Annotated in this window: 64 protein-coding genes, 5 pseudogenes and 1 other annotated feature (2 of these 70 only partly in view); of the genes and pseudogenes, 30 read left to right on the top strand and 39 right to left on the bottom strand. The window is 66.2% G+C overall.

Translation table 11 applies throughout. From position 1 onward, the window contains the following. Positions 1–627 carry the 3' portion of an autoinducer binding domain-containing protein gene (locus MBR110_RS26700; protein ID WP_059539119.1) on the top strand. The gene continues 66 nt to the left of window position 1, outside the view, so 627 of the gene's 693 nt are visible here — the last part of the coding sequence; its start codon lies off the left edge, out of view; it ends in the stop codon at positions 625–627. Positions 628–783: 156 nt separating this feature from the next. Here the strand turns inward: MBR110_RS26700 and MBR110_RS26705 are convergent, their stop codons facing one another. The 4 genes and pseudogenes from MBR110_RS26705 to MBR110_RS26720 all read right to left on the bottom strand — a co-directional run bounded on the left by MBR110_RS26705 (position 784) and on the right by MBR110_RS26720 (position 3,701). Continuing rightward, positions 784–1,128: a ribosome modulation factor gene (locus tag MBR110_RS26705; RefSeq protein WP_181709765.1), complete on the bottom strand. Its 345-nt coding sequence runs from the start codon at positions 1,126–1,128 to the stop codon at positions 784–786. Between the two features lie 75 nt (positions 1,129–1,203). Beyond that, positions 1,204–2,115 (bottom strand): annotated as a pseudogene (locus MBR110_RS26710) (IS3-like element ISBmu11 family transposase); the annotation flags it as partial. A gap of 2 nt (positions 2,116–2,117) precedes the next feature. After that, positions 2,118–3,041, bottom strand: a pseudogene (locus tag MBR110_RS26715) (ISL3 family transposase); the annotation flags it as partial. A gap of 318 nt (positions 3,042–3,359) precedes the next feature. Then, positions 3,360–3,701, bottom strand: coding sequence for a helix-turn-helix domain-containing protein (locus tag MBR110_RS26720; protein ID WP_181709766.1), 342 nt, complete (start codon positions 3,699–3,701; stop codon positions 3,360–3,362). Between the two features lie 642 nt (positions 3,702–4,343). On the opposite strand from MBR110_RS26720, the gene MBR110_RS26725 reads away from it, so the two are divergent. From MBR110_RS26725 to MBR110_RS26740, 4 genes are all read left to right on the top strand, one after another. Continuing rightward, a complete protein-coding gene (locus MBR110_RS26725) occupies positions 4,344–5,462 on the top strand; it encodes a type IV toxin-antitoxin system AbiEi family antitoxin (protein ID WP_181709767.1) in 1,119 nt (372 codons plus the stop codon). Continuing rightward, positions 5,463–6,374, top strand: a complete 912-nt coding sequence (locus tag MBR110_RS26730; protein WP_181709768.1) for a hypothetical protein — start codon at positions 5,463–5,465, stop codon at positions 6,372–6,374. It abuts the gene before it with no gap. A 295-nt stretch (positions 6,375–6,669) separates the two neighbouring features. Then, entirely contained in the window at positions 6,670–6,966 is a 297-nt protein-coding gene (locus MBR110_RS26735; RefSeq protein WP_181709769.1) for a hypothetical protein, read from the top strand. Next, complete coding sequence (locus MBR110_RS26740; RefSeq protein WP_181709770.1) at positions 6,963–7,184, top strand: hypothetical protein; 222 nt, start codon at positions 6,963–6,965, stop codon at positions 7,182–7,184. The genes MBR110_RS26735 and MBR110_RS26740 overlap by 4 nt, the downstream gene beginning before the upstream one ends. A 129-nt stretch (positions 7,185–7,313) precedes the next feature. Here MBR110_RS26740 and istB read toward each other — a convergent pair. From istB to MBR110_RS26760, 4 genes and pseudogenes are all read right to left on the bottom strand, one after another. Beyond that, positions 7,314–8,006 (bottom strand): annotated as a pseudogene (gene istB, locus MBR110_RS26745) (IS21-like element ISBcen13 family helper ATPase IstB); the annotation flags it as partial. Next, positions 8,003–8,176, bottom strand: a pseudogene (locus tag MBR110_RS26750) (IS21 family transposase); the annotation flags it as partial. The pseudogenes MBR110_RS26750 and istB, both read right to left, overlap by 4 nt. A 9-nt stretch (positions 8,177–8,185) precedes the next feature. Beyond that, positions 8,186–9,148: a 2-hydroxyacid dehydrogenase gene (locus MBR110_RS26755; RefSeq protein ID WP_181709772.1), complete on the bottom strand. Its 963-nt coding sequence runs from the start codon at positions 9,146–9,148 to the stop codon at positions 8,186–8,188. A 76-nt stretch (positions 9,149–9,224) separates the two neighbouring features. Continuing rightward, on the bottom strand, positions 9,225–9,431 hold the full coding sequence (locus MBR110_RS26760) for a hypothetical protein (RefSeq protein ID WP_181709773.1): 207 nt from the start codon (positions 9,429–9,431) through the stop codon (positions 9,225–9,227). 30 nt (positions 9,432–9,461) lie between these two features. Between MBR110_RS26760 and MBR110_RS26765 the strand changes: the two genes are divergently transcribed. The 4 genes from MBR110_RS26765 (at position 9,462) to MBR110_RS26780 (ending at position 13,349) form a co-directional block, all read left to right on the top strand. Further along, positions 9,462–10,220 carry an SDR family oxidoreductase gene (locus MBR110_RS26765; RefSeq protein ID WP_181709774.1) on the top strand — a complete coding sequence of 253 codons (759 nt, stop codon included), beginning with the start codon at positions 9,462–9,464 and terminating at the stop codon, positions 10,218–10,220. Positions 10,221–10,314: 94 nt separating this feature from the next. Next, positions 10,315–11,601 carry an MFS transporter gene (locus tag MBR110_RS26770; RefSeq protein WP_181709802.1) on the top strand — a complete coding sequence of 429 codons (1,287 nt, stop codon included), beginning with the start codon at positions 10,315–10,317 and terminating at the stop codon, positions 11,599–11,601. A 47-nt stretch (positions 11,602–11,648) separates the two neighbouring features. Next, positions 11,649–12,041: a VOC family protein gene (locus tag MBR110_RS26775; protein ID WP_181709775.1), complete on the top strand. Its 393-nt coding sequence runs from the start codon at positions 11,649–11,651 to the stop codon at positions 12,039–12,041. Between the two features lie 60 nt (positions 12,042–12,101). Beyond that, entirely contained in the window at positions 12,102–13,349 is a 1,248-nt protein-coding gene (locus MBR110_RS26780) for a citrate synthase family protein (RefSeq protein ID WP_181709776.1), read from the top strand. A gap of 424 nt (positions 13,350–13,773) precedes the next feature. On the opposite strand, the gene MBR110_RS26785 is transcribed toward MBR110_RS26780, so the two are convergent. The 9 genes and pseudogenes from MBR110_RS26785 to MBR110_RS26825 all read right to left on the bottom strand — a co-directional run bounded on the left by MBR110_RS26785 (position 13,774) and on the right by MBR110_RS26825 (position 22,716). Beyond that, positions 13,774–14,873, bottom strand: a protein-coding gene (locus MBR110_RS26785; RefSeq protein ID WP_181709777.1) for an IS3 family transposase whose coding sequence is annotated in 2 segments (ribosomal slippage) — positions 13,774–14,621 and positions 14,621–14,873 — 1,101 coding nt in all. Because the reading frame shifts where the segments join, the coding sequence is not laid out codon by codon here. 277 nt (positions 14,874–15,150) lie between these two features. After that, positions 15,151–15,642 carry a DUF3800 domain-containing protein gene (locus MBR110_RS26790; RefSeq protein ID WP_258570014.1) on the bottom strand — a complete coding sequence of 164 codons (492 nt, stop codon included), beginning with the start codon at positions 15,640–15,642 and terminating at the stop codon, positions 15,151–15,153. Between the two features lie 193 nt (positions 15,643–15,835). Next, positions 15,836–16,930: an IS5 family transposase gene (locus tag MBR110_RS26795; RefSeq protein WP_009961431.1), complete on the bottom strand. Its 1,095-nt coding sequence runs from the start codon at positions 16,928–16,930 to the stop codon at positions 15,836–15,838. An 87-nt stretch (positions 16,931–17,017) separates the two neighbouring features. Continuing rightward, positions 17,018–17,554: a hypothetical protein gene (locus MBR110_RS26800; protein ID WP_258570015.1), complete on the bottom strand. Its 537-nt coding sequence runs from the start codon at positions 17,552–17,554 to the stop codon at positions 17,018–17,020. Between the two features lie 23 nt (positions 17,555–17,577). Then, positions 17,578–19,800, bottom strand: coding sequence for a S8 family peptidase (locus tag MBR110_RS26805; RefSeq protein WP_181709778.1), 2,223 nt, complete (start codon positions 19,798–19,800; stop codon positions 17,578–17,580). After that, positions 19,797–20,954, bottom strand: a complete 1,158-nt coding sequence (locus tag MBR110_RS26810; RefSeq protein ID WP_181709779.1) for an AAA family ATPase — start codon at positions 20,952–20,954, stop codon at positions 19,797–19,799. Before MBR110_RS26810 ends, MBR110_RS26805 begins: the two co-directional genes overlap by 4 nt. A gap of 134 nt (positions 20,955–21,088) precedes the next feature. After that, on the bottom strand, positions 21,089–21,322 hold the full coding sequence (locus MBR110_RS26815; protein ID WP_181709780.1) for a DUF2274 domain-containing protein: 234 nt from the start codon (positions 21,320–21,322) through the stop codon (positions 21,089–21,091). Then, a pseudogene (locus MBR110_RS26820) lies at positions 21,319–21,993 on the bottom strand (TrbI/VirB10 family protein); the annotation flags it as partial. The pseudogene MBR110_RS26820 and the gene MBR110_RS26815, both read right to left, overlap by 4 nt. Positions 21,994–22,107: 114 nt before the next feature. Continuing rightward, positions 22,108–22,716: a hypothetical protein gene (locus MBR110_RS26825; protein WP_181709781.1), complete on the bottom strand. Its 609-nt coding sequence runs from the start codon at positions 22,714–22,716 to the stop codon at positions 22,108–22,110. Between the two features lie 75 nt (positions 22,717–22,791). Here MBR110_RS26825 and MBR110_RS26830 point away from each other — a divergent pair. After that, positions 22,792–24,029 (top strand): IS3-like element IS1416 family transposase gene (locus tag MBR110_RS26830; RefSeq protein ID WP_105819029.1). Its coding sequence is split into 2 segments (ribosomal slippage): positions 22,792–23,083 and positions 23,083–24,029, totalling 1,239 coding nucleotides; the frame shifts between segments, so codons are not numbered across the junction. Continuing rightward, positions 23,073–23,189, top strand: a sequence feature (AL1L pseudoknot). It overlaps the preceding gene by 117 nt. A 151-nt stretch (positions 24,030–24,180) precedes the next feature. On the opposite strand, the gene MBR110_RS26835 is transcribed toward MBR110_RS26830, so the two are convergent. From MBR110_RS26835 to tssF, 10 genes are all read right to left on the bottom strand, one after another. Continuing rightward, positions 24,181–24,315 carry a 4Fe-4S dicluster domain-containing protein gene (locus MBR110_RS26835; protein ID WP_139164705.1) on the bottom strand — a complete coding sequence of 45 codons (135 nt, stop codon included), beginning with the start codon at positions 24,313–24,315 and terminating at the stop codon, positions 24,181–24,183. 1,575 nt (positions 24,316–25,890) lie between these two features. Beyond that, positions 25,891–26,451 carry a double-CXXCG motif protein gene (locus MBR110_RS26840; protein WP_226246446.1) on the bottom strand — a complete coding sequence of 187 codons (561 nt, stop codon included), beginning with the start codon at positions 26,449–26,451 and terminating at the stop codon, positions 25,891–25,893. Between the two features lie 235 nt (positions 26,452–26,686). After that, positions 26,687–27,112, bottom strand: coding sequence for an NTF2 fold immunity protein (locus tag MBR110_RS26845; protein ID WP_181709782.1), 426 nt, complete (start codon positions 27,110–27,112; stop codon positions 26,687–26,689). A gap of 69 nt (positions 27,113–27,181) precedes the next feature. Further along, positions 27,182–27,706 carry an SMI1/KNR4 family protein gene (locus MBR110_RS26850; RefSeq protein ID WP_080938783.1) on the bottom strand — a complete coding sequence of 175 codons (525 nt, stop codon included), beginning with the start codon at positions 27,704–27,706 and terminating at the stop codon, positions 27,182–27,184. 9 nt (positions 27,707–27,715) lie between these two features. Further along, complete coding sequence (locus tag MBR110_RS26855) at positions 27,716–31,963, bottom strand: RHS repeat-associated core domain-containing protein (RefSeq protein ID WP_045579751.1); 4,248 nt, start codon at positions 31,961–31,963, stop codon at positions 27,716–27,718. A gap of 21 nt (positions 31,964–31,984) precedes the next feature. Continuing rightward, positions 31,985–32,443 carry a DUF1795 domain-containing protein gene (locus MBR110_RS26860; protein ID WP_006482386.1) on the bottom strand — a complete coding sequence of 153 codons (459 nt, stop codon included), beginning with the start codon at positions 32,441–32,443 and terminating at the stop codon, positions 31,985–31,987. Positions 32,444–32,508: 65 nt separating this feature from the next. Beyond that, positions 32,509–32,952, bottom strand: coding sequence for a hypothetical protein (locus MBR110_RS26865; RefSeq protein ID WP_034193885.1), 444 nt, complete (start codon positions 32,950–32,952; stop codon positions 32,509–32,511). Between the two features lie 43 nt (positions 32,953–32,995). Next, positions 32,996–33,865: an ankyrin repeat domain-containing protein gene (locus MBR110_RS26870; protein ID WP_034193886.1), complete on the bottom strand. Its 870-nt coding sequence runs from the start codon at positions 33,863–33,865 to the stop codon at positions 32,996–32,998. Further along, positions 33,865–36,864, bottom strand: a complete 3,000-nt coding sequence (locus MBR110_RS26875) for a type VI secretion system Vgr family protein (RefSeq protein WP_034193887.1) — start codon at positions 36,862–36,864, stop codon at positions 33,865–33,867. The genes MBR110_RS26870 and MBR110_RS26875 overlap by 1 nt, the downstream gene beginning before the upstream one ends. Before the next feature lie 128 nt (positions 36,865–36,992). Further along, on the bottom strand, positions 36,993–38,873 hold the full coding sequence (tssF, locus tag MBR110_RS26880) for a type VI secretion system baseplate subunit TssF (protein ID WP_034193888.1): 1,881 nt from the start codon (positions 38,871–38,873) through the stop codon (positions 36,993–36,995). 911 nt (positions 38,874–39,784) lie between these two features. On the opposite strand from tssF, the gene MBR110_RS26885 reads away from it, so the two are divergent. The 15 genes from MBR110_RS26885 to MBR110_RS26955 all read left to right on the top strand — a co-directional run bounded on the left by MBR110_RS26885 (position 39,785) and on the right by MBR110_RS26955 (position 93,678). After that, a complete protein-coding gene (locus MBR110_RS26885) occupies positions 39,785–40,495 on the top strand; it encodes a thioesterase II family protein (protein ID WP_175899803.1) in 711 nt (236 codons plus the stop codon). Positions 40,496–40,595: 100 nt separating this feature from the next. Continuing rightward, on the top strand, positions 40,596–41,546 hold the full coding sequence (locus MBR110_RS26890) for a UDP-glucuronic acid decarboxylase family protein (protein ID WP_014725941.1): 951 nt from the start codon (positions 40,596–40,598) through the stop codon (positions 41,544–41,546). A 207-nt stretch (positions 41,547–41,753) separates the two neighbouring features. Further along, positions 41,754–43,064 (top strand): diaminobutyrate--2-oxoglutarate transaminase family protein, encoded by a 1,311-nt coding sequence (locus tag MBR110_RS26895; RefSeq protein ID WP_181709783.1) that lies wholly within the window; start codon positions 41,754–41,756, stop codon positions 43,062–43,064. 65 nt (positions 43,065–43,129) lie between these two features. Next, on the top strand, positions 43,130–44,140 hold the full coding sequence (locus MBR110_RS26900; RefSeq protein WP_175983856.1) for a TauD/TfdA family dioxygenase: 1,011 nt from the start codon (positions 43,130–43,132) through the stop codon (positions 44,138–44,140). A 168-nt stretch (positions 44,141–44,308) separates the two neighbouring features. Beyond that, positions 44,309–48,724, top strand: a complete 4,416-nt coding sequence (locus MBR110_RS26905; protein WP_181709784.1) for a hybrid fatty acyl-AMP ligase/type I polyketide synthase — start codon at positions 44,309–44,311, stop codon at positions 48,722–48,724. Further along, positions 48,721–52,053: a type I polyketide synthase gene (locus MBR110_RS26910; RefSeq protein WP_181709785.1), complete on the top strand. Its 3,333-nt coding sequence runs from the start codon at positions 48,721–48,723 to the stop codon at positions 52,051–52,053. The genes MBR110_RS26905 and MBR110_RS26910 overlap by 4 nt, the downstream gene beginning before the upstream one ends. Next, on the top strand, positions 52,050–65,507 hold the full coding sequence (locus tag MBR110_RS26915) for a non-ribosomal peptide synthetase/type I polyketide synthase (RefSeq protein WP_181709786.1): 13,458 nt from the start codon (positions 52,050–52,052) through the stop codon (positions 65,505–65,507). Before MBR110_RS26910 ends, MBR110_RS26915 begins: the two co-directional genes overlap by 4 nt. A 10-nt stretch (positions 65,508–65,517) precedes the next feature. Continuing rightward, entirely contained in the window at positions 65,518–67,134 is a 1,617-nt protein-coding gene (locus tag MBR110_RS26920) for an MBL fold metallo-hydrolase (RefSeq protein WP_034193896.1), read from the top strand. After that, positions 67,122–71,045 carry a non-ribosomal peptide synthetase gene (locus tag MBR110_RS26925; RefSeq protein ID WP_181709787.1) on the top strand — a complete coding sequence of 1,308 codons (3,924 nt, stop codon included), beginning with the start codon at positions 67,122–67,124 and terminating at the stop codon, positions 71,043–71,045. The genes MBR110_RS26920 and MBR110_RS26925 overlap by 13 nt, the downstream gene beginning before the upstream one ends. Before the next feature lie 38 nt (positions 71,046–71,083). Then, positions 71,084–80,146: a non-ribosomal peptide synthetase gene (locus MBR110_RS26930; RefSeq protein WP_258570018.1), complete on the top strand. Its 9,063-nt coding sequence runs from the start codon at positions 71,084–71,086 to the stop codon at positions 80,144–80,146. Between the two features lie 87 nt (positions 80,147–80,233). Further along, positions 80,234–89,743, top strand: coding sequence for an amino acid adenylation domain-containing protein (locus tag MBR110_RS26935; protein ID WP_181709789.1), 9,510 nt, complete (start codon positions 80,234–80,236; stop codon positions 89,741–89,743). Beyond that, on the top strand, positions 89,740–90,396 hold the full coding sequence (locus MBR110_RS26940) for a glycosyltransferase family 25 protein (protein ID WP_014725951.1): 657 nt from the start codon (positions 89,740–89,742) through the stop codon (positions 90,394–90,396). Before MBR110_RS26935 ends, MBR110_RS26940 begins: the two co-directional genes overlap by 4 nt. 52 nt (positions 90,397–90,448) lie before the next feature. Then, the gene (locus MBR110_RS26945; RefSeq protein WP_224019696.1) at positions 90,449–90,928 is read left to right on the top strand and encodes a hypothetical protein; all 480 of its coding nucleotides are present in this window, start codon (positions 90,449–90,451) and stop codon (positions 90,926–90,928) included. A gap of 15 nt (positions 90,929–90,943) precedes the next feature. Beyond that, a complete protein-coding gene (locus tag MBR110_RS26950) occupies positions 90,944–92,647 on the top strand; it encodes a cyclic peptide export ABC transporter (RefSeq protein ID WP_140994322.1) in 1,704 nt (567 codons plus the stop codon). Between the two features lie 146 nt (positions 92,648–92,793). Beyond that, on the top strand, positions 92,794–93,678 hold the full coding sequence (locus tag MBR110_RS26955; protein ID WP_059562239.1) for a helix-turn-helix transcriptional regulator: 885 nt from the start codon (positions 92,794–92,796) through the stop codon (positions 93,676–93,678). Between the two features lie 306 nt (positions 93,679–93,984). Here the strand turns inward: MBR110_RS26955 and MBR110_RS26960 are convergent, their stop codons facing one another. Further along, positions 93,985–94,788 (bottom strand): helix-turn-helix transcriptional regulator, encoded by an 804-nt coding sequence (locus MBR110_RS26960; protein WP_014725956.1) that lies wholly within the window; start codon positions 94,786–94,788, stop codon positions 93,985–93,987. A gap of 1,176 nt (positions 94,789–95,964) precedes the next feature. Between MBR110_RS26960 and MBR110_RS26965 the strand changes: the two genes are divergently transcribed. Continuing rightward, a complete protein-coding gene (locus MBR110_RS26965) occupies positions 95,965–97,710 on the top strand; it encodes a cholesterol oxidase substrate-binding domain-containing protein (RefSeq protein WP_060043673.1) in 1,746 nt (581 codons plus the stop codon). 242 nt (positions 97,711–97,952) lie between these two features. Here the strand turns inward: MBR110_RS26965 and MBR110_RS26970 are convergent, their stop codons facing one another. From MBR110_RS26970 to MBR110_RS26990, 5 genes are all read right to left on the bottom strand, one after another. Further along, positions 97,953–98,318 carry a hypothetical protein gene (locus MBR110_RS26970; protein ID WP_059463975.1) on the bottom strand — a complete coding sequence of 122 codons (366 nt, stop codon included), beginning with the start codon at positions 98,316–98,318 and terminating at the stop codon, positions 97,953–97,955. Positions 98,319–98,340: 22 nt separating this feature from the next. Further along, positions 98,341–98,793, bottom strand: a complete 453-nt coding sequence (locus MBR110_RS26975; protein WP_046428113.1) for a DoxX family protein — start codon at positions 98,791–98,793, stop codon at positions 98,341–98,343. Between the two features lies 1 nt (position 98,794). Further along, the gene (locus MBR110_RS26980; RefSeq protein WP_014725962.1) at positions 98,795–100,684 is read right to left on the bottom strand and encodes an amidohydrolase; all 1,890 of its coding nucleotides are present in this window, start codon (positions 100,682–100,684) and stop codon (positions 98,795–98,797) included. A 19-nt stretch (positions 100,685–100,703) separates the two neighbouring features. Next, the gene (locus MBR110_RS26985; RefSeq protein ID WP_014725963.1) at positions 100,704–100,871 is read right to left on the bottom strand and encodes a DUF1427 family protein; all 168 of its coding nucleotides are present in this window, start codon (positions 100,869–100,871) and stop codon (positions 100,704–100,706) included. A 165-nt stretch (positions 100,872–101,036) separates the two neighbouring features. Next, positions 101,037–101,723 carry a hydrolase gene (locus tag MBR110_RS26990; RefSeq protein WP_014725964.1) on the bottom strand — a complete coding sequence of 229 codons (687 nt, stop codon included), beginning with the start codon at positions 101,721–101,723 and terminating at the stop codon, positions 101,037–101,039. Positions 101,724–102,030: 307 nt separating this feature from the next. Here MBR110_RS26990 and MBR110_RS26995 point away from each other — a divergent pair, with 307 nt between their 5' ends. Beyond that, positions 102,031–102,297 (top strand): XapX domain-containing protein, encoded by a 267-nt coding sequence (locus MBR110_RS26995; protein WP_181709790.1) that lies wholly within the window; start codon positions 102,031–102,033, stop codon positions 102,295–102,297. Between the two features lie 318 nt (positions 102,298–102,615). On the opposite strand, the gene MBR110_RS27000 is transcribed toward MBR110_RS26995, so the two are convergent. After that, positions 102,616–103,650 (bottom strand): AraC family transcriptional regulator, encoded by a 1,035-nt coding sequence (locus MBR110_RS27000; RefSeq protein ID WP_034193907.1) that lies wholly within the window; start codon positions 103,648–103,650, stop codon positions 102,616–102,618. Positions 103,651–103,791: 141 nt separating this feature from the next. On the opposite strand from MBR110_RS27000, the gene MBR110_RS27005 reads away from it, so the two are divergent. From MBR110_RS27005 to MBR110_RS27015, 3 genes are read left to right on the top strand one after another with little or no spacing between them, the layout of a single operon-like run. After that, entirely contained in the window at positions 103,792–105,213 is a 1,422-nt protein-coding gene (locus MBR110_RS27005; RefSeq protein ID WP_014725968.1) for a coniferyl aldehyde dehydrogenase, read from the top strand. Positions 105,214–105,238: 25 nt separating this feature from the next. Then, positions 105,239–106,948 (top strand): GMC family oxidoreductase, encoded by a 1,710-nt coding sequence (locus MBR110_RS27010; RefSeq protein ID WP_034193909.1) that lies wholly within the window; start codon positions 105,239–105,241, stop codon positions 106,946–106,948. After that, positions 106,935–109,385 carry a flavin-containing monooxygenase gene (locus MBR110_RS27015; protein ID WP_181709791.1) on the top strand — a complete coding sequence of 817 codons (2,451 nt, stop codon included), beginning with the start codon at positions 106,935–106,937 and terminating at the stop codon, positions 109,383–109,385. The genes MBR110_RS27010 and MBR110_RS27015 overlap by 14 nt, the downstream gene beginning before the upstream one ends. Before the next feature lie 81 nt (positions 109,386–109,466). Here MBR110_RS27015 and MBR110_RS27020 read toward each other — a convergent pair whose 3' ends face one another. The 5 genes in view from MBR110_RS27020 to MBR110_RS27040 are tightly spaced (at most 16 nt apart) and all read right to left on the bottom strand, a layout consistent with a single transcriptional unit that may run on beyond the window. Continuing rightward, complete coding sequence (locus MBR110_RS27020) at positions 109,467–110,639, bottom strand: porin (protein ID WP_059894400.1); 1,173 nt, start codon at positions 110,637–110,639, stop codon at positions 109,467–109,469. Then, on the bottom strand, positions 110,636–112,825 hold the full coding sequence (locus MBR110_RS27025) for an FUSC family protein (protein WP_176154191.1): 2,190 nt from the start codon (positions 112,823–112,825) through the stop codon (positions 110,636–110,638). The genes MBR110_RS27020 and MBR110_RS27025 overlap by 4 nt, the downstream gene beginning before the upstream one ends. 16 nt (positions 112,826–112,841) lie before the next feature. Continuing rightward, positions 112,842–113,441, bottom strand: coding sequence for a LutC/YkgG family protein (locus tag MBR110_RS27030; RefSeq protein ID WP_059669109.1), 600 nt, complete (start codon positions 113,439–113,441; stop codon positions 112,842–112,844). Next, entirely contained in the window at positions 113,438–114,811 is a 1,374-nt protein-coding gene (locus MBR110_RS27035; protein ID WP_006481909.1) for a lactate utilization protein B, read from the bottom strand. Before MBR110_RS27035 ends, MBR110_RS27030 begins: the two co-directional genes overlap by 4 nt. After that, on the bottom strand, positions 114,808–115,343 hold the 3' portion of the coding sequence (locus MBR110_RS27040; RefSeq protein ID WP_006481907.1) for a (Fe-S)-binding protein. It continues 208 nt past the right edge of the window; the window shows 536 of its 744 coding nt (coding positions 209–744); its start codon lies off the right edge, out of view — the gene reads right to left on this strand; it ends in the stop codon at positions 114,808–114,810. The genes MBR110_RS27035 and MBR110_RS27040 overlap by 4 nt, the downstream gene beginning before the upstream one ends.

The following is a 115,343-nucleotide window of genomic DNA, read 5'->3' on the forward strand; positions in this document are numbered from 1 at the left end:
GCGCTCGAATTTGACATGTGCGCCTATGGCGCACGCGATCCGTTGCCGGTGACCCGGCCTACGTTCAGTACGCGCAACACCTATCCCGAGTCCTGGCGACAGCGCTACTTCGACGGGAATTATTTCGCACGCGACCCCGTCGTTCGATACGGGTTAATCTATACATCGCCGCTCGTATGGCCGGTCGACGCATGCGCGGACGAACCGTTCTGGCAGGAAGCGAAGGCACACGGGCTTGCGCACGGCTGGTCCCAGCCCATTCGCGACAAGCATGGGCGCATTGCGATGTGGAGCGTATCACGCAGCGCGGACGCCATTTCCGATCAGGAACTCGCCGCAACGGAAAGCCGGCTGATCTATCTGGTGCACGCCGCTCATGCGGTGAATTCGCGCCTGGTCGACGCGCCAACGACGTCGGCCGCGATGCACACGGGACCGTTCACCACACGCGAAAAGGAAGTGCTGAAATGGGCTGCTGACGGGAAAACTGCGCTAGAAATCGCCTCCATTCTTTCCATATCGGAGCGGACGATTACCTTCCACATGCAAAACATCATGGAGAAGCTCAACTCGGTCAACAAGACTCAAGCCATCGTCAAGGCGGTACTGCTCGGCATCATCTACTAACGACACGCAGCGCGATTCGGCGTGCCGAAGCGGTTGCGGTTGCCGCCGCAGCGCCGATTCGGCGCGCCGGTGTCCGCAGCATTGCTTCCGGGCCGATCAAGTTCGCTCCATTACACAACTCCGGCAATGGGAACCGGAAGTCGCGGTGCGGGGACATTATCGATCCCCTTTCCTTGAGGAACGCGTGATCGCCGCACGCGGGGCCTGGATCTGCCTCGAATGAGTGATGACGGCCTCACCTTCTCGCCATCCTTTGGTCCACGCTCCATGCGGCAGCTCATCAAGCGCCCGCTTGTTCGGGTACGGATTCATATCCAATGTGTCGCCCCGCATGAACGCGTCGTAACCTTCGCGCTTGATGCGCAGGTGCATGCTGTAGGCACTCTCGCGTCCAAACAGAAAACGGAAAAACCAGTATCGACTGAGCAAATCGCTACGCTGTCTCAACGCCCACACGCGAAGATCGTGTGCTATTGCTCTGCCTCTATCGATCATGTTCATTTCAGGATTGCGTCGCACTGTTGATGTCCGCACAGAACTGACCCACCGGGGATGCGGCTATTTTCTTGGACTGATTTACGTTGCTAACCCGAGGCTTTCACGGTACTCGATGGGGCTGAGATAGCCAAGGGAGCCCTTGATCCGTTTCTCGTTGTACCAGCGAACGTAGGCGTCCAGTACCTCAACGAACTCCGCGATGGTCGTCGAACGCCAGTCTCCTGTATAGAACATCTCAGTCTTTAGCCTGCCGAAGAATCCCTCACAGGCCGCGTTGTCCGGTGAACAGGCTTTACGCGACATGGAGGGGATCAGCTTAGCCTTCGCAACCCGCGATAGCCAGCCAGGCCAACGGTAGTGGCCACCCCGATCGGAATGCACGATCGGCGTCTCGTCGTCCTCGGTCACGGTCTCAATAGCCGCATCTAGCATGGAATTCACGAGCTCTGCGTCGGGGCTTGTGCCAATCGACCAGCTGACTACCATCCCATCGAAGCAGTCGATCATGGGCGATAGATATACCTTCCCCGCAGGAATCTGGAACTCGGAAATATCCGTCACCCACTTTTCGTTGGGGGCGTTCGCGTGGAAATCGCGATTGATGATGTTATCTGGGGCAGGGCTGATTTCCCCGATATAAGAGCGATATCGGCGCCGCTTGGGCCTTGCTGCGTGGAGGCCGCCTTGTTTCATGAGGCGACGCACGACTTTCTCCGATAGAAAAACTCGTTGCCTGATAAGCGCTGCTTGCACCCGACGATAGCCGTAGGATCGGTGATTGTCCTCGAAGATCTCTGCAACGGTACGACGGACATCTGCATATTTGTCGGCAACCCGTATGGGCGACCGATGATAAAAATAGGAGCTGCGCGCCAGGTCCAACCGCTCAAGCAGCTCAGTCAAACCGTATTCTTCTCTCAGGGCGTCAACCAGCTTCGTCTTCTCCCGATTGCTCAGGAGTGGCAGGTCGACGCCCAGGTCTTTTTTTAGGTTCATCGAGGATTACCGGGGAAGGCGGCGCGGATCTTGAGGAAGAAGTATTCATCGTCACGGTACCCGTAAGCCCGACGCTTGATGACCTTGATGGTGTTGTTGATGCCTTCGACGACGCTGGTATTGAGCGGATGGCGGCAGCGAGTCACGATTCCGTGCCAGTAGCCCTGCAAGCGCTCGGCGAACTTTTGCAGGGCGGCGATCCCGCTTTGCTGAGCCTGCTCGAACCATTGTTCCCAAGCCTTTTGCGCCCAGGCTGGCTTCTGATAGAACCAGAGCCGCTTGAGCTCGTCGCGTAACACGTAGACGCATAACAGCGACTGATTGGCCGCCAGCAACTCTTTCAGGTGCACGGCCTGATCTGGCTTGAGGTTGTGGCGGTTGCGCAGCAACAACCAGCGGCTGGACTTCAGAACTTTGCGGGCCGGCTTGTCATGTCGGAGTTGATTGGCCTGGTCCACTCGCACCCGATCTATCACTTCGCGGCCGTACTTGGCCACGACGTGGTACAGGTCGAAGACGATCTCCGCCTGCGGACACTGTTCCCTGATTTCGAGTTCATACGCCGTGGTCATGTCGATCGCCACCGCTTCAATACGCTTGGCAACGCCTTCGGGAAGCTGCTCGAAGAAGGCACGGGCAGTCTCGCGCGAGCGGCCCTGTCCGATCCAGAGCACCTGCCGGCTCATCGGCTCGACCACCACCGTGGCGTAGCGATGGCCTTTATGCAGCGCGAACTCGTCCATCGCCAGATAGCGGATCGTTGACCAGTCGGGCTCGCGCACACGCGCCCGCAGACGCATCTTGTCGATCGATTTGACCGTGTGCCAGCCCAGGTCGTAGAAGGCCGCCACGGCCTGCACGCTGGCCGCTTGCAGCAGCTTCTCGCAGGCCTTGGCGAAGCGCTCCGTCACTCGCTGGTAGGCTGTTCGCTTTCGCCTTCAGCTTGGCCTCAATCACGCGCCGCCCCCACGAGTCGGGCGAAGCATCGCGGATGCCACCGAATTGTGTGAGTCCCGCGCCTGGGAAGATCACCTTCCCTCGCAGCTCGCCCTTGTTTTTGAGGCTGAGCGCCACCGGGTCGACGTCGATTGCGTTCGGCCGTTCGAGATAACGCAAGCCGTACGCAAATTCCGACGCTTGGAGATCAGCTCCGTCCTCCGTCATCGTGACTAGGCCGGCCGGCGCCCACTCGTCATCGAGGTGTGCGAACACCGCGAGCTTCGTGATTGTTGCTGCCATCAGAAATCCAGTTCCTTGAGTTCTTTCTCGGACATAACGCTAACTCGTCGTCGAAGGCTGCGGGCGTCGAGGGATTTAAGCGCCGGATCCGTCTGGGAGAGTAAGTCGTGCAGGCCCAAGCCAGGAGCAAACGCTTCGAGGTAGCGGAGCACCTGCCCAATCGCCACGCCTGGGTCGCCCTTTTCGATGCGGTAGGCCGTATTCCGCGACAGACCAGCTCGCGTGGCCGCTTCGCTCTGGTGTACCCCTCTCGCTATACGGAGACGGGAGAGTAGATGTCCGATTTGCCTAGTCTCGGCAAGCACCGCCGAGCTGGCAGCTGCCTCTTGATTGACCTTCATGCTCGATAAATCGCGCCCTATGGCGCTTACGCTCGATAATACGAGCATGATAGTCAATTTTCTCGAAACCGCAACCCTACGCTCGTAAAATCGAGCGCTAGCCTCGCACCGCTCGATTTTACGAGCACCGACCGTCCAGACACATCGCGAGCATCCCGAGAGCCTCGTTCCTAGCTGAACAAGGCTCCCTCGCTCTCTGGGGGACAATTCTCGTCCCTGCCATCCTGATCTGGGTCGTTGGAACGACCGGCGGCGCGTTGCCGCCTCTCCGTCTGGATTTGCGCGACAGTCTTGCGCGGCTCACTGCCGGGATAGGCCGTCCTCCGGTGATTCAGACGACGTCGCGACGAGCCTCAGCAGGCACAATGAGCTTTGTTTCGGACCGGACAGCGGCCCTCGTCGTCTTCGGGCCCCGTGGGAAACACACCAGATCAAGTACCAGCCTGGCCGCCGGTCCCCAATGGAGATACTCCACCCTGTCGGGGCCGGAAGGCGAGGACCGCATTTGAGAAAACGGGGCCGAGTCCGTATTTCGTGCGACCTTGCGTTAGCTGAACAGCTAAAGAAGCCTAAATTGCTAAAGCAAAGCCAATGCTGTATATTGAGCTGTACAGCAATATCACCGGTTTTCGCTAACGATCCATGGAAAACTTCAGCCACAACCCGAGCGGCGACGCGCGCAGTGCTTTCGAGGCCGAAATCGCGAAGGAGCTTTGCTCAAGTCTCGATGAGGTCGCGGACGGTCGGATCAAGGTCCAGCATATCGAATCAGTTTTCGCGAACCTACCCGGAGTGGACTTCGCTCTGGATCTTGAGGCAGACGGCACACCGGTATGCATTGCAGTGGAAGCTCTCCGCTACGCTTATCCACGCGACGTCCAGGGAGCCGTATGGAAGCTTGACGAATTCAAGCACGCCTACAGTCACGCTGGGTTTGAGGACCTCATCCTCCTCGTAGCCGCTGAATCGCTGAGTCCCGGGGCGCGGGAGCTGCTTCGCAAGCGCGGGATTGGCTATTTCGAACGGAACGGAAACCTCAACCTGAAGTGGCGCAACTGGCTGATCAACATCGAGCGGCCCGACCCACCGTCGGTAAGAAAAGAGGCCACCTCGCTCTTCACGGATTCGCGTGAGGCGGTTGTTCATGCGCTCCTGGTCAACCGGCACGAATGGCTGAGCGGCGGCGATCTAGCAGCGATGGCCCAAACTTCGGCATACACGGTCTCTGTCGTCTTGCAAGAACTGGAGCGCCGTGAGTGGTGCGAATCGAGCGGCGCGGGCAGAACGCTTCGACGCCGGCTAACCAAGCCACGAGAATTGCTGTCAGCATGGGCTGATCAATGGACGAAGCGCAAGGAGCAGCGTTCCAGTTGGTACTGTTTCTCCGAGAACCCAAAACTGCTGCTCACAAAATTGACGGCCAAGATCGAGTCTGCAAACCCATCCTTCGACTGGGCGTTCACAGGTACAGCCGCCGCGAATGTCTATGCGCCGCTCCTAACGAGCGTAGACACGGCAGAGATCATCGTCCCGCCCGGGGAAGCCGAGGGTCTTGCTCGAGATATGCGGTTGAAGCCGGCCGATAAAGGCGCCAACGTCGTCTTCGTCGAACGGGACGGTGCGAGCCTTCTGTTCCGCGACGCGATCCCTGACATCCCGGCATACTTCGCGAGCCCATTCATCATGTATCTCGACCTCCTGAATGGACGAGGCCGAAACAAAGAGCTGGCCGAGCACCTTCTTGAAAAACTGGAGTTATAAATGGCCGGAGTCAAACCCACCACAGCGTCGGGCTACAAAGCCGATGTCACAGAGGCTTGCGAGAGGACTCTGCTCACCCTGATCGGTGCATTTGGCAGCCTTGGGCATACCCTCCGGCTGGTAGGCGGACTCGTTCCACGCTATCTAACGCCCGAGACGCCGCCGGACGTCCCCGCACACGCTGGCACGTCCGACGTCGATATCGTCCTCAACATCGCCCTGGTTGATGCCGGCGAAGGGTACGCATCACTGGCCGACCAGCTCACCGCACGTGGATTCGAGCGCTTTCAGAAGGATGGCAAGACATCGTCATGGCAATGGAAGCTCCGGGTCGACGAGCAGGTGGATGTCATCGTCGAGTTTCTGCGTGATGCCGTTGGCCAAACGGCCGGGCGGCCGGTGAATGTCGATGGCGAACGGGTCTCTGCGCTGGCAGTGACGTACGCAGAAATCGTGCACGACTGGTTTGTTGAGAAACCGGTAACCGGCCGCTTACTTGGCGACGGCGGCGTGACCTCACGCAACATTCGCTTCGCGGATGTGCCAGCGTTCGTGATCCTGAAAGCGATCGCGCTCGAGCAACGCAACGAAAACAAGGACGCGGGCGACTTGATCCACGTGCTGCGTTACGCAGGAACGATCGACGAGGTGGCGGAGCTTTTCGTCCAACGGAAACTGTCAAACACACACAGCGAAGCGATGGACGTTGGGCTCAAGACCCTCCGTCGATGTTTCTGTGATGATGAAGACGCCGAAGGCTTCGAAAAAGTCGGCCCTGTCCGCTACGCCGCCTTTCAGGGCGAGACTGACGAAGATTCGAGGGTAGCTCTTCGGCGCTTCGCGTCGGGCCTCGTCCAGGAGATCCTCGATCGTTTCGAAGAGCGTCTCGCTGAGTTGGCCGCGGCCGAATGAGAATTTCCCAGACAACAGGTGTGCGCATGGCCTTCTGATCAGGCAGAGTCAGCGGAAATGCGCTGACTCTGGGCTCAGGCTGGCCAACGCTGCACGACAACCATCCCGACGTGCTCGCTAAGCTGCGAGCAACCCACGCATGCAAGGATTGATGACCCACTCGACCAATCTCGGCCCCTGCCCCGCTTGCGGGCTTTCGCAAGTAACACACGTTTCTCTCGGCAGTACCGAGCAATTTCAGTGCGACAAGTGCGGGCACAAAACGAGGCCCTACTCGCACCTCAGAGACGCAGTGATGGCGTGGAACTCCGTGCAGGCCGCGATCGTCGCTCCGCCGGAGGACGCGGGCCGCACATTCGTGACCACGACGCAAAACACCTCGCTTTCGCAACGCGACACGCTCGAGGAGATCATCAGCAACCTTGCTCCGCTTGTCGGCGCCAATACGGTCTTCCGCAGAATGAACTCGCGCTACTCGCATTTCTACCAAGTACAGGCCCCTGGGTTCGGCAGCTATCAAAGCGCATCGAACACCATCCTGCAGTTGTCGCGCGAGATCGCATCGCGGGCCGCTCGAAAGGTCGACGAATGAGGAAAGCAAACCCTGCACCGCTCGCCGACGGAACGTACTGGGCGACCTGCAAGGAGCGAAACGCACTCGCGGCCGCCATGAACGGCCACGGCACAGTGTTCCCGCGAGCGGCGATGATCATCAAGGGCCGCGAAGCGCGGTTCTACCGCGACAGTGTCGAAGTGTGGCGCTGTAACGCCGTCTACGCCGCGACCCACTTCACGATCGATCCTGCTTAGGCGAGTTTTCCGGCGGCCGCACGCGCGCTATGTTCTTCACGTCCGCCGCTCCGCCGAACTCGCCCACGCGCCGCCGCTCCTGCTGAAGCAGACAACGCCGCTGAAACATCAGCGACCAGGCTGTCCTTGTGCATGGTGGAGAATGCGGTCGAGCATCGCTGCAGTGAGGGTGGTGTTGCCGCCGAAGGTTTCGTCCCACTGCGCAAACGGCAGGTTGCTGGTCAGGATCATCGAGCCACGCTCGTAGCGCTTGGCGACGATCTGGAAGAAGTGACTGGCCTGATCGCCCGAGAGCGGTAGATAGCCGATCTCATCGACGATGAGCAGCCTCGGGCCGAGAATGTTGTGCCGAAGAACGGCGTCGTATCGCTCCTGTCGGCGTGCAGCCTCGAGCTGTAACATCAGATCCGCCGCCGTGATGAACTTCGTCTTGATGCCGGCCTGCGTCGCTGCATATCCGATGGCGATCGCGAGGTGCGTCTTGCCCACGCCCGACGGACCAAGCAACACGGCGTTCTCGCCTCGCTCGATGAAGCGTAGCGTGGCAAGCTCGTCGATTGCCTCGCGCGGGACCCCGACGGCGAAGCTGTAGTCGTAGTCATCCAGTGTCTTGATGGCGGGAAACCCGGCCATGCGCACCAGTGTTTGCCGCGAACGAACTTGCCTCGTCTCTCGTTCGTGCGCGAGCGCGTTCTCGAGGAAGTCGAGGAAACTCCATTGCTTGGCCGCCGCGTCGCTGGCCAGAGCGACGTATCGGTGCATGAGTCCCTCGAGCTTCAGGCTTTGGCAGTGCCCGTCGATGCGTTCCTGCTGCAAGTTCATGCGCGCACCTCGGTCAGTAATTGCTGGTAGACGGACAACGGGTGCTGGATCGACATCGCGGGATCAACGCGCGGCCGAGCGACGGCGCGAGCCGGCAATCGGGGCAATGTGTAGCCAGGCATATCGAGCAAGCAAGCCCGTTCTCGTTGCTCCAACAGAATCGCGGGTGCCTGCCGTCATCACAGCGCGTTCGGCGCCCCCTTTCCGTCAAGCACCGCCGCGACGTTGTCGAGCGCGGCAAACCCCATCTGGTCGCGCGTCTCGACGGTCGCGCTCGCCATGTGCGGCGACAGAAACACATTGTCGAGCGCGGCAATGCGCGGATCGATGTTGGGTTCGTTCCGGTAAACGTCGAGCCCCGCGGCGAACAGCCGATGCGACGTCAACGCATCGTAAAGCGCATCCTCGTCGACGAGACTGCCGCGTGCCGCATTCACGAATACCGCACCGGCGCGCAGCAAGCCGAATTCGCGGCGGGTCATCAACGGCGTGCCGCCGCCGGGCACGTGCAGCGTGAGGATGTCGCACTGAGGGAGCAGCGTGTCGAGATCCGCGCAATAGCGTGCACCGGCCTCGATCTCGGGCGGTGCGGGACGCCGATCGGTATAGACGATCTTCATCCCGAAGCCGCGCGCGCGCTGCGCGACCGCACGGCCGATCCGCCCGAAACCGGCGATTCCGAGCGTCTTGCCGTTCACGCGCGTGCCGAGCATGTCGGTCATGCCGAACGACTTTCCCCACCCCGCGCGCACGATACGCTCGTACTCCGATGCACGCCGGCACGCGGCCAGCACTAGCAGCATCGTGAAATCGGCCGTGCAGTCGGTCAGCGCATCGGGGGCGTTGCTGACCGCGATTCCGCGTGCGCGTGCGGCGGCGACATCCATGTGGTCGTACCCGGCGCTCGCGTTCGCGATGATCTTCACGCTCGGCGGCAATGCTGCGATGTGCTCGGCCTGCAGCCCCGATTTCTTGCCGATCAGCACCGCCGGCGTCTCGTAGCGGTTGCAGAACTCGACGACGGACGGCGCGTCCATGTCGGCGTCCGTTACATACGCGTTGAATTCGGATTCTGCGCGTGCGGCGACTGCGGCGGGAACGCGTCGCGCAACCAACAGGCGGGGGCGATTGTTGTCAGGCATGGTCTTGTCCTTGGGTCGGAAAACGGAACACAGCCTACGAAGCGCAGTCGGCGCGGGTCAATATTGATTGGTTCGATCAACATGTCCGCGCGGCATTGAGCGACCGGATGATCGACCGATTCCGATCATGTCCTCTGCTATGCGCGATGCCGTGCCGGCGCGCGAACGGCGCCGCCGCGAACTCAGGAAAACCCTGACGCCAGCCCGTCTGGACGGGGCGGTTGATATTGATTGAAAGAATCAAGATTGCTGCGAAATCGTCGCCGCGCAATGCTTTTTGCATGTTCAACGGACTGAAGACGAGGGCGTGAAAATGCAGGCAGAGAAAAGAATCGCGGCGGTGACGGGTGCCGGCACCGGCATCGGACAGGCCGCTGCGGTAGCGCTCGCGCAAGCCGGCTTCAGCGTCGCGCTGCTCGGCCGGCGCATCGATCCGCTACTCGCGACGCAAGAGATCATCGAGCTGGCCGGGGGCGTCGCAGCGGCGATTCCAACCGACGTGTCCGACGAAACGTCGGTCGATGCGAGCTTCACGCGGATTGCGCATGACTTCGGCCGCCTCGACGTGCTGTTCAACAACGCGGGCTGCAACGCAGGCGCCGTGCCGCTCGACGATTATTCGCTTGAGTTCTGGAACGACGTGGTCGCCACCAACCTGACCGGCGTGTTCCTGTGCGCCCGCGCCGCGTGGCGCCAGATGAAGCGCCAGACGCCGCAAGGCGGCCGCATCATCAACAACGGTTCGATCTCCGCGCACACGCCGCGCCCGCACACGATCGCGTACACGGCCACGAAGCACGCGGTCCTCGGCATCACGCGTTCGCTTGCCCTCGACGGTCGACCGTTTAACATCGCCTGCGGCCAGATCGATATCGGCAACGCCGCGACCTCGCTCACGGAGCGCATGGACAGCGGCGTGCTGCAGGCCGACGGCCGCATCGCGCCCGAGCCGCGCGTCGACGTCGTGCATGTCGCGAGCGCGATCGTGCAGATGGCGAGCCTGCCGCTCGAAGCGAACATTCTGAACATGACGATCATGGCAAGCGCGATGCCCTTCGTCGGACGCGGCTGACCGGACGCGCGCCGGCACACGCGGCAGGTGCACCAGCACAACCATCACAAAACAGGAGACGACATTGAAAACCGCTGAAGAACAGGTTTCGGTCATGCGCGAGTTCGACGCGCACGCAGGCGCCGCCAGGCGATCGCGGGTGCGCTACGGCGTGCTGTCGATGCTGCTGGTGGCCACCGTCCTTAACTACGTCGATCGCTCGGCGCTCGGCATCGTCGCTCCGGCGTTGTCGAAGGATCTCGCGCTTACCCGCGTGCAGATGGGCGAGCTGTTCGCGGTGTTCGGCCTCGCATACTCTATCGCGCTGCTGCCGGCAGGCGTGCTCGCCGATATGCTGGGCTCGCGCGTCGCGTATGCGCTGTCGCTCGTCGGATGGTCGCTGGCGACGCTCACGCAAGGGCTCGCGCACGGCTATCACATGCTGCTCGGTTCGCGGCTAGCGATGGGCGCGCTCGAAGCGCCCGCGTTTCCGTCGAACGCGCGCGCCGTGACGATGTGGTTCCCGGTCCAGGAGCGTGGCTTCGCGACGAGCGTGTACGTGATGGGTCAGTACATCGGCACGCCGCTCTTCACCGGGCTGCTCCTGTGGATCTCATCCGCGTTCGGCTGGCGTACCGTGTTCTTCGCGACCGGCGCGTTCGGCATTCTGTTCAGCGTCGTCTGGTACCGGCTCTATCGCGATCCGTCGCGCCATCCACGCGTCAACGCGGCCGAGCTGCAGTACATCACCGAAGGGCAGCCGGTAGTGACGGCGCGCGACCGATTCGACTGGCGCATGGCGCTGCGCCTGCTGGGCTATCGGCAGATCCTCGCGATCTGTCTCGGCAAGTTCTGCAACAACACGCTGCTGGTGTTCTTCACGACCTGGTTCATGACCTACCTTGTCGAGGAACGGCACATGTCGATGATCAAGGTCGGTTTCTTCCAGGCGATGCCGTTCATCGGCGCGACGCTGGGCATCCTGATCGCCGGCTATCTGTCCGATCTCTGCATCCGGCGCGGCGTATCAATGTCGTCGTCGCGCAAGGCGCCCCTCGTGATCGGCACCTTCCTCGGCGCATCGATCGTGCTCGTCAATTTCGTGCAGTCGAACGCGCTGGTGATCGCGATCCTGACCGTCGCGTTCTTCGCACAGGGTATCGGCTCGATGTCGTGGGCGGCGGTGTCCGAGATCGCGCCGAAACGCTATGTCGGGCTCACCAGCAGCATCACGAGCCTCGCCGCGAATATCGCAGCCGTCACCACGCCGCTGATGATCGGCTACGTGACGCAGCACACCGGCAACTTTTTCTGGGCGCTGAACCTGATGGGTGCGATCTGCCTCCTCGGCACGCTGTCGTACTCGGTGCTGCTCGGCAAGCTGTCGCGTATCGAGCTCTGACCCGGTTCGCCCCCTTTTACGCTCCACTGCACGTACCGCACACGACCATGATCGAATTCAAATGGGATCACCTGCAACTCTGCTCGGCTGATGCCGAGGCCACCGCCGCGTGGTTCGCGCGCTGCCTGAACGCCGAAATCGTGCGGCGCCCCGGCCGCGTCGACCTGCGGATCGGGGCAATCAACCTCTTCATCACGGCGCTGCCGGACGCGTGTCCGGCGATCGTGCCGGACGGCGAGCGCATGCAAGGGATTGACCACTTGGGCGTGCTTGTCGAGGATCTGGATGCGGCTTACGCGCATCTGGTCGACAACGGCGCGGAGATCGTCCAGCCCGTCACGCGGATCCGCGCCGGCGTGCGCGGCTGTTTCGTGCGCGCGCCCGGCGACATCCTCGTCGAGGTGCTGGAGCGGCGCCCGGCCGAGATGACATTCAACTGAACCCGGTCTATAGTCGGCGCAAGCGGCCGCGCACCGGCCGCATCCTCATCACGACTCCCCATGCAGAACTGGATCACCCTGACGGAAGCGGCGCGGCGGCTCGGCGTGCGGGCGCAGACCGTCTACGCGTACGCGAGCCGCGGCAGCATTGCCGTGATGCAGGATCCCGACGATCCGCGCAAGAGCCTGTATCGGGCCGAGGATGTGGTCGCGCTGTGCCGCAAGAAACAGGTCGGCCGCAAGCGAGCGGCGCTCGCGGCCAGCACGATCTTTGGCGCCGAGCCGTGCATCTACAGCGGCATCACCACGTTCTCGAAAGGACGCGCGTGGTATCGCGGGCGCGACAGCGTTCAGCTCGCAGACACCGCCACGCTCGAGGAGACGGCCGCGCTGCTCTGGCAGGCCACCACGCCCGTGTCGTTCGATCCGCCCGCGTTGGCACTACCGCCCGGCGAGCGAGACCGGCAATGCGCGTTCACCATGCTCGCGACGCTGGCCGCGCACGGGCACTCGACGCTCGGCCGTCTCGACAGCGCACTGCACATCGAGGCCGGGCAGCTCGTCGCGATCGTGTCGCGCGCGTTCGGCGCGCACGACGATGCCGGCGCAAGCCCGCTTCACACCCATCAGCGGCTCGCGGCCGGCTGGGGCCTCGACAGCCATGGCGCAGACCTGTTGCGCCGCGCGATGGTGCTGGTCGCCGATCACGAGATCACGAGTTCGGCATTTGCCGCGCGCATCACCGCATCGACCGGCGCGTCGCTGGCAGGCTGCCTGCTGACGGGGCTCGCGACGTTGTCGGGGCCGCTGCACGGCGACGCGTCGGGACGCGTACGTGCGGTGTTCGACGACGTGCAACGATTGGGTGCCGAGCGCGTCGTCGATCATCACCTGAAGTCCGCGATCCCGATTCCCGGTTTCGGCCATCATCTTTACCCCGACGGCGATCCGCGCGCGGCCGCGCTGCTTGCGCGGCTCGATCCGCCGACGGAACTCGCGCACTTCGTCGACAAGGTCACGACGCTCACCGGCCAGCGGCCGACCATCGATGTCGCGCTGGCGATGCTGTCGGTGCAGCTTCAGTTGCCGCGTGATGCGGCGTTCGGGCTGTTCTCGATCGCGCGCAGCGTCGGACTGCTCGCACACTGCATCGAGCAGCTGCGCGTCGGCAAGGTGATCCGGCCGCGCAGCCGCTATACGGGGCCGACGCTCGACGATCGGCATCTGCGGCCCGCCGCTGACGACGACGGCAAACAGACGAAAGTCGGCGTGATCAACAAGAACCGCCTGTTCAAGGTGGTGGAGTAACCTGCCGGACAACCATAAACCAGATTTAGATTATCTCCGTTTGCGAATAAAAGTTGTCACTGGCCGCGGCTGCGAAGACCGGTGTCAACTCCTCCGCCGCGCCGTCAGTGGCGGTCACGCGTTGTGCCAAACCTGAACTTGAACCGACATTCGTACCGTAGCGATAAGGTTCCCTATCTCGCTGCCGCGTCGATCCTGACGACTGGAACGGCACGCTACAGCGAATGGCGGTTCCGGGGCGACGCGAACGACTCTGAACAACCCGAAGCAGCAATTGACACGGCTCCACAGCGGCCGCTTACCCGAGCCCTTCGCAGGGGCGTTTAATGCAAACAGACAGGCAGATTACAGAAGTTATCTGCAGACGCTTGCAATGAAGCTTTCCGAATGGCAGCACTGACCTGCGGCGGAATTTTGTGACCAGTCAGGCAGTGAGTCTCGTGTCGATATTATCGGAATCCAGCCAGGCTCGACGGACCGTGGCGGGAGGTTGATAGCGGTGCGCGCTATGGGGCCGGCGCTCGTTGTAGAACTGCCGCCAGCGTTCAATGAGCACCTTGGCTTCGGCGCGGCTGCGGAACCATTCCCGGTTCAACAATTCGTCACGCAACTTGCCGTTGAAGCTCTCGACGAACCCGTTTTGCCACGGACTGCCGGGCGTGATGAAGGCCGGACCGATGGCAGCATCCCGCAGCCAGCGCATGACCTTGGCAGCGGTAAATTCGGCGCCGTTGTCAGACCGAATGAACGCGGGCTTGCCGTACAGCCGCATCAGTCGCGACAGCGTCAGGATGACATCCTGCGACCGCAAGCTGGCGCCGACTTCGATCGCCAGGCACTCGCGGGTGTATTCATCGATCACGCAAAGCATCTTCAACGCCCGCCCATCGACCAGTTGATCGTGCACGAAGTCGTAGCTCCAGACCGAATTCGGCTGTGTCGCACCGGGCAAGCGAATGTCGTTGCCACAACGACGCCGGCGAGGACGCCGCCGTGGAATGTTGAGCCGCAAGGCTTGCCACATTCGCCGCACGCGCGATTCGCCCAGCGCCAGCCAAGCCGACATCCGCCGGTAGCCGAAGCGCGGCACTTCCTGCGCGGCCGCCATCAGCCGCTCGCCCAGGCTCCGATCCTTCTCCGGTTGCTTGAGCGTATAGGTGGCCACCCGGCGACTCAGCCCCAGATAACAACATGCCTTGCGTTGCGAGAGACCCCGCCGAGTCAGGACTTCCAGCGCTTCGCGCCGGCCCGTTGGGGTATTCATTTTTTTCGGCTGAATTCCTTCAGTCCGTCGATGACCAGCAATTGCTCGGCAATCAGGCGCTTGAGCCGCTCGTTCTCCGATTCCAGATCCTTGAGCCGACGGGCGTCGGCCACATCCATGCCGCCGAACTTGTTGCGCCAACGATAGAACGTCTGTTCCGAGATGTTGTGGCGCTTGCACAGATCCTTCACCGGCTCGTCCCGGCTCTCGGCCTCGCGCAAAATCCGGATGATCTGCTCGTCGGTAAATCGCTTCTTCATCGAGTTCTCCTTGCCTCTAGGATAAAAGAGAACTCACTTGCCAAACGGCTACAAGAAACGTCCCAGGTCAGCACAGCCCCCGCGACAAGACAGATTCGCTTGAGGCAGACGCCTTGAACCGTATGGATTCTAGAGTGACAGAATTAATTTGCTCTACGTGACTCGAAGACGGCTATGAACCAGTTCGTGATCCTCTACGAGGATCGATTCGTTCGACCATCCGTGTGAATCTCAACCTGCCTTGAACACGGAAATCCTGACACCCCCGTCGACGCCATCATCGGTGAAAATGAGTCGCCATGTAATCGATCAGCTCAGCTCCTTGCGAGCCTTGCCTGAAACGCTTTTGCTCATCAAAGTCCAGCGATGGCAATAGGTGGATGATCTGCTCGTCGCAATATAGCGCCATCACCGTCTCGGCATCCAGCCCGACTACCTTACGCCCTCTCAACGTGTTAGCCGCCTCAATAGTCGCTCCAATCATTACGTCTGCCAACTGCACCGCGGGGCTCATCTTCGAGTCCACCTGGGTCACCGACGTGAGTTTGAGCGGGAACTTCAGACTTGCGATCTCCGACTGCCTGAACTCGATGGCTTCCTCATGGTTGATGTACTGCTGAATCAGGTCATGGTAAGTCAGGAGGTTCTTGGATTGGTCATGCTCGACACAGTAAGAACCCTCAGCCATTTCTTCCATACGAGTAACCAGTGACTGCAACACCACAAAAGCCGCGTCGGTGCTAACACCCGGTGTCATGATCGCACTCAAGCACTCTGGTGCCGCATATTGAGCCAATGGCCCTAGCAGGCTGTTGAAAAGCGCCTCGTTCCGACGATCGGGGCACTGTTTAAAAGGGTTTCGTATGCGATTGGCCGCTGAGTTGCTGACGAATCGTGCCGGATGCCCCGCTTGCGAGCGGGCCGGCCGGCGCGTTGCCGCGCAACAGCTACGGTTGGGCGGCTCATCGCGCTGCTCCCTGCGGCACCGCTGCCAGTATTCGAGCCATTCGAGTCAGGTTGCTCGCCAGCATCGTCAGCTTGAAGTGCTGGTCGACTCGCTTGATGCCGCGATACGCGGTCTGTCGGATCCTGCCGACGGTCTTGCCCCAGCCGAAGTGCTCTTCGATGCGCTTGCGAATCACCTGGCTGATGCCATAACCGGCGTGCCGCGAGGTGCGGCCATCGATCGCGCTGCCGCCTTGATGCGCGTCGTTGCGCGCGACATGCGGCGTCACCTTGCGCGCACGACAGTCCCGCACAAAGTCGCGCATGTCGTAACCCTTGTCGGCGCCGAGCGTCTTGGCGTGACGGCCCGGCACGCAATCGAGCAAGCGCAACGCACTTGCGCGTTCGCCGAAACCGTCAGCGTGGCTGACCACCGCGCCGACCACCAAGCCCGAGCGGTTCTCCATCAGGATGTGCCCCTGATAACAAAGGATGGCTCCGCTTTGCCGCCCCTTGCGGAACAGGCGCGCGTCCGGATCGGTGCTCGATTCATGCGTATCGTTGCTGCGCCGCTTGCCCTTCCAGTCGGTGTCGACATTGCGACCACCGCCGGCTGGTGGATCGTCCGAGCCGTCCTTGGGCCGGAAGCTCTTGTGGCTGGCCCAAGCCTGGATCAGCGTGCCATCGACCGAGAAGTGTTCTCTGGACAGCAGCCCTTGCTTGTCGGCCAAGCTCATGACTTCGGTAAAGAACGCTTCGACCACTTCGTGCTCGAGCAGACGATCACGGTTCTTGGAGAACACCGAGTGGTCCCAGACGGCGTCTTCGATCGCCAGTCCGACGAACCAACGGAACAGCAGGTTGTAGCGCATCTGTTCCATCAACATGCGCTCGCTGCGCACCGAGTACAGCACCTGCAGCAGCAATGCACGCAGCAGTTTCTCCGGCGCAATCGACGCACGGCCGCTATCCGCGTAGATCGTGCCAAACAGCCCATTGAGCCGCTTCAGCGCTTGATTGACCAGCAGCCGAAGCGGCCGCAACGGGTGATCGGCCGGCACGAAGTCTTCCAGCTTCACCGTCGTGAACAGCGGTTCTTGCATCTCGTCCATTCCGCGCATCGCTCTCGTCTGCCCAAGATCATGAACACGATATCTCTAACGCACCGCTCGCAACGCCCGTTTACACCGTATCCAATTTCAACAGCCTGCTAGTGCCTCAGGTAGTTCGCGCCATCGTGTCTTGCGCACCGCGTCCACCAAGTCCTTCAGGGCTTCAGAGGTCTTTTCTCTCGCTGCTCGCTGAAAAGCCGCGAGCATCGTATTGAACGCATCCTCCCCTAACAACGTGGGACCAACAAAAGACATCATCGAAGCCAATGCGTAGTTCTGTCCATCCTCGTAGAAGTTGATGCCCCGTTCGTAATAGAACGGCTCGACAGCGTAATCGAGGAACATCAACAACAGCAGGAACCGCTTATCGCAGACATAAGTCACACACTTGTAGTGAGTCAGGAGGTCTTTCAACAGACTCAGCAAGCGAGGATGGTTTCCAGGCCGGCGCGCAAGCGCCCTGTACTTCAGCTCAGTCGCCTGTAGCCCCGGAAAATGCTCCTTGATGAGACGAGCGGCATCCTCGTTGCCGATAGCCACAGCCGCGGCCCCTTGAAAAGGTTGTTCGGGGTTCAAAAGATCGAACCCGGTATATCCGCTTTCGTCGATTCGGAAGCATTCCATTGAAGCCCCTTCCCCGCCCCCTACTACAAACGCACCGGCAACGTAACCTTCGGCTGAATGGGCACCAGCATCTTCGCGTAAGCGCGCAAGATTTCGTTGTAGAGATCCGTGTGCTTGGGTGCTTCGACCGTAATAATCAGCGCGTAGCGAATTTTGTCGGCGCTTGTCGTCGGGCCACCTGCCTCGCGCGCGTTGTAGTGGATGTCGAACACAGGATTGTCCAGGCTGCTGCCGCGCATGGACTTGTTACCGTGCAGGACTGTCTCCCACTTGCCCATGTCGGAGCGGCGCTCTTCCTCTGTCGCGTACTTCTTCATGTCGAAGAAGCCCTTCGTGTCAGCGTTGGTCTTGCCTTCCTTGATTTTCTTGTCGCTGGGCCGGAACACAACTTCCAAACCCGCCCGCGTGTAAGCGACGGCATCCTGCGGGTCGGTCGGAGAGGCATAACAGAAGGTCGCCTTCAGGCGAATGTTCCCTTGCAAGCCACCTGCGGGCAGTGGGAGCGTTGCGCGCAGGTACTTGCCCGGCTTCAACTCGCCCTGATAAACCACCCGCGCCACTCCAGCCGGACACGTAATGACTTCCATCAAGTCCTCCGGCACTTTGCCCCAACCTACTTCGGTCTTGTCGTGAGTGGCAGGATCAGCGCCATGAACAAGTAGGGCCTTGATCGCCAACGGTGACAAATCGGCACCGAGAATCGCGCGCACGCCAACAGCGTTACGCAGCAAGTACGGCGATGCGAAACTGGTACCTAACTGCGGCACCAGCGCCGGTTTCGTGCCTTCCGTCAGTACATGGAAATACTTGGAACTGCCGGCATCGCCACCGAAGGCCATGAGGTCGGGCTTCACCACGCCGGGGCTGCGCCCAGGGCCAATGGCGCTGTAAGCCGCACGCCCCCATGTCGTATCAACGTTGTCTGCAGCGCCTACAGACAGTGCATTGACGCAATCTGACGGCACCTGCACGCGGGCATTCCCTACAGCCCGATCCATTTCGCCGTTGTTGCCAACGGCGACAGTCATCAGCGTATCACCGTCACTGAGCAGATCGTCGATCACGGAAGTCCAAGCATGCACGTCCGTATCGTCGATCGGAAGATCCGGCCCCAAGCTGAGGTTGATGAATTGGTACTGGCGCGACAGCAGCACTTCTTCGACAAGTCCTAGCGTGCGGTACAGCTCCAGAGGGTCTTCCGAATCTGTCTCACGATCCAGAACGCGCAGATGATCGACATAGGAATAAGGACGTGCTGCGGTACTGTTTGGCGCGATAGGCCCAAACAGGAATGCCGAAGTCACGCCGAGGCCATGCTGCAAACCGCCCGGATCATCCGCCGCGTTTTCATCCAGAACGCGGTACGTGCCCAACCACGGCGCGATGCTGTGACGCTTGGGCAAGCCGCCATCAAGAATGGCTACCTTGGGCTCGGACGACAGCGGTTGCTCCGTCGGCAGACTGCACGCCACGGTCACGCCTGCCGATCGCTGCACCGGTCGCATACCGCGCAACTTTGGCATGGGACGAACCACGCGGACAAAGGAGAACTCGGCCAGACGCTCAATGCTGCCATGCTTGCCCTCGACTGGGAGGAACCACAAGTTGCCTGCGCTGAATGCCAGATCGGCATGAATGGTCACACCGACTTCAGCAGCGTACTTGGCAAATGCACGCTGCACGAACTGATTGTTGTCGTCAGGCAGCAGATGAATACCAACTTCGAAGAATCGATCCTTAGTCATCCCGATCGAAACGATACGATCCTTTGCCTCGAAGGCTGAAATGCGCTCGATATGCGAAAGGTCTTTCGCTTCGTTCGATCCATCTACGAGCTGCCCCGCCCAATCTTTCAACTTACGGAACGCTTCACGTCGACCCACCACGAAAAGCTCGGTAGTAGTCGATTCGCGCGGCGGCCCCTTCTTAGACCAAGCCTCCGGCGTGAGTTTGACGGCTCGGCTACCGACCGACTCAAGACCTGCGCTACGCAGCATGGCTGCCGGAAAGAAGGAACGCGCGATGTAGCTGGGATTGAGCGCGAGGCGAGCCACACCCAAATCCCCAGGGCAAGCTTTGTCCGGCAAGCCATCGAGGCTGGACGCCACTTCGGCAAACTGCGGCATCAACCGCTTCCTTGCCTGCTGCAATGTGTACACCTCGGCCTTGTCCATGCCGCGCTTGGGGCCCTTGATTTCGTTGGTCAGCAGTTCCCCTCGTCCGATCAGGAAATTGGTCTGGCTCATGCCTCACGCCTCCGCTTTTTTGGAACGACGGTTGGCCCGTCGGTGGTGTACTTGCGAATGGTGTCCCGGCTCACACCGGTAATGTCTGAAATATTGTGCTGGGACAGGCGCGTCTGCTTTGCCAGCAACACAGCCATGTCGATGCGCCCCTGCCGATCCAGTATCAAGGCGCGCGCCTTGATGAACTCCTCGATCAGATCGGCATCTGGCGTTGTCCCCAATGCAACGGCACGTCGAAAACGCTGTATTTCACGCTCTATGTCACTGAAGGATTGGCCACGAAAAGCGAAGGTCAAAATTTCGATCCAACGACCAAACAGTGCGAAGTCCGGCCCCAAAAATCGCTTGATGGCATCTTTGACTGCTGCCGGCTCCGGCACCTTGAAGTCCACGACCAGATCAAATCGCCGCCACAGTGCCGGATCAATCAACTCCGGGTGATTGGTGGCAGCCAGCAACAATCCGGTGGCAGGCCACTCATCGACTTCCTGCAAGATCACCGTCACCAGGCGCTTGAGTTCGCCGACATCGGTGTCATCGCTGCGGCGCTTGGCAATCGCATCAATCTCATCCAGCAGAAGAACGCAGGGACTGCGCTTGGCGAAATCCAGCGCAGCGCGAAGATTGCTGCCACTGCGTCCCAACAGGCTGCTCATCACGGCTGTTAGATCGAGCACGTATAGCGGCACACCCAACTGGGCGGCCAACCAACGTGCCGTCAACGTCTTGCCCACGCCCGGTTGACCAACAAAAATGGCTGAGCGCGTGGGGGTTAAGCCTAGGGCGGCAAGACGCGCTACTTGCTTGCGCTCCTGAATCAACTGCCCAAGGGACTCCTCCAACTCAACCGAGAGCAGCGGTGCCTCCCGATCTGCGGCGTCCTTGAATACCTTTAGCAACGACAGCCGCGACTCATCATCGACCGGCAACACCTGTTCAGGCACCGAAGGAGCCGCGACCTTGCGCATCGGCGCCCCCGCCCTGTGCGGCTTGGCGCGCAGGAACAAATCCACTTGCTCAGCCAACTCCGGCTCGGTTCCCCGGTACTTCCTGACCAGTCGCGCAGCAAACAGGCGCACGTCCTCCGTCTGCTCGGCCAAGGCCAACCGAACAATCTGGGCTAAATCAGCCTTCAACCCAATCAATTCGCCCATAACAACACCAATACATTGATTTATAACAGTTTTTCTATAAACAAAACTGGACTAAATGTATTGTCTCACACTTCCAAGGTGACTGTGAAGGTGGGTGTGCTCCGTGTACCAATCAATCCCGCCCTCCCCTCCTCTTACGAGCTTGATGGCTTCGTGGCTGTTCGGCTGAACCCCCGATCCCCTACCATGAACGCCCCCAGCATGTGCGGGATCAGCACCGTGGCACCGACCGCGTCGCCATAGGTCTGTGCGTACAACTCGGCGTAGCGGTCAAGGTCGGCCTTGAGCGTGGCAGGACACGCGAACGTCAGCTTCACGCTCTCGGTTTTCGGCAGCGGCCCCAGCCGCAGCTTGCGCGACGTGCTCATCGTGAAATCCCCCGGTTGAAGAACAGCAGCTGGTACGGCCGCAGCACCAGACCGCGGTTCACGATGATGCGGACCGGCAGGCCCGGCCGCTCGGTCAAGGCCGGCTGGATGTTGAGGTTGCGGCGAGTGAACTCCTGACCGACCTGATTGGCCGCGTCCAGAGCGCTATCCCGCAACGCGATGACAGTATTGCCATTGACGTTTCCCTGATTGGAGACGGCCAGCTCGAAACCGACACCCAACACAGTGGACAGTGCAGCCTCCGCCAAGCTGCGTCCCAAGTGCCAATCGACGCCATCCTCCAGGCCGGCATAGCCGGCCGGATCGGCACCGGCCAAGTTGTCGAGCGTGACCGAAGACGTGTCCGGCCGGATGATGCGGTTCCACACGATCTGCACGCGGCTCTGCCCGTAGGCGACCTGGCCGTGTACTTCCGGAGGACGCGCGAACCCTGCGGGATCAGCAGATAACGTCCGGTCGGCCGGCTGCGCCGCCGTCGAAGCCGGGCCGACCGCCCGCGGATCGAAACCGGCCAGGCCCGATGCCGGTACGGCGGATGCGGCCTGCACGGGCGTAGGCGCGGCGTGCTGGCTACTGGATCGGAAAAGCACCGACGATCCCGCCGCGTCCTCGACCTCCTTGCGCATCACGTCGCGCTCGGCGGCGGCCGGGTCGTTAGTGGTGCCAACCTGTCAGCTAAACCTCCGGACTACCACTATCGAGCGGCCCGGCGGACGAGATTGCACTCGGCGCTCGTACCTTCGAACCGAGCTACGGACGATCAGTCACCAGAGAAAAAGCGCACGCGAATCCGAGCGTCCCTGGTGGAATTCGATGAGTTCGCTCTTCGCTCGCAAGGTATCGCTCCAGAATTGTGATACTGGGTCCAACATCGGCGAAGCGTTAGTGGCAATGTTCCGTTTCCAACTCGCGTCCGCGTCAAACCACCAACCCGGACCACGGAGTTGCTCGAAGAAGTGCCGAATCGAGATCAAATTTCCATAGATCCGCATTTGCAGAGCGATGACGTGAGGGTAAAGACCACTGAGGGGATTGAGAGGTGACTTCAAGTTGCCACATGCTCCGATGAGGCTGCCGTACTTCGAGCGGGCATCGCTGGTCACTTCCGTGACGTAGCCAGCACCCCACGCGGATATTGGAATCGTGTCCACTCGATCGCAGAAAGCCTTCGCTCGAATTGCCGCATCCGCGAAATTTAGGAAGTGGGGAGGCATCGGGGCCACGGATTCGGCATTGGCCTCCTCTTCTGCTTTGGCTTGCCATCCACTAATCACTCCTGGTGGGAACCAGTCAGGAAGAACGTCAACGATGGTCGCACAATTCATACAGAGCCATGCGCCATTCTCGTACGCGCGACGCTGCTCCTCAGTCATCTCAGGGGCAGGCCGGGGGCCATTATGAACCGCACCGAATTTTGTGGAGGCTCGGATTCTTGAGAGAATCGAGCCATGAACAAGAAGGCAACCAAGTTTTCCCCGGAAGTCCGGGAGCGCGCAGTGCGTCTGGTACGTGAGCAGCGTAGCGAACATCCGTCGATGTGGGCGGCGGTCGAATCGATTGCGCCGATGATCGGCTGTACGCCGCAGACGCTGCTGGATTGGGTCAAGCGCGAGGAGATCGATCGTGGGGAACGTGATGGCGTGAGCACGGCCGAGCGTGAACGCATCAAGGCCCTGGAGCGTGAGGTCAAGGAACTGCGCCGTACCAACGAGATTCTCAAGCTGGCGAGCGCGTTTTTCGCCCAGGCGGAGCTCGACCGCCGATTCAAGTCCTGAAGGCCTTCGTTGATCAGCATCGCGACACCTTCGGGGTCGAGCCGATCTGCAAGGTATTGCGGATCGCCCCGTCGGGCTACCGACGCCATGCTGCGCAGCTTCGTGATCCGTCCAAACGCTGCGCTCGTGCCAAACGCGATGAGGTCCTGCAACCCGAGATCAAGCGTGTCTGGCGGGCCAACATGCAGGTCTACGGTGTGCCGAAGGTCTGGAAGCAGATGAACCGGGAGGGCATTGTGGTCGCACGCTGCACGGTCGGGCGGCTGATGAAGCTGCAGGGCTTGCGAGGCACAGTTCGCGGCAAGCGAGTTCGCACGACGAATCCCGATACGAGCGCCCCGCGCCCGCTGGACCGGGTCAACCGGCAGTTCAAGGCTGAGCGCCCAAATCAGCTCTGGGTGTCTGACTTCACCTATGTCTCGACATGGCAGGGTTGGCTGTACGTGGCGTTCGTGATCGACGTGTTTGCCCGTCGCATCGTCGGTTGGCGCGTCAGTTCGTCGATGAGCACGGACTTCGTTCTGGATGCGCTCGAACAGGCGCTGTACGCGCGCCAACCGGGCGACGATGGGACCTTGATACACCACTCCGATAGGGGGGCTCAATACGTCAGCATTCGGTATAGCGAACGTTTGGCCGAGGCGGGTATCGAGCCGTCCGTCGGCAGCCGTGGCGACAGCTACGATAACGCGCTGGCTGAAACGATCAACGGTCTCTACAAGACGGAACTGATTCATCGGCGCGCCCCTTGGAAAACGAGGGAATCCGTCGAACTGGCAACGCTGGAATGGGTCGCCTGGTACAACCATCATCGGCTGATGGAACCGCTCGGCTATATCCCGCCCGCCGAGGCTGAGGCAAACTACTACAGGCAACTCAGAAATGCTGCTGAAGTGCCTGCATTAACTTAAACCAACCGGCCTCCACGATTCCCGGTGCGGTTCACTATGACCATTGAGTGCAGCTGAAATCTCATTTCGTTCGCGGCATGTTGCCCAGTAGTCGCCGTCGGGCAATAAGTCCGGATCTGGGCGCCCTGATTTCGTCACGATGTTTTCCGGGCTAATTACGCGGGCAGCTTCGATGGCACCGCCGACATGCCGTACATCGTCTTGCCGATTGTGAAGTGGTGCCCGTTGCGCGCGAGAGTGGCGCTCTCTGCGGCTTCCGTGGCGGCGATGGATGCAGCAAGTCCATCGCGCAGCTTCACGGCGTCAGCCAGCGTCAGTTCGGTGGCAACGCCATCGAGCGTGATCACGACCGGATGCTGGACGATTCCGGTGTGCTGCTGGGCACGAATGGGAGACTTCCGGTACCGAGATCGTGCGGGGTGCATGGTGTCGCATTTGCTCGGACCGCGAGAAGGTGCACGCATATCGCCACAAGGACGGCCTGGCAAGGCTCCGTGAACGAGCGAAGAGCCACGGTGGGGTTTGTCTCTCGAAGGTCTACGAGGGCACCAGAGCATAACAAAACAGTACGTCATGAGCGATTGAGCAACGGTTCATATCCTATCGCGCCATTGTCCGCCAAAGACAATCTCACTGAGCTGAAACGCGCCGGCGCGTCGTGCATCGGGTTGAATAGCTCACCTCCCGACCGCTTCATGTCGCCGCTTGCGGCGAGTCCTTTCGGTTGTCGTGATACTGATGAAATAACACCGAGCACACCAGTGGCCACGTCGAACGGTATTCGGTGTGGCGAGCCATCGATGGCCTCGGGCGCATTCCCACTCAAGTCTGGTTGCGCTATTCACATAAGTCGCTGAGACGCACTTCCCACCACGCTCAAGCGCAATCTCTTTCATCAGATCAAGCCCAAGCCTGGACGCGTCGCGGCTACACACTGGGCACCAGTGTCCCCGAACAACTGCCCCAGGAGCAGCCTCCCAGCGATGCCCGTGTTCGCACTCCCATTTCAGGGGCGTCGCTGCGTTTCGGTATGTTTCGGACAAGCACCGACCGCCCAGCTGCGTCGCGCGCTGGCGCATGCGCTCGATCCCAAAGCGCATCGAGTCCCGCTGACACTCCGGGCACCAAGCACCACGAAAGATTCTCGCGCCTCGTGTTTCCCACTCGTGATCAGCACCACACCGGAACCTGTAGTAGCCCTTGATCCGTTTCTCGTTGTACCAGCGAACGTAAACGATAGCGCTCTGTCAGTTTCGTGTAGCCGCTCGACAAACACTTCCCGCCTCTCGCTCTTGCCGCGGCTCGCATGCCCGTCATCCCATCCGGATCGGCCATTCGCCTCGAATGTTGCACCCTCGCGCAGAGCACGCACCAAGAGCCTTTTCGCAGATTCTCGGCAGTCTTCTCGAAAACGTGCCCTGCCTTACATACAAACTGGAGTCGTGTGCCTCGGCCCGCGTACTGCTCCGAAAGACAGCGGCCGCCGGCGTGGCGCGCGAGTTGATGGATCTGACGAAGGACCTCGTCAACGCGACATGCCGGACACTGGACCATCGTGTAGAACAGATAGGAGCCGCATCGGCTTGATTCGTGTCCCTTGCGACATCGAAATCGATACTGCGCGTGCCAGCCTTTCCATTCAGATTCCAGCAACTTCAGTCCGTATGGACGAAGAGCCTCTCGCATTCGCTTCAACTGATCGAGTGACAACGTTGCAGCTCCGCTAAATTCCTTTCGTTGGCGTACCCGCGCATAGAGGCCTAGAAGTCCACCACCCCGATGCATGATTCTCACACGTTACTCTCGTGAAATCGAGGACACCTGGGCCATTCTCTGACCAGTCACCGGGAGTTGCGAAATCCTACTTCTCAGATTGCGAAATGACCCCTCCGAAATCGAACCCTTTTAATTCATTTTGCTCTACAAGCTCCCTAAAACGCTCGGATACAAATACTGAGGCAGGACTTTCTTTTAGGCGAAATATATCAACCCCTTCAATGCGACTCTTCAGAAGGAATATTTTATTAAAAACCGTCGCCTGTGGGTAGACTTTGAATTTTGATGCGTCCATATCGACAGCATTCTCGATCACCCGGGTTACGTGAAATCCGAACATGTCTTTTATCGGGGCCTCGACCTGCAATATCTCCCCGCTGTCACGAATTACCGGCGCCAATACATCAAGCGCCCTCTCACTAAACAGGAGAAACGGAGATAGCATCGTATGAACGTCGCTGGTCTTTTTTCTGCGCGAAGTACCCCACGTAAGCTTAACGGGGTCATAGTCTCGGCCAAACCCTCGCCCACATAGAGCGGTTGCTCGTATAGCTACGCTCTTGTCATATGCGATTTCACCGCCATCATCGACTTGAACGAGAGGCTGAAATGCTTCATCCTGCCTCAAACCGTAAGCGTTACTCACGCACCGCCCCACATCCAAATTCCATAAATACCGAGAATCCATCAGCTATTACGGCGCGGCGCAACTCCTCGCGCATCCCGGCCTCACACGGCTCAAGAAAAAATGTCGGTGTGTCACTCTCAGCACCCACGACATCCAGACCGATACTATTTACCTTTCTGCACGGAATCAAAGGGTGTCCCATTCCGTCAGGCTTGACAACGCCCAATCAGAAAAAAGGGGGCGAACGGCGTTGTTAGAGAACAGAACGCTGCCATTTGTCGTTAAAATTGAGAAACTCTTTTTTCTTCACCATCCATTTACCCGCCTTTTCTTTCATCGTGAATCGGGATATCGTCAAAATTCCCAATGTCTGGCGAACGGTGAAAACCACCTCTCCGTCTGTGGATTCGACGCTATCTTCAACATCAGTTTCAGGATCGTATGTCGGCGGATCCGAACAACCCAAGTCAATCAAACGACCTTGGTTTGTTTTCTCTTGGAACGCCCATTTCTCCAAAATAGCAGAAAGATCTTTCCGTGCACGGTCATCAATACCAGAAACATCGCCACCACTTTTCAGAGCACTATGCTTTTTCTCGTAAAAACCCTTTTCCCATTGATTCATCTCCAACATAAACGATCGCAACGCCGTTCGCGCTTGCTCAAAATCGTCATTCATCGCCTTCAACCCTTAATCATTGAAAATACCGCCCTAGTGCGAGACCTCAGCGACGATGACATACATATTTTAGCCAGGCCAGTCGTCGACCGCGACGAACTGCATTTGTTTTGTTCCGGCGACGATCATATCCAGAAATGCCGAGAATCCATCGGCTACATTGTAGAGGTTGCCACAATCTGACACCTCTGCAATATCCGGCTTCGCTGTGTCATCCGCATGCAGATGCGTTCTATCCCAATACAGGACCTTCTCAACGTTATCGAATCGCGCCAGTGCGTAGTAATTACCCCCTGGATCATCTCCAATCACAAAGAAATCGTTTAGAAAATCGATCTCACCTCTGACACGTTCGTTTTGCGCGATTAAATCAAAATTCTCGTTGCTCGTTCCGACTCCAAAAAGCGAAGCAAACGAAATCATTCCATTATCGACACCAGGAAAATCAAAATCAAGATAGTCGGCGCCACCAATGAATATGCCGTTCCACTTCTTCAAAAAATCCTTGTAATCCGTCGAAAGAACGAATCCGAGTTCCGCCTCCAATTTACCGAGGAGCGGCTGTGCAGGTTTTGCTCCATACAGAACTGGCACCTTACCTCCTTAACACGACGATTGATTCTTCAAATTAGAGACGCCACCCCTATGGGTGAATTCACTGTGAATATCCTTCGGAATTTCCTGCATCGTTACCATGTTCTCGTGGTGGTGCCAAGTATTTTTCGTGTAATCGGCGGGGCTTCCTGCCTTAGCATCCGCCAATCCAAAGTCCCCTGCTGGCGCCCTACTGTGATTTCCTTTCAGCCCCTCAACGTCTACAGATCTGACCTCATACGGCTTGAAATCAGGATAACCATTTGGATAACGGACAACCGTTCCTTTTGCGTTGGTATATACCCACGTCCCCGACTCCACCTCGACGTGAACGGTACCACCTTTTTCAAGCCATTTCGTCACATCCGGAGAGTTCAACGGTTTCTCCCCGAACCAGCCCCACGGATCGATCCATCCTGTAGGATTGGGGGCATACGCATACAAATTGTCGCCACCCAGCAGCCCGATCGGATCGTGGTTAATGAACCGGCCTACATCAGGGTCGTAGAACCTGAAAGTATTATAGTGAAGGCCCGTGCTTTCATCGGCATATTGTCCGGCATAGCGGAGCGGCTGATCCGTGCGTGCCGAAGTCAGTTCTCGGCTGTTCGGCTTGACCTTGCCCCACCCCGTATATTGCCCCGCCCACGCTAGCTCTCCAGCTTCGTCTGTAACTTCCAATGGGGCGCCCACCAGATCCGTATGGAAGTGGTATATCCGCGACGCCAGCTTCGCCGTGTCGATCGCTGCCGCCGCCAGTGCGTTCGCGATAACCGCATCAACGCGTGCCGCTGGAGAGTACGACGCATCTGGACTGTATACGTAACTGCTCACGCCAGTCTCGCGCACCTCTTGGGCGAGCCGTAGCCCCTCCCATACGAACCGCTTCGTCTCGCTGCGCAGTTTTACGCCACGCAGGTCGTAACTGGTATCCGTCTTCGCAGTCCGCCTCCCGATCGGGTCGAATTCAAACCGAGATTCGACCGTGCCACGCGCGTCGTGCGTTAGGACTGCGATCAGTCGGTTCTGCCCGTCGTAGGTGAACCGCTGCGTCTGGTTCGCTCCGCGCAGCTTCGTCGTCAGATTGCCAAACGGATCGTACTCGAAACGGAGATCTTGCCACATGAGCAGGCGATTGCCTTCGACGTACCCCCGGCTGCTGCGCTGCGCATCGTCAAGCAGGTTGCCGGCGCCGTCCCACGCGAATTCTTCAACTTGCCGATCCATCGTGTTCACCCGCCGGGTCAGCTGCCCGGCAGGATCGTAGTTGTACTGCGTACTGCCACGGAGGCCGTCGCTCATCTCGATGAGCTCGCCAGCGGCGTCGTACCCGTAATTCCGCCACAAGTGCCCGCGCCCACGACCCAGCGCTTCGGGTTGGAATCCTGCCGACTGCCAGACTTTCCGACCAAGCGGATCGTATGCGGAACGCTGAGTCAACCGCCCCTGTGTGCGCATCACTTCACGATGCAAATCGTCACGCTCGAAGTCACTCACCACCTGATCGCCACAACGGATCTGGTGAACGTGGCCTGAACCATACCGCAGGATCTGCAAGCTCTGGTCGTGCGGCAACGCTAGCGTTGTCACGTTGTCGAGCGCATCGAGCACATATTCGACTGTGCCGTTTACGCCGTGCTCGGCCATAAGGCGACCCGCTTTGTCGTATTCGAAGCTCACGACGTCCGGAGTGATGCCAAGCGCAATACCGGCTGGAGTTGGCGTACGCTCAACTTTCACCGTCCGGTCGCCCTTGTCGCGCTCAAAGCGGGTTACCTCGGTCGGCGTATGCTGAACCTTCAGATTGCCCATCCGGTCGCGCTCAAAGCGAATAGTGCGAACCGGGCGATCCGCATTAGCGCCATTGACCGGGGCCCCTACGATATCAAGCGTGAGCAATTCGCCAGCGTCCCCATACCCGAACCGCCGTTCCACGCCGTCCGGTCGCATCTCAGTCAAGAGCCGACCGCCGGCACTGTACGTGAACGCATAGCATGCGCGGTCCTGCAGTAGCTCTCGAAGCCGCCCGTCGGCATCGTACCGATAACGGGTCCGGCGCCCTGCTGGATCGCTTATCTCGACGACCTGGCCACGCGCATTGCGTAGCGACTGTCGGACCCTTCCGCCGAGGCCAACGTGCCGAACCAAAAGCCCGGCTGCATCGTATTCGAAGGCCTCCGAACTTCCGTCGGGATATGTGATGCGGACCGGCTCGCCGGTCGGACGCACATCGTACGTGATGCGCTGACCAAGCGCGTTCTCACGCATAACCGGCAGACCGAACGGATCAAAAGTGGTTCGCGTCGCTTTGCCGGAACAGTCAGTGCGCGCGACGAGCTCGCCAAGCCTATTCCACTCCAGAGTCTTACGCCCCCCCAGCGCATCAATGTGCGCGAGCGGGAGCGAGGTCAGCCCTTTCGGATACTCGTAACGGTTTTCGCGGCCAAGCGGATCCTGACTCACCAGCAGCCGACCCTGCGGATCGTATTCTGCACGCCAGGCACCACCGTCAGGCCCGACAATCTCCACGGGCCGCATGCTGTTACCGTCATAGCGAGTGCGAGTCGTGCGACCGAGCGGATCGGTCTCGGCTACGATCCTGCCCGCGTCGTCGTACTCGAACTCGGCCGTGCGCTCACCCGGCAGCATCAGCATCACCGGCATGTCGGCGTCGTTGTACTTGATCCGGTAGAGTCCCCCGTCGAAGTCGGTGTACTCGACAATCTGAAACTGTGCGTCGAAGCGCCAGTGCACGGTGCGACCATCGGCGTGCCGGACGCGCGTCTGCCGGCCATCGACGTCGTATTCGAACGACCAGTCCTCGCCCTCGCTGGTGCGCGTTGCGACGACCCGCGGCTGTCCTTCGATCGTCGCCCACACATAACTAGACGTGAAACCCAGTGCGTTCACATGACTCGCCATGAGGCCGTTGGTATATGCGAACTGACGCACGACCGCGCCATTTGCGTCCGTCACCGACGCCAGCTGGCCGTTCTCATCGTATCCATAAGCGACGGCCAGCCGGCGCTCATTGCCATGAACGAGCGTGACCGCGCTAAGCCGTCCGTGTTCCTGCTCGTAATCGAGCACGGCATTCAATCCGCCGCACGTCAGAATCTCGGCGACGCGGCCGCGGCTATCGCGCTCGAACTGGCACCACTGCCCCGCCTGATCCTCGATGCGGCGCACCCAAGCGATGCGGCCGGAGTCCGGCTCGTATCGGCCGAAGTCGTAATACGTCTCGCTAATGTCATGCAGGATGTAGCGGCCGTCGGGCGTACAGGTCAGATAGCGTTGCTCGGCCTCGCTGAACGCGGCTTGCCCGGCACGCAGCAACGGAAATCCGCTCTCGCGCCCTTGCGCGTCGGTGTACCAAAGCCGCCCGTCGCGAGCATGGAGACGAAGCTCCCACGGCGCCACCCAGCCGCGGCCAAGCGTCCCTGCATAGTCGATACTGCTCGAATAGAACCGCTTGATCGCGACCGGCATCGGGCTGGGGATCACGAAGTCGGTCTCCGATTCGGCCAACAGGATCTTTCTTCCGGTCGTGACGTCGACCGGGTTGCCGAACATCCCGCCGAGCGCCTTGTTGATCGCTGGCCCGGCAACGTACCGCCCGAACGCCTCACCGAGCACGTACCCGCCGATGAACTTCGCAGCGCACGGCAGCACCGCGCGCGACAGCCCGCCAGCCTGCTTCAACAACCCACCCAAGCCGCCGACCAGCCCCGCCAGCACGAACGCCCATTCCGTCGCCGTTCGCAGCCACGGCGGCACTTCGTCTTCGACTGGTAGGTATGTCTGCGTGCCGCCGTGAAAGAACGTGTCGTGAGAACCGTCGCCGATCGTCGCGCCGCAGGTGATCTTGTCGTCCTTCCGCGCCGCGGGCCGCCCGTTGATGAAGATGTTCGTCGATCCTTGCGCGACAAGCGGAATGGGATTGTGCTTGCTGCATGCCACGCCGCTTAACGTCGCATAGGCCGCCGAGAGGGAGTTGACGTAGACGTCCGGCGAACCTGTAATGATGTTGCCGGATTGCGAGCTGAACATCTTGCCGATCGACTCTCCTATTGATAGGAGAGCCTGCGCTCCGATACCGGCCATCATGCCGGCCAGCAACGCGACGCCGAATCCGCATGTGAATGTGGCGAAGGCGACCGCGGCGATCAGGGCAATGCCCAGCACGGCTCCGACCAGAAAGCCCGCAAGCGCGCTGGTGTGATCGATCGGGTCAGTGACACGTGCAGCTTCGTACACGATGGTGGTCCTCTGATGTTGTTATGCCGACTCTTGTTCTGCCGGACGGTAGCCGTCGAGCCAGTTGCGCCACAATGCGTCGAGCGTTTCGCCAAAGCTCTTCGCGCTCGATGCGGTAAAGATCAGCACGCGTCCCGGGGCAACGATGAATGCACCTTGGCGTTGAAAGACGGTCTTTGGACCATTCCGATAAGCAGCGTCGATGCGCTCCCCCGGCATTCCATCGGTTTCAGGCCCAAGCCGTTCAGCCTGGCGCGAAAGCACCCGGTGTCCCTGCAGCCTCGATTTGAGCAGCGCGATCTGCCGATCGATATACGGCGCAAGGGTCTCTCCGTCCTTGAGCCAGTCGCGTGCGACACTGAGGTTCGGCTGTGCGGCTGTATCGGCCGGCACGAACAGGTTGGTCGTGCGATCCTCGAAACCGTTCGGCAGAACGATGCTGCCTTCGTGAATCCGGATACGGTTTTCGGAATCCGTCATGCTGGTTCTCTCGTGATGTGTAGTTGTTGGAATGAGTGGAAATAAGCGTCCACTCGCGCCACCACTCATTTTCCTTGCAGCGCGACGGCGCTTTCCCGGCGCAAGCGCAAGCTGCCCGCGAGCAATACGACATGTGCGACGAGCCACGCGTAAAACGCAACGCCGTAGCCGGATATCGGCGTCGCATCTGCTTCGTTGAAGTACCACTTCGTCGTGAACAGTGAACAGAGCGCACACGCGAGCGCAGCTGCCGAAAACTGGCTCGCACGCGTATATCGGTTCCGGGCGAGCTGGACGGCCGCAACGACGTAGAGCGGATTGGCGAGCCATGCTGGATTGAGCATGAACAGTCCCCACCAGCCCTGGGCGAGAACCGACAGACCGCTGAGCGACGCTTCCTTTTCGAAATGCATCGCCGGCATCGTCAGCGAGAGGACGTACAGCACCCCGGATACGCCGAGGACCGTCTCTCGCCTGACGCGCGGCGGCGAATCAAAAACGTTCATCATTTCGCGAATCCATTGCACGACGCTTCAACCGTCACGCGTGCGTTCAATCCGTCTGGCCGGCCGGCGTCACGACCTTCTCGCCGCGCGCGCGCATCGCTGCACGTTGCGCCTTCGGATCGAGCGGCGGCCACGGCGCGCCGGCCGTGACGATCTTTCGGCGGATATCTTCGATGCGCGTACGCGCTGCGGAATCCGCAGCCGTATGGTTCTTTAACTCGTTTTGCAGCACCCACCCGTACGACACGCCGAGCTGGCTGGCAATCTTCGGATCCGCGCCGTGCGAGAGGAGGTAGTCGACGACGTCCCACTGCTGAATCATCGTCGCCTCGAAGAGTGCCGTCTTTCCGAGCGAATCACGAGCATTCACGTTCGCCTTGTGCTCGACCAGCAGCTTCAGCTGGGGCAGCAGCCGGTTCTCTGCAACTGCAAAAATCATCGGCGTGTCGCCGTTGTATTGCCAGTTGGGATCGAGCCCGCTGTTCAACAGCACGCGCAGGAGGTTGGGCGTATCAGCCCGCAATGCGACATCGACTACCGATCCGCCGCTGGCACCGACCGGCGCCTTGGGATCTGCGCCGTTCTTCACGAGCACCGAAATGATCTGGTAGCGCGGATTTGACGCGTCGTTCTTAACCGGGACGATTTCCTGCACTGCATACGACAGCAGCGTCGTGTTCTTCGCGCCCGGCGCATTCAGATCGGTCTTAGGCGCGAGTTGCTGAACGCGAGTGAGATCGCCGTCATGAATGGCCTGAGCCAAAGTGAGTTGCTGCCCCGAAAAGAAATCTTCCGGTGCGTAACGCTTGAAGCCAGTCATGTTCGTCCCTTGGGCTTGAGTGGGCCACCAGAGCGGCGAGGACACTCCAACGAGTGCGGCAATCGCGCCGGCGGTTATCGCTTTCTTGTATCGCATCAGTGAGAGGAGTTCAGTTGGGAGACCAGGTCGAGTTGATCCTTCGCGACCTGCTGGTTGATCCCGTTCGTCACGTCACCCATGAGGTGACGGCCGACCGTGGTCACGCTCTCACCATCGAGCGTGACGGGGCTACCAACAGCCTTGGGCATCAGCGCCGCCGTACCGTCGCTGATCGGCCCGAGTCGGCCTTCCTGCAGGCCGGTCAGGATATCGCCGTCGACGCGATAGGCCGTGATGTTGGCCGGCCGGGCGGTCCCGCCGTATTGTGCGACGGTCTCCGGATTGAGGCCGGCAGCATTGAAGGTCACCGCCGAACCGCCGCTGGCCTCGGCTGCAGCAGACGCCAGGCCACCGCCGAGCGAATGCCCGGTGAAATCGACGCCGGCCGACGCGCCCGTGGTCTCGATGTTCTTGCCGATCGTGACCGCATTGCGGTAATACGGCGCATCGGCGCCGAGCCCTTGTGCCATGTTGTTGCTCATGTCTTCGCCGAAGAGCTGCTGGGTTCCCTTGAACGCGACCGTCGGCTTCATGCTGTCGCCGAAGACATTCGGATCCGGGATATACATCTGCGACCCGAAGTTGCTACCGCTTTTCTCGAAGTCGCTCGGCTTGAGCCCGAAAGCCTTCAACGCTTCCGGATCGTTGGTCGCCATCTTCCACCCGGTCGGCGGCGGATCGTTCGGGTGATACACGTGATCCGCGAGTTTCGCCAGTTGCTGCGCCTTCAGCGAGCTCGCCAGCTTGGCCGCCGCCGCGCGCGTCGCCGGATCGGGGCTCGCCAGCCCCTTCGCGATCGTCGCCTGCTCTGCCGCCCACTCGAGCGCGAGCGCCTGTTCCGCGGATTGCGCACTGCCGCGATTCAAATGGATGACCGGCCCGTCGAGATAAATGCCGTTCGCGTTGATGACGATCGTTGACGGACCGAAGGTCAGCTTGATGCTGTCCGGCGTCATCGTCACGACGCCATCGCCGACACGATGCTCGATGCCGTCGCTCGCCTGATGGCTTTGCATGCCGGGTCCGGCCTTGCTTGCGATGGCCTTCGTATTGATCACGTTCGCCGTGGTGTCGCGCGTCAGCGCGATGGTTTCCTTCAGTCCGCCCTGCGCGATCTGCTTCGTCTCGCTGCCCTTGAGCAGCGACACCGTGCGCCCGCCGGCTTCGACCGTATGCGTTTCCGAATCCTTGATGACCGTGTTCATGTCTTTCTGCGCGTGCAGAAAGACTTCTTGCGCGCCGTTCACGTCGGAGAACCGCAGTTCGTTCGAGCCGGCGCCCTTGTGCGTCTGGCTCTTGATCCCCATCGTCTGCCCGGCAGCCCCGTGATAAGGGTTGCCCTGCTCGCCGTTGTAGACGCGGCCCACGATGACCGGATTGTCGGGGTCCCCTTGATTAAACGCGACCAAGACCTCCTGATTGATCCGTGGGATGGCGGCCGCCCCCCACCCGTCGCCCGCCCAAGGTTGGGACACGCGGATCCACATCGAATCCGAGCCGTCCAACTTGCCGCGGCGATCCCACAGAAAGTGCACCTTCACGGCACTGCCGTTCGTGTGAATTTCTTCGCCCTTGGGGCCGACCACGATTGCCGACTGCGTGCCGTGAATGACGGGCTTTGGTGTATGCCTGGGTGAACGATACGGAAACTTCTTCGGGAGCAGGGAAAATGTATTGCGGTACGGCAGTTTCGCGTTGTGTTCCGTGTAATCGTTCACGGCCTCATGACGAACATGCAGGACTGCGTATTCCTGATTGTTGGCCATCACTGGATGGTTGGTCACCGTCACACTGCCTGCAGCGCTCATCCGCCACGCATAGCCGCTGCCCGTATACCGATGCGCGCTCGCTTCTTCTGCTTGCATCGCAATGCGTGCGTAACGGTCGCCGTCATCGCCGTGGTCGAATAACGACTGATGTTCGAAACGCTCTGTCGTTTCGAGCCCCGCATGCCGGAGATTCTCCGGCTCGGCCTGCGCCAGCATCAGCGGCGACGACGGGTTCTGGTGATTGAAGTCGCGAAAGGCGATCTTGCCCACACCAAAACGCCGACCTTCATGCAACTGGTCGATACCGTTGTCTTCACTCGCCGCGCTGGCGTTATACGGCAAGTTGGCCAGCCCGTCGATGGGGCGGAAAACGAAATTCGTATCGCCGATGACAAGGAAGTGCTTTTCCTTCTCGTAGCGGTGCGTCCAGATCAGGCCTTCCTGCTCCATCAGACGCGCACAGAAGTTGTAATAGGACTCCTGGTACATCACGATGTATTCGAGCGGCTTCTGCGCGGTCCGGATGTCGAACTCGAATTCGGTGAACCCGTGATCCTGGAAAATCTCGGTGAGGATGTCCTGAGCGGTCTTGTTCTGGAAAATCCGGCAGTCGGTCGAGCGCGTCAAAAACCAGAACCACGGCGCCACCGTCATTTGATATTGCGTCACCTTGCCCGGGTTGCCCGCCCGGTCGAACGATGTGACGTATCCGTCGAAGTAGCGAATGCTGTCGGCCCCGCCTGACGAGACGATGCGCTCGAGCGTGGATTGCCGGGCGCTTTGGTCGAATCGAATCTTGATCGGTTGCCCGATCAGCTGATCAGGCACCAGATCATGCTGGTGTGACAGTAAATCGAGGTGAATCTCTGGCAACCGATTGACATGTTCATCGATGACCGCGGTGCTGACCAGAAGCACGTCCGGACCGAGCGGCGAGTCGATGGTCACGTATCGATTGAGCTGAGTCAGTCGAGCAACGCCGCCGGCCGCATTGTTGAGCGCGTCCGCAATCGCGGCCGGCGTTTTGTTCATCAGCGAAAAACCGGTCTGCGCCAGCTGAACCGCGCGTTGCACGGTGTCGATATGACTTGCGACGCCGGCGAGCGGGCCAATCTGGCCTGCCACCGTGGATGCGACCGGCCCGGCAAGGCCGCCAAGCGCGCTCAGCGAGCCCAACAGATTCCCGCCGGAACCGGCCGGAATACCGCCATTCGGGGCGAAACTCATTTGAATTCCCTTTATTTTCGTCTCAGGTTCTGTCCCCAATTGGCTCACCAGCTTGAGGCCCCGCTACTGTAGGACAAAACGTTTGCCAGCGAAAGATACCTGAAATTCCTTTGCAATTTCCCTGCTGATCAAATAAGCGGTTGGGAACCGGCGCAGGGTTCACCGCGTCGCAGTACCGCACCGGTCTCTGCCGAGACCAATACGATTTGCACGAAGCTGGTGACTGGAACGTACGGGGAAAATAGTCGATCCATCACGCGCGCCAATCCGGCGAGACTGAATTGGACGAAACGCTGCTCGTCGATCACGAGCCGGACATCCAATCCTTGGACGAACGCTGAAGCCGGCTTGCCTGGCATCCAGCCCCGCACCCGCGCAGTCGAGAGCGACACGAGCGCGTCGAATCGCCGGCCGGCGTCGGGCGCGGACATGCCGAAGCGGGTGCACAAGCGCTTGAACTCATTGAGCCCGTCGGCGTTTAGCCGCGCTGCCTGCGGAACCAGCCACGACAGCAATTCCCACAGGTCGCCGCGGCGAAGAATCGGCGCGGGACTTGCACTGGGCTGAGCCAATAACTCGATCTCGTCACCCGAGTCCCCATCGCGCACGGCTAACCGGCGCTCGCGCATGTCCGCCAGGTTGCCATTTGTGCAAGACAGCGCGATGTCGAGCTGGCGCTGCGCGGCCGGATCAACCGGCTCGCCGCGGGCGTTCACAAGCGCGAGTTCCAAGCCACGCAATCCGGCTGCGCGCGCTCCAGTTGCATGTCTGCGCAGCGCTTCCTGTCCCGGCTTGCCGGGCTCGGAAGGCGGCTTCGGCGCGCGCCGGGCTTCGTCCCGCAAAACGATCCAATACGGGCCTGGAGCTGCGCCAAGCGCATGCTGCAAGGATTCGAAGGGCGGCAGAAGTGCGGCACCCTGGGCGGTCGTGATACGGACCTGATCAACTGACCAGATCTCGGTCGTGGCTGCGCTCTTCAGCGAAAACGGTTTCAGCGCATAGTACGCTTGCCCAGCCTTCGTTTCGATTGGCTCCGCATTGCTCGAGAACAAGTTGACTACTGGTGTGCAAAACAGCCGGAGATTGTCGGCCGACGCTGCAATCAATCGTTGGGCGCGACGTGAGTCGGGGTGGACGCCGGCAAGGGCCAAATGCAACGTGATCCGGCGCGCACCGCCCGCCAACCGTTTCAACCGCGCCAAATCCAGATCGAGGTTGTCAAATCGAGCGGGAAACGCGCCGTACTCCATCAACAAATGAAACGGAGCAGTCGTGTTGTCGCGAGGCGGCGGAAGCAGCGCGTCGGCATCGTCGAAACCTGCGGCCGCCAGCGGCATGTCCACCCGACGCCAGCGCCCGTTGCCGTCCAGTTCAACGAAGGCACGCGTGGCGTGCATCAGCACGCCGTCGGCGAGCGCAGCCACCACCTCCCTCTCCCCCGCCAAATGTATCCGCAGCATATCGGGAGCGATGGAGAACTGGGCCGACGGTGCCGTGAGCTCAAGGGTGAAAGACAAAATCCCCGTCGTGTCGGACGGCAGTGTCGTTTGCATCGGCGCGACGGTCGACGTCGCGTAACGTACAGCGGAAACGGTCAACGGCACCAACGTGACGTCGGCGGCAGTGCGGAACACCAAGCGGCTATTCGGCGCCACCAATTGGGTGCCGCGTGGAACTATTCGCGGCTCGGTCTGCTTGCTGTCTCGATCCACGCGGAATTGGGCCATCGCACAAGATGGAAACGGCCGCAGGAACGCTCCGTGGATTGTGTCAATCAATGCGTGAGTAAACTCCGGCACCTCATCTTCGAGTCGGATGTCGTGCCGAGCGCACATCAACGCGAACGATTGCAGCAGCCGTTCGACGTGTGGGTCATCCGAGTGCTCACCTGCCATCGCAAGGCGAGCCGCGATTTTAGGGTAATGCTGAGTGAACGCGCGCATCGAACGGCGCAGCAGCCCCAACTCACGCTCGAAGTGCGGTAGAAGATCCTCAGGTTCGATGGCCATACACTTTCCGGATGGTCACGCCGATCAGGTAATCGGTGCAGTGTCCAAGAGGTAGAGGGGACGATTTTAACCGGACGTTCGCCCCCCTTATCTCGAAATTATCGGGTTCGGCACACACAAAAAAAACGGCCGTCCCATCGGGTCGGCCGAAATTGAACCGCACCGGATTTTGTGGAGGCTCGTATTCTTGAGAGAAATGGTATGGACGCCTCCCTCCCGCATCGTGAGGCGTAGTCCTTCGACATGAGCGAGCGTATAGCGCAAGATCACATGGATCTTCACGGCGAAGCGGAGGCATCTAGTAGCATTAGAACCTCGCCCGGGGACCTTCGGTTGCAGTCCAAAGCGGCAGATCGATCGTAGCGTTCCAGCCGGTTTCAACGTCACGCCACGGATCAACGTTTAGCTGCTCGTCTGGCTCGGTTAACTATCGCACCCAGACGAACATCACGAGCTCGCCGGAAGGAAGATCGGCGTCAGACCCAATCGACCCTCGGTAACTCAGAAGCCCCGCCGGCGCATCTCCAACGCTACGGCAACTGCGACGGGGCACTCCGCCCGTCCCGTTTTCCTACGACATACACCGACGCAGCCTCATGTTTAACTCATGCCGAACCGTATCGCGTGCATGCTGAAACCGAGCCGCACCCCGATCGAACCTTCATGAACTGAACGGCCGCCTTCACGACTTCAGGCGTATTCGCCATGCTGCCGTTGCAAAGCGCTGACGCCCCAGCAACCGGGAACCGAGCGAGACCCGCGCAGGGCAATCGCGCCGCTTTCCTGCCGAGCCGAAATCGCCGACGCATCGCGACGACAACAGCGAGTGGAACCTCAATGACGACATCCCGCCAACACGTGACTCCCCGCCGCGCGCGCAACGATACGTCCGAAGCAAGCTCCCCGCCCGCATGCGCCTGATCTGCTTCCCCTACGCCGGCGGCTCGGCCGCCGTCTATCGCCCTCTCGAAGCCTTGTTGCCCGGCATCGACGTATACCGACACGAGCTCGCAGGCCGCGGCAGCCGCTTGTCCGAGCCAGCCGCACGAGACATGTCGACGTTGATCGACACGTTGCTGCGCGACCTGCGCGACTGCTTCGATCGCCCGTTCTCGTTACTCGGCCACAGCATGGGCGCGGCGATCGCCGCGGAACTGGCGCTGCGGCTTCCCGCCGACGTGCGCCCGAACCTGCGCCATTTGTTCGTGAGCGGACGCGCCGCGCCGGGCAACGCGCGACCGGGTCGTCGCATGCAGGCGCTCGACGATCACGCCTTCATCGACGCCTTGCACGAAATGGGCGGCACGCCGAAGCCCGTCCTGGAGAACGACGAACTGATGGCGCTGCTGATGCCGGCCCTGCGTGCGGATTTCGCGCTGATCGAAAACTACCGGCCCGAGCCGGGGTGCCAACTGGCGGTGGACATCACCGCGTTCGCCGGCCGTGCAGATACGCATGCTCCGGTCGATTCTGTTGCAGGCTGGCGCGCCGCGACGGCCGGGAACTTCGATTTCCACGTCATCGAAGGCGATCACTTCTTCCTGCGAAGCGAAATGCGGACGATGGCCGGCATCATCGCGGCGCGCCTGCGGCACGCGCACTGCATCGCGTCGAACGCTTGAAACGCATCACCGGCCGATCGTCGCGATCGGCGAACGAAACGGCCCGCGCGCCCGATCGGCCCAGCCGCCGCCGGGCGCGCGAAACTTTTGGGGTGCCATTGTGCAACGTAATCGAAAGCGAATCCTCGTAACAGGCGGCGCGGGTTTCCTCGGTTCGCATCTCTGCGAGCGACTGGTCGAACTCGGCAACGATGTGCTGTGCGTCGACAATTACTTCACCGGTACGAAGCGGAACGTGGCGGCCCTGCTCGGCAACCCGAGCTTCGAGGCGCTGCGCCACGACGTCACCTTTCCGCTGTACGTGGAGGTGGACGAAATCTACAACCTCGCCTGCCCCGCTTCACCGATCCACTACCAGTTCGATCCGGTGCAGACGACCAAAACCAGTGTGATGGGCGCGATCAACATGCTGGGGCTCGCGCGACGCACGCATGCCCGCGTGCTGCAAACGTCGACCAGCGAGGTGTACGGCGACCCCGACGTGCATCCGCAGCCCGAGAGCTATCGCGGCAACGTCAGCCCGCTCGGCCCGCGTGCCTGCTACGACGAAGGGAAACGCTGCGCGGAGACGCTGTTCTTCGACTATCACCGCCAGCAAAACGTCCAGATCAAGGTCGTACGCATCTTCAACACGTATGGCCCGCGCATGCATCCGAACGACGGCCGCGTGGTGTCCAACTTCATCGTGCAGGCGCTGCGCGGCGACGACATCACGCTGTATGGCGATGGCAGCCAGACCCGCGCGTTCTGCTATGTCGACGACATGGTCGACGGCCTGATCCGGATGATGGCCACGCCCGCGGATCTCACCGGGCCGATCAATCTCGGCAATCCGCACGAGATCGCGGTCAGCGAACTGGCGCAAGTGATCTTGCGCCTGACCGGTTCGAAATCGCGGCTAGTGTTCCGACCGCTGCCGCAGGACGATCCGACCCAGCGCTGCCCCGATATCGGCCTCGCACGCACCCACCTCGACTGGGCGCCGACGGTCGGGCTCGAAGCCGGTCTGCGACGGACCATCGACTATTTCCGCTCGACTCTGCCCGCTTGATGCCGCGCATGAAAGCGACCGGACGACGACCGGCACGACGATGGCCTCACGCAGTGACGCGCGCAGCGCAATGTCCCATTTTTACGTGACAGACGCGCTATGGCGTCCATGCTCCAATCACACCGTGCCGTTACACCATTGGCGGAGATCGAGCGATCCTCGCGCGCCAGTGTTCCTCACTCCGTATCGCAAGCCGGATCTCCGCGCATGGAAAAACTCGAGTATCTGAAGCGTGTCGAATCGAAGGCGCGAACCTACGCGACCTCCATTCCGCGGCTGTTTACCCATGCCAGGGGCGTCCGCATACGCGACTCGGACGGGCAGGAATACATCGACTGTCTGTCGAATGCGGGCACGCTCGCGCTCGGACACAATCACCCGGAAGTCAACGAAGCCGTCATGCGGTTTCTGTCGTCCGATCAGATGCAGCAGGCGCTCGACCTCGGTACGCCGGCCAAGCACGCGTTCGTCGAGCAGCTGTTCTCGCTGTTGCCCGCCGCGCTCGCCAAAACCGGCAAGATCCAGTTCTGCAGCCCGAGCGGCGCGGACGGCGTCGAAGCGGCGCTGAAGCTGACCCGGCACCATACGGGCCGCTCGACGGTCATGGCGTTTCACGGCGCGTATCACGGGATGACGGCGGGCGCGCTCGCCGTGACGGGCAAGCTCACGCCCAAACCGGCCGGCGCCAACGGGCAGGACGTGCATTTCCTGCCGTTTCCGTATGCGTTCCGCTGCCCGTTCGGCACGGACGGCTCGGCTACCGATCGACTGAGCATCAACTATATCCGGACCGTCCTGTCGGACCCGGAGAGCGGCATACCGAAGCCGGCGGCCGTCATCGTCGAGGTCGTGCAAGGCGAAGGCGGCTGCATCCCCGCCTCCGACGCGTGGCTGATCGAGCTGCGCGAGCTGACGCTGCGGCATGAAATCCCGCTGATCGTCGACGAAGTGCAGACGGGGCTCGGCAGAACCGGCGCGATGTTCGCGATCGAACATTCCGGCATCCGTCCCGACGTGCTGGTGTTGTCGAAGGCATTCGGCGGCGGCTATCCGTTGTCGGTCGTGGTCTACGACGAGCGCCTCGACACCTGGCCGGCCGGCGCGCACGCCGGCACGTTCCGCGGCAACCAGATCGCGATGGTGGCCGGCCTGACGACCATGCAGATCGTCGAACGGGACGGGTTGTCGGCGCACGCCGAGCGCATCGGCAAGCTGCTGTTCGCGGGCCTCGAGGCGCTGGCCCAACGGTTTGCGTGCCTTGGCCAGATCCGCGGCCGCGGCCTGATGATCGGCGCCGAAGTCGTCGCGCCGGGCAGCGACGGCCGCGCCGGCCCGGCCGATGGGGCGCTCGCCAAAGCCATCAAGCAGAACTGCCTGCGCAATGGCCTCGTCATCGAAACCGGCGGACGCAACGGCGCGGTGCTCAGGTTTCTGCCGCCGCTGATCCTGTCCGAGCCGGACGCCCACGAGGTTCTCAATCGCTTCGAGCATGCCGTGGAAACGGCCTCCCGCGCATAGCCGCGCCGCGGCGCGACCACGCATTCCGGCCGGCTGCGGCCCGGGTCCAGAAAGGAACACACACGATGCAGGGCATGACGGAACGCAAGCTGCTTGCCGACGGGAGTTCTCCGTGGCTGCTGGAACCTGCGTCGAACGAGCGCGATATCGCAGCGGCGGTGAATGCCAATCGGCCGGCACTCGAAGCGCGGCTACACGAGCACGGCGCGCTGCTGTTCCGCGGCTTCGACGTTTCATCCGTGAGCGACTTCGACGCGTTCGTCAATGCGGTTTCAAGCCACAAGTCCGACTACGTCTATCGCTCCACGCCGCGCACGTCGGTCGGCAATGGGATCTTCACGGCCACCGAGTATCCGCCGAGCGAGACGATCGCCCTGCATTGCGAAAACGCGTATCAGCGCAGCTGGCCGCTCAGCGTGGCGTTCTGCTGCCTGACGCCGGCCGCGAGCGGCGGCGAAACGCCGATTGCCGACATGCGCGAAGTGACCCGCCGAATCGGGCCGCGGCTCCTGGACGCGTTCGAGACGAAGCAAGTCCGCTATGTCAGGCACTACCGCAGCCATGTCGACATTCCGTGGGAAACCGTCTTTCAGACGCGCGACCGCAGCCGGGTCGCGGCGTTCTGCGCGGACCATGACATCGCGTTCGAATGGCTCGACGACGACACGCTGCGCACCGTCCAGATCAATCAGGGCGTGGCCTACCATCCCGTCACCGGCGAGCGGGTGTTCTTCAATCAGGCGCATCTGTTTCACATCTCGAACCTCGAAGCCTCGCTCGCCAGCTCCATCGTCAGCCTGTTCGGCCTCGACCGCGTGCCGCGCAACGCGTGCTACGGCGACGGCCAGCCACTCGATCTCGCCGACATCGAGCACGTCCGCAACGCGTTCCGCGAATGCGCGATCACGTTTCCGTGGCAACGAGGCGACGTCCTGCTCGTCGACAACATGCGATTCGCCCACGGCCGCAACCCGTTCGAAGGCGAGCGCAAGGTCGTCGTGTCGCTGCTCGACCCGTACGCGCCCACCGCCACGCAACAACCGCGCGCCGGCGATCACGCGCGCATTCCGCAATAGAAGCGCGGACCGATCGCCTACGCGAAACGCCGTGTCATTGGATTACGGGGCAGACGTCGGATTAGAGCGATGCTCTAATTTCAATGCCGCCCCGACCCCGGCAAGCGCCGCGGGATAGCGACACCGGTCCAGAGGGTTTGAACGTTCAGCGGACAACGAAGATCGAGTATGAATCCCGATACAAAATTCAGGACTGTTACTGACGTAATAGCGTTTCGCGGCGCGACCCAACCCGAGAAGACGGCTTTCATTTTTCTCGAGAACGGCGAAACGGAACAGGCTCGGCTCACGTTCGGCGATCTGGACAGGCGGGCTCGCGGTATCGCCGCGAGGCTGCAGCGCCTGGCGCAACCCGGCGAGCGCGTGCTGCTGGTCTACCCGCCCGGGCTCGAATTCATCTGTGCGTGGGTGGGATGCCTGTACGCCGGCCTGATCGGCGTGCCGGCCTACGCGCCGCGCCGCCATCGGCCGGCCGACCGGCTGAAGGCCATCGTCGCCGACGCGACGCCCGTCGTCGCGCTCACCGATGCGGCCACGCTCGACGGTCTGACGGATCGCGCAGACGGCTATTCCGACACGCTGGAGCTGTATGTCCTGGCGACGGACCAGCACTTCGATGCGCCGGCCGAGCAATGGCGTGCGCCGGACATCACGCCGCAGACACTGGCGCTTCTGCAATACACGTCCGGTTCGACCGGCACGCCGAAAGGCGTGATGATCAGTCATGCAAACATCCTGAGCAATATGGAGGTCATCGCCGAGGCGAGCGATGCCGATGCGTCGACGGTGTTCGTCAGCTGGCTCCCGGTGTTTCACGACATGGGCTTCTTCGGCAAGGTGCTGCTGCCGATCCATCTCGGTGTGCTGTCGGTGCTGATGGCGCCCGCGGCCTTCGTGCAGCGGCCGGTCCGCTGGCTTCAGGCGATCACGAAGTATCGCGCCACGCATTGCGCCGCGCCCGACTTCGCCTACGACCTGTGCGCACGCAAGGTCTCGGATGACGCGCGCGCGCAGCTCGATCTCGGCAGCTGGAAGGTGGCATTCAACGGCGCCGAGCCGGTGCGCGCGGAGTCGGTCGCGCGTTTTTCGCGCGCGTTCGCCGCATGCGGCTTTCACGCGCACACCATGCGCCCCGTCTACGGGATGGCCGAGGCGACCTTGTTCATCTCGGGGCAGCCGGCGCATTCGCCGCCGCTGGTGGCGGACTACGACGCCGACGATCTCGCCCGCGGCGTGGCGACGAGGCACGAGCACGGCAAGCGCCACGCGCTGGTTTCATGCGGGCGGCCGTGGGCCGGGCATCGCGTGCAGATCGTCAATCCGGATACCGGCGAGCGGTGCCCGCCCGGCCGGATCGGCGAAATCTGGCTGACCGGCCCGAGCGTCGGCGCGGGCTACTGGAAGCGCGACGACGAGACGGCGCGCACCTTTCGCGCGACGCTCGACGGCGATGCCGCGCATTACCTGCGCACCGGCGATCTGGGCTTCGTCGACGGCGAGCACCTGTTCGTCACCGGCCGCCTGAAAGACCTCATCATCGTCGCGGGACGCAATCACTACCCACAGGATCTCGAACACACCGCCGAGGGCGCGCACGCCGCACTGGCGCCGAACGCATCGGCGGCCTTCTCGATCACCGTCGACGGAACCGAGCGGATCGTCGTCGCCTGTGAAGTGCGCCGCGAAGCGCTCAACACGCTGAATGCCGAAGCCGTTGCTGCGGAGATCCGGCGCACGCTCGCGGAACAGCATGACGTCGATCTGTACGCGGCTGTGCTGTTGAAGCCCGCGACGATCCTGCGCACGTCGAGCGGAAAGATCCAGCGCAGCCGCATCCGGCAGGCGTTCGTCGACGGTCAGGGGCTCGCGATCGCGGGCGAGTGGCGCCGCCCGCTGCCGGCGGCGCACGCACCGTCCGAGGCCCCATCGCGCGATACGCAGGCGCTCGTGCAATGGTGCGTCGAGCGTGTCGCACATCTGTCGGGAATCGACCCGGCCGCCATCTACCCCGACCAGCCGTTCAGCATCTACGGCCTCGATTCGCGGGACGCGATCATGCTGTCGGGCGAGTTGCAGGACTGGCTCGGGCTTCCGGTTTCGCCTACCGTCGTCTACGATTTTCCGAGCATTGCGCTGCTTGCGCGCCATCTGTGCGGCGCCGACGACGTCGCGCCGGCCCGCGCCGCGGCCGCGCCGTCCAGTGCACATGCCGACATCGCGATCGTCGGCATCGGATGCCGATTCCCCGGCGCGAACGGCCCCGACGAATTCTGGCGACTGCTGCTCGACGGCCGCGACGCGATCGGCGCGTCCACCCGGCGCGCCGGCGCGCTGCCGCCGACGGGGCTGCTGGAAGACGTCGACCGCTTCGATGCGGCGTTCTTCGGCATCAGTGCCCGCGAAGCCGAGTCGATGGATCCGCAACAGCGCCTGCTGCTCGAGGTCGCATGGGAGACGCTCGAACATGCGGGGATCGCACCGCGCAGTCTCGCCGGCGCACGCACCGCGGTCGTCGTGGGCATCAGCAATGCCGACTACGTCCGGCTGGCGCAGCAGGAAGCGGCCGATATCGGCCCTTATGTCGCGACCGGCAATGCGCTCGGCGTCGCCGCGAACCGCATCTCGTACACGCTCGATCTGCGCGGCCCGAGCTGGGCGGTCGATACCGCGTGTTCGTCGTCGCTCGTCGCGGTTCATCACGCGTGCCGCACGCTGCAGCGCGGCGAGTCCGACGCGGCGCTGGCCGGCGGCGTCAACCTGATTCTGGCGCCGCAACTGAGCGCGTCGTTCACGCAGGCCGGCATGCTGTCGCCGGACGGCCGTTGCAAGGCTTTCGATGCGGCCGCCAACGGTTACGTGCGCGGCGAAGGCGTGGGCATGGTGCTGCTCAAGCGTCTCGACGATGCGCTCGCGAACGGCGACACCGTGTTCGCGGTGATCCGCGGCTCGGCGGTGAACCAGGACGGGCGCAGCAACGGCTTGACCGCCCCCAACGGCCCGGCGCAGCAGGCCGTGATCGTGGACGCGCTGCGCGATGCGGGCGTGCCAGCGCAGGACATCGGCTTCGTCGAGGCGCACGGGACGGGGACGCCGCTCGGCGACCCGATCGAGTTGAACGCGCTCGCGGCCGTGCTCGGTGAATCGCGCGCACCGGACGCGCATTGCTGGATCGGTTCGGTCAAGACCAATATCGGGCATCTGGAGTCCGCAGCCGGCATCGCCAGCCTGATCAAGACGGCCCTCGTGCTGCACCACCGCGCGATTCCGCCGAACCTCCATTTCCGGTCGATCAATCCGCAGATCGCCATCGACGGCACGCCGTTCCGCATTCCGCAGCAAGTCACGCCGTGGCAGGCCGAACACGGCACGCGCATGGCCGGCGTGAGCTCGTTCGGCTTCGGCGGCACCAATGCGCACGTGATTCTGTCGGAAGCACCGCAGGACGCGCGCCCCCAAGCGGAGGCGACTGCGAGCGCATCGTGCGTCGTGACGCTCTCCGCGCGCACGCCGGAAGCGTTGCAGACGCTGGCGGCCGCGTATGCGGCCTATCTCGACGCCCATCCCGACGCGCGGGTGCAGGACGTCGCGTTCACCGCGAACACCGGACGCACGCACTTCGCGCGGCGGGCGGCGCTCGTCGCGTCGAGCCTCGAAGGGTTGCGTGCGCAACTGGATGCCGTCGTGGCCGGCGCGCCGGCCGAGCAGCCGCCCGCGGTGACGTTCCACTTTGCCGCCGACGACGGCGGCAGCGCCGATGCCATGCGCCACCTGCGCGCCGCGAGCCCGGCCTTCGACGCGCTGATGCAGCGGAACGCGGACGCAGCCGACGCAGCCGAAGCGCCGCCGTTCACGGCGTTCCAGTGCGCGCTCGCGCAACTGTGGATGTCGTTCGGCGTCACGCCGACGGCGCTCAGCAGCACGGGCGACGGGCATCGCGCGGCTGCATCGCTGACCGGCGTGCCGCAGCTGTCCGACGGCGCCAAGGCGGCCGACACCGGCAACTCGATCGAGATCGGCACGCAGGCGGCCGCGTGGAACACGATCCTGCACACGCTCGCAGATCTCTACGTGCGCGGCGCGTCGCTCGACTGGGATGCCGTCGCGCGACACGCGCCGCGTCGCCGCCTCGCCCTGCCCACCTATCCGTTCGAGCGCCGCGCCTTCTGGATCAGTCCCGACGCGCCGCGCCATCCGCTGCTCGGGCGTCGTCTCGAGCAGCATGCGCATGCGCCGGCCACGTGGATCTGGCAGTCGCGTCTCGACGCGCCGGCCACCACGTTTCTCGACGGTCATCGCGTCAAGGGTTCGCCGGTGCTGCCCTACTCCGCATATGTGGAAATGGCGCTGGCCGCGACCTCGGAAATCGGCGCGGCCGGCCATACGACGTTGAAGGACCTCGCGCTGCATGCGCCGTTACCGTTGCATGCGCATCGATCGCACACCGTGCAGACCGTGCTGAGCCGGCGGTCCTGGGGACCGTTTTCGTTCGCCGTCTATCACCGGATCGACGACACGAGCGGCGCCGCCGCATGGCAAATGTGCGCGAGTGCCGAAATACACGAATCGGAGCGGAGCCACGCATGAAATTCGGCCTGATGTTCTTCGCGAGCAGTGAAGAGGCGCTGTCCGGCAACAAGTACCAACTGGTCATGGAGAGCGCGCGCTTCGCCGATGCGAACGGCTTCTCCAGCGTCTGGGTGCCGGAGCGCCACTTCACCGAATTCGGCTCGCTGTACCCGAATCCGGCCGTGCTGCATGCGGCGCTGGCCGCGCTCACCCAACGCGTGACGCTGATCGCGGGCAGCGTGGTGGCGGCGCTGCACAACCCGATCCGGATCGCGGAAGAATGGTCGATGGTGGACAACCTGTCGAACGGCCGCGTCGGCGTGTCGTTCGCGTCGGGCTGGAATCCGGACGACTTCGTGTTCGCGCCGGACAAGTACGCGACCCGGCACGACGAGATGCTGACCACGATCGACGCCGTCCGAAAGCTGTGGCGCGGCGCGCCGCTGGAGGCGACCAACGGCGTCGGCAAGCCGGTGCAGCTGCGCATCTATCCGACGCCGGTGCAGCCGGAGCTGCCGGTCTGGGTCACGGCGGCCAGCAATCCGCAGACCTTCGTGCGCGCCGGCGAAGTCGGCGCCAACCTGCTGACCCACGTGCTCGATCAGGATCGCGACCAGCTCGCGCAGAAGATCGCGCTGTACCGCGACGCGCGCGCGCAGCGCGGCTTCGATCCGGCTGCCGGCACCGTGTCGGTGATGCTGCATACGTTCGTCGGCGACGACGCGGCGCGCGTGCGCGAGCAGGCGCGCGCGCCGTTCTGCAACTACATCCGCAGCAATATCGGCCTGCTGAACGGGCTGGCGCAGAGCCGCGGCCAGTCGGTGGACGTGCGCGCGATGGGCGCGCGCGAGCTGGACGAGTTCGTCGAGTTTCTCTACGAACGCTTCGCGCAATCGCGCGGGCTCATCGGCACCCCCGATACCTGCGTCGAACTCGTGCGGGAACTCGAATCGATAGGCGTGGACGAGGTGGCGTGCCTGCTCGATTTCGGGCCGCCGGTGGAAGCGATCCTCGGCAATCTGCCGCACCTGCGCCGGCTGCGCGAGATGTGCGCGCCGACGCGCCGCGTCGCGCCGACGAAGTTCGATGCCGCCGCGGTGCAGGCCCGCTGCACCGAGACGACGTCGGGCGCCGACTTCAACGGCGAGATCGGCCAGCACGGCGTGCAGATCGACGGCGCGTTCAACGCGATCCAGCAAATCTGGCGCACGGCCGGCGAAGCGCTCGGCCGCATCAGCCTGCCGGCCGACGCGCCGGCGTCGTCGCAGTACCACGTGCACCCGGCCTTTCTCGACGCGTGCAGCCGCGTGCTCGCCGCCGCCGTCGATCCGGCTGCGCTGGAGGCCGGCGACCTGTACCTGCCCAGTTCGATCGGCGCGGTGCGGGTTCACCAGCCGCCGTCGTCGACCGATGCGTGGAGTTACGCGACGCTGCGCAAGGCGGACGGGCAACGCGTACTGGAAGGCGATATCCGCGTCCACGACCTCGCCGGCCGGCTGCTGATCGAGATCGACGCGCTGCGCTTGCAGCAAGTGCGCTCGGCGCGCGGCGCCGAGCGGCACGACCTGTCCGGGCTGCTTTATCAGCGCGTCTGGAGGCCGTCGAGCGCCGACGCGACCATCGGCGCTTCGTCCGCCGGCGAGTGGCTGATATTCGCGGATCGCGGCGGCGTCGGCGCGCAACTGGCCGGCCTGCTCGAAAGCGCCGGCGATACCTGCACGCTGCAGTTCGACGACACGACGCCGGCGCTGCCCGCGCTCGACCGTCCGCTCAAGGGCGTGATTCATCTGTGGAGCCTCGATCTCGCACCCGCCGACATCGCGGCGCGACGGCGTGCCAGCGCGAGCGTGCTGCAACTGGTCAGGGCGCTGGCGTCGGGCGCGGCGGCCGGCCCGCAGCCGCGTCTGTGGCTGGTGACGTCCGGCGCGATGAACGTGCTGGACGGCGAAGCGACCGCGGTCGCGCAGGCGCCGCTGTGGGGGCTGGGCCGGGCGATCGCGGTCGAGCATGCGACGCTGTGGGGCGGGCTCGTCGATCTCGATCCCGAGCAGCCGTCGGCGGCCGATGTCGTGCAGGCGATCCGGGCCGCCGGCCGCGAAGACATGATCGCGTTTCGCCGCGGCCAGCGCCACGTCGCGCGCATCGCCCGCGACAATCGCGAATTCGTCAGCCACCGGCCGGTCCGGTTCCACCGCGACGCGACCTATCTGGTGACGGGCGGCCTCGGCGGGCTCGGCCTGCGCCTCGCGTCGTGGCTCGCCGACAACGGCGCCGGTCAGGTCGTGCTGCTCGGCCGCAGCGCGCCGTCGGCCGAAGCGGAGCAGATGCTGCGCACGCTCGGCGCGCGCTTCATCCGCGCCGATCTCGCGGATCGCGACGACGTCGTGCAAGCGCTCGCCGAAATCGCGCACGCGATGCCGCCGCTCAAGGGCGTGTTCCACCTCGCCGGTGCCCTCGACGATGCGCTGCTGACGCGCCAGGACGACGACTTCTTCCACCGCGCCGGCAGCGGCAAGGCCGACGGTGCGTGGTATCTGCACGAGCTGACGGCCGACTTGCCGCTCGATCATTTCGTGCTGTTCTCGTCGATGGCCGCGCTGCTCACCATGCCGGGCCAGGGCAACTACGCGGCGGCCAACAGCTTCCTCGATGCGCTGGCGCAGCACCGGCGCGCGCACGGGAAACCGGCGCTCAGCGTCAATTGGGGGCCGTGGGCCGACATCGGCCATGCGGCCAGCGACTACGGCCGGCGCGCGCACGAACAGCTGGCTGCGCTCGGCGTCGGCACGCTGTCGCCGGACCTCGCGATCGCGACGCTGGAGCGGCTGATGGCGGCGGGCGTCGCGCAGTCCGGCGTCGCGCACATCGACTGGCCGACGCTGTTCCGGGTCGATGCGCCGGCCGCCGGGTCGGCGCTCTTCAGCGAGCTGGCGCAACCGGCCGCCCAACCCGCGCAGCAGGAGACGCCGCTGGTGCGCGAGCTGCAGGCGTGCGCGCCGCGCGAGCGGCTCGCGCTCGTCACCGACACGCTCGCGAAGATGCTGGCCGAGACGCTGCGGCTCGCCGGCCCCGACGCCATCGCGCCCGAACAGTCGCTGCTCGATCTCGGCCTGGATTCGCTGGTCGCGCTCGAACTGACGGACCGCCTCGCCAAGACGTTCGGCAAGCCGTTGCGCGCGACGCTGTTCTTTTCCTATCCGAACCTGCAGACGCTCGCCCGCTTCATTCTCGACGAGCTGTCGTCGTCGCTTCCCGAGGCGGCCGGCGACGCCGCCTCGGACGACCTCGACGAGCTCGACGAGGACGAACTTTCCGAACTGATCGCCCAGGAGATCGGCGCCCAATGAACGCCAAGGCCACGCAAGCACTCAAAGCCGCGCTCGACGAACTCCGCCTGCGGCGCGCGGAAATCGCGGCGCTGCGATCGGACCGCAACGAGCCGATCGCCGTGATCGGCATGGCGTGCCGCTTTCCCGGCAGCAGCGACACGCCGGACGCGTTCTGGCGATTGCTCGACGGCGCGCGCGATGCCGTCACCGAAGTGCCGGGCGAACGCTGGAGCATTGATCGCTATTATGACCCCGATCCGGCCACGCCGGGCAAGATGGCAACGCGGCACGGGGCCTTCCTCGAGCGCGTCGACGAATTCGACGCCGCGTTCTTCGGGATCGCGCCGCGCGAAGCGACCTACCTCGATCCGCAGCAACGGCTGCTGCTCGAAGTCGCGTGGGAAGCGCTCGAGAATGCGCATCTGCCACCCGAGCGCTTCCGGCAATCGGCCACCGGCGTGTACGTCGGCATCACCTGCTTCGATCATGCGATCCAGGTGTCGAACGCAGCGATGCCGTCGAGCAGCTACGCCGGCACGGGCAGCGCGCTGAACATGGCCGCCGGCCGGCTGTCGTTCGTGCTGGGCCTCACCGGGCCGAGCATGGCGATCGACACCGCCTGCTCGTCGTCGCTCGTCTGCCTGCACCTCGCGTGCGAAAGCCTGCGCTCGCGTGAAACCGACATGGCGCTGGCGGGCGGCGTCAACCTGATGCTGTCGCCCGAGGTGATGGTCAGCTTCTCGCAAGCCCGGATGCTGTCGCCGGACGGCCGCTGCAAGACCTTCGATGCGGCGGCGGACGGCTACGTGCGCGGCGAAGGCTGCGGGATGGTGGTGCTCAAGCGCCTCGCCGACGCGCTCGCCGACGGCGACCGCGTGCTCGGCGTCGTGCGCGGCACGGCGGTCGACCAGGGCGGCGCGGGCGGCGGGCTGACCGTGCCGAGCCGCGATTCGCAGGAACGCGTGATCCGCCGCGCGCTGAGCCAGGCCGGTGTCGCGCCGGCCGAGGTCGGCTATGTCGAAGCGCACGGCACCGGCACGTCGCTGGGCGACCCGATCGAGGTCGACGCGCTGGCCCGCGTCTACGGCGCCGGGCGTGCGGCGCACGAGCCGCTCGTGATCGGTTCGGTCAAGACCAATATCGGGCATCTGGAATCGGCGTCCGGCATGGCCGGGCTGATCAAGGTGCTGCTGTCGTTCCAGCACGGCCGGATCCCTGCGCACCTGCACTTCCGGCAACCCAATCCGCATACGCCGTGGCAGGAGATTCCGGTCCGCGTCGCGGCCGAGCCGGTCGACTGGCCGCGCGGGGAGCGCCGGCGTGTCGCCGGCGTGAGCGCGTTCGGATTCAGCGGCACCAACGCGCACGCCGTCGTCGAGGAGCCGCCGGTCGCGCCGTCGCCTGCGGCACAGCGCGCGCTGTTGCTGCTGTCGGCCCGCTCCGAAGCGGCGCTCACGGCGCTCGCGCAACGCTACGAGCGCGCGCTCCGCGACGCGCCGCCGCAAGAGCTTGCCGCCGTGTGCCGCGCCGCCGCCACTGGGCGAAGCCACCATCCGTATCGCGCGGCCTATGTGGCCGGCGTGCGCGTGCCGTCGGCCGGCGCGCCGCGCACCGGCAAGGCGTTGCGCGTGGGCATCGCGTTCGGCGCGCCGGACCCGGACGCCGCGCGCGCGCTTCACGCGGCCGAGCCGCTGTTCCGCGACGCGTTCACGCAATGCGCGGTGCCGCTCGCGGCGCTCGATACCGATGCGGGCCGCTTCGCGGCCGCGTTCGCGTGGGCGCAGCTGTGGCAGGCGTGGGGCATCCGCCCGGCCGTCGTGGCGGGGCACGGCGTCGGCGAATATGTCGCGGCCTGTGTGGCCGGCGTCCTGAGCGTCGCCGACGCGCTGCGCGTGCTCGCCGTCCGCGCGGATGCCGCCGCCATGCGCGCGGTGCTGCACGACGTACGGCTCGCGCGGCCGGCGGTGCGGCTGATCTCCGGCTGCCTCGGCGCCGAGGTCGCCGACGAGGTGACGCACGCCGCGTACTGGTTGCAGCTCGCCGAAGCGTCCGAGCGGGCCGCCGAGCCGCCCGTGCCGGAGGGGCTCGCCGACAGCTGGCTGCCGCCGCCCTGCGCGGGCGATGCGCTGGAGCGCGCAATCGCGGCGCTGTACGTGCGCGGCGGGCAGTTCGACTGGCAGGCGCTGTTCCCCGTGGCTGCGCAGCCTGCCACGATGCTGCCGAACTACCCGTTCGAGCGGCAGCGCTTCAGCCTCGAGAAAATCCAGTCGCCGGTCGTCGGCATGGACGCCGGCAGCATCGACGCGGCGGTGCGGCACCTGAAGGCGTCGGGCAAGTACCCGGACGACGTGCTGAACGCGTTTCCGGAGCTGGTCCGCACCGCGTTCGCGCCCGCCGCCGACGAAGCCGCCGCCCCGGCCGCGCCGTCGCTCTATCACGTCGCATGGGAGCAGCACGTCGCGGCACCGACTGCGCGCGCGGCCCTGCCCGCATCGTCGTGGCTGATCTTCGCTGACGAAGCCGGCGTCGGCGAGCGGCTGGCGGCGCTGCTGCGCGCGCGCGGCGCGTCGTGCGCGCTGGTGCGCGCGGGCGTCGACTATGGCGGCAACGCGGCGGCAGGCTGGCAGGTCGCGCCGGAGCGCCCGGACGATTTCGTGCGCCTGCTGGATGAAGCCGCCGCTCCCGCCCGGCACATCGTGTTTCTATGGGGGCTGGACGAAGCCGCCGGCGCGACGCGCATGTCCGCCGCGCTGCTGCATCTCGTGCATGCGCTGGTCGGCGGCGAGCGCGACTGGACGGCTTCGCTGCGGCCGCGCATCCGGGTGGTCACGCGCGACGCCGTGGAAGCGGGCGACGCCCCGCGCGTGACGGGCGTCGCCCAGGCCGCGCTGATGGGCCTCGCGCGCGGCGCGATGATCGAGCATCCGGACTGGTTCGGCACCGCGATCGACCTCGACCCGGCCGCGCCGGACGACGAACCGGACGCGCTGCTGGACGAACTGCTCGTCGAGAGCCGCGAGGATCAGGTCGCGTTGCGGCACGGCGCGCGCCTGGTGGCGCGCCTGAGCCCGCTCGTGCCGGCCGAAACGGACGCGCTGCGGGTCGAGCCGGACGCGACCTACCTGATCACCGGCGGGTTCGGCGCGCTCGGCCTGCACACGGCCCGGTGGCTCGCGGCGCGCGGCGCGCGCACGCTGATCCTGGCCGGCCGCCAAGGCGCGGCGAGCGACGCGAGCCGGCAGGCGCTCGCCGAGCTGCGCGAGCGCGACGTGGCGGTGCGCTGCGAGCGCCTCGACATCGCCGACCCGGCAGCGGTCGACGCCTTCTTCGCCGAACTGCGGCGCGATCGCGTGCCGCTGCGGGGCATCGTGCATGCGGCCGGCGTCGTCGGCTACAAGCCGATCCTGCAGGTCGGGCGCGACGAACTCGACGCGGTCCTGCAGCCGAAGGTCGCCGGCGCGTGGCTGCTGCATCGGCACAGCGAGGCTTTCCCGCTCGATTTCTTCGTCATGTTCTCGTCGATCGCATCCGCCTGGGGCTCGCGGGAGCAGGCGCACTACAGTGCCGCCAATCGGTTCCTCGACGCGCTCGCGCATCATCGCCGCGGCCTCGGCTTGCCGGCCCTCTCCGTGAACTGGGGGCCGTGGGCGCAAGGCGGCATGACGTTCCCCGATGCGGAAGCGCTGCTGCGGCGGGTCGGCATCCGCTCGCTGGCGGCCGACCGCGCGCTCCACATGCTCGATCGCGTGGCCGCCGTGCCGCAGGCGGCGATCGTCGACATCGACCTCGAACGGTTCCAGGGCTCGTACGAGGCGCGTGGGCCGCGGCCGTTCCTCGATCGCGTGCGGACCAGCGCGAACCCGTCGAGCCCGTCGGGTGCCACGGGCGCAGCTGCGCTGCCGGTGTCGGGCGACGTATCGCCGCGCGAGCGGAGGCGGCAGGTCGCGGACAGCATCGAGCAGGCGGTGGCCGACGTGCTCGGCTACGGCGCCGGGACGCTGGACCGCGACCTCGGCTTCTTCGAGATGGGCATGGATTCGCTCATGGCGCTCGACGTGCGCACGCAGCTCGAGAACGCGCTGGGCATCAAGCTGTCGGTCGCGCTGTTGTTCGATCATCCGACCATCAACGCGCTCGCGGATTTCCTGACGGAGCAAGCGCCCGGCGTGGCGCCGGACGCGCTCGCGGAGCCGACGCAGCCTGCAGCCGCCAAGCCGGCCTCGCAACCGGCCGCGCCGACGGCCACGGCCCGCGAGGCCGGCACGCCGGAGCCGATCGCGATCGTCGGCATGAGTTGCCGCTTTCCGGGCGCCGCGCACGATCTCGACGCCTATTGGCAGTTGCTGAACGACGGCGTGGACGCGATCTCCGAGGTGCCGCGCGAGCGCTGGGATGTCGATGCGTACTACGATCGCGATCCCGAAGCGCCGGGGCGCATGTATTGCCGCTTCGGCGGCTTTCTCGACGGCGTCGACCAGTTCGATCCGGCCTTCTTCCGCATCACGCCGCGCGAAGCGGCTGCGATGGACCCGCAGCAGCGCTTGCTGCTCGAAGTCAGTCACGAAGCGCTCGAGCATGCCGGTATTCCGGTCGACGGCCTGAAGGGCAGCCGCACCGGCGTGTTCGTCGGCATCACCACCAACGATTACGCGAACCTGCAGCTGCGCCACGGCGGCATCGACGGCTATTTCTTCACCGGCAATCCGCTGAACACGGCCGCCGGCCGCATCTCGTACGGCCTCGGCCTGCAAGGGCCGAGCATGGCGATCGACACCGCGTGCTCGTCGTCGCTCAGCGCGATCCATACGGCCAGCCAGAATCTGCGCAGCGGCGAATGCGATCTCGCGATCGCGGGCGGCGTGAACCTGATCCTGTCGCCGGACAATTCCATCGCCGTGTCGCGCACGCGGGCGCTCGCGCCGGACGGCCGCTGCAAGACCTTCGATGCGGCAGCCGACGGCTTCGTGCGCAGCGAAGGCTGCGGCGCGCTGGTGCTCAAGCGCCTGTCCGATGCGCTCGCCGCGGGCGACCGCGTGCTGGCCGTGCTGCGCGGATCGGCGGTGAATCACGACGGCGCATCGAGCGGCTTCACCGCGCCGAACGGCCGCGCGCAGGAAGCCGTGATCCGCCAGGCGCTCGGCGCCCTTCCCGCCGCGTCGATCGACTACGTGGAAGCGCACGGCACCGGCACGCCGCTGGGCGACCCCGTCGAGCTGAACGCGCTGGCGACGGTGTTCGGCGAAGGCCGCGACGGCCGCCCGCGCCTGCGCGTCGGTTCGGTGAAGACCAACATCGGCCATGCCGAATCCGCCGCCGGCATCGCGGGGGTCATCAAGGTCGTGCTGGCGCTGAACCACGAACGCCTTCCCGCCCATCTGCATTTCCGCCAGCCGAGCCTGCTGGTGCAGTGGGACGCTTTGCCGCTCGAGATCTGCGCCGAGGCGAGCGCGTGGCCGCGCGGCGAGCGGCCTCGCCGGGCCGGCGTCAGCGCATTCGGCGCGAGCGGCACCAATGCCCACCTCGTGCTGGAAGAGGCGCCCGCGCCGGCGCGCGCGGCGACGCCGTCGAAGCACAAGGTGCATCCGCTGGTGCTGTCGGCGAAGACGCCCGCGGCCCTGCGCGAGCTCGCCGGGCGCTATCGGAGCCGGCTCGAAGCCGAGCGCGGTCTCGACATCGCGGCCGTGGCGTTTTCGGCCGCGACCGGCCGCTCGCACTTCGCGCACCGGCTCGCGCTGCCGGTGACGTCGATCGACGACGCGATCGACAAGCTGCGCGCGTTCCACGAACAGGAACCGCCCACCGCGGCGCCGCGCGCGGCCCGCGTGAAGACGGCGTTCCTGTTCACCGGCCAGGGCTCGCAATATGCGGGCATGGGCCGCCGTCTGTACGACGCGTATCCGGTGTTCCGCGACGCGATCGACCGCTGCCGCGCGGAGGCCGATCCGCTGCTCGACAAGCCGTTGCTCGACGTGCTGTCCGCCCCCGGCGACGACATCCACCAGACCGGCTACAGCCAGCCGGCCCTGTTCTCGCTGCAGTTCGCGCTCACCACGCTGCTCAGGTCGTTCGGCGTGGTGCCCGACGCCGTGATGGGCCACAGCGTCGGCGAGTACGCGGCGGCCTGCGCGGCCGGCGTCTTCTCACCGGAGGACGGCCTGCGCCTGATCGCCGAGCGCGGACGCCTGATGCAGGCGTTGCCGCGCGATGGCGAGATGGCGGCCATCTTCGCCGACCTCGGCACGGTCGAGCGCGCGATCGCCGCGTGGCCGCGGGAGGTCGCGGTGGCCGCCGTCAACGGTCCGGCGAGCACCGTGATCTCGGGCCGGCGCGAGCGCATCGCGCTGCTCGTCGACGCGTTCGCCGCGCAGGACATCCGCTCCGTGCTGCTCAACACGTCGCACGCGTTCCACTCGCCGCTGGTCGAGCCGATGCTCGACAGCTTCCAGGCCGCGGCGAAAGGCGTGCGCGTCGCGCGCCCGGCGATCCCGTTCTATTCGAATCTCACCGGCGCCGTGATGGACGACGCGCCCGACGACACGTACTGGCGTCGTCATTGCCGCGAGCCGGTGCAGTTCGCGAGCAGCGTCGAGCGTCTCGCCGAAGCCGGCTTCAACGTGCTGGTCGAAATCGGCCCCAAGCCGGTGCTCGTCAACCTGGCCCGCGCGTGCTGCGCACCGGACGCCGCGATCCACTTCGTTGCGCTGCAGCGACCGCAGGCCGAGCAGCAGGCGCTGGTCGAAACCCTGACGGGCCTGTATGCGCGCGGCGTCGACATCGACTGGGCCGCAACCGAAACACCGGCGCCCGCGCGCGTCGCCTTGCCGTCCTACCCCTTCCAACGCAGCCGTACCTGGTTCCAGAAAACGGAAACGTCCATGACACAGACAAGTGCATCTCCCGTCGCCGCCACGCCGGCGCCCGATCGTAGCGGCGAGGTTCTCGACTGGCTTCGCGGCAAGATCGGCGAGCTGATCCAGGCCGATCCGGCCACCATCAACATCGATGTGCCGTTCCTCGAGATGGGCGCCGACTCGATCATCCTGATCGAGGCGATCCGCCACATCGAAAAGCAGTACGGCGTGAAGCTCGCAATGCGCCGCTTCTTCGAGGACCTCGCGACGATGGAGGCGCTCGCCGAGTATGTCGCGGACAACCTGCCGGCGGTCGCCGCGCCGGCCGAGCCGGTGGCCGTGGCTGCGGCCGAGCCGGCTGCTGCCGCCGCTGCGGTCGCGCTCGCACCGTCGGCGCCGGCGCTCGCGCCGGTCGCAGCGGCCCCGACGCAATGGGTCGCGGCCGAAGGCGGCTCCACGGTCGAGCGCGTGCTGCGCGAGCAGAACCAGCTGCTGTCCCAGCTGATGAGCCAGCAGATGGAACTGCTGCGCACGTCGCTGCACGGTCAGGCCGGCGCGGCGGTGGCCCCGCAAGCCGCGGCGAGCGGCGCCGCCAGTCCCACGAACGCCGCCAGCGTCGCGAACGTCGCCGCCAAGGCCGCGGTGGCGGCCCCGGCCGCCGCGCGCGCGGCGACGCCCGCTGCCGCGAACCCGGCCGCGCCCGCCGCGGCCGACAACCGCAAGCCCAAGCCGATGATGCCGTGGGGCAGCCCGGTCGAACAGCGCGCGCGCGGCCTGTCCGCGGCGCAGCAGGAGCATCTCGAAGCGCTGATCGTGCGCTACACGTCGCGCACCCGCAAATCGAAGGAATCGGTGCAGGCATCGCGCCCCGTGCTGGCCGACAGTCGCGCGACGGTCGGCTTCCGCTTTTCGACCAAGGAGATGCTGTATCCGATCGTCGGCGATCGCGCGGCCGGTTCGCGGCTGTGGGACATCGACGGCAACGAGTACATCGACTTCACGATGGGCTTCGGCGTGCATCTGTTCGGCCATTCGCCCGACTTCATCCAGCAGCAGGTCACGCGCGAATGGCAGCGCCCGCTCGAACTGGGCGCTCGCTCGAGCCTCGTCGGCGAAGTCGCCGCGCGCTTCGCGCGCGTCACCGGCCTCGATCGCGTCGCGTTCTCGAACACCGGCACCGAGGCCGTCATGACCGCCATGCGGCTCGCGCGCGCCGTGACCGGGCGCGACAAGATCGTGATGTTCACGCACTCGTATCACGGCCATGCCGACGGCACGCTCGCCGCGGCGAACGCGGAAGGCGCGACGGAAACCATCGCGCCCGGCGTGCCGTTCGGTTCGATCGAGAACATGATCGTGCTCGACTACGGCAGCGACGCCGCGCTCGATGCCATTCGCAACCTCGCGCCGACGCTCGCCGCCGTGATGGTGGAGCCGGTGCAGAGCCGCAACCCGTCGCTGCAGCCGGTCGCGTTCCTCAAGGAATTGCGCCGCATCACCGAGGAAGCCGGCGTCGCGCTGATCGTCGACGAAATGATCACCGGCTTCCGCGTTCATCCGGGCGGCTCGCAAGCGATGTTCGGCATCAAGGCCGACCTCGCGACGTACGGCAAGATCATCGGCGGCGGCCTGCCGCTGGGCGTCATCGCGGGTTCCACCCGCTTCATGGATGCGATCGACGGCGGCATGTGGACCTACGGCGACCATTCGTTCCCCGCCGCGGACCGCACTGCGTTCGGCGGCACCTTCTGCCAGTACCCGCTCGCGATGGCGGCCGCACTGGCCGTGCTCGAGAAGATCGAACAGGAAGGCCCGGCGCTGCAGGCCGCGCTCAACGAACGGACCGCGCAGATCGCCGACACGCTCAATGCCTTCTTCGTGGAAGCCGAGGCGCCGATCAAGGTCACCTGGTTCGGCTCGATGTTCCGCTTCGAATTCACCGAAAACCTCGACCTGTTCTTCTATCACATGCTCGAAAAGGGCATCTACATCTGGGAATGGCGCACCTGCTTCCTGTCGACCGCGCATACGGATGCCGACATCGACCGGTTCATCGGCGCGGTGAAGGACAGCGTGGCCGACCTGCGGCGCGGCGGCTTCATCCGGCCGCACTCGAAGCACGGCACGGTCGCGACGCTCAGCGAGGCGCAGCGCCAGCTGTGGGTGCTGTCGGAAATCGATCCAGAGGGCTCGCTCGCGTACAACGTCAACACGACGCTCGAACTGAAAGGCCGCCTCGACGAGGCCGCGATGCGCGCGGCCGTCCAGAGCCTGGTCGATCGGCACGAGGCGCTGCGCACCACGGTGCTGCCGGACGGCTCGGGCCAGATCGTGCATCCGTCGCTGACGCTGGCGCTGCCGCTGATCGACCGCGATCAGGACGCGTGGCGCGAGCAGGAGAGCCGCCAGCCGTTCGACCTGGTGAACGGGCCGCTCTTTCGCGCCGCGCTGGTGCGCATGGACGACGAGCATCACCTGCTGGTGATGACGGCCCATCACATCGTCTGCGACGGCTCGACGTTCGGCGTGCTGCTCGAGGATCTGGCCCGCGCGTATGCCGGGGCCGCGCCGGACGCGGCGCCGCTGCAGTTTCGCGAGTACCTGAAGACGCTCGACGCCCAGCGTCACAGCCCGGAAACGAAGGCGAATCGCGACTACTGGCTCGCGCAATGCGCGCGCGCGGTCGAGCCGTTGAGTCTTCCCGCGGACTATCCGCGGCCGGCCGTGAAGACGTTTCACGGCGCGCGCGTGTCGCTGCACCTCGACGCCGCGGCGGCCGCGGCGCTGCGCACCGTCGCGCGCCAGAACGGCTGCACGCTCTATATGGTGTTGCTCGCGGGCTTCAATCTGTTCCTGCATCGCGTCGCCGGTCAACAGGACATCGTCACGGGCATCCCGGTGACCGGCCGCTCGGTGGCTGGCAGCGAGCGCGTGGCCGGCTACTGCACGCATCTGCTGCCGCTGCGCTCGACGCTGCCGGACGGCGCGTCGGTCGCCAGCTTCCTGGCTGCCACCCGCCAGAACCTGCTCGATGCGCTCGAGCACCAGGATTATCCGTTCGCCGAGCTGGTCCGCGAAATCGGCGCGCAGCGCGATCTGAACGCCGCGCCGCTCGTGTCGGCGGTGTTCAACCTGGAGCCCGTGTCGGCGCTGCCTGAACTGCCGGGCCTGACGGTCGGCCTGGTTGCGCCGCTGATCCGCTATACCGCGTTCGATCTGAACGTCAACGTGCTCGACGCCGGCGACGAGCTCCTGATCGATTGCGACTACAACACCGATCTGTTCGACGAGCGCACGGCCCAGCGATTCCTCGGCATCTACGAGACGCTGCTGACGGCTGCGGCCGCCGACGCGTCGGCCGCGGTTGCGCGGTTGCCGCTGACGAGCGACGCCGAGCGCAATCTGGTGACCGTCGAATGGAACCGCACCGACGTCGACTTCGGCGACGCGGCCGCGCAACCGCTGCATCGGTTGTTCGAGCAACAGGTCGAGCGCACGCCCGATGCCGTCGCCGCCGTCTATGACGGTGCGGCCCTCACCTACGCCGAACTCAACGCGCGCGCCAACCGCCTCGCGCACCGGCTCATCGAACTTGGCGTCGCACCCGATACGCTCGTCGGCGTCGCGATGGAGCGTTCGCTCGACATGATCGTCGCGCTGCTCGCGATCCTGAAGGCCGGTGGCGCATACGTGCCGGTCGACCCGGACTATCCGGCCGAACGCGTGCGCTTCATGATCGACCACGCGCAGCTGCGCTGGCTGCTCACGCAGCAGCATCTGCTCGCCGCGCTGCCAGATACCGGCGCGCAGGCGATCGTCGTCGATCGCGACACGCTCGACCTCGATGCGGCGCCGACGTCGAACCCCACGCCCGAGCTGAACGGCGACAACCTCGCCTACATGATCTACACGTCCGGTTCGACCGGCCGGCCGAAGGGCGCGCTCAATACCCATCGCGCGATCGTCAACCGCATTCTGTGGATGCAGCACGCGTATGCGCTCGACGCCGACGATGCCGTACTGCAGAAAACCCCGTTCAGCTTCGACGTGTCGGTGTGGGAGTTCTTCTGGCCGCTCGTCACCGGCGCGCGTCTCGTGTTCGCGCGCCCAGGCGGGCAGCGTGAGACGGACTATCTGGTGGAACTGATCGACCGCGAGCGGATCACGACGCTGCATTTCGTGCCGTCGATGCTGCGCGCGTTCCTCGATCATCCGCAACTCGACGCGCACTGCGCGTCGCTGCGCCGCGTCGTGTGCAGCGGCGAGGCGTTGCCCTACGACCTGCAGCAGCGTTGCTTCGAGCGCCTGGATGTCAAGCTGTACAACCTGTACGGCCCCACCGAGGCCGCGGTTGACGTGACCGCGTGGGAATGCCGGCGCGACGACCCGCAGCGCATCGTGCCGATCGGCCGGCCGATTGCGAACACGCGCATCTACATCGTCGACGCACAGCTGCAGCCCACGCCGATCGGCGTGCCCGGCGAGTTGCTGATCGGCGGTACGCCGGTGGGCCGCGGCTATTACAACGAGCCGAACCTGAGCGCCGAGAAGTTCATCGCCGACCCGTTCTCCGACGACCCGCACGCGCGCCTCTACCGCACCGGCGACCTCGCGCGCTACCGCCCCGACGGCAACATCGAGTTCTTCGGCCGCATCGATCATCAGATCAAGCTGCGCGGCCTGCGCATCGAGCCCGGCGAAATCGAGGCCGTGCTGACGTCGCACCGGCTGGTCGATGCCGCGGTCGTGGCGCTGCGCGGCGTGGACGACGGCGCGCGACTCGTCGCATGGCTGTGCTCGCCGCATCGCGAGGCCGACGTGATCGACGCCGTGCGTACGCACCTGCGGCAGCGGCTGCCCGAATACATGGTGCCGTCCGCGTTCGTCGTCGTGCCCGCGTTCGCGCAGCTGCCCAACGGCAAGCTCGATCGCGCCCACCTGCCCGAGCCGGCCGACGGCGTGGCTCACGTCGCGCCCGGCAACGCGCTCGAAGCGCAGCTGGCGGCGATCTGGCAGGAGGTGCTCGGCAACGCACGGATCGGCACGACCGCCAATTTCTTCGAGCTGGGCGGTAACTCGCTGCTGGCGACCAAGGTCGTCGCGCGCATCCGTCGCGATCTGCACGCGAAGCTGGAGATGCGCAGCCTGTTCGAGCACCCCACCATCGCGAGCCTCGCGAAGCGCATCGCCGCGACGCAGCCGATCGACTACGCGCCGGTGACGCCGCTGCCGCCGCAGGCCCACTACGAGCTGTCGCCGGCCCAGACGCGGCTCTGGATCCAGGATCGCCTCAATGCCGGTCAGGCCGGCGGGCCGCTGCCCACGTCGCTGCTGCTGGAAGGCGTACTCGACGTGGACGCGCTCTTGCGGGCGTTCCGCGCGTTGAGCGAGCGTCACGAGATCCTGCGCACGCGCTTCGTGCTGGCCGGCACCCAGCCGGTCCAACAGGTGCTGCCGCCCGACGAAGCCCCGTTCGCGGTCGAGGTCGTGGATCTGCAGGACGCGGCCGACCGCGATGCGCGCGCGATGTCGATCCACGCGAGCGAGCGGCTCGCGCCGATGGATCTCGCCACCGGCCCGCTGTTCCGCGTCAAGCTGCTCAGGCTCTCCGAAGTGCGGCACGTGTGCATCTGCACGATGCATCACATCGTCACCGACGGCTGGTCGACGGAGGTGCTGCTCGACGATCTGTCGACGCTCTACGACGCATTCGTGCAGCGTCGCGACAACCCGCTGCCGCCGCTGCAGATCCAGTACAAGGATTACGCCGGCTGGCTGAACCGGCTGCTCGCCGGCCCGGACGGCGCGCGCATGAAGGACTACTGGCTGAACAAGCTGGCCGGCCTGCGCGCGCTGGCGCTGCCCGGCGACGTCGCGCAGCCGGCCGCGCCGAGCTGGAAAACCTGGCGCTTCGCGCTCCCGGCCGCCGAGACGGCGGCGCTCGACGCGCTCGGCAAGCGCCACGGCGCGACGTTGTTCATCGCGCTGCTGGCGGCCATCAAGGCGCTGTTCTACCGCCGTTCCGGCCAGGAGGACATCGTCGTCGGTACGCCGGTCGCCGGACGCGAGCTGCCTGAACTCGAGTCGCAGGTCGGCCCTTACCTGAACGTGCTGGCGCTGCGCGATCGGGTCGCCGGCGACGACCGCTTCGACACGCTGCTGACCCGCGTGCGCGACACCACGCTCGAAGCGTTCTCGCATCCGCTGTATCCGCTCGACCGCCTGCTCGACGAGCTGCACATCGAGCGCGTCGCCGGACGCAATCCGCTGTTCGACATCGGCCTGACGCTGCAGAACCAGCGTGACGGCGCGACCGATCGCTATGCGGGGCCGGTGCGCCTCGCCGAGCTGCCGGATCACGATCCGCAGCACGCGGACAGCGAAGCCGCCACCGATTTCTGGTTCCTCGCCGAGCCGCGTGCGGACGGTCTCGCGATCAGCGTCGTCTATCACGCCGGCCGCTTCAGCGACGCGCTGGTGCGCGGCCTTGCGGACGAACTGACGTCCGTGGTCGGCGAAGTGCTGGCCGATCCGGGCGTCCGCATCCGCAACCTGACGCTCGGACAGCGCGCGCTGCAGGCCGACGCGCGCCAGCCCAGCGTCGAACTGAGCGCATTCTAAGGAGCCTTCGTTGACCATTTCGTCCAACACGCAGGTCTACCTGCGACAGAACATCCAGTTCGAACCGTTGATCAACAGCTGGTACGCGTGGTTCCACACGCTGCCGCCGCTGACCGCCGCGCTCAACGTGGCCGAGCGGTTCCTGCCGCTGCTGAAGTCGTACGCCGCATCGCCGCTGATGCACGCGGCCGCGTGCAAGGACCCCGCAATGCGCGGCGGCCCGTTCCTCGATCTGGACGGCAAGCGCGTCGACGAGATCCGCGCGCTGATCGAGCAGACCGAGCGCCGCGCGACCCGCCAGCTGGAGCTGGCGAAGGCCTACAAGGCGTTCTCCGCGCTGCTGCTGGACCAGGCGAAGGGAATGGCCTCGGACCCGCTCTATCGCGCGCTTCCCGACGTGTTGAAGGGTTACGTCGAGATCTATTACGACTTGAATCACAACCCGTCGTTCCGGATCTTCGAAAGCCTGCTGTACGCGAGCCCGTTTTATGCGCGCGATGCGCAGAGCATCGCGCTGTCGGCGATCGAGGAACACACGCCGCGGCCGTTCATCCTCAGCACGCCGCGGCTCGGCGACGAGCGCACGCTGTTCCGCGACATGGCGTTCGACGAGCCCGCGCTCGACGCGCTGTTCCGCATGCGCGAGACGCCCGCCAGCTACGCGAAGATCGTCGACCTGATGCGCGTGGAGGAACGCGACGAGCCGCTGTTCCGCTCGTTCTTCGTCGAGGAGGCGCCGGCGCCGAAGCCGGACCGCTCGTTCGACGGCGACGACATCCGGATCCGCTACTACGGCCATGCGTGCCTGCTGATCCAGAGCCGCGGCGTGAGCATCCTGATCGACCCGGCGATCAGCTACGGCTACGACACCGCGCTGCCGCGCTATACGTTCGCGGACCTGCCGGACCAGATCGACTACGTGCTCATCACGCACAGCCATCACGACCACATCGTGCTCGAAACGCTGCTGCAGCTTCGCCACAAGATCAAGACCGTGGTGGTCGGCAGGAACCTCGACGGCTTTCCGCAGGATCCGTCGCTGCAACTGGCGTTGCGCAAGCTCGGCTTCGCCGACGTGCTCGAAGTCCGCGACGCGCAGGAGATCCCGCTGCCCGGCGGCGCCATCACGGCCATTCCGTTCCTCGGCGAACACAACGACCTCGCGATCCAGAGCAAGCAGAGCTTCATGATCCGCTTCGGCTCGCGCTCGGCGCTGTGCATCGCCGATTCGTGCAACCTCGATCCGTGCCTCTACGAGCACGTGTTCCGGCTGGTCGGCAAGCCCGACACGCTGTTCGTCGGGATGGAGACCGAAGGCGCGCCGCCGTCGTGGGTCTACGGCCCGCTGTTTCCGCACGCGCTGCCGCGCGACATCGACCAGTCGCGCCGCGCGCGCGGCTGCCAGTTCGGCGAGGCCGCCGCACTGGTGGACGACTTCGCGTTCAACGCGGCGTACGTCTATGCGATGGGTCAGGAGCCGTGGCTGAACCATCTGCTCGACAACACCTTCGACGAAAACTCGCCCAGCCACGTCCAGTCCACGCAATTCGTCGCGCACTGCAAGGCCAAGGGCATCGCGTCGGAAATCCTGTACGGGACGAGGGAGATCGTGCTTTGTCAGAACTGAATCTCAATGCGCTGTCGACCAGCGGGCAATACCGGGAACACGCGGCGTTCTGGCGCGACGCGCTCGGCCGCAGCGCCGAGGACTTCCGGCTGCAGCAGGCGTGGCAAGCCTATGCGCTGCCGCTCGGCCCCGCGCCGGAACTGACGTACGCGCTCGACGGCGACGCGTCGCTCACGCTCGACAAGCTCGCCGCCGGCAACGAGCTCGGCGCGTTCGTCGTGCTGCTGGCTGCGCTGTTCCGCGTGCTGGCCCGTTACGGCGACACGTCCGCGGCCTTCGTCGAGACCCCGGGCCTCGTCGCCGCGCCCGCACGCGATCTGACCGATCCGCTGCCGCTGTTCGACGCGATCGAGCCCGGCCCGACGGTTCGCGCGTATCTGAACCAGCTGCGCGACACGGTGCAGCGCAGCTATTCGTATCAGGATTTTCCGGTGGCCGCGCTCGCGCACCAGCTGCACGGCGAACGGCGCACGACCAACGTCGGCGTGCGCTTCGACGGGCTTCACGAAGCGTGGGCGGCGGCGGACTACGACCTGTCGATCGAGATCAGACGCCGCGCGGGCTACGAGATCGTGCTGACGGGCCGGCCAACGGTGTTCACGCTGCACTATCTGCGGCACCTCGCACGCCATCTGGGCAACGTCGTGGCCGGCTTCGGCGCGCTGGACGCGCCGCTCGACACCGTGTCGCTGCTCGACGACGCCGAGCGCGCGCGCCTGCGTGCGCATGCGGCGTCCGTCGCAGTCCGGGGCACCTTCCTCGAGCAGTTCGCGCAGCGGGTCGCCGCCGCGCCGGACAGCATCGCCGTCGCGAGCGCCGAGGCGGCGCTGACCTATGCCGAACTCGACGACCAGGCGTCCCGGCTCGCGCAGTTCCTGCGCGCCGAATACGCGATCGAACGCGGCGACGTGGTGGGCGTCGTGGCCGACCGTTCGGTCCGCTGGATCGTCGGTCTGCTCGGCGCGCTGAAGGCCGGCGCGGTCTATCTGCCGCTGGACCCGGAGTTTCCGCCGGAGCGGCTGCGCTTCATGATCGACGACGCGAAGGTCAAAGCGCTGCTGACGCAATCGGAACACCTGTCCCTGCTCGCCGACTTCTGGGCGATTCCGATGTTCGCGCTCGACTTCCAGCTCGACACGCTCGAGCCCGCACCGGAACCGGCGCAGGCCGACGTGCGGCCCGACGATGCGGCGTACGTCATCTACACGTCCGGCTCGACGGGCGTACCGAAGGGCGTCGTGCTCGAACACGCCGGGCTGCTGAACATGGCGCGGTACCACGTGGACGCGTTCGGCTTCGACGCTGACGACCGCTTCGTCCAGTTCTACTCGCCCGGGTTCGACGGCTCGATCATGGAGATCTTCGTCACGCTGCTCGCGGGCGCGCGTCTGGTGCTGGCGAAACCGAGCGTGATCCGCGACGTGCCGCGTTTCGTCGAATACGTCGCGCAGCAGGGCGTCACCACCATCAACGCGACGCCAGCCTATCTCGCCGCGCTCGACTGGCGCGCGCTCGACACCGTGAAACGCGTGATCAGCGCGGGCGACGCCGCGCGCGCGGCCGAGCTGCGCGAGCTGGCGCGTACCCGCATCTGCCACAACTCGTACGGCCCCACCGAGGCGACCGTCTGTATCGCCGACTACGTGGTCGATCCCGCGATCGCGTACGGCAGCCGTCTGCCGGTCGGCCGCCCGATCAGCAATACGCACCTGTACCTGCTCGACGAGCACGGCGCGCTCGCGCCCGACGGCTGCACGGGCGAGGTCTGCGTGTCGGGCGTCGCGCTGGCGCGCGGCTATCTCGGCCGCGACGACCTGACGGCCGCCGCATTCGTCGCGCATCCGTTCGAACCCGGCGAGCGCCTGTATCGCACCGGCGACCTCGGCGTGTGGCTGCCGGACGGCAACCTGGAAATCACCGGCCGCCGCGACACGCAGGTGAAAATCCGCGGCTACCGCATCGAGATCGGCGAGATCGAAGCGGCGCTGCGGCAGCATCCCGACGTCGCGGACGCGATCGTGTTCGTGCGCGAGGACGCCGCGCAGCACAAGCAGCTGATGGCCTGCGTCGCCCCGGCGACGGCGAGCGCCGCGAGCCTGCGCGAGCACTTGAGGGCACATCTGCCCGCCTTCATGGTGCCCGCGTCGATCGTGGCGCTGGAACGCCTGCCCGTGACGCCGAACGGCAAGCCCGATCGCAACGCACTTGCCGCGCTCGACGCGCTGGACGCCTCGCCGGGGCCGGCCGACGCCGCGTACGCCGCGCCGACCAACGACGTCGAAGCGCGGCTGGGCAGGATCTGGTCGGATGTACTCGGCCGCGCGCCGATCGGCGTGCACGACAATTTCTTCGAGCTGGGCGGCGACTCGATCCTGCTCATCCAGGTGATGTCGCTCGCGCAGCAGGTCGGCCTCAAATTCACCGCCGACCAGTTCTTCGCGCATCCGACCATTGCGGGCCTCGCGCAGGTCGTCGTCGATGCGCCGCCGCTGCGCGCCGCGCAGGAGCCGGTGGTCGGGCCGGCGCCGCTGACGCCGATCCAGCACTGGTTCTTCGCGCAGGAGGTGGCCGACCCGCACCACTACAACCAGTCGACGATGATCGAAGTGCCGGCGACGTTGCGGCCCGACGTACTGCAACGCGCGCTGACGGCCGTCGCGACGCATCACGACGCGCTTCGGCTCGGCTTCGAGTGCGTCGCCGGCGCGTGGCGGCAAACGCACGCGGCGGCGCCGCTCGCGATTCCGCTCGGCGTCACGTCGCTGGTCGGCGCGCCGGCCGCCGCCCGCCACGCCGCAATGCTCGACACGGCCACGCACATGCAGCAGGGCTTCGCGCTGTCGTCGCCGCCGCTGCTGCGCGCGCATCTGTTCCAGTTCGAACCGGACGCGCCGCAACGCCTGCTCGTCGTCGCTCACCATCTGGTCATCGACGGCGTGTCGTGGCGCGTGCTGTTCGAGGATCTGTACACGGCGTGCCGACAGCTCGACGCCGGCGAAGCGGTGGCGCTGCCGCCGAAGACGACGTCGTGGCTCGACTGGTCGACCCGCGTCGCCGCGCTCGGCGCACAGGGGCTCGACGGGCTCGACTACTGGCTGCAGCGGAACGTCGACGCGCTGGCGTGCTTCGACGACATGCCGGTCGGCACCGTCGCCGACGCCGGCACGGCCGTCGTCGAGCTCGATCCGCAGCACACGCTCGCGCTGTTGCAGGACGTGCCGCGCGCGTTCAACACACAGGTGAACGAAGTCCTGCTGACGGCCCTGCTGCTCGCGTTCGGCGACTGGGCCGGCACCGCGTCGCTGGTCGTCGATCTCGAAGGCCACGGCCGCGAGGCGCTGTTCGACGGCGTCGACACGTCGCGCACGATCGGCTGGTTCACCGCGCACTATCCGGTGTACCTCGACGCCGGCGACGCGACCGGGGCCGTCGAGGCGCTGCGCGCCGTCAAGGAGCAGCTGCGCGCCGTGCCGCTGCGCGGGCTGCCCTACGGCATCGCGCGCTACCTCGGCCGCGACCCGCGCGTCGCGGCCGCGCTGGAGCGGCAGCCGCCGGCGCCGGTGCGCTTCAACTATCTCGGTCAGGTCGATCGCGTGCTGGGCGACGACACCGGCTGGAAGCCGGTGCTCGATTTCCAGAGCCCCGAACACAGCCCGCGCGCACGGCGCGGCCATCTGTTCGAAATCGACGGGATGGTGTTCGACGGGCGCCTGCGCCTCACCTGGCACTACAACGGCGCGAGCTGCGCGCCGGACGTCGTCGAGCGGCTCACGCAGTGCTACCGCAGCCGCCTGCTGTCGATCGTCGCGGCCGCCCGCGACGGACAGCACGGGCTCAGCCCGTCGGACTTTCCGGCTGCGCGCATCAGCCAGGACGCGCTGGACGCCCTCGTCTCAAGGATCAAATCGTGACATCCCCGACCATCGCCGATATCTACGAGCTCTCCCCGATGCAGGCGGCGATGCTGTTTCATGCCGTGCACGCGCCCGGCTCGCGAAGCAGCTTCAACCAGCTCAGTTGCCGGATCGCCGGCAGCCTCGATCCTGCGTCGTTTCATGCCGCATGGCAGCAGCTCGTCGATCGGCATCCGGTGCTGCGCACGTCGTTCCATTGGGAGGAAGTCGACAAGCCGATGCAGGTCGTGCATGCGCACGCCACGCTGCCGTGGGTGCAGGACGACTGGCGCGAGGTGCCGGAGCGCGAACAGCGCGCGCGCTGGAGCGCGCATCTCGAGGCGGATCTGGCCGAGGGCTTCGCGCTCGATCGCGCGCCGCTCGTGCGCTGCCGCCTGGTGCGCATCGCCGACGATGCCCATCTGTTCAGCTGGAGCCACCATCACATCCTCGCCGACGGCTGGTGCCTGTCGCTCGTCATCGAGGAGATCTTCCACGTCTACGGTGCGCTGCTGCGCGGCGCGCCGCCCGCGCTCGCGCCGGTGCGCCCGTATCGCGACTATATCCAGTTGCTTCAGCAGGGCGATCCGCAGGCCGCGCAGCAATACTGGAAGCGCTATCTGGAAGGGTTCCGCTCGCCTACCCCGCTGCCGAACGCGGCGCGCGCCGGCGCGAGCGAGCGCTTCGGCCAGGGTCTCGCACAGGTGCAGGCCGACCTGTCGGCCGATCTCAGTGCGCGCTTGCGGCAGTTCGCGGCGCGTCATCACATCACGCTGAACACGCTCGCGCAGGCGGCCTGGGCGCTCGTGCTGTCGCGTTACAGCGGCGAGACCGACGTGGTGTTCGGCGCGGTCGTGTCGGGGCGCGGCGTCAATCTGCCGGGCATCGAGACCATGCTCGGCCTGTTCATCAACACGGTGCCGGTGCGCGTGCGCGTCGATCCGCGGCAGCCGCTGGTGCCGTGGCTGAAGATGATCCAGGCCCGTGTGGCCGCCCGCGCGCCGTTCGAGCACACGCCGCTGCCCGACATCCAGCGCTGCAGCGACGTGCCGGCGGCGACGCCGCTGTTCGAGAGCAACGTCACGTTCATGAACTACCCGCTCGACGCGTCGCTCACGCACGGCGCGCACGGGCTGGCCGTCGACGAGGTGCAGCTCTACAACCGCGCCGACATTCCGCTCGAGTTCGTGGTGACGGCCCGCGACGACTGGAAGATGGAGCTGTCGTTCGACCCGCGTCGCTTCGACGAAGACGCGATGCAGCGCATGCTCGGCCACGTGGCCGCGACGCTCGACGCGTTCGCGGCCGATCCGGGCCGGCTGCTCGGCCGCGTGCCGATCCTGCCCGACGCCGAACGGCATCGGTTGCAGGACGTGTTCAACGACACCGCCGTGCCGTTCGACGCCGCGCGCACCGTGGTGCACCGTCTGGAGCAGGCGGCCGCCGAGCATCCCGAGCGGCCGATGGTCGAGTACCGCGACGGCGTGCTGAGCGCCGCCGAACTGAACGCCCGCGCGAACCGCACCGCGCGCATCCTGCTGGCCGCCGCCGAGCTCGGGCCCGACACGCTGGTCGCGATCTGCATGCAGCGGTCGGCGCGACTGATGGAGGCGATCCTCGCCGTCTGGAAATGCGGCGCCGCGTACGTGCCGATCGACCCCGACTATCCGGCGGCCCGCATCCGCACCATCCTCGAAGACTCCGGCGCGGCGCTGGTGATCACCTGCGACGGCCTCCTTCCGCCTGAGCTGACCGCAATCGCGCCGGTCGTGTCGCTCGACGCGGACGGCGGCGACGTCGATGCCGACGACAGCAACCTCGGCCGCCCGGTGTCGCCCGACGGCCTCGCCTACGTGATCTACACGTCCGGCTCGACCGGCAAGCCGAAAGGCGCGATGGTCGAACACGCCGGCATGCTGAACCACATGCTCGCCGAGATCGACGCGCTGTCGATCACGGCGTCGTCGGTGATTGCCCAGACGGCGCCGCATTGCTTCGACATTTCGGTCTGGCAGTTCTTCACGGCGCCGCTCGTCGGCGGCAGGACCCTGATCGTCGACGACGACTGCATCCGCGATCCCGCGCGTTTCGTCGACTATCTGGAAGCCGCCCGCGTCAGCATCCTGGAACTGGTGCCGTCGTATCTGTCGGCCGTGCTCGACCGCGCGTCGGAACGGCCGGCGTCGATGCGGCATCTGCAGGAACTGCTCGTCACGGGCGAGATGGTGAGCCCCGCGCTGGTGAAACGGTGGTTCGACCTGTTCCCGGACATCGCGCTGTCGAACGCGTACGGCCCGGCCGAAGCGTCGGACGACGTCGCGCAGCACCGCATGACCGGTGCGCCGGCCACGCCGTACGTGCCGGTCGGCAAGCCGCTGCGCAACGTGCGCCTGTACGTCGTCGACGCCCAGATGAACCTGTGCCCGATCGGGATCCCCGGCGAAGTGTGCGTATCGGGCGTCGCGGTCGGGCGCGGCTATCTGAACGACGAAGCCGCCACGCGCGAGGTGTTCGTCGAGGACCCGTTCCATCCGCAGCGCGGCGTGCGCCTGTACCGCACGCGCGACATCGGCAGCTATCTGCCCGACGGCACGCTGGTGCTGCACGGCCGCAGCGACCACCAGCTGAAGATCCGCGGCTACCGGATCGAGCTCGGGGAGATCGACAACGCGCTGGCCGCGATTCCGGAGATCCGCCAGGCGGCCGCGCTCGACTATCGCGACGAGAACGGTCGCGCCGCGCTGTGCGCGTATGTCGCGTTCCGCGACGGCGCGTCGCTCGGCGACGCCGAGATCGCCGCGGCGCTGTCCGCCACGCTGCCGGCCTACATGGTTCCCGGCGTCTACGTGGTGCTCGACGCGCTGCCGCTCAGCGGCAACGGCAAGATCGACCGCAAGGCGCTGCCCGCGCCGGACCGGTCGCGGCGGTCCGCCGTCGCCGACGCGCCGACGCCGCCCCGCACGCGCACCGAGACGCTGCTGTGCGGCATCTGGGCCGAAGCGCTCGGCATCGCCTCGCCCGGCATCCACGACAACTTCTTCGCGCTCGGCGGCGATTCGATCCTCAGCATGCGCATCGTGTCGCTGGCGGCCCGGGCCGGCCTGAAGATCACGACGCGGCTGGTGTTCCAGCATCCGACCGTCGCCGAGCTCGCCGCCGTGGCCACGCTCGGCACAGCGGCCGCCGCGCAGTTCGTCGCGTCGTCCGGCCCGCTGCCGCTGACGCCGATCCAGCAGCGCTTCTTCGCGCAGCGCAAGACCGATGCGGATCAGTACAACCAGGCCGTGCTGCTCGACGTGCCGGCGGACCTCGACCCGCAGCTGCTGCGTCAGGCGCTGCGGCACGCGGTGCGATGGCACGACGCGCTGCGGCTGCGCTTTCGCGCGGGCGAAGCCGGCTGGCTTCAGGAAGTCGTCGACGATCAGGAGGTGCCGGTCGGCGTGTTCGACGTTGCGCGCGACGAGCTCGCGCAGCACGTCGCGCAGTCGCATGCGAGCCTGAATCTCGCGCACGGCCCCGTCGTGCGTGCGGATCTGCTGCGCCTCGATGGCGGCCGCTCGCTGCGTCTGCTGCTGATTGCCCATCATCTGGTCGTCGACGGCGTGTCGTGGGGCGCGCTGCTCGAAACCGTGTACGACGCCTATACGCGGCTGCGCAACGGCAAGGCGCTGGAATTCGCCGGCGGCAGCGCGACCTGGACCGCATGGACGCAGGCGATATCGGCGTGGGCCGGCTCCGGCGCCGCCGACGCCGATCTCGCCCATTGGCAGGCCGTCGCGCGCGGCGCGCAGCCGGGGCTGCCGGTCGATCGCGCCGCGCCGGCCGACGCCAATACCGTGTCGTCCGCCGAGACGATCGTCGTCGAACTCGGCGAGGCCGCCACCGCGGCGTTGCTCGGCGCCGCGCCGCGCGCCTACGACGCGCAGATCAACGACCTGCTGCTGGCGGCGCTCGCGCGCGCGGTCGGCGACTGGAGCGGCTGCGCCGACGTGCTGGTCGATCTCGAAGCGCACGGGCGCGAGGAGCTGATCGACGCGCTCGACATCTCGCGCACGGTGGGCTGGTTCACGTCGATCTTCCCGGTCGTGCTGAGCGCCGATGCCGGTGTGCGCGATCCGGCGCGGCTGGTTGCGTCGGTCAAGGCGCGACTGCGTGCGGTGCCGAATGGCGGCATCGGCTGCGGCCTGCTGCAGGGCCGCCTCGACGGCCCGCTGCCGCAGCCGGCGCTGCTGTTCAACTACCTGGGCCAGACCGACCAGCTGTTCGCCGCCGCACGCGACTGGCAGCCGGCCGCGGAGCCGAGCGGCGACGGCCGCCATCCGGACCAGCTGCGCGAGCACCTGCTCGACGTGAACGCGTACGTCGCGGGCAATCGCCTGCACGTTGCATGGGAATTCAGCCGCGCATGCCACGACGCCGAGACGATTCGGCGCGTCGCGCATGCGTACGTCGCGGCGCTCGAGGCGCTGGTCGCCGCGCATGCCGCGTCGCCCGCGCTGTCGGCGCCGGCAGCGCTCGCCGCCGACGAGATCGCCGACGTCTACGCGCTGACGCCGACCCAGCAGGGCATGCTGTTCCACGGCCTGTACGAACCCGAGTCGGATGCGTACTTCAGCAGCCTGAATTTCCGGATCGACGGCGCACTCGACGTCGCACGCTTCCGCCGCGCGTGGGAGACGGTGGCGCAGCGGCACGACATCCTGCGAACCTCGTTTCACTGGGAAGAAACCGAAAGTCCCGTGCAGGTCGTGCATCGCCGGATCGACTTGCCGTGGCACGACGAGGATCTGCGCGCGGCATCCGCCGCGGACGCGCAACGGCGCTGGGACGCCTACGTGGCGCAGGACCGGGCGCGCGGCTTCGACTTCACGCAGGCGCCGCTGTTCCGCCTCGCGCTGTTCCGCCTCGGCGATCAGGCATGGCGGTTCCACTGGAGCCATCACCACATCCTGCTCGACGGGTGGAGCTCGGCGCGGCTGCTGAGCGAAGTGGCCGCCGCGTATCAGGCAGCGGCCGACGTCACGCCGCCGCCCGCCTTCGGCGATTACGTGCGCTGGCTCGCAAGTCAGGACACCGCTGCCGCCGAACGCTTCTGGCAGGCGAAACTGGCCGATTTCCCGGCGACCACGCCGCTCGTACTGGGCCAGCCGGAACTCGACGGCACGGCCGCGCCGGGCGCCTATGTCGAAGAGCCGTTGCTGCTGTCGGAGCACGACACGCAGCGGCTGGTCGCGTTCGCGCGAGCCAGCCGGATCACCCTCAACACCCTCGCGCAGGGCGCGTGGGCGCAGTTGCTGAGCCGCTACAGCGGCGAAGCGGACGTCGTGTTCGGCACGATCGTGTCCGGTCGCCCGGCGTCGCTGCCGGCGTCGGACGAGATGGTCGGGCTGTTCATCAACACGCTGCCGGTGCGGGTGCAAATCGACGCGCGTCCGACCTCCGCATGGCTCGCCCAGCTGCAGGCGGATCTCGCGCAACAGGACGAATATGCGCACCATCCGCTCGCCGACATCCAGAAATTCGCCGGCCTGCCGCCCGGCGTGCCGCTGTTCGAAAGCCTGCTGATCTTCCAGAACTATCCGGTCGAGGAGGCGCTGGCCGATGCGCTGCCGGGCCTGCGGATCGGCGCATTCGACGTGTCCGATCCGAACAACTACCCGCTCACGCTGGTCGTGACGCCGGGCAAGCGCCTGTCGCTGCAGGCGCTGTACGACGACGGGCGGTTCGATCGCGACACGATCGTGCGGCTGCTGCGCCATGTCGAAAAGCTGCTCGTCGGCCTGGCCGGCGCGCAGGATCGCCCGAACCGCAGCATCCCGCTCCTCGCCGCCGCCGAGCGCGACGCGCTCCTGCACGGCTGGAACGATACCGGCGCGCCCGTTCCGGCCGACCGCACGCTGCCGGAACTGATCGAGGCCATCGCAGCCGCCCACCCGGAGCGGATTGCGGTGCGCTGCGGCACGGAGGTGCGCACCTACGGCGAGCTGGTCGAACGCGCGGACCGGATCGCCGCCTGTCTGATGCAGGCCGCGCCGCTGCGCGCGGACGACCGGATCGCCGTGTGGATGCCGCGCTCGCCGCTGATGCTCGAGACGATCCTCGCCATCTGGAAATGCGGCGCGGCATACGTGCCGGTCGATCCGGCCTATCCGGCCCAGCGCGTCGAGACGATCCTGACGCTGGCGCGCCCTTCGATCATCGTCGGCGCCGACCGTCGGCCGCCGGTCGCGCTCGCGTCGGTGCCGCTCGTCGACCCCGCGCATGCCGCGCACCGCGACGGCGACGGCGACGCGCCGCCGCGCACGCCGCGCGCCGGCCCGGCGGACCTCGCCTACGTGATCTTCACGTCGGGTTCGACCGGGCAGCCGAAGGGCGCGATGGTCGAGCATCGCGGCATGCTCAATCACGTGCTCGCGATGGCGCGCCGAGTCGGGCTCGGCGCGCACGGCGCGGTGGCGCAGACCGCGTCGCACTGCTCCGACATTTCGGTGTGGCAATGCTTCGCGGCGCTGGCGTCGGGCGGCACGACGGTGATCTATCCCGACGACGTCGTTCTCGAGCCCGCGCGCCTGATCGACTGCCTCCGTCGCGACCGCATCACGGCGATGCAGTTCGTCCCGTCGTATCTCGCGACCTTCGTCGAGGAACTGGAACAGCACGCCGAGCCGGCCTTCCCTGACCTCGACACGCTGCTGACGATCGGCGAAACCTTGCAGCCGGCCACCGCGCAGGCGTGGTTCCGGCTGAATCCTGCCGTGCGGCTCATCAACGCGTATGGCCCGACCGAAGCGTCGGACTCCGTCGCGCACTACGCCATGACGCACGCGCCGGCGCTGCCGGCCATCCCGATCGGCCGGCCGATCGAGCACCTGCGGCTCTACGTCGTGGACGCCGACATGAATCCGTGCCCGGTCGGCGTCAAGGGCGAAATCTGCATCGGCGGCGTGGGCGTCGGGCGCGGCTATCTGTTCGACGAAGCGCGCACGCAGGCGGTGTTCCGCGACGATCCGTTCAGCCCGGAACCCGGCGCACGCCTGTATCGCACCGGCGATATCGGCTGCTTCGGGGCCGACGGCAATCTCCACTTCTTCGGCCGCCGCGACTTCCAGGTCAAGATCCGCGGCTACCGGATCGAGCTCGGCGAAATCGAAGCCGCGCTGACCGGCCTCGCCGGCATCTCGAACGCGGTCGTCGTCGCGCGCGACACGCAGGACGCGGGCAAGACGCTGTGCGCGTACGCAGCGTATGCGGCCGGCGCGGCGAGTGCATCGGGTGCATCGGACGCCGGCTGGACGCCCCAGCGCGTGCGCGACGCGCTGCGGGAGCAATTGCCCGCGCACATGGTGCCCGACGCGGTGGTGCTGCTGCCGGCCCTGCCGGTGATGCCGAACGGCAAGATCAACCGCGCGGCGCTGCCGCTGCCGGAAGCCGCTGCGGCGCCGGCCGGCGCGCCCGCCGACGCGCAGACGCCGGTGGAAGCGGCGCTGCTGCGGATCTTCGCCGACGTGCTCGGCCACCGGCCGGCCGGCGTCGACGACGACTTCTTCGAGCATGGCGGCCAAAGCCTGAAGGCGATCCAGATGGTCAGCCGGATCCGCCGCGAACTGAAACTGAACGTCGCGGTGGCCGACATCTTCCATGCGCCGTCGCCGCGCGCCCTCGCGCGCAAGCTCGCCTCGTCGCCCGCGGGCGACGCCGCCGACGACGCGCTCATCCCGGCACTCGCCGCACGAGCGTCGTATCCGGTATCCCGCGCGCAGAAGCGCATCTGGCTCGCGAGCCGCAGCGCGGCCCCGTCGACCTACAACATGTCAGGCGCGCTGCAGCTGGACGGCGCCGTCGACACCGCGCGCCTCGTCGCCGCGTTCGACCGGCTGGTCGATCGCCACGAGAGCCTGCGCACGGTGTTAGCGATGAGCGAAGGCGAGCTGCGCCAACGCATCCTGAGCCGCGACGCGTCCGGGTTCCGCGTCGAGCACGCGACGCTCGCGGCCGACGCCGGGCCGGACGCGATCGATGCGCTGATTCGCGCGGAAAGCGAGCAGCCGTTCGATCTCGCCACGGGGCCGCTGCTGCGCGTCAAGCTGGTGAGGCTGTCGCCGACCCGGCACCTGCTCCTGCTGAACATGCACCACGTGATCTCCGATGCGTGGTCGATCCGCGTGCTGACCGACGATCTGCAGGCGCTGTACGACGGGCGCGCGCTGCCGCCGCTGTCGATCCAGTACCGCGACTACGCCGCGTGGCACAACGCGAGCGTCGCCGGCCCGCGCGCGGCCGCGCATCGCGCGTACTGGCTCCAGCAACTGGCGCCGCCGCTGCCGCGCCTGCAACTGGCGGCGGATTTTCCGCGGCCCGAACGGCTCGGCCATGCGGGGCAGACGCTCGAAGTCGCGCTGTCGCAGCCCCAGGCGGACGGCCTCGCGGCCCTCGCCCGCGCGCACCACACGTCGCTCTACACGGTGCTGCTCGCGTCGTTCTGCGTGTTGATGCACCGCTACACGGGGCGCGAGGACATCGTCATCGGCAGCGTGTCCGCGGGACGCGACCGCGAGCAGCTCGAGCCGCAGATCGGCCCGTACCTGAACACCGTCGTGCTGCGCGTTCCGGTACGCAACACCGCGACCGTCGCCGACGTGATCGACGCCGTCGCGCAGGCGTCGACGCAGGCGCTCGAGCACGCGTCCTATCCGTTCGACGCGCTGCTCGACGATCTGAAAATCCGCACGCCGGCCAACCATTCGCCGGTCTTCGACATTCAGGCGAACCACGTGTCGATGCCGGCGCCGCAGTCCGGCCTGCGCATCACCGACGTTTCGCCGCCCGACACGACCGCGAAGTTCGATCTGTCGTTCCAGGTCGTCGAAAGCGCGGGCACGCACCTGATCCAGTTCATCTACAACACGCACGTGTTCCGCGCCGCGACCATCGCCGCGATGCGCGACCGGCTGCTCGCGATCCACGACGCGTTCCGTCGCGATCCGGCCATGCCGATCGATCGCATCGCGCTCTCCTCTGATGCGCCCGCGGGCGGCGAGCGCGTGCGGGTCGGCCTGCGCCTGAAGCGCACGGCCGCGCCCGCGGTCACGGCCGACGCCGCGATCGAGGAGAAGACCTGATGCGCGCCGTCCGTGGCGACCGCGGCGCGCGTCATGCGCGCGGCCGCGGGTCGTTCCAGCTAAACAAAACGTCTCAAGGAGTGTCCTGTGCAAGACAATAACGTGCTGGTCACCGACCATCGCTATGCGCATATCGCGCGTTTCTGGCGCGAAAGCCTGTCGCAGGTTGCCGGCGTCTATCGGATCGCACCGCACGGACCGGGCCGCCAGCCCGCGCACCGGCTGTCGCGCACGGTGCCGCTCACGCGCGCGTCGGTCGACGTGCTGCGGCGCATCGGCGACGGCGATCTCGGCGAATTCGCGGTCGCGGCGGCGGGCATCGCGTTTCTGCTGTGGAAGTACTTCAGGATCCCGGTGACGGTGCTCGGCACGCCGGGCCTCGCCGCGCAGCCGTCGGCGCGCGCCGCCGCCATTCCGCTGATCGTCGAGGTCCGTCCCGACGAGCGCGTCGACGACTATCTGGCGCGCGTGGCCGCGATCGTCGAAGACAGCTACGCCGCGCCCCATTTCCCGCTCGACACGCTGGTGCGCAACGAAAAGGACATGGACGTCGCGCAGCTCACGCGCGTCGTGCTCGCGGACGATCGCGTCCACCAAGCGCCCACCCTGCGCGACGACGACCTGCAGCTTCAGCTGCGGCTCGCGCGCGGCGAAATCGAGCTGCACCATAGCGACGCGATCGAGCCGTTCGTCATCGACGGTTTCGCGAACAGCCTCGGCGCCGTGCTGGAGGCATTCGAACGCCTCGACGCGGCGGTCGGCGACATCGTCGCGAGCACGCCGGCGGAGCGCCGGCTGCTGGCATCCTTCAACGAAACCGCGACGGCCGGGCCGCGCCACCCGACGGTCGTCGAGATGTTCGAGGCGCAGGTCGCCCGCACGCCCGCGGCGCCGGCCCTCGTCACGGACACCTCGCTGATGAGCTACGCGGATCTGAACGCGCGCGCCAACAGCCTCGCGCATCGCTTGCGCGAGGATCACGGCGTCGGGCCGGAAGCGCTGGTCGGCGTCATGTTCGACCGCTCCGAATGGATGATCGTCGCGATCCTCGGCATCCTGAAGGCCGGTGCGGCCTTCGTGCCGCTGGACCCGGCGTATCCGGCCGAACGGATCGATCACATCCTCGCCGACACGGGCCTCGCGCTGCTGCTGACCCACTCGGACCAGCTCGCGCAGTGGTATGAGTTCTCCGGCGCGACGCTGCTGCTGGATCAGGAGCTGCCCGGCTGGACGCCGCTGCCGGACAATCCGCCGTGCCGCGCGCAGCCGGCGCAGCTCGCCTACGTGATCTACACGTCCGGCTCGACCGGCAAACCGAAAGGCTGCCTGCTCGAACACCGCAATCTGGCCCACTACATCGGCTGGGCCGCCGACTACTACTTCCCGGAAAGCACGACCGGCAGCTTCGGGCTGTACAGCTCGCTGTGCTTCGATTTCACGCTGACCAACATCTTCTGCCCGCTGGTGCGCGGCAAGACGCTGCGCATCTATCCGCAGTCGGAGAGCATCGACACCATCCTGGCCCGCATGTTCCAGCCCGGCAGCGGCGTCGACACGCTCAAGCTCACGCCGACCCACATTCACCTGCTGGAATACATGAACCTCGGGCGCTCGGGCGTGCGCAAGGTGATCGTCGGCGGCGAGGAGCTCGCGCCGCAGCACATCGCGACGCTGCGCAAGATCGACCCTGCGATCGAGATCTACAACGAGTACGGTCCGACCGAAGCGACGGTCGGCTGCATCGTCGAGCGCGTCGACGACGTGCCGTCCACGGTGCTGATCGGCCGGCCGATCGCGAACACGCGCGTGTACATCGTCGACGACGCGCTGCGCCCGGTTCCGCTCGGCGTGCCGGGCGAAATCTGCATCGCCGGCGCCGGCCTCGCGCGCGGCTATCACCAGCGTCCCGACGTCACCGCCGCGAAGTTCGTCGAGCAGCCGTATCCCGACGAACCGCGCATCTACCGGACCGGCGACATCGGCCGATGGCTGCCCGACGGACGGATCCAGTGCTACGGACGCGTCGACGACCAGGTCAAGATCCGCGGCCACCGCATCGAGCTGGGCGAGGTCGAGGCCGCGATCGCCGCGCACGAGGAAGTCGTCGGCGCGGCGGTCATCGTGCGCGAGTCCGCGCACGGCGCCCGCAAGCTGGCCGCCTATGTCAAGGGTTCCGCGAACCTGAGCATGGCCGACCTACGGGCCTTCCTGGCCGCGAAGCTGCCCGACTATATGGTGCCGTCCGACCTCGTACCGATCGCCGAATTTCCGCTCAACGCGAACGGCAAGCTGGATCGCCCGGCCTTGCTCGCGCTGACGCCCGCCGCCGCACCCGACGATGCCGCCGTCGACGCCGACGCCACGCCGATTCAGCTCGAGCTGTTGCGGATCTGGCGCGATGTGCTCGACAACCCGGCCGTCGATCTCGCCGGCCGCTTCTTCGACTACGGCGGCGATTCGCTGCAGGCCATGCAGCTGGTGTCGCGCATATGGAGCAGCTTCGCGGTGGAGATCGGCATCGACGCGATCTTCGAGCTCCAGACCATCGGCGCCGTGTCCGACCTGATCGAGGCGTCGTCGCCGCGCGCCGGTTCGACGGCCGGCAGCATCGTGCCGCGCCCGCGCGCCGGCGACCTGCCGCTGTCCTTTCCGCAGCAGCGCCTGTGGTTCCTCGCGCAACTCGAAGGACCGTCGTCGACCTACAACGTTTCGAGCGCACTGCGCTTCGAGGGCGAGCTGGACGTCGAGCGGCTGCGCGCCGCCGTGTCGGAGATCTGCCGGCGTCACGAGATCCTGCGCACGACCTTTCCGGCCGTCGACGGTCTCGGGGTCCAGCGCATCGCGCCGCCCGCAGCGGTCGCGCTCGACGTCGTCGACGTCGCGACCGAAGCCGATGCGCTCGAACGGCTCGCGCAGCAAGCCGACCGGCCGTTCGATCTCGCCGCCGGGCCGCTCCATCGCGTCGCGCTGTATCGCGTGCATGCGCGGCTGCACGTCTTCGGCATCGTGATGCATCACATCGTCTCCGACGCGTGGTCGTCGGGCATTCTGCTCGGCGAACTGGCCGCGCTCTACGCCGGGCGGTCGCTGCCGGAACTGGCCGTCCAGTACGCCGATTACGCGGTGTGGCAGCACGAGCGTCTCGCATCCGCCGACACGCATCGCGAGCTTGCGCTGCTGAGCGCCGCGCTCGCCGATGCGCCGGACGTGATCGCATTGCCGACCGACCGCCCGCGGCCGGCGATCCAGCAGTTTCGCGGCGCGGTGCTGCCGTTCCAGCTCGACCGCGATCGCGCCGGCGGCCTGCGCGCGCTCGCGCGCGCGTCCGGCACCAGCACCTACATGGTCGTGCTCGCCGCGTATGCGCTGCTGCTGTCGCGCTACAGCAACCAGCAGGACCTCGTGATCGGCTCGCCGATCGCCAATCGGCGCTCCAGCATGACCGAGCCGCTGATCGGCTTCTTCGCGAACATGCTCGCGCTGCGCGTGGACCTGTCGGGCAACCCGAGCTTCGGCGAACTGCTCGCACGCGTGAAGCGCGTCGCGCTCGACGCCTACAGCCGTCAGGAGATTCCGTTCGAGCAGGTGGTGGACGCGCTCGCGCTCGAACGCGACCTGAGCCGCACGCCGGTGTTCCAGGTCGTGTTCGCGTACGAGAAGGCGCAGCCCGACGCGCTGAACTTTCCCGGCCTCGTGACCACGCCGGTGCAGGTGGAGAGCCACACGTCGAAGTTCGATCTCACGCTGCACGTCGAGGATGCCGACGACGGCCTCGCGGGCGCGATCGAATACAACCTGGACCTGTTCGATGGCAGCACGATCGAGCGGATGGCCGCGCACTTCCGCACGCTGCTCGATGCGGTGATCGCCGCGCCCGACCGGCCGCTCGGCGAGTTGCCGCTGACGAGCGACGCCGAGCGCGCTTTGGTGACCGTCGAATGGAACCGCACCGACGTCGATTTCGGTGACGCGGCCGCGCAACCGCTGCATCGGTTGTTCGAGCAACAGGTCGAGCGCACGCCCGATGCCGTCGCTGCCGTCTATGACGGCGCGGCCCTCACCTACGCCGAACTCAACGCTCGCGCCAACCGCCTCGCGCACCGGCTCATCGCGCTCGGCGTCGCGCCCGATACGCTCGTCGGCGTCGCGATGGAGCGTTCGCTCGACATGATCGTCGCGCTGCTCGCGATCCTGAAAGCCGGTGGCGCATACGTGCCCGTCGATCCCGACTATCCGGCCGAACGCGTACGCTTCATGATCGATCACGCGCAGCTGCGCTGGCTGCTCACGCAACAGCATCTGCTCGCCGCGCTGCCAGATACCGGCGCACGCACGATCGTCGTCGATCGCGATACGTCCGAGTTCGACGCCGCGCTCACGTCCAACCCGGCGCTGGACCTGAGCAACGACAACCTCGCCTACATGATCTACACGTCGGGTTCGACCGGCCGGCCGAAGGGTGCGCTCAACACCCATCGGGCGATCGTCAACCGCATCCTGTGGATGCAGCACGCGTATGTGCTCGACGCCGACGATGCCGTGCTGCAGAAAACCCCGTTCAGCTTCGACGTGTCGGTGTGGGAGTTCTTCTGGCCGCTCGTCACCGGCGCGCGCCTCGTGTTCGCGCGCCCAGGCGGGCAGCGTGAGACGGACTATATGGTGGAACTGATCGACCGCGAGCGGATCACGACGCTGCACTTCGTGCCGTCGATGCTGCGCGCGTTCCTCGATCATCCGCAACTCGACGCGCACTGCACTTCGCTGCGCCGCGTCGTGTGCAGCGGCGAGGCGTTGCCCCACGACCTGCAACAGCATTGCTTCGAGCGCCTGGATGTCAAGCTGTACAACCTGTACGGCCCCACCGAGGCCGCGGTCGACGTGACCGCGTGGGAATGCCGGCGCGACGACCCGCAGCGCATCGTGCCGATCGGCCGGCCGATCGCGAATACGCGCATCTACATCGTGGATGCACAGCTGCAGCCCACGCCGATCGGCGTGCCCGGCGAGCTGCTGATCGGCGGTACGCCGGTGGGCCGCGGCTATTACAACGAGCCGAACCTGAGCGCGGAGAAGTTCATCACCGATCCGTTCTCCGACGACCCGCACGCACGCCTCTACCGCACCGGCGACCTCGCGCGCTACCGCCCCGACGGCAACATCGAGTTCCTCGGCCGCATCGATCATCAGATCAAGCTGCGCGGCCTGCGCATCGAGCCCGGCGAAATCGAGGCCGTGCTGCGCACCTATCCGGCGGTCGACGACTGCGTCGTGATCGCGAAGACCGAAGACGCGCGAACCTTCTTGATCGCATACGTCGCGACCGCTTCCCGGGACATCGCCGGCCTGCGCGACCATCTGCGCGGCAAGCTCGCGGATTACATGGTGCCGTCGCAATTCGTCGCGCTGGCGTCGTTGCCGCTGCTGCCGAACGGCAAGATCAACCGCAAGGCGCTGCCGGCTCCGGCGGCAGCCGACGATGCGGCGCGGCCATACGCGCCGGCCGTCACGCCGCGGGAAATGCTGCTCGCGTCGATCTGGCAGCAGGTGCTGCAACTGCCTTCCGTCGGTATTCACGACAATTTCTTCGAGCTCGGCGGCGATTCGATTCTCAGCATCCAGGTGATCGCGCGCGCGAACCGGGCCGGGCTGCGCGTGACGGCGCAGCAGCTGTTCCAGTACCAGACGATCGCGCAACTGGCCGCCGCGCCCGACGCGCACGCCGCGCCCGCGCCGGTAGCCAGCCCGCTCGGCGATGCGCCGCTGACGCCTGTACAACACTGGTTCTTCGAACAAGACCTCGACATGCCGTCGCACTACAACCAGACGGTCCTGATCGAGGTGCCGGCCGACCTCGACGCCGCGCGGCTCGCGGACGCGTTCCGGCAGGTCTGCGAACATCACGACGCGTTGCGCACGCGCTTCTCGCGGGGCGCGGACGGCTGGACTCAGGAAGTGCTCGGCAGCGGCGCGATGCCCGCCGTCTTCGCGGTGCAGACCGTCGCAGGCGACGCCGCCGAGCGCCTCACGGCGATGCGCGCGGCGGCCGCCGACGCGCAGCGCGGCATCGACATCGTGCACGGCCCGCTGCTCGCGGCGCGGCTGTTCCGCGCGGCCGGCGAGCCGCTCGCCCGCCTGTTCGTGGCGATCCATCACCTCGCGGTGGACGGCGTGTCGTGGCGCGTGCTCGTCGAGGATCTGCATGCCGCGTACCACGGCCGGCCGTTGCCCGAGAAGACGACGTCGTTCCGCGAATGGGCGCTGCATCTGCAGCAACTGGCCGGCTCGCAAGCCGTTGCCGACGAAGCCCCGACGTGGCAGGCGCTGCTCGCGCAGCCCGTCGAGCCGATGCCGGTCGACTATCCGGCCGCGGGCACCAACAACGCGGTCGGCGATGCGGCGTCCGTGTCGTTCGAGCTGGACGAAGCCGCCACCACGGCGTTGCTGCGCCGGCTGCCGCGCGCGTACGACACGCGCATCAACGACGTGCTGCTGGTCGCGCTCGCGCAAGCGTGCAGCATGGCGACCGGCAACGTCCGCACCCGGATCGACCTCGAGAGCCACGGCCGCCACGTGGCCGATGCGGCGCTGGACCTCAGCCGCACGGTGGGCTGGTTCACGTCGATCCATCCGGTCGTGCTCGAAGTCGACGCGATGCAGGCGCCGGGCGACGCGCTGCGTGCCGCGCGGCAGCAACTGCGGCGCATCCCGGCCGACGGCCTCGGCTATGCGCTGCTGCGCTACCTGAGCCCCGACGCCGCCGTGCGCGCGAGCCTCGCCGCGCTGCCGAAGGCCGACATCCTGTTCAACTATCACGGCCAGCTCGATACGGTATTGCAGCAGTCCGACGACTGGCGGCCGGCAGGCGATGATCTCGGTGCGCTGCGCGCCGAGCGCTCGCAGCGCACGCACGCGTTCGAGATCGTCGCCGCCGTTGCCGACGGCAAGCTGCAGGTCGACTGGCATTACGGCGAGCGGCTTCACCGTCGGCAGACGGTCGAGAACCTGGCCGCGCACTTCAAGGACCGGCTGCTCGACTTCGCGGCATCGGTGCGCGACACCGCGTGGGACGGCGTCGACGACAGCTATCCGCTGTCGTCGCTGCAGCAGGGCATCCTGTTCCATTCGCTGTACGACCTCGACCCGGCCGCCTATTTCCAGCAGTTCAGCTTCGTCGTCAGCGGGCCGCTGCAGGTGCCGGCGCTGCGGCAGGCGTGGGCCAACGCGATGGCGCGCCATCCGGTGCTGCGCACCGCGTTCGCCTGGGCCGACCGCGAACGCCCGGTCCAGACCGTGCTGCATACGGTCGACCTGCCGTGGAGCTTCGTCGACTGGCGACACCGCGACGCGACGCGCCGCGCGCAGGACTTCGACGCGTTCCTCGCCGACGACCGGCAGCGCGGCTTCGATCTGCGCCATGCGCCATTGTTCCGCTGCACGCTGATCCAGGAAACCGACACGCGCCATCGCTTCTGCTGGAGCGCGCACCACATCATCCTCGACGGCTGGAGCACCGCGATCCTGATGAAGGAGGTGTTCGACGACTACCTGTCGCTCGCCCGCAGCGGCGCGCCGGTCGCCGTCGCGCCGGTGCCGGGCTACCGCGCGTACCTCGACTGGCTCGCGCGGCATCCGCGCGCGGCCGACGAGCGCTGGTGGCGCGCCGAGCTCACGGGCTTCCGGGCCGCGACGCCGATCGCGGGCGGCGCCGCGCAGCCGGCGGCCGGCGACGCCGCGCGGCGCGACACGCTGCGCAAACAGCAGTTCGTGCTCGACGACGCGCTGACGGCGCGGCTGCAAGCGCTGCTGCGGGCCCATCGCGTCACGCTGAACGTGCTGATCCGCGCGGCCTGGGCGCTGGTGCTGTGGCGCCGCGCGGCGACCGACGACGTCGTGTTCGGCGTCACCGTGTCGGGCCGCCCGCCGGCGCTCGAGGGCGTCGAGTCGATCGTCGGGCTGTTCATCAACACGCTGCCGCTGCGCGTGCGCATCGCGCCGGAGCGCCCGTTCGTCGACTGGCTGGCGGCGCTGCACGCCGCACAGGCCGCGATGGAGCCGCATTCGTACAGCTCGCTGGTCGATATCCAGTCGTGGAGCGAGCTGCCCGCCGGCGACAGCCTGTTCGACAGCCTGCTGGTGTTCGAGAACTTCCCGGTGGCCGCGGCCCCGGATCTCGGGCCGGACGAAATCGAGATTCTCGACGTCCGCGCGTTCGCCGAATCGAACTACCCGCTGACGCTGACCGTGCATCCGAACGAGCGCATCGGCTTCGAGCTCTCGCACGATGCACGCCGCGTCGCGCCCGAGGTCGTGCGGCAGATGCTCGACACGCTGCGCGCGTTGCTGGAGCGATTCGCCGACGACCCGCAGCAACTGACCGGCCAGCTCGTCGATGCGGCGAGCGCCGCCGGCCGGCCGGGCACGCCGCACGGCGCGCCGGGGCACGCTGCGCCGGCCGTCGAGCCTGCCGCCGACGCGGCCGCGACGGCGCGGGCCGTCGTTGCGCCGTCGGCCGACGAGCGCACGTTGCTGGAGATCTGGCAGCGGATCTTCAAGCGCGACGACATCGCGGTCACGGACAACTATTTCGATCTCGGCGGCCATTCGATCATCGCGATCCAGCTGATGGCGAACGTCGAGAAGGCGTTCGCGCGCCGGCTGCCGATTTCCTGTCTGTTCGAGAATCCGACGATCGAGAAACTGGGGGCGGCGCTCGCGACCCAGGCGACGTCGGCGCGCACGGACGTGCTCGTGCCGATCCGCGACGGCGGCCCCGCGGCGCCGCTGTTCCTGCTGCCGGGCGCGGGCGGCAACGTGGTCTACTTCCATCCGCTCGCGCACCATCTGAGCGCGGCCCACGCCGTGTACGGGCTCGAAGCGCTCGGCCTCGACGGCTCGTGTGAGCCGCTCACTCACGTGGAAGACATTGCGGCCCGCCATGTCGAACGCATCTGGCCGCTGGTGGGCGCCGGGCCGTACTACCTCGCCGGCCATTCGTTCGGCGCGCACGTGGCGCTCGAGATGAGCCGGCAGCTCGTCGCCAAGGGCGCGGTCGTGAAACTGCTGGCGATCTTCGACGCGTCCGCGCCGGTCGACAGCACGGCCGCCGCCTACTGGCACGACTGGGACGACACCGACTGGCTCGTCGCGATCGCGCACGAAATCGGCACCTTCCTCGGCGCCGATCTTCAGGTGACGCGCGACGACCTCGTCGCGCTCGATCCCGACGGCCAGGCGGGCCTGATTCTCGCGCGGATCGGCGCTCGCGGCAGCTGGTTCGCGGACGCCGACTCCGACCGGCTGCGCGCCTATCTGCGCGTCTATCAGGCCAACTTCAAGTCGCGCTACGCGCCGCAGGCCGAGCCGCTGCCGGTGCCGATCGCGCTGTTGCGCAGCGTCGAGCACGACCCCGGCGACCACGCCCCGTCGCCGGAGATCGCCCAGCTCCGTCTGGACCCGACCTGGGGATGGTCGCGCTTCTCGACGCTGCCGGTAGCCGTGATGGACGTCCCCGGCGACCACCTGACCATGCTGCTCGATCCGCATGCCGGCGCCGTCGCTGCCCATCTCAACCCGTTCCTGGAAAAAACGCCCTCATGAAATCGACCGCGACGATCGACAACACCTTTGCCCGCAAGGTCTGCATCAACCTCGACCGGCGCCCCGACCGCTGGGAAGCGATGCAGCGCAAATTCGCGGAACAGGACATCCGCACCGTCGAACGGCTGTCCGCCGTCGATGCCAGACAGATCAGCGTGCCGGCCTCGCTGAGCCACATGCGGCCACAGGATTACGGCTGCACGATGAGCCATCTCGCCGCCGTGACACAGGCGAAGGCGGCCGGCGCGAGCGAAGTCCTGATCTTCGAGGACGACGCGTTCTTCGCCCCCGAGTTCGCGGAGCGCTTCCCCGAGTTCATCGCGCAGGTGCCGCAGGACTGGCACATGCTGTTCCTGGGCGCCTACCACTTCACGCCGCCGATTCCCGTCGCGCCGAACGTCGTGAAGGCCGTGGAGACGCTGACCGCGCACGCCTACGTCGTCAGGGACTCGCTGTACGACGCGTTCATTGCGATCAACGAACGGCCGCCCGCGATCAACGACCGCAACAACCTCGTGCTGCAGAAGACCTTCAACTGCTACTGCTTCGAGCCGAACCTGGTCGGACAGGAGTCCGGCTACTCCGACATCATGGAAGAGGTCATGCCGGAGAAGCCGCTGGCCTATTCGCTGCCGATTCCCGACGGCTGGTGAGCGCCGCGTGCGCCGTTCGCAGCAATCCCTATCCCGACAGACTATGACGACCATGAAAATCACCACCGCCGACCACGAAGCGGCGTTCGTGCAGTCCGCACTCGATTCGCTCCACCGCGATCACAAGCTCGCCGAGGCCATTGCGCTGACCTTCGGAAAATGCGAATCGGCCGCCGACGTGATCGATCTGATTTTTCCGCTGATCACGAAGAAGCGGCGGGTCGATTACGTTCTCATGTACAGCATCGTGAGCAATCCGCGCACGCTGCTGCAGTTCCTTCGCGCGGCCGATTCGCGGCTGAGCCAGGCCGCCGCGTGGGCGCCCGCGTCGGTCGACGCGTCGTTGCGCGCCGCGGCCGCGGCGGCCGACCTCGGCTGGGACCGTGCGCAGCGCGTGCTGAAGTGCTGCGTGCTGTTCTCCGACTCGCCGCTCGAAATCGTCGCCAGCATCGCGTTCCTCGGCCGGCACGAAACCGCGTCGAGATTGCGGTCGGCGGCGCACAACGTCGAGCTGAGCCACCTGGTCAACTGAGCAAATTGGCATCCCATGGATTTCGCTGAAAGCAAATCGCCGCCGTGGCATTCGGCCGTCACGCTGATGTGGCGCAGCCATCCGTGGCTGACGCTCGGCACGGTGCTGACGGGGCTGCTGAGCGGCGTCGCGTCGATCGTGGGCGTCGGCCTCATCAGCCGCGCGCTGCACGACCCGGACGAGCGACGCACGCTGCTGCTCGTGTTCATCGCGGTCAACGTCGTGGCGATCGTCTGCCGCAGCGGCGCTGCCGTGATGCCGTCCTATGCGTGCATGAAGCTGATGACGCGCCTGCGCGTCAACCTGTGCAAGCGGATCCTGGCGACCCCGCTCGACGAAATCGACCGGCGCGGCGCGCCGAACGTCCTGACGCTGCTCACCCAGGACATTCCGCAACTGAGCCAGACGCTGCTGACGATACCGACGATCATCGTTCAATCGGTCGTGCTGATCTGCAGCATCGTCTATCTCGCGTATCTGTCCTGGATCGTCTTCGCGTCGACGATGGTCCTGACGATCGTCGGCCTCGCGCTTTACCTGTTCTTCTACCGGAGGGCGGTCAATTTCACCGAGCGCGTTCGCGACGAGTTCGTGCGCTTCAACGAATACACGCACGGGCTCGTGTTCGGCATCAAGGAGCTCAAGCTCAACCGCGCGCGGCGGCGCTGGTTCACGCGTGCCGCGATCGAGCTGTCGTCGAAGCGCGTGGCCGGCTTCAATTACATCGAGCGCTTCTGGTTCATGGGCGGCGACACCATCGGCCAGATCACGGTGGCCGTGCTGCTCGGCTTCCTGCTGTTCGGCGTGCCGTCGCTCGGCGTCGTCGATCCGTCGGTGCTCACCGCGAGCATTCTCGCCGTGCTCTACATGATGGGTCCGCTGACCATGCTGATCAATATTCTGCCGATGGTGGCCGAGGGCAAGACGGCGCTCGCGCGGCTGGCGGAGTTCGGCTTCCTGGTCGACGACACGCAGGTCTCGCCCGCCGACCGCTCGCCCGAGCGTGCGCCGGAATCGTCATCGGCCGGCGCGTGGCGCGTCATCGAGCTGAAGGGCGTGAAGATGAACTACCGCGACAGCGAGTCGACGACCGACTTCGTGCTCGGCCCGATCGACATGACGATTCATGCCGGCGAGCTGGTCTACGTGATCGGCGGAAACGGCAGCGGCAAGAGCACCCTGGGCAAGGTGCTCAGCGGCCTGTATGCGCCCACCGAAGGCCACATCGCGCTCGATGGCGCAGTCGTCGACGACGATGCGCGGGAGCGCTACCGAAACCTGTTCTCCGCCGTCTTCACCGATTTCCATCTGTTCGACCGCGTGATCGGCCCCGATCGCGAGGACGAAGGCATCGCGCGTGCGCGCCGATACCTCGAGACGCTGAAGCTGGCCGACAAGATCAGGATCGACGGCAAGCATTACTCGACGACGACCGCGCTGTCGACCGGGCAACGCAAGCGGCTCGCGCTGCTTTGCGCGTACATCGAGGATCGCCCGATCTATATCCTCGACGAATGGGCCGCCGATCAGGACCCCGTTTTCAAGCGGTTTTTCTACGAGGTGCTGGTGCCCGACCTGCGAGCGCGCGGCAAGTGCGTCGTCATCATCACGCATGACGACCAGTACTTCGGGCTGGCCGATCGCGTCATTCGCCTCGAGCGCGGCCGGATCTTCTCCGATACGGCGATGGAAACCGCGCGAGCCGAAGCGGCAGGATGAGCGGCGCGCCGGGCGCGCGCGTCGCCGTCGGCTGTTGATCGGCTGTCCCTGCTATCCGTTACAGACGCGGCCGCCGCCCGGTGCTTAAATCACGTCGGCATCCGTGCGCGCAAGCGCAGCTTCAACGTCTCATCAGGAATCCATTCATGGAGTTCAGCAGATTGTTCGCACACGTCGGCGAAGCGATCTCGAGCAGCGGGAGCCGACGCTTTCCCCGCATGATGTACAGCCTGATCTCGGCGGCGGTCCCCGTCGACGAGATTCGCATTTCGGAATTTTCGGTCGACGCCGCGCCCGCCGGCGAGCTCGCGATGCGCAGCCTCGGCGCCGCGCCCGACAAGACCGGCGCGGCAGGGGCCGGCCATGAAGCGCAGATGCCGCCGCAAGCGAGCGCGCGCCGCGTGTACGTCGACGACACGCCGGCCGGCCTCGGCGCGGCCCCCGCGCTGGTCGAGCGCATCGTCGCGCTGCTGTCGGCAAACGCGTCGCCGCACGGCCGGCAATTCCATCTCGTGAGCCGCAAGCGCACGCACTGTTACGTGATCTCGTTGCATCGCGCCGAGACGGCGGACGATTTCTCGCCGCAGGAGCAGGACTTCATCAAGGAGCTGTCGCACGTGCTGTTTCCGATCGTCGCGAGCCACGCGACGGCGCTGGGCTCGGCTCCGCCGTCACCGGCGCGGCTCGCCGCCGTTGCGCCGCCCGCGACGGAATCTGGCCGCGAGCGCGTCGCGCGGCGATTCGCCGACCGTCTGCGGCATGCCGGCGTCACGCTGTCGGCGCGCGAGATCGACGCGTGCACTGCGCTGCTGGCCGGCGACACCGTGGCCGCGATCGCGATGCGCTTGGCGCTGCGCGAAAGCACCGTCGAGACTTACCTGAAGCGGGCCGCGGTCAAGCTCGGCTTCGGCGGCCGTCATGGCCTGACGCGGTGGATGCTGGACGAAACGGCCGGCGGCGCGACGGAAGCCGGCCTGGAGCGCGCCGGCGGCGCGTGCCGCGACTGCGGGGCGTCGCGCCTCGGTACCTGAACGCTCGCGGGTAGGATGCGCGAGGGCCGTCGGTTGCTCTGCGTGCGTTGAGCCCGGCGCCGCGCGCTGCTGCATGCCGGCCGCCGATGCAGGCGTCGTACGAACGCGTCACGTATCGCCACGGCGGCCGCGCTGTGCGTCGATTCGTACGCCGGCTATCGTACATTCGGACTCAACCGCGCCGCAGCGCCGACCGACATCGTCACGGCTCTTGCTGCAACCGGCGTCGAAGCGGCCGAGCACATCCGCAATCGGGGCTCGCTCGGTCTTGCCGGCGATCGTCGTCGATCGCCGGCATGAACCGGATCACGCTGCCGACGCGTAGGTCGTGCAGTCGTCGATCATCCATTTCGTGAGCCCGTGCCGGCCGCTGATGCCGAGCTTCACCGCGGCGCGCTTGATGTACGTCTCCACCGTGCTTTCCTTCACGCCGAGCTCTTCGGCCAGTTCCCGCAGCATCTTGCCCGCGAGCAGGCCGAGGCACACTTCGCTTTCGCGAGCGGACAGCGCGACCGCCGCTCGCGCCAGCCTCGACTCGAACTCGTGCCGCAGCGCGTCGACGCCCGGCAGGCCGCCCGTCGCAAGCGGCGCCGGCGCGCAGTCGCGCTCGCCGTGCCGGCGCGTCGACGCGTGCCATTCGACGAGCGGCAGCAGCGTATCGGCGAAATTCTTCAGGAACGACATTTCCCGCAACGAGAAGTCGTGATGCGACGCTGCGCGATGCAGCGAGATCACGTAGCGGCGGTTCGCCTTGCCCGACACCAGATGACACTGGAATCCATCGCATGCGCCGCGCGGCGGCGCGGCTTCGCTGCCGTGACCGTGCTGGCGCTGCGGGCTGATGTGGATGAGTTGCCGGTCGCTCGCGGACCGGATCCGGTTCAACAGCGGATGCGCCGGCTCGCGCTCGCCCTGCGCCGCCGCCGTGCCGAACGCGCCGAGCGACTGCACGTGCACCACTTCGCCGGCCGGCTTGTCGAGCGTCCATTCCGTCATTCGGGTGATGGCGAGCGGAACGGATTCGACCAGCAATGCATGCATGTCGGATGCGAATCGCTCGCTGCCGGCGCTCGAAATCACCTTCCCAAGCTTCGCGAATATCGCGACCATCTGACTCTCCTAGTTGTGCCTGCGTGACGACCAGCGGCGCAATGCCCGCGTGCATCGGCGCGATTTGCTGCCGCTGCTTCTCGACACGCATCGTTGCGCGCGGCTGCCGCGATTACCGCGCCGTCGCCACACGTGTTGAAGGCCAAAATCGAAAAACCCGACGACGTTTCGAACGGGATGAGTTCCCTGCAAATCAAGCAAAAATCGCAATCGAAAAATGAAACAATCATTTTCATTGAATTTGATCGGCATAAATACCCGCTGCGTATGATAGCCACGATTTTAGAAGTTTGCAGATGGCGTGATAGTGACTTCACCGTTTTTCGACCATCGCGAATACGAATTCAGTTTCCCCTGCCGCCCGACACGCGAACGCAACATGAATCGGCTCGATAAATCAATATCCGTTTGCATCGAATTTCTGTAACAATCTGATAACGCCGGCATACCATGAATTCTCGCCATTCGACATTCCCGGCAGTTGGAATATTAACCTTCGCCGCGCTGTTTTTCTTTTAACCGCATGGCTTCGCGCCCCGCAGACCGGGCATTGTTGCGAATCCCTCAATGCTCGAGCGAATATGCGCGACGACTGGGCACAATTCGTCGCTGCCGCCCGACAGCTTCGTCCGACCGATTACCCCATTCGACAATAAAAATCCGCCTCGATAATATTTACGATGGCATCGACGCCTGCGTTGCAAAATATCCACAAAATGCCACTCACTGGCTGCCGCAAACCCGTCACATTGAAGCATCGCAGTTTGTCAACTGCGCGGCTTGCTCGCGGCCGGATAAATTGCTAATCTCGCCCGGCGATATAACGCATGTGCAGTCCAATTACCTTGAATTACGATAGCGTTTATTCAGAAAATCGAAACATGCCTATAAACATTCACGCCGCATCATCTTTTATCGCGCGCCGTTGCTGACGGCCGCCCGCCGCAATTAAAGATTCAATCGAAATACCGATATTCCCTCGGCCGAAGGATCGGTCGACGGCTCGTTGCAAAAGTCGTCCGAAAAATACTCGTTTCTCTCGTTGAACGCCCGTGACGATGCGCGCTCGCGCCACCTCGTGCGCGCATCACACGCGCTTGAAGTGCCACACCCGCCTCAACGCATCGATTGCCGTTTCTCCAATCACAAAACGCATCCGAATAACTGGAGCACACGATGAATCAAGACTTCCGAGACGAACCCGCGCGCCGATCCTTCCTGGCCGACATGGCGAAGCTGGCGGCGGCCGGCGTCGTCGCCGGCTGGACCCCGCTCTATCAGATCGCCGCGCACGCGCAGTCGGCCGGCGCGACGCCGCCCGGCTTTCCGGCCGACGTGCCGCTTTACAAGCAGGCGTTCCAGAACTGGAGCGGCGAAGTTGCCGTGCAAGACGTGTGGACGGCCGCGCCGCGCTCGGCCGATGACGTCGTCGCGATCGTCAACTGGGCGCGCGCGAACGGCTACCGCGTCCGACCGCGCGGCTACATGCACAACTGGTCGCCGTTGACGCTGGATCCGGGCGCCGGCGCCGCCAATGTCGTGCTGCTCGACACGACGAAGTCGCTGACGACCGTATCCGTCGACACGTCGGCGCGTCCGGCGCGCGTCACCGCGCAAACGGGCGTGTCGCTGGAGAGCTTGCTCGCGACGCTCGAGCAATATGGCCTCGGCGTGATCGCCGCGCCTGCGCCCGGCGACATCACGCTCGGCGGCGCGCTCGCGATCGACGCGCACGGCACCGCGGTGCCGGCCACCGGCGAAACGCTGCAGCCGGGCCATAGCTATGGGTCGCTGAGCAATCTCGTCGTCGCGCTGACGGCGGTCGTGTTCGATTCGGCGCGGCAGCAATACGCGCTGCGCCGGTTCGAGCGCAACGATCCCGAGATCGGCGCGTTCCTTGCGCATCTCGGGATGGCCTTCGTCGTCGACGTCACGCTGATCGCCGGGCCCAACCAGCGGCTGCGCTGCCAGAGCTTCGTCGACATTCCGGCTTCGGAGTTGTTCGCACCGGCCGGCACGGCCGGCCGCACGATCTCATCGTTGCTCGACCGCTCGGGCCGGATCGAAGCGATCTGGTTTCCGTTCACGAGCGCCCCGTGGCTCAAGGTCTGGACGCCGACGCCCAGCAAGCCGTTGTTGTCGCGCACCGTCACGCAGCCGTACAACTATCCGTTCTCCGATTCGATCTCGCAGTCGATCTCGGATCTCGTGAAGCGGATCGTGATCGGCGGCGAAGCCTCGTTGACGCCGCTGTTCGGCCAGACGCAGTTCGCGGTGACGGCCGCCGGCCTCGCGCTCACGCTCAGTGCGGACCTCTGGGGCTGGTCGCGCACGGTGCTTCAGTACATCCGGCCGACGACGCTGCGCGTGACCGCGAACGGCTACGCCGTACTGGCGCGGCGCGCCGACGTGCAGCGCGTGATCGGCGAGTTCGTGCAGTTCTATCAGAACCGCATCGACGCGTACAAGGCACGCAACGAATATCCGATCAACGGCCCAGTCGAGATCCGCATCACCGGCCTCGACCAGCCGGCCGACGTCGGCGCTGCAGCGGTGGCGCCGACGCTGTCCGCGCTCACGCCGCGCCCCGATCACCGGGAATGGGACGTCGCCGTCTGGTTCGACATTCTGACGTTGCCCGGCACGCCCGGCGCCGACCGCTTCTATCGCGAGATCGAGCAATGGATGCTGGCCAACTACACGGGTTCGTATGCGATGCTGCGCCCCGAATGGTCGAAGGGCTGGGGCTACACCGACACCGCGGCCTGGCAGGACGGCACCATGCTGTCCGTCACGATCCCGCGCCTGTATCGCGACGGCCAATCAACGACAAGCAACTGGGACGCCGCGCGAGCGACGCTCGCGCGCTACGACCCGCAGCGGATCTTTCGCGCACCGCTGCACGACCGGTTGATGCCGTAGCGAACCGTGCGACTGCGGGCTCGCTCGATGCAACGGAGCCGATGCCGATAGCGGCGCGCGAGCCGGGCCTGTTCGGCGCATAGAGGACGGCCGGTCCGGTGCGCCGCGAGGTGACGACTCGGCGCGCGGCCCGCGGCCGTCTGCGCGTGTCCGAGCGGCCTCGCAGCCCGCTGTAAAAATCGACGCAGCGGCGATCGCGCCGATGCCCAGGCTTGCGTCGTTCGACCGATTCGGTTCGCTCGTCACGGTGTCGCGCACACGCGCCGTGAATCGTCGGCGGGACGATCGCGCGTCGCGTCGTTCGCGCACTTGACGAGGTTCGTAAGCGGAATCGAAGCGATGGGAAAGATTGCGGACGACGAACCGACGTTGCGCGGGCGCGTTACATGCGCTGCATCGATGAACGCAGCATGTACCGTACCGCGGATACGGCGAGCGCCGGGCGATACGCAACCTGCGCGTACCGCCCGGCGTCGCCCGTTCCGACGGCTGCTTGCTTCGCCTTCGATCAGCCGATCGATCAGCGTGTGGGCACAGACGCCCTGTGTCGTCACGCCAACTTCGGCTGCCGCACGCTTGCTCGTTCCGAAATCGGCGTTGCCGCGCATGCTCGCCGCGGCGGCCGCATCTTCATCGAACGGGCGCGTCGGCGTCGGCCTGGCGGCGCGTATTGCCGAGCACGGCGACGAGCACCAGCCCGCCGATCAGCCCGAGATGCTCGAAGAACGCGTTGAGCGCCATGAAGCGCGCGGCGCCCGACATGTTCCAGAAGTCGGCGGCCACCAGCATCGCGACGAGCGTCAACACGCCGAGGCCACCGGCGCCGAGCCACGTGAAGCGCCGGGACAACACGCACAGCGGCCCGCCGATCTCGACCACGATCGCCATCGCGGCCCAGACGGGCCCGGGATGCAGGCCGAAGTGCGCCTGCTCCGCGGCAGCTGCATTGAAGTCGAGCAGCTTGTAAATGCCCGCGATCAGATACGCGGACACCAGCGCGGCGCGCGCGACCGGCAGCACCCACCGCTGCGACAGCAGTGCGCCGACCCAGGCCGGACAGTCGTAAGCCGCACGTGCCGTCATCTCAGATCGCCCAGCACGAGCATCCAAACGCGCCCCAGAAGCCCTTCGCGTCGGACGTCGGCAACGCGCTGCCCCATGCGCCCGCGTGCGCATGCTGGTGAACGTTGCATTCGTTCGCGCAGCCGCACATCGCGGCGGCCGCCGCGCGTTGCAGCGGCGCACCGGCGCGCTGCGTCGCGCCCCAGCCGCCGTAGCCGCCGAACTCGCGCACCGGCGACCAGTCGGGCATCGCCGGCGGGATCGGCGCGTCGTGCGACTCGAACGGCCCCGCGCCCCAGACGATCTTGCCGTCGACCACCGTCAGCAACGCAGTCGTGGCGGCGATATCGTCCTCCGCGCACGCGAAGAAATCGCGATCCGGGACCACGAGGTCGGCAAGCTGCCCCACCGCGATGCGCCCTTTCTTGCCTTCTTCGTTCGAGAACCACGTCACGTACTCGGTCCACATCCGCAGTGCGGTTTCGCGATCGAGCAGGTTGCGCTGCGGATACATCCTGAGGCCGCCGACCGTCTTGCCCGTCACGAGCCACGCGAGCGATACCCACGGGTTGTACGACGCCACGCGCGTCGCGTCGGTGCCGGCCGACACCTTCAGCCCCTTGCCGAGCATCTTCGCGACCGGCGGCGTCGCCTCGGCGGCTTGCGCGCCGTAGCGCTCGACGAAGTATTCGCCCTGATACGCCATCCGGTGCTGCACCGCGATGCCGCCGCCGAGCGCGGCGATCCGGTCCATCGATTTCTCGGTGATGGTTTCCGCGTGATCGAAGAACCAGTTCAGCCCTTCGAGCGGGATGTCCTTGTTGACCTTCTCGAACACGTCGAGCGCGCGGCTGATCGTTTCGTCATAGGTCGCGTGCATGCGCCACGGCCAGCGGTTCTCCGCGAGCACGCGCACGACGCCTTCGAGGTCGTCCTCCATCTGCGCGGGCAGGTCCGGGCGCGCCACGCGGAAATCTTCGAAGTCGGCCGCGGAAAACGCCAGCATCTCGCCGGCGCCGTTGTTGCGGAAGTAGTCGGTTCCGTCGTGATACTTGACGCTCTTGGTCCAGTTCACGAAGTCTTCCTTCTCGGCGTTCGGCTTCTGCGTGAACAGGTTGTACGCGATGCGGATCGTCATCTCGCCGGCGTCGTGCAGCTTGCGGATCACCTCGTAGTCTTCCGGGTAATTCTGCGAGCCGCCGCCCGCGTCGATCACGCCCGTGACGCCCAGCCGGTTCAGTTCGCGCATGAAATGGCGCGTCGAATTGTATTGATACTCGAACGGCAGCTTCGGCCCCTTCGCGAGCGTCGCGTAGAGGATCGTCGCGTTCGGGTTCGCGAGCAGCAGGCCGGTCGGGTTGCCGGCGGCATCGCGCAGGATGGTGCCGCCCGGCGGCTCCGGCGTGTCCTTCGTATAGCCGACGACACGCAGCGCCGCCGCGTTCAGCAGCGCACGATCGTACAGGTGCAGGATGAACACCGGCGTGTCCGGCGCGACTGCATTGAGTTCGTCGATCGTCGGCAGGCGCTTCTCGACGAACTGATGCTCGGTGAAGCCGCCGACCACGCGCACCCACTGCGGCGCGGGCGTCACGGCCACCTGGCGCTTGAGCATCTCCATCGCGACGGCGAGCGACGGCACGCCGTCCCAGCGCAGCTCCATGTTGTAGTTCAGTCCGCCACGAATCACGTGGCAGTGGTTGTCGATCAGGCCGGGCAGCACGCCGCGGCCGCCGAGATCGACCACCTTCGTCGCGCGGCCCGCGAGCGGCATCACGTCCGCGTCGCTGCCGACGGCGACGAAGCGGCCGGCGGCAATCGCGACCGCGGTCGCGATGGGGTTCGCGCGGTCGAGGGTCGTGAATCGCCCGTTATGCAGGATCAGATCCGGTTGGGTCACGGTTGCGGTCATGTGCATCACCTCTTGATGATCAGAAGCCAAACAGCTGTTTGACGGTGGGCAAGGCCTGCACGCCGATCAGCATGCCGAGCAACCCGACCAGCGCAATCAGCGGCGGTGCGGGAGAGCGAACCTTGATGGCGCTGTAAATCACACCGATCAGCAGGCCCGCACCAAGGGAAACCAGATAAGGTTCCATGCGATAAATCTCCCGGAGAATGTCGAACGCGGCGGCGGTGTGCCGGCCCGCATGCCGCGCGCGGCATGCGTGACGCGCTCACGTGCGCCCGCGCGGCAATGGCCGCTGCGGCGGGTTCGCATGGAACCCGCCGCAGCGGCCGCGACGGTCGTAGCCCGTCTGCGCTTACTTCGCCGGAACCGGCGGGATCGACTCGTGCGGCGTCGCGGTGCGCGGCGCGGTCTTGTGGACCATCGTGTACGCGTAGTCGACGCCCATCCCGTACGCGCCCGAATGCTCCTTGGCGATCGCCATCACCGCGTCATACGTTTCGCGGCGCGCCCAGTCGCGTTGCCATTCGAGCAGCACCTGCTGCCACGTGACCGGCACCACGCCGGCCTGCACCATGCGCTGCATCGCGACGTCGTGCGCGGCTTGCGACGTGCCGCCCGATGCGTCGGACACCATGTAGATTTCGTAGTCGCCTTCGAGCATCGCGCACAGCGCGAAGGTCGTGTTGCAGACTTCGGTCCACAGGCCCGACACGACCACCTTCTTGCGGCCGTTGGCGGCCAGTGCGTCGCGCACTTTCTGGTCGTCCCACGAGTTCATCGACGTGCGTTCGAGCGTCTTCTGGTTCGGGAACACGTCGAGCAGTTCCGGATACGTGTGGCCCGAGAAGCTGTCGCTTTCGACGGTCGTGATCGTGGTCGGGATGTTGAAGACCTTCGCGGCCTTCGCGAGGCCGACGACGTTGTTCTTCAGCGTCTGGCGATCGATCGATTGCACGCCGAACGCCATCTGCGGCTGCTGGTCGATGAAGATCAGCTGGCTGTTGTGCGGAGTCAGTACTTCAAGCTTCGGGTTGCTCATGGCGATGATGTCCTTTGACGCGGAGAAATGTGAGGCTTGCCCCGCCGACGAATCTGCGAGGCGTCCGATGCGTTGTGTCGAGCGGTTCGACAGTCAACGCGCACCATTTCAGCGGCAAGCAGCCGACTACGCCAGTTAATCGTTCTGATTATCTCGACCAGCGATATTCAGGCTTAAAAGATCTGAATTTCAATGAAAGCACATGGGATGAACGCGAAGACCTGATAGGCTGATTCGAGACTTTCGGATCGCCGCCGAACCGGTCGCGATCGCCATTTCAACACGCTGTCCGTCACGTTCCATTGCCATGAAACCGTACGTTGCTTCACTTCTCGCCGGCATTCTCGCCGGCATCGTCTACGCGCTGATCGGCGTGCCGTCTCCGGCGCCGCCCACCATCGCGCTGGCCGGCTTGCTGGGCATTCTGGTGGGCGAACAGATTCTTCCCGTCGCGCGGCGGATGATCGGCGGCATTCGGCTCGGGACCGCCTGGCGCGAGGCGAAGTGCAGTCAGCACATGTTCGGTGCGCTGCCGGGCGGTCATGCGGCGGATGCTGGGGCGAAGCGCGATTGATGGCAGGACAGCCGGCTTGCGTGAGATCCCGGCGAGGTCTGCAAACGGCCGTCGGATTTGGACGTGAGGCGTTGCCGCATGCGGCTCTGAGCGGAGAGCCCGCCGGCTTTTGCACGAGACGGACGATTGACGATTGACGCGCCTCGACGGTGTCGCGGCGCACACCGTCACGACGTCACGTTCTGCACGCCAAGCTCGCCAAGCAAGCAGCCGGCTGCTTGCCCATCCCAACAGCAGCGCAACCGCTGGGCATTCGCCGGCACCACCGTCGAACCACCTGTCGGCGAGCGATCGACGAATCCGCGCACGCCGCCCCCCTCATCCCCCCGCCCCACCGCCTCCCCGCACCCCGCTCCGATAAGCCCCCGGCGGCACCCCATACCAGCGCTTGAACGCCTGCGAAAAGCTCGATAAATCGCTGAAGCCGAGCCGTTCGGCCACTTCGGTCAGCGGCAGATGCGCGTCGCCGAGCAGCGCCTCGGCCATCGCGCCGCGGGCCTCGGCCAGCAGCGTACGGAACGTCGTGCCCTCCTCCTGCAGCCGGCGCTTCAGCGTGCGCGGGCTCGTGTTCATCAGCCGTGCGATGTCGTCGAGCGAAAACGGCACGTTGCCGGGCGTCGCGGTCAGATACTGCCGCACCATCTCCGCCGTGCCGATCCGGGCACGCCGCGCATCGAGCAGATGCGCGCACATCTGCTCGCACATCGAAACGGTCAGCGGATTCGCATGCGGCAATGGACGGTCCAGAAACGTGCGATCGAACCCGAGGCTGTTCGCCCGCGCGCCGAATACCGGTTCGATGCCGGCAATGCGCGGCGCGGCGCCACTCGGCGCGCTCGCCGCCTGCATCGTGAAGCGCGACAACCTGAAATCGCCGCCGCCAATTTCCTGCAGCAGCACGGCAGCGGCCGCCATGTCGCGCTCGACGAGGAAACGGCTCAGATCGGCCTCGAGCTCCGGCGCACCGAAATTCAGCACGCCCGTATGCGGCTCCTCGCGGTACGTGATCACCGTGTACGCATACGTGAGCGGTAGAAAGCGCATCGCGAGCGCCAGCGCGTCGCGCGCGGTCGCGCTCGCGATCAGCCCATAGCCCCACACGCCGTACGCGGAGAAGTGATAGCGCTGCCCGACCTCGAACCCGAGGCCCGGCGCACGCCCGAGCGCGCGCACCAGGTTGCCGGTCAGCCGCAGTTCCTGCGCGGCCGTCACCTCGGCATTGGGATCGTCGAGCTGCGCGTCGGCGAGGCCCGTGCCGGCCAGCAGCCTTGCATGCGGCACGCCCCGTTCGTCGCCGAAATCGACCAGCAGCCGTGCGCTGGCCGGACTCCGGGTGAAGTCCCAGAAGCTCATGCGGAGAAACCCTCGAAGCGCCGATTTGGCCCAAATACTAAAACAATTGTCCCGAACCAGCATTGGTGTTTTCCCATGCGGCCCGCACCATCGGCGTCATCAGTCGTCGCCCGAACGACGCCAACACCCGGAGGAGACACCATGCGACCGAGTCGCCCACCCGAGCTCGCCGCCCGCTTCGAACGCCAGCGCGCCGCCTATGCGCGCGATCCCGCGCCGCCGCTCGCGATCCGCCTGTCGCGGCTTGACCGTCTGCGTGCGCTGCTCGATACGCATGAAGCCGCGCTCGTGCAGGCGATCGACGCCGATTTCGGCGGACGCTCCGCGCACGAGACGCGGCTCGCCGAACTGTTCGTGGTCCGTAGCGGCCTGCGCCATGCGCGCGCGCACCTGCGGCAGTGGATGCGCGAGCGCCGCGTGCCGACCGCCGCGCATTTCCGGCCGGGCTACAACCGGATCGCGCCGCAACCGCGCGGTGTCGTCGGCGTGATGGCGCCGTGGAACTATCCGCTGCAGCTCGCGCTCGGGCCGGCGGTCGCCGCGCTCGCCGCCGGCAACCGCGTGCTGGTCAAGCCGTCCGACCTGACGCCGCGGCTGTCGGCCCTGCTCGAATCGCTCGTCGCCGACGCGTTCGATGTGGACGAACTCGCCGTCGTCACCGGCGACGTCGACACCGCGAAGGCGTTCGCGCGCCTGCCGTTCGACCATCTGTTCTTCACCGGCTCGACCGCGGTCGGGCGCGACGTCGCGCAGGCCGCGGCCGCGAACCTGACGCCGGTCACGCTGGAACTGGGCGGCAAGTCGCCGGCGATCGTCGACCCGTCGTGCGATCTGGCGCACGCGGCCGCGCGCATCGCGTTCGGCAAGCTGCTCAACGCCGGCCAGACCTGCATCGCGCCCGACTATCTGCTGGTGCCGGCCGGCACCGCCGAGACCGTCGCGGCACGCGTGGCGGACGCGATCGCGCATCACTACCCGACGCTCGCCGCCAATCCCGACTACACGTCGATCATCGCCGCCACGCATCGCGACCGCCTCGCGGCGCTCGTCGACGACGCGCGCGCCGGCGGCGCACGCGTGCGCGAAGTGAACCCGGCAGGCGAACGCTTCGCTGCCGGCTCGCGCAAGTTCGCGCCGACCCTCGTGCTGGACGCGCGCGACACGATGCGCGTGATGCGCGAGGAGATCTTCGGCCCGGTGCTGCCGATCGTCGAATACGCGGATCTCGACGATGCGATCGACCGCGTGAACCGCGGCCCGCGCCCGCTCGCGCTGTACTGGTTCGGCCGCGACGCCGCGCGGCGCGATCGCGTGCTGCGCGAGACGGCGTCGGGCGGCGTCACGGTGAACGACTGCCTGTGGCATCTCGCGCAGGAGCACCAGCCGTTCGGCGGCGTCGGCGCGAGCGGCATCGGCGCCTATCACGGCAAATGGGGCTTCGATACGTTCAGCCACCACAAGCCCGTGTTCCATCAGGCGCGCCGCAGCGGCACCGCGCTGTTCCATCCGCCGTACGGCAAGACCTTCGATCTGCTGCTGCGCGTGCTGACGCGCTTCGCGTGACCATCGACCACTGGGAGACGATTCCATGAGCAGGACTTTCGACTACATCGTCGTCGGCGGCGGTTCGGGCGGCTGCGTCGCCGCGGGACGGCTGACCGAGGACCCTTCCGTGACCGTCTGCGTGCTGGAGGCCGGCGGCCGCGGCGACGACGCGCTCGTCAACGTGCCGACCGGCGCGGTCGCGATGCTGCCGACGCGCGTGAACAACTGGGCGTTCGACACCGTGCCGCAGCCGGGGCTCGGCGGACGCATCGGCTACCAGCCGCGCGGCAAGGCGCTCGGCGGCTCGTCCGCGATCAACGCGATGGTGTACGTCCGCGGCCATCGCGTCGACTACGACGGCTGGGCCGCGCTCGGCAACGAAGGCTGGGCCTACGACGACGTGCTGCCGTACTTCCGGCTCAGCGAACACAACGAACGCTTCGACGACGCGTTTCACGGCCGCGACGGCCCGCTGTGGGTCAGCGACCTGCGTACCGGCAACCCGTTCCATGCGCGCTATCTCGAAGCGGCGCGACAGGCCGGGCTGCCGCTCACCGACGACTTCAACGGCGCGCAGCAGGAAGGCATCGGCCTCTACCAGGTCACGCAGAAGCACGGCGAGCGATGGAGTGCGGCGCGCGCGTATCTGCTGCCGCACGTCGGCCGCCGCGACAACCTGAGCGTCGAGACGCACGCGCAGGTGCTGCGCATCCTGTTCGACGGGACGCGCGCAACGGGCGTCGAGGTGCGGCAGCACGGCGAGGTGCGCACCTTGCGGGCCCGGCGCGAGGTCGTGCTCGCGGCCGGCGCGCTGCAGACGCCGCAACTGCTGATGCTGTCGGGCGTCGGCCCGGCCGACGAACTGCAGCGGCTCGGCATTCCGGTGCGCGTCGCTCTGCCGGGCGTCGGCCGCAACCTGCAGGACCATCCGGACTTCGTCCTCGGCTACCGCACCCGCGGCGTCGACACGATGGGCGTGTCCGCGCGCGGCGCGCTGCGCCTGCTGCGCGAATTCGCGCGCTTTCGGCGCGAGCGGCGCGGCATGCTGACGTCCAATTTCGCCGAAGGCGGCGGCTTCCTGACGACCCGCGCCGGCCTCGCCGCGCCCGACATCCAGCTGCACTTCGTGGTCGCGCTGGTCGACGATCATGCGCGCCGGCACCATGCCGGCCACGGGCTGTCGTGCCACGTGTGCCTGCTGCGCCCGCGCAGCCGCGGCACGGTCACGCTGCACAGCGCCGATCCGCTCGCGGCGCCGCGCATCGATCCGGCGTTCTTCGCCGATCCGCGCGACCTCGACGACATGGTCGCCGGCTTCCGGCTCACGCGCCGTTTGATGGAAGCGCCGGCGCTGGCCGACTGGACCACGCGCGACGTGTTCACCGCCAACGTGAGCACCGACGACGAGATCCGCGACGTATTGCGGCGCCGCACCGATACCGTCTATCACCCGGTCGGCACCTGCCGGATGGGACGCGACGCGCTCGCCGTCGTCGATCCGCAACTGCGCGTGCATGGCGTCGACGGGCTGCGCATCGTCGATGCGTCGGTGATGCCGACGCTGATCGGTGGCAATACCAATGCGCCGACGATCATGATCGCCGAGAAGGCGGTCGACCTGATCCGCGGCGTGCGCCGCGTGCCCGCGCGGCCGTCCATCGACACCGCATCCGAAACCGCCGCCCCATCGTGCCCGTCCTGCACCTCGGACGCGGCCCACCACCCGGAGGAAAACCGTCATGTCGTCGCCTGAAACGTCACGTCCCGCCGAAGCGAGCGCACCGCTCGCGGCCATCATCATCGGCGCCGGCTTCGCCGGCATCGGCATGGCTGTCGCGCTGCAACGCGCCGGCATACACGACTTCGTGATCGTCGAGCGTTCGCACGACGTCGGCGGCGTGTGGCGCGACAACCGCTACCCCGGCGCCGCATGCGACGTGCCTTCGCATCTGTACTCGTTCTCGTTCGAGCCGAACGCGAACTGGTCGCGCGTGTTCGCACCGCAACCGGAGATTCATGCGTACCTGCAGCATTGCGCGCGCAAGTACGGGCTGGCACGCCATCTGCGCTTCGGCGCCGAGGTCGAGCAGGCACGCTATGACGAAGCCGGTGCGTTGTGGCGCGTCGCGCTCGCCGACGGCACGACGCTCAGCGCCGCCGTGCTGATCAGCGGCACCGGCCAGTTGAGCCGGCCGGCGCTGCCCAAACTGCCCGGCATCGATACGTTCCGCGGCCGCGCGTTCCACTCCGCGCAATGGGATCGCGACTATCCGCTCGCGGGCAAGCGCGTGGCGGTAGTGGGCACCGGCGCATCGGCGATCCAGTTCGTGCCGGCGATCGCCGGCGACGTCGCGCGGCTGCTCGTGTTCCAGCGTTCGCCGGCCTACGTGCTGCCGCGCCCGGATCGACCGTATCGCCGCTGGGAACGCACGCTGTTTCGCCGCTTGCCGGGGGCGATGAAGCTGCATCGCGCGTCGATCTACCTGCGTTACGAATCGCGCGCGATCGCCTTCACGCGGCTGCACGGGCTGATGGACTTCGCGGTCGGCCGGCCGTTCCGGAAGCTGCTCGCACGCGACGTGCGCGACCCTGCGCTGCGCAGCAAGCTCACGCCCGACTATCCGATCGGCTGCAAGCGGATCCTGCTGTCGAGCGACTACCTCGCCGCGCTCGGACGCGACAACGTCGAGCTCGTCACGCGGGGCATCCGCCGCGTGACCGAAACGGGCATCGAGACCGACGACGGCGTTCACCATCAAGTCGATGCGATCGTCTACGGCACCGGTTTTGCCGCGACCGAATTCCTGTCGCCGATGCGCATCACCGGTCGCGACGGGCTCGACCTGAACGACGCGTGGCGGCGCGGCGCGCAGGCGTATCTGGGCGTCACCGTGCCGGGCTTTCCGAACTTCTTCATGCTGTACGGCCCGAACACGAACCTCGGCCACAACTCGATCGTCTACATGCTCGAAAGCCAGATCGCGCACGTGATGCGCTGCCTCCGCGCGATGCAGCGCGACGGCGCGAGCGCGATCGACGTCGACCCGCGCCGCTACCGCCGCTACAACGCGCACGTGCAACAACGGCTCGAAGGCTCGGTGTGGAGCGGCTGCAAGAGCTGGTACGTCGACGCGTCGGGCCACAACAGCACGAACTGGCCCGGCTTCACGCTCAGCTACCGCTGGATCACGCGCTTCACCGGCCTGTCCGCTTATCGCTTCTCGCGACCGCTGGCCGGCGACACCGCGCCGACACAGGCGGTCGTCGTCGCGCCGCCTGCCGGGCGCGTGGAAGCGCTGGCCGCAGCGTCGTTGCGCGGTTTCCTGCGCGCTGCGTTCCGGCCGCTGATCGGGCCGCCGTTCGGCGCGCGCGTGCAGCGCCGCGTCGTCGCGATGCTGTCGCCGCTGATGCCCGGCGCGGGCGGCACGCTGCGCTACCGGACGGCTGCCGCCGGCGTGCCGGTCGAAGTGATCGCGCCGAAACGTGGCGACGCCGGCGGCGCGATCCTCTACCTGCATGGCGGCGCCTTCTGCGTCGGCAGCCCGCGCACGCATCGCAGCGTGACGACGCGCCTCGCGGCCGAAGCCGGGCTGCCGGTGTGGGCGCCCGACTACCGGCTCGCGCCCAAGCATCCGAGCCCGGCGGCCGTCGACGACGCGCTGGCCGCGTACGACGCGTTGCGCGCGCAGGGCTACGCGCCGCACCGCATCGTGATCGCCGGCGATTCGGCCGGCGGCGCGCTCGCACTGGCGCTCGCCATAGCGCTGCGCGAGCGCGGCGAGCCGGCCGCGGCCGCGCTGCTGCTGATCTCGCCCGTGACCGACGCGGCGCTCGGCGGCGCCACGCTCGCCTCGCGCCGCCACGACGATCCGATGATCCGCCGCGGCTGGCTCGAACAGGGGCTGCGCTGGTATCACGGCGCGGGCGCGGGCGCGTCGCGCGGCCCGCTCGACGCCGACCTGCGCGGGCTGCCGCCGATGCTGGTGCAGGTCGGCGATCAGGAGGTGCTGCTGTCGGACGCCCAACGGCTCGCCGCGCATGCGCGCGCATGCGGCGTGCCGTGCCGGCTCGAGATTCATGCCGCGCGCTGGCATGTGTTTCATCTGCAGGCGTTCTATCTGCAATCGGCGCGCGACGCGTTGCGGACGCTGGCCGGATTCGCCGCGCAGCGCGTTGCCGCGCCGGTGTAGTGTTGCTTGCTGCGGCGATGCTTGACGAGCCTGGCGGTCGTACGCGGCTGCCAGAGCACGCCCACCGCGCCCGCATGCGCGTCAAAACCGATGCCGGATCCCGACCGCCATCACCAACTGGTTCGCGCCGGATGCGCGCGAGAAATTCGAGATCTGCGCGCCGGCAATGCCCGTTCCGGCCAGTCCGTTCGCATGCTGGAACAGCGCTTCCGTATAAACGTCGGTGCGCGGCGACAGCGCATCGATCGCGATGACGCCCGCTTGCTGCCATCGCGGCCGCGCCGCGCCCGCCGCACCGTCGAACGACGCGACGGTGAACACGTAGTCGGCCGCGACGGTCCATTTGCGCGTCAGCGCGTAGCGCGCGTTGATCTCCGCGTTGTGGAACGTGATGTTCGCGCCGTGCAGCACGATCGGCGCATCGGCGACGTTGTTGATCGACGTGACCGCATCGAGCCGCGTGCGCGTCGCGATCGCGGACACCCGCAGCCGGTCCCACGTGTAAGCGGCCGCCGCGCTGACGGTGCGCTGCCGCGCCGCGTTGAACGGCGCGCCGGCCGGCTCCGCGCCGTCGGCATTGGCGGGCGGCAGATTGCCTTCTCGGTCGAATGCGAGGTAGCTCGCGCCGGCCGAAAACGGCCCGTGCTCGTAGGTGACCGCGAACGCGTAGCCGCGGTTGTCGCCGAAGCCGCCGGCCTCGTTCGAAAATCCGTACGTCGCGCCGAACCGGAAGCCGCCGAGCAGCGGGCTCGTGTACTTCACCGAGTTGTTGGTGCGCGTGTAGTTCGCGAGATTGTCGTTGTCGAACGGATGCGCGAACGCGACGCCGCCGAACGGCGTGCCGGCCAATGCAAACGGCTGAACGAGTTGCAGCGTCGAATCGAACTGGCGGCCGACCGTCACCGTGCCGTACCTGCCGGACGCGAGCCCCACGTAAGACTGGAAGCCGAACAGCCGCCCTTGCTGCCCGAGCGCACCGTTGGTGACCGCAAAACCCGTCGCGAGCAGAAACAACGCGTTCAGATCGGCGCCGAGCGGCTCGTTGCCGGAGAGCGTCAAGCGGCTCACGTTGGCGTCGCCGGATTTCGCCTGGAACGCGTGCGCGTCGCCGCGGTGGCTGCCGATGTCGTCGACGAACGCGATCCCGCCGTCGATCAGGCCGGAAATCGCGACCGTGCCCTGCGCACGCGCGACGGCCGGAATGAACAGCGCGACGATGCAGCCGCGCACGGCGGCCCGAATCCGTGGGTTCATACGCGCTGCCGCGATGCGCTCGACGGCTTGCCGGACGCCGCTTCCGCGCGGCGCAACGGCGCGCGCTGCACGGCCGAGATGCGCGAACGCAGCGCATGGACGATCCACGCACGCTCGGCCACTTCCCGCTGAATTTCGCGCGCGTGGCCTGACGCGCGATCGCCGTCGCGCGGGCTTTCCGGCCGCGTCGCGTGCGCGTGCGCGTGCGCCGGCGCGGCGTCGGCGATCAGGCGCGCGGCGTCGCGCGCGGCGGCGGCAATCGTCGCCCGGTCCAGCGCGTCGAGCGTATCGTCGAGATACTCGACCGGCGCGAGCGCGCCGACCAGCGCCTTCATCTGCTGCATCGCGACGGTTGCGCTCGCGGTGCGCGGGTCGGACGCAATCGACTCGAAGCGCGTCGCCGCGATGGTCGCATCGAGCCGATCGATCGCAACGCACGCCTGGCGGCGCAGCACGGTCAGCGATTCGCGGCGCGCACGCGCGTGCGCGGGCGCGTCGTCGCCGACCGCGCGCAGGTAGGTCGCGGTGGCCGCCATCGCGAGATCGGCCACCTCGCCGATCCGGTGATGCTCGCGGTCCGGCCACGCGAGCAGGCTGATGACCACGCCGACCAGCACCCCGGCAAAACTGTTGCCGACCCGCAGCGCGGCCAGCATCCATGACGGCCCGATCGGCGTCCCGAGATGCGCGACCAGAATGAAATGCGACGTCAGGAACAGGATGTACGACACGTAGCTCACGCTGCGCGTCGCGAGCGTGCCGGTGGCGAGCGGCAGCACCGCCAGCGCCAGCAGCAGCGGATCGTGAACCAGCAGCGACACGGCCGACGCGAGCACCGCGCCGAGCAGCGTGCCGCCGATGCGCAGCCCGGACAGCTTCACCGTCTGCGACAGCGTCGGCTGCATGATGAACATCGTCGTCAGCGCGAGCCAGTATCCCTGCTGCACGCCCGAGATGCGCGCGAGCGCGACGGCGATCATCGCGGCCACGGCAAGACGCGACGCATATCGATGAAACGGATTCGGCGCGACGATCTCGCGGCGCAGCGCGGCGAGCCGGCCCGCGCCGCGCGCGGGCTTGCCCGGTGCCGGCGCGGTGAGCGCCGCAGGAACGGTCGCGGTAGAAGGCGACTCCACCGCCGGATGAAGCAGCACTACCGCGTATCGCGCGATCAGCGTTTCGCACGCGCGCAACCACGTCAGCCCCGCGTCGTCGCGATGCGCAACGCGAAACTCGGCGACGCGCCCCGCGAGCGTCGCGCGGAGTTCGGCGAGGTCGTTCGCGAGCGACTGCGCCGCGTCGGCGGCCGCGCCGTCGCGGCCAACGGCGCGCGGACACGCTTCCACGAGCCGCGCCAGTTGCGCGAGCACCGGCGCGAGCAGCGCGGCGGCTTCGCGCCGTTCGCCGACGCCGGCCGCGGCGATGTGCGACTCGAGGCCGGCGAGCAACGCCATCGCGCGTTCCGCATCGGCGCGCCACTTGGCGGACAGCGGCGGAAGACCGCCGCGCGGGTGCATCGACACGGCGATCATCGCGTCGAGGCGCGCGCGCAATGCCGCGCGGCCGCGCTCGAGCGAGGCGGAATCGCCGTTCGCGGCCCGTGCGAGCCGTTCGACGAAGTTCGCCATCGCATGCAGGAACGCCATCGTCGCCATCCGCGCGCGTGCGCTGCCGTCGGTCTGCCACAGGACGATGCCGGCCAGCGTCGCCCAGACGCTGCCGCCGAAGTAGAACAGCGCGTACTGCACGGCCGACGCGCCGCCATGGACCGGAAAGCATGCAGAGACGGCGCATGCGGTCGCGGTCAGAATGCCGCGCGTGCCGGCCGCGCCGCCCCACTTGCGCGCCGACGCGCCCAGATACGCGACGGCCCCGACGATGACGATCGACAGCGGCGGCAGCGCATGCGTCGCGATCGCGCTGGCGGACGCCAGGCCGCCCAGCATCCCGAACGACAGGCCGGTGGCGAGGCGGCCGGCGGCCGGGCGCTCGGACTCGTCGGCGAGGCAGGTCCAGAACGCGGCGATCGCGGACCAGCACAGCATCGGCATATGCAGCCGCGCCGCGGCGACGGCCGGCACGACACAGATCAGCCCGCCGCGCAGCGCTTCGGCGAGCGGCAGGTAGTGTCCGCCGAGATTGACGAAGCGCCGCAATCGGTCGCGAGCGGTTGAGACTAGACCCATCGTCGATCCTGCGCGCTCAACGTGCGTCGCCTGCGAGCGGGACCGGAATCACGGTCAGCGACCGGATGCCCTGCGCACCGCGGATCAGCACGCCTTCGATGTCGGCCGTCGCGGACGGCCCGCTCATCAGGCACGCGTAGCGCGCCGCGAAGAACTCGGGGCGGTGATACGCGTGATGCAGGTTGCCGACGATCTGCGCCGGGTCGAGCAGCGCGACCAGATGTTGCGACAGGTAGCCGAGCGCGTTCACGCGATACTCGCGCTCGCTCAGATAGAGCGAGCCGGTTTCCGCGACCGCGAACGCCGGGCGCACGATCCCGACGTCGACGTCGTTCAGCTCGTGCGGCCGCTCGACGGCTTCGATGCGCCGCGTGCCGGCCACCTCGGGCACCGCCGAACAGACCACCCGCGCGTCCGGAAAGCGCACGCGGAGCAGCGCGTCGAGGTCGCCGTCCGCCGGCGGCTCGCACCAGATGCCGCCGACCCGCGCGAGCGCCTGCTTGAACGCGTCGAGCGCGGGCGGCAGATCCTGATCGAACAACGGCACCGCCGGCAGCGGCGCCGGCGTCCGGCCGGCCGCGCGCAGGCGGGAAAGGATCAGGTCGCGGCTGCTCATTTCTTGTTCCTCTTCAGATACCAGTCACGGAAAGTTTCGGCCGGCGGCTCCGGCAGTTCGCGCTGCTTGCCCCACTCGTTGAGCGGGTTGTACAGCACCGCGCGCGGCAGCGTCGAGATCGCGCCGGCGGCGCCCTTGATCGCCGCGCGATAGAGCTTCGGCCGGGACAGCACCTTGCCGGCGACCGTCATCGCTTCGCGCTTGACGAACGGCAGCGCGTGCCGCTCGGCGATGATCTGCCGCCACTTGTAGATCTGCTCGTGGATGTTGATCTTGACCGGGCACACGTTCGTGCAGCTGCCGTTCATCGTCGACGCGAACGGCAGCGAGCTGTATTTCTTGAAGTCGTAGGTCGGGTTGATGATCGCGCCGATCGGACCGGAGTAGACGCCGCCGTAGCTCAGCCCGCTGCTGCGCCGGTAGACCGGGCACGTGTTCATGCACGCGCCGCAGCGGATGCACTTCAGCGAATACCAGAAGTCGTCCATCGCGAGCCGCTCGGAGCGGCCGTTGTCGACCAGCACGAAGTGCATTTCGCCGCCGTCGCGCGGGCCGCGGAAATGCGACGTGTACTGCGTGATCGGCGAGCCGAGCGCGTTGCGCGACAGCATGCGGATGAAGAGGCCGAGGTGCTCGAGCTTCGGAATCAGCTTCTCGATGCCGATCGACGCGATGTGCAGCGGCGGCAGGTTCGCGCTGAGGTCGGCATTGCCTTCGTTCGTGCAGACGGTGATGCCGCCCGTCTCCGCCACCGCGAAGTTGCAGCCCGTCATGCCCGCTTCCGCGGCGAGGAAGTGCGGGCGCGTGGCCTGCCGCTGCGCCTCGGCCAGCCGCGGAATGCTGCTTTCGGCCGGATCGGTGCCGAACGAGGCCGCAAAGGTCTGCGCCACGTCCGTCGCGAGCTTGTGTACGGCCGGCACGACGATATGCGACGGCATCTCGTCGTCGAGCTGCTGAATCCGCTCGCCGAGATCGGTTTCGACCACCGCGATGCCGCGCGCCTCGAGGTACGGGCGCATCTCGCACTCCTCGGTCAGCATCGACTTGCTCTTGACCAGCGTGCGCACGTTGCGGCCCTGCAGGATGTCGTAGACGATCCGGTTGTGCTCTTCCGCGTCCTTCGCCCAATGCACGACCACGCCGTTCGCGGTCGCATTGCGCTCGAACTGCTCGAGATAGTCGGGCAGATGCGTGAGCGTGTGCTCTTTGACCGCGGACGCGAGCGCGCGCATCGTTTCCCATTCGGGAATCGCATGCACGGCCTCGTCGCGCGCGGTGCGCAGCCCCCACAGGCGCTTGTCGTGGAACTCGACGTGTTTCTCGTCGGCGATGAACTTCTTCGAGTAACCGACGTGGTCGACGCGTTTCATGCTCGTGCTCCGTTCAGGATGCTCGCGATGTGGATGAACTTCAGGCCGAGTCCGAGGCGCTCCGAGCAGCCCTTCTGATGCATCAGGCACGACGAATCGGCCGACACGACGTACTCGGCGCCGTTGCGCGCATGATCGCGCACCTTGTCGGCGCCCATCCGCGCGGATACCGGCTCCTCCGAGACGCAGAACGTGCCGCCGAAGCCGCAGCATTCGTCGGGACGGTCGGGCTCGATGAACTCGATGCCCTTCACGCCCTTGAGCAGCGTCAGCGGCTTCGAGAAGAACGGGCCGCCGATTTCGGACATGCTGGCGGTCTTCAGGCCGCGCAGCGTGCCGCAACTGTTGTGCAGGCCGACCTTGTGCGGAAATTCCGCCCACGGAAAGTCGCGCACCTGCAGCACGTCGTGAATGAACTCGACCAGCTCGTAGGTGTTGCGGCGGACCGCGAGCGCGTCGGGCGTCTGATCGGCCGCACTCAGATGGTCGCGCACGTGATGCACGCAGCTGCCGCTCGGCGCGACGATGTAGT

The organism is Burkholderia sp. MBR-1, from assembly GCF_013822785.1.
GTDB classification, from domain to species: Bacteria; Pseudomonadota; Gammaproteobacteria; order Burkholderiales; family Burkholderiaceae; genus Burkholderia; species Burkholderia vietnamiensis.

What these genes read in the sequence shown, in the direction of transcription:
- MBR110_RS26705 (WP_181709765.1), bottom strand. Translation starts at nt 1,128, where the DNA reads ATGAACATGATCGATAGAGGCAGAGCAATAGCACACGATCTTCGCGTG.
- MBR110_RS26720 (WP_181709766.1), bottom strand. Translation starts at nt 3,701, where the DNA reads ATGAAGGTCAATCAAGAGGCAGCTGCCAGCTCGGCGGTGCTTGCCGAG.
- MBR110_RS26725 (WP_181709767.1), top strand. Translation starts at nt 4,344, where the DNA reads ATGGAAAACTTCAGCCACAACCCGAGCGGCGACGCGCGCAGTGCTTTC.
- MBR110_RS26730 (WP_181709768.1), top strand. Translation starts at nt 5,463, where the DNA reads ATGGCCGGAGTCAAACCCACCACAGCGTCGGGCTACAAAGCCGATGTC.
- MBR110_RS26735 (WP_181709769.1), top strand. Translation starts at nt 6,670, where the DNA reads ATGGCGTGGAACTCCGTGCAGGCCGCGATCGTCGCTCCGCCGGAGGAC.
- MBR110_RS26740 (WP_181709770.1), top strand. Translation starts at nt 6,963, where the DNA reads ATGAGGAAAGCAAACCCTGCACCGCTCGCCGACGGAACGTACTGGGCG.
- MBR110_RS26755 (WP_181709772.1), bottom strand. Translation starts at nt 9,148, where the DNA reads ATGCCTGACAACAATCGCCCCCGCCTGTTGGTTGCGCGACGCGTTCCC.
- MBR110_RS26760 (WP_181709773.1), bottom strand. Translation starts at nt 9,431, where the DNA reads ATGCAAAAAGCATTGCGCGGCGACGATTTCGCAGCAATCTTGATTCTT.
- MBR110_RS26765 (WP_181709774.1), top strand. Translation starts at nt 9,462, where the DNA reads ATGCAGGCAGAGAAAAGAATCGCGGCGGTGACGGGTGCCGGCACCGGC.
- MBR110_RS26770 (WP_181709802.1), top strand. Translation starts at nt 10,315, where the DNA reads ATGCGCGAGTTCGACGCGCACGCAGGCGCCGCCAGGCGATCGCGGGTG.
- MBR110_RS26775 (WP_181709775.1), top strand. Translation starts at nt 11,649, where the DNA reads ATGATCGAATTCAAATGGGATCACCTGCAACTCTGCTCGGCTGATGCC.
- MBR110_RS26780 (WP_181709776.1), top strand. Translation starts at nt 12,102, where the DNA reads ATGCAGAACTGGATCACCCTGACGGAAGCGGCGCGGCGGCTCGGCGTG.
- MBR110_RS26795 (WP_009961431.1), bottom strand. Translation starts at nt 16,930, where the DNA reads ATGGACGAGATGCAAGAACCGCTGTTCACGACGGTGAAGCTGGAAGAC.
- MBR110_RS26800 (WP_258570015.1), bottom strand. Translation starts at nt 17,554, where the DNA reads ATGGAATGCTTCCGAATCGACGAAAGCGGATATACCGGGTTCGATCTT.
- MBR110_RS26805 (WP_181709778.1), bottom strand. Translation starts at nt 19,800, where the DNA reads ATGAGCCAGACCAATTTCCTGATCGGACGAGGGGAACTGCTGACCAAC.
- MBR110_RS26810 (WP_181709779.1), bottom strand. Translation starts at nt 20,954, where the DNA reads ATGGGCGAATTGATTGGGTTGAAGGCTGATTTAGCCCAGATTGTTCGG.
- MBR110_RS26815 (WP_181709780.1), bottom strand. Translation starts at nt 21,322, where the DNA reads ATGAGCACGTCGCGCAAGCTGCGGCTGGGGCCGCTGCCGAAAACCGAG.
- MBR110_RS26825 (WP_181709781.1), bottom strand. Translation starts at nt 22,716, where the DNA reads ATGACTGAGGAGCAGCGTCGCGCGTACGAGAATGGCGCATGGCTCTGT.
- MBR110_RS26835 (WP_139164705.1), bottom strand. Translation starts at nt 24,315, where the DNA reads ATGGACTTGCTGCATCCATCGCCGCCACGGAAGCCGCAGAGAGCGCCA.
- MBR110_RS26845 (WP_181709782.1), bottom strand. Translation starts at nt 27,112, where the DNA reads ATGAATGACGATTTTGAGCAAGCGCGAACGGCGTTGCGATCGTTTATG.
- MBR110_RS26860 (WP_006482386.1), bottom strand. Translation starts at nt 32,443, where the DNA reads ATGACGGATTCCGAAAACCGTATCCGGATTCACGAAGGCAGCATCGTT.
- MBR110_RS26865 (WP_034193885.1), bottom strand. Translation starts at nt 32,952, where the DNA reads ATGATGAACGTTTTTGATTCGCCGCCGCGCGTCAGGCGAGAGACGGTC.
- MBR110_RS26870 (WP_034193886.1), bottom strand. Translation starts at nt 33,865, where the DNA reads ATGCGATACAAGAAAGCGATAACCGCCGGCGCGATTGCCGCACTCGTT.
- MBR110_RS26875 (WP_034193887.1), bottom strand. Translation starts at nt 36,864, where the DNA reads ATGAGTTTCGCCCCGAATGGCGGTATTCCGGCCGGTTCCGGCGGGAAT.
- tssF (WP_034193888.1), bottom strand. Translation starts at nt 38,873, where the DNA reads ATGGCCATCGAACCTGAGGATCTTCTACCGCACTTCGAGCGTGAGTTG.
- MBR110_RS26885 (WP_175899803.1), top strand. Translation starts at nt 39,785, where the DNA reads ATGCGCCTGATCTGCTTCCCCTACGCCGGCGGCTCGGCCGCCGTCTAT.
- MBR110_RS26895 (WP_181709783.1), top strand. Translation starts at nt 41,754, where the DNA reads ATGGAAAAACTCGAGTATCTGAAGCGTGTCGAATCGAAGGCGCGAACC.
- MBR110_RS26900 (WP_175983856.1), top strand. Translation starts at nt 43,130, where the DNA reads ATGCAGGGCATGACGGAACGCAAGCTGCTTGCCGACGGGAGTTCTCCG.
- MBR110_RS26905 (WP_181709784.1), top strand. Translation starts at nt 44,309, where the DNA reads ATGAATCCCGATACAAAATTCAGGACTGTTACTGACGTAATAGCGTTT.
- MBR110_RS26910 (WP_181709785.1), top strand. Translation starts at nt 48,721, where the DNA reads ATGAAATTCGGCCTGATGTTCTTCGCGAGCAGTGAAGAGGCGCTGTCC.
- MBR110_RS26915 (WP_181709786.1), top strand. Translation starts at nt 52,050, where the DNA reads ATGAACGCCAAGGCCACGCAAGCACTCAAAGCCGCGCTCGACGAACTC.
- MBR110_RS26930 (WP_258570018.1), top strand. Translation starts at nt 71,084, where the DNA reads ATGCAGGCGGCGATGCTGTTTCATGCCGTGCACGCGCCCGGCTCGCGA.
- MBR110_RS26940 (WP_014725951.1), top strand. Translation starts at nt 89,740, where the DNA reads ATGAAATCGACCGCGACGATCGACAACACCTTTGCCCGCAAGGTCTGC.
- MBR110_RS26945 (WP_224019696.1), top strand. Translation starts at nt 90,449, where the DNA reads ATGAAAATCACCACCGCCGACCACGAAGCGGCGTTCGTGCAGTCCGCA.
- MBR110_RS26950 (WP_140994322.1), top strand. Translation starts at nt 90,944, where the DNA reads ATGGATTTCGCTGAAAGCAAATCGCCGCCGTGGCATTCGGCCGTCACG.
- MBR110_RS26955 (WP_059562239.1), top strand. Translation starts at nt 92,794, where the DNA reads ATGGAGTTCAGCAGATTGTTCGCACACGTCGGCGAAGCGATCTCGAGC.
- MBR110_RS26960 (WP_014725956.1), bottom strand. Translation starts at nt 94,788, where the DNA reads ATGGTCGCGATATTCGCGAAGCTTGGGAAGGTGATTTCGAGCGCCGGC.
- MBR110_RS26965 (WP_060043673.1), top strand. Translation starts at nt 95,965, where the DNA reads ATGAATCAAGACTTCCGAGACGAACCCGCGCGCCGATCCTTCCTGGCC.
- MBR110_RS26970 (WP_059463975.1), bottom strand. Translation starts at nt 98,318, where the DNA reads ATGCGCGGCAACGCCGATTTCGGAACGAGCAAGCGTGCGGCAGCCGAA.
- MBR110_RS26975 (WP_046428113.1), bottom strand. Translation starts at nt 98,793, where the DNA reads ATGACGGCACGTGCGGCTTACGACTGTCCGGCCTGGGTCGGCGCACTG.
- MBR110_RS26980 (WP_014725962.1), bottom strand. Translation starts at nt 100,684, where the DNA reads ATGACCGCAACCGTGACCCAACCGGATCTGATCCTGCATAACGGGCGA.
- MBR110_RS26985 (WP_014725963.1), bottom strand. Translation starts at nt 100,871, where the DNA reads ATGGAACCTTATCTGGTTTCCCTTGGTGCGGGCCTGCTGATCGGTGTG.
- MBR110_RS26990 (WP_014725964.1), bottom strand. Translation starts at nt 101,723, where the DNA reads ATGAGCAACCCGAAGCTTGAAGTACTGACTCCGCACAACAGCCAGCTG.
- MBR110_RS26995 (WP_181709790.1), top strand. Translation starts at nt 102,031, where the DNA reads ATGAAACCGTACGTTGCTTCACTTCTCGCCGGCATTCTCGCCGGCATC.
- MBR110_RS27000 (WP_034193907.1), bottom strand. Translation starts at nt 103,650, where the DNA reads ATGAGCTTCTGGGACTTCACCCGGAGTCCGGCCAGCGCACGGCTGCTG.
- MBR110_RS27005 (WP_014725968.1), top strand. Translation starts at nt 103,792, where the DNA reads ATGCGACCGAGTCGCCCACCCGAGCTCGCCGCCCGCTTCGAACGCCAG.
- MBR110_RS27010 (WP_034193909.1), top strand. Translation starts at nt 105,239, where the DNA reads ATGAGCAGGACTTTCGACTACATCGTCGTCGGCGGCGGTTCGGGCGGC.
- MBR110_RS27015 (WP_181709791.1), top strand. Translation starts at nt 106,935, where the DNA reads ATGTCGTCGCCTGAAACGTCACGTCCCGCCGAAGCGAGCGCACCGCTC.
- MBR110_RS27020 (WP_059894400.1), bottom strand. Translation starts at nt 110,639, where the DNA reads ATGAACCCACGGATTCGGGCCGCCGTGCGCGGCTGCATCGTCGCGCTG.
- MBR110_RS27025 (WP_176154191.1), bottom strand. Translation starts at nt 112,825, where the DNA reads ATGGGTCTAGTCTCAACCGCTCGCGACCGATTGCGGCGCTTCGTCAAT.
- MBR110_RS27030 (WP_059669109.1), bottom strand. Translation starts at nt 113,441, where the DNA reads ATGAGCAGCCGCGACCTGATCCTTTCCCGCCTGCGCGCGGCCGGCCGG.
- MBR110_RS27035 (WP_006481909.1), bottom strand. Translation starts at nt 114,811, where the DNA reads ATGAAACGCGTCGACCACGTCGGTTACTCGAAGAAGTTCATCGCCGAC.